The organism is Acetanaerobacterium elongatum (genome assembly GCF_900103835.1).
GTDB classification, from domain to species: Bacteria; Bacillota; Clostridia; order Oscillospirales; family Ruminococcaceae; genus Acetanaerobacterium; species Acetanaerobacterium elongatum.
The window spans coordinates 1-90,421 of sequence record NZ_FNID01000011.1; the positions used below are offsets into that span (position 1 = coordinate 1).

Genomic DNA, 90,421 nt, shown 5'->3' on the forward strand with positions numbered 1-90,421 from the left:
TCCCGTGTGGCACATTGCATCGACAACGGTCCTATGGAAGGATTCTGGGGCATTTTGAAACGCGAACGCTATTACGGTCGGAGATTCACCAGCAAGCAGAAACTTATTCAGATGATTGAGAGTTACATCAGCTATTACAACACCCGGCGTGTGCAACGCAACTTGGGTGTTCTGACACCGTTAGAGAAATTTAATCTCTACTTCGCTGCATAAAAAGCGACCAGTGGTTTTGTTCACCACTGGTCGGGAAAATTTTATGTTTTTTCGCTGTCCTCTTGACGGGATGCAGTTCATTGTAGAGTGCCTTGTTCATTTTCATTCTTATTCATTTATATCCACCGTCAAGCCAGACTTGAATTCCACAGTGAATTTGTCCTCGTATACTGTGACTTTTTCAATTAGCCGCCGGATAAGCGACTCATCGTATTCGGTCAGGGCGGTGGGCTGCTCCCGAAGGAAGGTGCCCATGTCGGAGATACGTTTTTTCTGTTCATCCCGCCCGGCGCTTTCCAGCTGAAGCTTTTGCTTTTCCTCGCGCAGGTGGTAAATTTCGTTGCCTACTTTTTCGTAATCCGCATTGGAAGTAGCCAGTTTCAAAAGCTCCGCCTGCAACTCTTTCAATCGCTTGTCGATGTCGGCAAGGACCTGGTCGTTCCCGTGGCTCAGGACGGTTTCAATGTTGTTCTGAAGCGTCGTAAGAAAGGTGTCCCTGTCGCAAAGCGTTTGGTTAATGGCCTTGACCAGCACCTGCTCGATTTGGCTTTCCGGCACGGTGCGGGCGTCGCAGAACAATCCGGTGTTTTCCAGGCGACTGATGCAGCGCCAGACAATGGACTTTTTGCCCCGGTTGTACCAGTGAATCCGGCGGTAAAACTCCCCGCAAACGCCACAATACACGATGTTCGCCAGACAGTGGCTGCTGCTGAACACCCGGTTCTTTCCGTTCGGGCTTTTATGGATTAAACGCCGACGCACCAGTTCCTCCTGCACCTGCATGAAAATTTCACGCGGGATGATGGCTTCATGGCTGTTTTCCACATAGTATTGCGGGACAAGGCCGTTATTCTTGACCCGCTTTTTTGTGAGAAAATCAACTGTGTAGGTTTTCTGTAATAGGGCGTCTCCGATGTACTTTTCATTCCGCAGAATCTGGTTGATATTGCTGGTATGCCAGCGTTCTTTGCCCGCGCCGTTTAGGATGCCGTCGGCTTCCAGCCCGCGGGCAATTTTTAGCATGCTGGCCCCTTCAAGATATTCCCGGTAGATGCGCTTGACGACTTCGGCTTCCTCCGGCACGACCACCAGATGTTTGTTTTCGTCCTTGGTGTAGCCGAGGAAGCGGGCACAGTTGACCTGAATTTCGCCTTGCTGATAACGGTACTGCAGACCCAGTTTTACATTCTGACTTAAGGACTGGCTTTCCTGCTGTGCAAGAGATGCCATAATGGTGAGCATGATCTCACCCTTGGAATCCATGCTATCAATATTCTCCTTCTCGAAATATACGGGAATATTTTTCTCTTTCAGCTTTCTGATATAATTTAAGCAATCCACTGTGTTTCGCGCAAACCGGCTGATGGACTTGGTGATTACCTTGTCGATTTTGCCCGCCATGCAGTCGTCAATCATGCGGTTAAACTCCTCGCGCTTTTTTGTATTAGTGCCTGAGATACCGTCATCTGCATAAATTCCAGCCAGTTCCCAGTCAGGGTGACTGTTTATGTATGCAGTATAATGGGTAATTTGTGCATCATAACTGGTTTCCTGTTCGTCACTATCGGTAGAAACGCGGCAGTAGGCGGCAACGCGAAGTTTCGGATTTTCTTCTTCGTTCTTTGGCAACCCGGCCTTTTTCCTTGCCGGAAGCAGCGTAATAGTCATTTTTTCTTTCATTTTCACGGTTCCTCGCTTTCTATCAGGCTGTAGGCGTATTCCGCCTGCTGGAACAGGTCGTCAAGCCGTTCTGTGCCTTCACGGATGCGGAAAACAGTGGGATAGACCACTTCAGGTTCTTGTTTTGATTCGCGGATACGACCGAGCATTTCTGCCCGCCTGATACGTTCCGCTTCGGCTGCCGCAAATGTGTCTGGGTCTATAATCGCCGGATAATATTCATCACCCAAGTAGTGTTTATTACGAAGCATCCTGCCGACTCCCGCATGGTATGCTGCAATTTCGGCCTTTTTTGCTGCCGTTGCCAACGAATCACCGGTCAGATAGGACTGAAATAATGTTTTTATCCGCTCGGCAGCTTGTTCATCAATTTCGGCTTTTCCGTTTATAATCTGGTAACCATATAGAATGTGGCCCATTTATCTCACCAACCTTTCTTTCAGCGTAATGCCGCATTTGAGCTCAAACCCGATTTCCGTTCTCGAATATACATGAATCCGCTCCACAAAACGGGTAAAAAGTTCACCGTCAAAACCCTTCAGCATCATCGCCTTTGTGGCGTATTGCAATAGTTCACTGACCTCATGCAGGTTTATATTGTCGCTATTTATGAAGCGGGATATGGATTCTTTCTGTCGCTGTATGCGCTCGGCCTCCTGCAGAAGCTCATTGTTGCTCTTATTGTAAACGGCAGGTTCAAGGTAGCCTTTTGTCATAAGACCTACCAGTACCTTCCGTTGTTCTGCGTTTTCTTCGAGTTTTTTATCAAGGTCTTTCAATTTTGATATGTTGTCTTCAGAGCTGATGCTGCGAAGGCCCCTCAGAAGAGGCTTTAAGACAATTTGATGGCCGAAGATGAGCTTATTCATCATGATAACAAATGCATACTCAATACTGGACTCGGGAATGTACTTCATTGAGCACTTCTTGGTGTCCGTAATATGATTGGCACAGCACCATGCGATATTATGCCTGCCGGTAGAGTGGATACGGCGCTTGAATCTTCCGCCGCAATTCTCGCAGATAATTATGCCTGAAAATGGATATCGATTCTGATACTTACCCTGATATTTTTTTACGCCTTTTTCTTTGCCTCGTTGTTCAATGATATCTTGCGCGGCATTAAAATCTTCATGGCTGATAATCGCATCATGATGATTTTTAATGAGATACTGATCTTTTTCACCGTAATTGTAGTGACGGTTGAAGTGCATATCGGTGTAGGTCTTTTGAAAAATAGCATCTCCTGTATATTTTTCATTACCGACTATTCCACGAATTGTCGTCGCCGTCCAACGGCCGCCTTTCTTGGATGGTACGTCGCGGCGATTTAGCTCATCCGCAATTTTCCCGGTGCCTTTTCCAGATAAAATTTCAGAGAAGATAAAACGTACTATTTCCGCCTGTGATTCGTTTATAACCAGTTTTCCATCAGCTGTATCGTAGCCATATGGCGGATAGGAAATCTTGAAGGTCCCATTTTGAAACCTGCGCTTAACTGACCATTTGCTGTTTTCCGCAATGGATACCGACTCACTCTCAGCCAGTCCACTCAGGATTGACAGCATGAGTTCGCTTTCCATTGACCCAGTGTTGATATTTTCTTTCTCAAAATAAATGAAAACATCAAGGTCAAGTAGCTTTCTGACCAGTTCAAGACAATCGGTTGTATTTCGAGCAAATCTGCTGATAGACTTCGTTACAATGAGGTCTATTTTTCTGTCTTCACAGTCTGCAATCATTCGAAGCAATTCAGGCCGCTTTTCCTTTTTTGTGCCGGTGATGCCCTCGTCATAATAAAGTCCGGTGAACTCCCAATCAGGATTTGCTTTGATGTAGGTTTCATAATGCTTTATTTGGGTGTCTAGACTTTCGAGTTGTTTATCGCTGTCTGTAGACACGCGGCAGTAAGCCGCAACTCGTAGCTTGGACTTCTCAGTTACATCAGCTGTGTTTTGACCTATTTTCGTAACCTTTTTCAAATTCTCACCTCCTTGGTCAGTGTGACATATTACCTCTAAAGCTCAGTTATATCAACGCTTTTCGGGCATAATCTGTGCCAGCGCAGGAGAGAAAGATTTTCGATTTAATAAGGTTATCTTGTTGAATTCCGACAAGGAAATAAGTCCAGATTGAAGCATGGAATCGAGCATCCGCTGTGCTCGTATATAATCAACTTCGCGCTGCAATTGCTCTTGTGGAACAGGCTTCTTTTCATATTTAATTTCTGGTATTGAGCCAATAACAGTCATGTATTTGTCCTCCAGTCTGAGAACTCTTGTCCTCACTACCCACTGGAAAAAATGAAGCCCTTCGTACAAAAAAGAGCAAAAAAATAATGCCTACCAGAGAAATATTCTCCAGTAGGCATCATTACGTATATGTTTACTCGCTGTACTTGATGAAGGCATCCGTAAAGCCAGCAGCTTTAAGCTTGGTAAGCATAGCATCTGCGTTTGCCTTAACGGAGTACGCACCTACCTGCACACGGTAGTATTTTTTCGGAGCAGTCGGTGTGACGGGAGCGGGCGTTACTGCTGCTGCAAGCCCAGCCTTAACATCAGCACGGAAAGTATCCATGCTCTTGCCGTGCTTTGGAAACCAATTTTTAGGATCGCCATGATTTGAAGCGATACCTTTCTGATACCCCTCGTAATGTCCGATTATATCTTTCTCTGTCAGCCCATACTGTTTGCAAAGGTAGACGCAAAGTTCCAAGGCTTCCTTGTATACGGCAGAAAAATACGAGGCATCGGTCAACCCGTCCTCGCAGATTTCAAAGCCGATGTGTGTATCGTTAGCAGAACCTCCGGCATGCCAGCCTCGGTGGTTCCAGGGCAGAGTCTGATAGGTTGCGATACTGCCATCTGCCAGTTTGCCAATAAAGGCATGTACACAGACCTGCCGCCCATCCGGCTTATCCTGATTCCAATGGTTGTTATACTGGTTCTTGCCCAGCAGACCGTCATCTGGACCCACATAGCGTTTGAGGTTCGGGTTATTTGCCCCTGTTGAATGCACCATGATGCCCTTAGGAGTGATAGTTCGGCCAGCTTTGTAGCAAGCATTGTTGGTTAAAATGAGTTTATGAAAGTTCATTTCGTTTCGCCGTCCTTTCCATGAAGCTGTGCCAGCACATCTCTTAACTTTTCAGGCACAGGTAGCCCAATAGCCGTGGCATTCTCAACAAGAGAAATACCCTCATTAGTAATGTAGAAGAAGATAATCGCTGTACGAAGTGGTGCTCCTGTGCCTCCGAGCAGGTAAGTGTCAATGAGATGACCAATGCCGACCACAAGAAATAGCGCTACCTTCTTGGCGATACCCTGTGCTCCGATCCGGCTGGAAAGTTTCTTTTCCACAATTGCACGAAGCACACCTGTGATGTAGTCGACAACTACAAAGGCGATGAGTGCGTAAAGGAAACCGTCCAATCCGCCTAAGTACCAGCCAAGGGTTCCTCCAATGGCTGTAAACACAACCTGAATCCAATTCCAAATCTCTTTCATTTTTGTTTTCCTCCTGTTTTATTGCATAAAAAACACCTGCTAAAATAAGCAGGCGCTAATGCTGATATGAATGGTCATTTTTAACTCAGTTTCGGGAGTGCCTCCCAAAGCCGTAAGTCTTCCTGACCGAGTGACCATAAGGCAAACCCACGCAAACACCATCGGTATGCCGCTTCATTTGCCCAGTAGACGATCGAATCTACATCTTGGTAGTAGACGATACCAAAACCATCCCCATCGCCGAGGAATATCCTCGAGCACCAGACGTTGATATCGCGCGGTGTGAATTTTGCAGTATAGTCAGCGTTGCAGGGAATGTATAGCATCGCTGAATGCACGAAGTCGTAGTCCATCGAGATATCCTCACTTCGGGTAGAGGATTCCTCCACGTCTGAAGACAGCGTGAATACCTCGAATTCACTGTCCCATGTCACGTTACTCCGGGCGATCCTGCCGTAAGTTTCGGTAGTACCGTTTGGCATCGTCACATCAAAGGCTTCATACGGTTCGTAAGTCCAGGCATCGCCTAAACGCAGAAGTTCACACTTGATTTCATTGTCCGACCGAATGCCACAATAACCGCTTGTCGGTGATACCGTTGCCGTGAAGCGGAGGGTGTTGCTGTTGCCGGAATAGACCCTCACGCGGTTGCCGCGTTTCCTCATTTCGATGAGATACATATTGGGGTTTGTGCGTATGTCGGAGGCGGGTGTTTTATAGTAAGCGGAACCATAGCTGCCGAGCAAAACAGATCCTTGATAGAGTTCCACTTGCTGCGTGTCAATGTTGATACAACAGAAGATGTTACCGATAAATACCCCAGCACGCCCGCTTCCATTATGAGGGAAAGCAAGCCGAGCTCGAAGATGAACATCAGAGAAACTGTCATATCTCCAGGCAAGCTGGCCACTACCTTCCAGTTGTGAATAAACCCTTCCGGTTGCATATTCATCGCTTCGCCAGACTGCCCAATTGCCTGAAAGCGTAGTCCAGTAAGTGCTTTGCAGTGTGATGGGGTCCCGGAAGTCCTCATACCACACTAAAGCCGAGTCGGGTTTTCTTCGAAGAATCTCGGTGGTCAGCTTGAAGCCTTTGTCCGGAACAGCCATACTCCCGTTCACGTCCTTGAAACTGCGCGGTGAGAGTTCAAAGGTAGCTGAACCCGCTGAGGGCCGTTCTGAAAACGATGAGCAAAGACGAAAGCCATATAACTGTGCGCCAACCACACCGCCGTCAACGGTGATGGTGTGTTCTCCTGCTGACAAGCTGCGCCCTTTGGCAAGAGCCACCCAGAAGGTGCTTCTCCAATATGGCCACCATAGGCGGCTTTCGTAGAATCCAACCGTGGACCCATCAAGTGAGATGTTGATACCGTTCTTATCCCAGTACGGAAAGCAGATACGGACGGCAACATCATAAACTCCCGATTGCGGAAGGGTAAAATCGTAGGTCGCTGTACCCGTTTCTGATGAGAGCGTAATCATTCCGTTGCCAATAACCACACCCTCTGTATAACTATCCGGCACACCGTCCCGGTCAATATAGATTGTGCCAAACTCTGCCTTTTGTGTTTTTCCGTAGCAAGTTAAGTATCGTCGGCGGTTGTAGGTTTCCCCGATGATAGGGGCTTCTCGGTCGGTTGCATCGCCGCCCTCAGCATAATCGTATACCTGAGGGAGCATATACGGTACCTGATCGTAATCGTCCCAGTAGGCAAGCCACGGTATCATCGGCTGCGGAGGAGCATTACCCGTGAAGTTATACCCGCCTTCCGCCCATATTTTAGCGGCATAGTAGGTAAGTGACACGCCACGATATGTCTTGCCGAGGTCGGCAGGGTTTGCATATATCTGCCACTCCCAACCGTAACCCGGCAAACCCATATAAATCTTTTGTGGGTTCATTACTCTGGCAGCATAATCATACACACCGACAAGCCAGTCACGTGGAGAGACAGGACCCGGCGCACTGCCAGCCCAAGACATACCGTAGGACATAATCGCTGCCGTGTCGCAGTACGCATCGAGATCGGCATAGACACACCAGTTCTCACCGCCGACCGAGCCTTGGACGCCAGTCATACCGGGCAAACAGATATTGACCAGTTTGGCGGGATTGTACGCTTTGACGGTTTGGTATATATCTCGAAAGAGAATATTTGCTGCGTCCTTGTTCTCATACCCACCGCCGCGTTCCAAGTCGATATCCACACCAGCGCACCACGGGTATTTCTGCATGATCCGCACTAATTCAGATAGAAACTTAGTCTTTGCACCATTTTCGTTATTCCGCAGAGCAGTGAATATAGAAGCTGTGCCGTGATTCATCACGGTCAGAAACCAACGCACTTTGGGCCATTTATTGATGTATGGCATCATGCTGGATATCGGTGTACCTGTTTCGGTTATCGTTCCTGATATGTCCACCTCAAAGGTGAAAATGCCGACGGTTTCAAAACGGTCTCCGTAATTATTCAAGGCTTGGTGCATTCGGGTGTTGCCCATGAACGACCATACCATGCATTTCTTTCCCCTAAGATAATCCCTGCTCATAAGCGCGGATCTCCTTCCATCATTTCTACATATTCAAGGTAGACCCTCGCCGATTTTCCGCTTTCCAGCTTAATCTGATGCTTACTGTCATAAGCGGCGGTATATTGGTAAAATCCCTCCTTGGATGTGGGACTGCCATTTCGCAGACATTCCCTTGCCACAGCTTTTAAGGCAAATTCATCACCCGCATTCACCGCCGATGTAAATTTGCACTTATGTGAACCCATGCCCTGTGAAATTTCAATGCTTCCCGCCGACATTGGCTGTTTCGGATAGATATATAAATCAAGACCCGCTGAGGTTTCTCCGGTGTTAAAAAGGACAAGAGTCGCACTGCCACGCACCACGGCATTTTGGTAGCGAGGAGTATTTCCGCTATTTCGGAGCATAACGTTGTTGTGGGGCGTATAGCCTGTTAGTTTGTCGCCTTCTTGAAGTTGAAGGTCGGTGTAGTAAATCTCGCCAGTACAGTCGGCTATGAGTGGTCGGATGGTTACGCTAACGATTCGTTTGTCCTGTTTGAGTTTTATTACCTCTGCAAATCGGATGAAGTTGTTAATGACTATAAGTACCACCTACCCATCGAGAGTCCATTGAATTTCACAGACATGGCCGACCCAGCCCGTTGCAACGACACCTGCTTGAAGCATTAGATCGGTGAAAAATACTTCTCCCGTGCAATTCTGTATAACAAGTCGAAGGGTGATGGAACGCAGCCTGCCATAACCTTTGGGTGATGCATCCCGCGCCACTTGTTGAAAAGATACCATGCAAATTCACCGTCCTCTCAATACAAATCAATAAATCGTGTTTCGGTTGTCCCGTCCTCGTATTCAAATACTAGCTCGATACCGACCTGTCCGTTCGTTCCCTTGCTTAGGTTATTCGATCCTATTTGCGCCGATATGGTGTAGTTGCGTCTTGATGCCGGATAAACTGTTTGGGCCATACTTTTGGTCATATTCGCTACGCCAACTGCCTTAAAGGAAGCTGTACCGGACACACCGTTTTCAGTATCCACTTCAAAACCGCTATTTTGCCAATAGGCGAAGCCGTCGTCGGCTCGAGAGTTTCGCAAATGGTTAAAGGGCACCATATCTTTAATTTCCTGCCCGATGAGGTTGCTTTGGTCGAACTGGTCAGCAATCGTCGAGGAGGAAGAGTCGCCCAGTTCTCTAAGTTTCGTGGAGAGTTCCAGTACGGTTTTCCATGGCTCTTGAAGGTTGTACTGGCGGCGTACAATTCGTGTTTTAATAGTTAGATTTAAATCCCTATCATCAACGGTTACAATGTCACCTAAATCCCATCGTTCATGCTCATAACCCGTCAGTACGGACAAATCCATCGCCGATAGGACATAGGATACGCGGGGCTTTGCATATTCGGCAAGCCGCATATTTGTAAATTCAAGCATCTGATAGGGGTTTGTAAAATTAGAACAGTCAAGGGTAGCTACCCGCACCTCGCTTGAATAGCTGAAGTCCTCCACGTAGTCCTTGCCACCATTGATTGCAGCGAACGTCATACCGTCCTTACCGATAGCATAGAGCCTCGTGACAAGGGATCGGGTATCAACTACACGCTTAATCCCAGTCAGGTTTTTACGGTAGGCAAAGAGCGCTCCACTGTCTGTTCCGCTGAATGTCAGTAAATCCACCCGTCTGTCCCTGCTGTGGAATACCAAATCGCCGCCATGGATGTTCTGTACCATTCGAAGTATGGAGAGTGCGTTTTTTTCTTGGCAGGTCCATGTTCTCAGGGTGGTTACATTTACTGTACCGACTTCCCAGCCTGTACCCGCAAGTGCAAATGCCATCGGAACAGCGGGCAGGTCAGCGTTGAATTCAACTGGTTGTTTCTCTGCAGAAAAAGTCAGGTCATAGAATGCTGCTTCCGCATAGACCATTGTGAGTATACTGTTGCCATCCGAGCCTTTTTCATCTGTCATTGTCCGAATACGATAAACATCCTCAGCAATCTGTACCTGCTTCTCGTTGTCGAGCATTATGCGCTTCGGGTCACTGTAAGGCAACTTGAATTCCAGGGTGTCCGCTCCGTTGATCTCGCCCGTAACAATGATGTCATAAGCATTCTCCAGAACCGTTTCCCACGCTCCGTTCTCATCCAAAATAACAGGGCGCGCAAAACCCAGTTTCTCATACGGAGATTTTGGGATATCATGAAGCGTTATATCGAGTAGCTTTGGTGTAACCGTTGTATCGCTGGTGGTGAGCGTTACCCTGTAGCGGATATATGAACGATTCGGCGAGGTCAGTTCGCCATTTGTGCCAACTGCCTGCCATGCCGACCAGTTCTGCAGATCATCTGAGGTTGATGTTTCTATCAGTGAAATGGATGTGACACCCGCGGTGTATTCACTTGTTGCAGATACTCGACCGCTCCCGGCAAGGCTGCATTCGGTGGCAATAGTCGTCAGTTGGCCGCTTTCGGGGTAGAGATTACCAATTCCCTTACGTAGGGTGACAACCCCCGGCTCAGTTAACGCATCCACGTCACCCGAAGTGTCTCCTCCATTTGCAAGCATTGCTTGACGGAAGTAGTGAATCAAGTCATCAATAGCTAAGTTGCTGTCTGTTTCAAAGAACCACTCGTCCAAGCCACCTGCGTAGTAATACTGGTTTGCGTGCATTCCCATAACGATATCCGCTATACAGGAGGGATTCAATGTACCAGTAAATGTTCGCAAAGGGGCTGTCCAAACTTCACCGTCAGCACGGTTACACAGAACTATCTGAGATGTTTTTTCTGTCACGTTTATGATTGCAGAGAGAAAATACCAACCACCATTGACCATGTTGAATCCAGGTGTTTCGGTTTGGTCAAGGATAAGCGTTCCTGATGAATTATAGAGCATCATTCGCGGCCGCCCTTGATAGAGGGAGATATAAAAAATAGGCTGACCGGGTCCTTGCCTTGTATTGAAAAGCGGAATGTAGTTCTGCCCTACAGAATAGGTGGTCGGGTTAATCCAACCGCCGACGGCAATTTTCTCACCGATATCAGAAAAGAACGTACCATTGTTTGTGGCGACAAGGTGCGTTTTTTCTGTGGTCGGATTGTTGATGTTCATTCGGAAATACCGCCCAAACCTGCCGTTTGGTAAAGAAGCGGTTGTGCCGCTCCAACCGGAGACCGTAAAATGCCGTCCGTTGGCGGAAGAGTCTGCAAGGTGGTTATTACTGTCCGGCGTGGATTCGTTGAAACGCCAGAGTGCTGATGTTTTTTCGGTTGCAGGAATCTCGCCCGTAAAGTCTGTTTGAGCAGTCAATATGGATTTTACCGCCATGTCCTCACCTCCAACGGCTCTTCGCCTGTATTTGCAGTTCTGTAAATGTCGCACCGATTGCCGTAATGGTTAAGATATTCGTTCCTTTGCGGAGAATTGGAAAATTCAACTCTTGAAGCAGAGGTAGACCATTCCGGAGCGTTTCGCCCGTGCTGTCTACCACCTTGGCAGTAACTAAACCGCTGTCGATGACGAGGGTTTCTCCGGCGGACAAAGGCCCGACAATGCGAAGTTCTTCGTCATTCGTTTTCAATGACACATAGGTTGATGCCCCTGACGGAATGATGCCTTTCAAAAGGAAGACAGGCAATGAGTCTGTATTTCCTTTACTCCTCGTGATTGTATTTGCACCCTCTTGGGTTAGCGTAAAACTCTCGTCCGTCAAAGCGTAGGCATGTGGGTCGGGACAGACGAAGTTCAAGTCAAATGAACCTGCCGAGCGAATAAGACGTTCACAGTTCACGGCATCCTGCAGTCTCGCTGTGAAATAGCGGTCGGGGACATCGTCAAACACAAGTTGTTTCAGCCCTTTTTTGGGATCTAACCACTCGGCAAGGCCATCTAACACTCCAACCAGAGAAGCGAGATTGTGCATTGGAGCAACATTACAGTTCACAGTTATGATCCGCTCTGCGCTATCACTGCCAAAGTCTGCCACACCGGGCTTGCCGGGTATGGAAACAAAGGAATTACGCAAGGGTGGCGAAGCCTGCCAAGAGGTCAGACGAGCCTTGACGTTCATGCTTTGTGATGAAATTCCGTTGAAAATAAAGCCCATGCCAACACCTCCTTATGCCGGGCTAAACCGTCCCTGCGCCCGCGAGCCGGTCTGCATCAGATTATAAAGTTCCTGTGATATTCTGCGGATGTCATCCTCGCTGCGGACAATCATCTGCTGTATGTTGATGAGCGAAGGCATACCTGATACCGCCAAGCCGCCATGACTTCCTGTCACATCACCCATATTTATGCCAGGCGTATCAAAAGAAGTGGGGATAGCGTTCTGCATATCTTCTGCGACTTCATCCATTGCCCGTTCGAAGCCTACACCGATACCTTGACCCATGTTCTCGCCAAGTCCGGCAAATAAGGTAGATGGAGAATGGATACCGAAGAAGTTTTTGATGCCGTCGACGATCCCTCCGAAGAAGCCGGAGATTTTACCCCAAATCCAATCGGCGACATTTGAAATACCCTGCCACAGACCCTTTATTAGGTCGCTGCCGACTTGCACGATTTTACCGATGTTACCGGTGAATCCTTTCACGATGGCGGTAATAATCTGGGGTATAGCTTTTACGATTTCCACGATGATGGTTGGCAGGTTCTTTATCAAGGACACGAAAAGCTGGATACCCGCCGCCACAAGCTGCGGAATACTACCGATAATTGCCGTAATAAGCGACGAGATGATTTGTGGTATCGCCGCCACGATAGCTGTTATAATCTGCGGTAAATTTTGAACCAACGATACTAACAGCTGAATCCCTGCGTCAATAAGCTGTGGAATAGATCCGAGGATTGCTGTAATTAAACCCTCGATAATTTGAGGTATTGCCGCCACAATTGCTGTGATGATTTCAGGCAAGGCATCTACTAAAGACACGAGAAGTTGAATTCCAGCATCAATTGCCTGTAGTATCCCGTCGAGGGCAGGCGGCAATGCCTTTACGATATTCTCAATAACTGGAACAATGTTTTTCACGACGTTCTGGAACGCTTCGACCACATTATTAATCAAAAGTCCGACATCAGCATTGGCATTACCCAACCCTGCCATCAAGTTTCCTATAGCTGATTGCATCCCCGCCATAGAGCCAGCTATTGTTTCCGTGGCTTCCAAAGCGGTTGTTCCTGTGATCCCCATTTCGGTCTGAATGACATGGATCGCTTCCGTCAAATCGGAAAATGAAGAGAGGTCGTATTTAATGCCGGATATTTTTTCGGCATCAGCCAAGAGTCGCTCCATTTCAGATTTTGTGCCGCCATATCCCAGCTTCAGATTGTCGAGCATAGTATAGTTTTGCTTGGCAAAACCCTGATAGGCCGTCTGAATAGCTGACAGATCCGTCCCCATTTTATTGGCATTATCCGCCATATCAGTAATCGCCATGTCCGCAACCTGCGCCGCTTTTGCAGTATCACCGCCGAGGGACTGGATAAGACTTGCCGAAAAGCCCGTGACAGTTTCCATATATTCGTTGGCGGACATACCGGCGGTCTTGAAAGCATTTTCAGCATACTTCTGAACAGACTGCGACGCTTCACCAAAGAGTGTATCAACACCGCCGACCAGTTGTTCGTAGTCCGCATAGGCGGATATGACTTCTTTGCCAAGTTTAATGGCAGCGGCTCCGGCAGCCACAGCCACAGCGCCCATTGCCACACCAATGCCTTTTAGGATGCCGCCCAGTTTCTCGAACTTTCCACCAGACTTTTCGGCGCTGTCACCAGCGTCCTCAAGTTCCTCACCAAGGTCGTCGGCTTCTTCCGCGGATTCTTCTAATTCACGCTCCATGTTGTTAAGTTCTGCGTTGGCATTATTGAGGGCAATCTGCCAGTTTTGAGTGCGGCGATCATTTTCACCAAAGCTTTCGGATGCATTTCGAAGAGCGGCTTCAAGGGTGGAGATTTTCTCCTTCTGGGCATCGATTGCTTTATTAAGGACTTCGTTACGGGCAGCAGTAGCCGCTATGGATTTGTCCTGTTTGTCGAATTCGCTCGTTACCAGCTTCATTTCACTACCGAGCACTTTGAATGACTGGTTTATATCACGCAATGCGTTTTTAAATTCCTTTTCGCCCTCGACGCCTATTTTTAACCCAAAATTGTCATATCCCATATATATACGTATCCTCCTTCCTGCCGAGAAATGGCGTGATTTCTGTATTCTTCGGCACAGTTCCTCGGATAACTTTTACACGGGAAATGCATCGTTCACAGCTTGGAACGAATGGTTTTATGATTTTCGACCATCGAAACATGCAAATTTAGTACTGTATAGCCTCGGTAATGATCGAAATCCCCAAAAGAGTTATCCGAGTAAACCATTCAAAAATCATTGATTTTACTAAGCCCTTTGAGAGTTAGGAGGATAACTGAATATATGGGATATGACAATTTATCTGAGTTCTCGGATAAATCGTCAGCCACTTAAAACACCTCCCTCCGTAAAAAATCAGATGCCATCTGGAATGACATCTTCAATAAACAGTTCGCGCTTTGGCTTGACCATTCCAAGGAACTGGCGATGGCATTCCCATAGATCCAGCAATTGTCCAATTGGGGTAAGCCACGTTTCCTCTTCGGAGCGATTTAGATGAACCGTACCGTAATATAAAAGTCGGGTAAACAACTCATTGTCGCTTACCCGACCTCGGCGTTTTTTGACTCACTATACTCGCTTTCGATGTTACGAGCCGTTCCTTTAAACATCGCCTCAGTAATTGCCGACTTATATACCGCCAGTTCAAGTGGCGAGGTGAGCAATTCCACTTCTTCCTCGGTCAGCAAATCTTTTGGTTTTTCCTTGTTGCGAAGGTTGTGGATGAGGATGGACTGGTTGGCAAGGAGCGTAATCAGCCAAATAATCTCATCCAGAGCCATCTCAAAGTTTTCTGACCTCATTAACTTCTCACCCAAGTTGTCCAGGCCGCCGTATCGTTTGGCGATTTCCTTTGTGGCGCGAGTGGACAAAATCAGCTCATATTCTTTGTCGCCGATTTTGATGACGGCGCTTCGTTCGTTATCCATGCATTAAACCTCCAAATCTGTTTCAAATTCAGGTTCGTATACTTCCGTATACCAATCACTGGTCACAACCGGTAGTACATCCACATCATCTTCGTTAACTTCCGCTTTCCATGGATGACGACCATTACCGTCCGGTTTATTGCGTCGGGAAACAGTGCCTTCAATACTTGGTGTTGAAAAGGTGATACTATCACCCTTGGTGGCAAGATTGGTGGACGGAATGCCGAACTTGACGCGGTAAAGCCAGAAGTAGCGATACTTACCATTCGCTTTTTTCGCTCGAAATCCAATAGCGACAGGCTCGCCACCATCCTCTGAAGCAGAGATAAGAACACCGTTTTCATCTGTGGTCGCGCCCGTCAGTTTTGCGGCGACGGTTTTACCAATGTCGTCCACACCAAGGGTCAGTTTGCCGTTCTTGAATTCCTTGATAATTTCGGCGGCACCGTCGTCCGCCCAAAGTGTCGCTTCCGCAAGTTCGATTGATAGTTCAGCTGAGATTGCCTTTGCCAGCATTACCGGAGCGCCGTAGGTTTCGTAACCCGTAGTAGGCGCTTCGGTGATTGGTGCGTAGTAGAGTTTATCAAGCCCAATTGTAGCCATGTTAAAATTCCTCCGTTTCGTATTCTTTCGCCACATCGATGGCGTAGTGGTGATAGCCGGTGTCATCCTCGTGTCCGATATACAGGCGGTCGGTAATAACAAAATCAGCTTGGAGGAGCATCCTCACAAGCTGATTCTTTCTTTGCAAATAGTTGTTTTTACTGAACAGCGAGATTCTGACTTCGCTTACATCCGCCAGCGGCTTATTATCTCCGTAAACGGCAAAGGTGTCAGTAAGCGGGGTCAGTACCAGGTATTCATCAGGAGCTACTCCGCTGAAGACGCCTGTTTCGACAGGGATATTTGCGGCTTCAAACAGTGTGTTCAGTTCAGATAATATGCTCATAGCTTCTCAATCTCACTTTCCAGCTTATTGGTCATAGCCTCAATGCAAGCACCTCTTGAACTGCTTTTGGCAGGTTTCAGAAAAGGTTTCGGAGGCTGTCCATGTTTTCCGTATTCGAGGATGTTGGCAAGTTTGGCATTGCTGCCGCCGTCAGAGCGCGGCTCTGCAAAGCCTATTTTCACGTTGAAATTACCATCTCTGTCTTGCTTCGCCGGAGATACACCAAGCGCAGATTCAAGTTCTCCGGTGGAGCGGCTTTTAACCTTTGTGTTTTTACCGACCACAGAAGAAAGATTGCTTTTTACCTTGTCATATACGACTTCAGCACCGGCTTCAAGAACCTTCGGTATAATCTCATCGGTCTTTTCAGCCAACCTTGACACTTTGAGCAGGAATTCCTCCGGCATCTTGAAATTGACCTTAGCCATCAACGTTCACCGCCAATACTTCAAGATACATTCCACGGCCCTTTACATTTTCAACCGAGTATATGTTGTAGCGTTTGCCTTCGCAGACGATAACATGGCGGTTGTGAAGAGCAAGTCCGGGAATCGTGCGGAGACGGAACAAGGCATTCACTTCATCTGATTGCGCCATGTTACGCCACTTTTCCGTAGAGTTTTTCTGCTCAAAATATGCCCTGACTGACGCAAGAACAGTATCGCCGTGAATAACAAAACCGTCAGCATCCTTCGTGGGTTCGGTTGAGATAATATCGATGAATGTGTTCATTTTTCCAAAACTCATGCTCACACCTTCCAATCCCGGTCAAGTTTAAGAAGAAGGTTGACCGTATTCCATACCTGCTGTCCGGCCTGAACGTTGTCGGCGAAAAAGCCGCCGGTGCTGCCGTCCCGGCTCTCATAAAAATGGGACGACAGCATAATGACGGCCTGCTCTGTGGTAGGCGGCATAGGATGGTCCTTGTAGAATTTCTCCGGAAGGTGCTGATAGCTTTCGGCATAGGATACGGCGGCGGTGATGTACATCTGCAGGAGTTCATCGTCCGCCGTATGCTCAAGAATAAGATTTGCCTTTACTTTTTCAATCAGCGTCATTCCGCCACCGTCCTTTCCTTATTCTTCTGTTTCCGGTTCCGCGATGACAACAGTGAATGTGGCTTCGGGATAACCGGATGACCAGAGAGTGAACGACTTCGGCTGATTTACGATTTCGTCGCACTTCAGCCACATCACAATATCTCCGGCCTGCCCGCCGACAGCAGCAGCTTCATCTGCATCGGCTGAGGTCAGCTGACTGCCGTTATACTTAACTGCCGTGATGGCAGGTAGTCCTGTGGTTATGAGGATGGCAACCCATTTGTGGGTTCCTTGCGCGGGACTCAAGCTTTCATACGCAATCAGCTCGTCAACCGGAACAGTGACTGTAATGACATTGTCCTCGATGGTGATGGATTCGACTTTGCCTTGATTGGCTGTCATATCTTCGCTCAGAGCAGTGTTGACATTAGCTGCTGAGACATTCCATGTATCGGGTTTCATCAGTCCTGTGTCTTTCAATTTCAAAAGCAGCGCGTTGAGATCGTCCTTGAGTCCTGCAACATTTGTGGCAGTACTTGCGGCTTGATTCGGTGCAGAAGGAAGCCCCGTTACCGAGGCTCCCTCCTTAATTTCAAGCATTCCGCCGATTACTGTTTTCTCGCCGCCCTGTTCGGTGTAGTTTTTCGTGTTATAACTCATACTGCACCTCCGTTAAGCCTTCTGCTGGAGTACCTTGATAGCCTCCGGCAGAATGAGTTTGCCGTCAACACGCTGGGTGGCAACAAAGCCTACCTGACCGGTTGCAGCGTAGAGCTCATTGAGTCTCTTAAACACACGTCCCTGGCGGTCGGCTACCCAGTAATAACTGAAATCGCCGAACACGATGCTCTTTGCGCCTGAGGCAATTGCGGGTACATATGCCGAAGTATACAGCGGACGGTTCAAAATGGTGTCAGGAGTGCCGGCCTGCAGAGAGGGCTGCCAGAGATACTGACCGTTGCCGTCTTTCAGCTTGCGGATTGCCTTTACGGTGGCATCGTTCATTACGAACACAGCTTTGTTTCTATAAGGTGCTTTCAGCGAATAGAACAGGTCAAGCACCTCTTCAATAGTGATAGCCGCAGCGCCCGCTGTGGTCACACCGACTTGAGCACCGCCAGTTGCTGCGAGGATGCCGGTCGGTTTACCGGAGCCGTCACCTGTGAAAAAGGCTTCTTCTTCCTTGCTGCCGATACGCCTTGCGAACTCCCTCGAAATATAGGATTCAAGCGGAAATACGCTGTCGTTCAGCAGTTCCTCAGAAACCTTGATCATTGTTCCAAGCTTGTAAGCGCCGATGGAAACCTGACCGAAACTGTCGTCACTGTCGAGAATAGTGCCTTCCTCATCAATCCAGGAGGCTGTACCCTTTGAAGCTACGACCGGAATCTTGCGGTCCCCGGAGGAAGTGGTAATGACCTTTGCAAGTCTGCGGAAAATGTTCTCCTCATCAAGAGCCTCTACAAGTGTGCGTTCGAACTCGTCAGGGACAAGGTATCCGCCTTCAGAATCGGTGCCGATCTGCAGAGCATTTTTCACGATACGATCAAGACCCTCGCCTGCGCGGGTACGCATGGCATTCCAGAACGCTTTTCTGTACTCATCAGATGCTCTGCCTGTTTTGGTTTCCACACCAAGAACGGCAGGCTTGCCGGTAAGGGGTGTGTTCAGGGGCTTTGAAAGCTCACGGTCAAGGGCTTCCTGCTTCTCAAGACGGTCAATTTCTTTTCCGAGAGCGACTACGTCGGCTTCCATTTTCTCGTAGGTAGCGGTGTCTTCAGGGGAAACCAGACCGTCAGTACCGCGCTTGGTATCGAGGAAAGCCTTAGCAGCTTCCCATGCCTTAGCGCGCTTTTCGCGCAGTTCAAGAATTTTGTTCATTGATATTACCTCCATAAAATTTAGTGGGAAATTAAAGAGAGCCGCTTCTCAAGCGACTCAATGGGTGTACCTTTGTTCTGTTTGGGCATCTTGGGTTTGACCTTGCTCAGCAGCGAGTTCGTTACCGCTCTGCGGCTGAATGCATAGGTGACATCGTCCGGTTGAATTCTCTTTTTCTCATCCTCCAGAATGCCGTCGGCAAAGCCTAATTCAATCGCTTTGTTGGCATTAAGCCAGGTTTCAGCGTCCATAAGGTGAGAGAGCTTCGCACGGGACTGTCCGGTTTTGATTTCATAGGCATTAATGATGCTTTCTTTGACTTCGTCCAGCATGGCGATGGCTTTCTGCATTTCTTCGCTGTCGCCGATTGCGATGGTAAGCGGGTTATGCACCATCATGAGGGCTGTTGGAGCCATCAGCACCTCAGTTCCCGCCATTGCGATAACGCTTGCTGCCGACGCCGCAATACCATCGATTTTTACGGTAACTTTGCCTTTGTAATCCATGAGCATGGTATAGATCTGACTCGCAGCGATACAGTCGCCGCCGGGAGAGTTGATCCAAATAACAATGTCACCTTCTCCAGCATTAAGATCTGCTTTAAATGCTTTCGGGGTGACATCGTCGTCAAACCAGCTTTCCTCGGCTATTGTGCCGTCAAGATAGAGCGTTCGGGTGCCGGAATCTTCATCCCGCGCCCAGTTCCAGAATTTCTTCATTCGGTTGTTTCCTCCATTCCTTTTGAATTTGCGAACGCACCCGCGTCCTGTAATTTGGTCATCGCGCCGTTTATGATGTAGAGATCACCGCCAAGTTCCGCAGGGATACGGTCGAGGTTTTCAAGTTCACGAATGTCGTTAGCGGACATCCAACCGTTCTGCCTTGCGGTCGCATAACCGCTCATACGGCTTGCGTAATCGCCGCGCAGAAGTCCGTCCACGTTGAACTTGATAAAAACTGTAGGCTTTTCACTGTCGGAAAGCAGAACACGGCACATGGACTGCTCCCAGCGCACCACCCACGGGTCGAGCGTGTATTTCACGAACTCAAGGCTCTGCTGCTCGATGTTGCTGAAGGACGATTTTTCAAGGTCGGCGAGCATATGGGGAGGCACTCTGAAAATACGGGCGATCTCATTTATCTGAAACTTTCGCGTTTCCAGGAACTGCGCCTGTTCCGGTGAAATCCCTATGGGCTGATACTTCATGCCTTCCTCGAGTACAGCCACCCTGTGTGAATTGGTTGAGCCTTGGTAGGCGGCATTCCAGGATTCTTTGACCTTCTGCGGGTCCTTAATCGTGCCGGGATGTTCGAGCACACCGCCCGGCGCGGCACCGTTTGCGAAAAACTTCGCTCCGTATTCCTCAGTGGCGATTGCGAGGCCTACCGCGTTTTTTGCCATTGCAATGGGTGAGTAACCAACAAGCCCGTCAAATCCCAAGCCCGGAATATGCAAGACATCGGCTGGTGTAAGGTAGACCTGACTGTCCTTGCCAAGTGAAGGTACGTCCTCTGAGCTGCGCTGGTATAAATAGAAAAGCCGGCCGTTCGAATCACGGTCGACTGTCATCTTGTTTGGCATCAGCGGATAGAGGGAAATGACCTCACCCTTAGCATTACGTATAATCTGCGCATAGGCATTGCCCCATAATAAAAGATGACTCATCAGCGTTTCCCTAAACGCAAATGAAGTCATCTCCGGATTCGGCTCGTCATGGAGCAGCTTATATAGCGGGTGCTTCAGGTATTTTTCTTTGCCGCCACTGTCGTTGTACTTATACACATGAAGCGGAAGACCCGCCAGTGTTTCGGAAAGTATCCTCACGCAGGAATAAACCGCAGTCATCTGCATGGCAGTATGTTCGTTAACCGGCTTTCCTGAGCTTGTGCTCCCAAAGAAGAAGTCGTAGCGCCCGCCGCAAAGGGCATCCTTAGGCTTGTCACGGGCTTTGAATATTCCTTGAAAGATGTTCATAGGCATTCACCTCCAATCAAAAAACGAGCAGTCCGCGTGAGTCATACACGCTTTCGCTCGTAACATTTCCGCATCGTATTGCCCGGTCAAGCGCCATAATGGTGGCGACTGCACCATCGATTTTCTCGGTAGATTTCTCTTTGTCCGCTTTGATGTTCCCTGCCGGGTCGGTACGGATATAGATGTTATCCATCATCCAGCGAAGCACCGGATGGCCGCCGTGGGCAAGTTTCTGCTCTAAGGTTAGCTTCATGAGTTCCTTGGTCGGTGGGGACATATCCTTAAAGCCCTGTCCGAATGGCACAACTGTGAAACCCATGCTCTCAAGGTTCTGCACCATCTGCACAGCACCCCAGCGGTCAAAGGCTATTTCACGAATGTTGTATTTCTCACCGAGCTGTTCAATATATTTTTCAATGTACCCGTAATGGACGACATTACCTTCGGTGGTTTGCAGGAAGCCCTGCTTCGACCACAGGTCGTAGTTCACATGGTCGCGTTTGACTCGTAAATCGATATTGTCCTCCGGTATCCAGAAGTACGGCAGTATGGCGTATTTATCTGCCTCATCTGCAGGAGGAAATACCAGTACGAACGCTGTGATATCGGTAGAGGACGAGAGGTCAAGACCACCGTAGCAAACTCGTCCACGTAAAGCTTCCGGGTCAACTGCAAAAGAGCAGGCATCCCATTTGTCCATCGGCATCCAGCGTACCGCCTGTTTTACCCATTGGTTCAGACGAAGCTGCCGAAAGCTGTTCTCCTCGGCGGGATTCTGTCTCGCCGACTCAAATGCCGCCCTGACCTTATCCATGCTCACCGTTATGCCGAGAGAAGGATTGGCTTTTTTCCACACCTTGGGATCAGTCCAGTCATCCTCCTGCGCAGCGCCGTATATTACCGGGTAGAAGGTTGGGTCAGTTTTACGGCCATCGATAATATCCAGTGCCTTCTGGTGGACCTCCCAGCAAATGCTGTTTTGATTGTCACCAGCCGTAGTGATAAGAAAATATAACGGCTGCATCCTCGCATCGCCGCTTCCCTTGGTCATAACATCAAAGAGTTTTCGATTGGGCTGGGTATGCAGCTCGTCGAACACCACGCCGTGGGTGTTGAAACCGTGCTTATTGCCGACATCGGCAGATAGGACTTGATAGATGCTATTCGTCTTTTGATAGATGAGCCGCTTCGTTGCATCCAGTATTTTGACTCGTTTTGAGAGTGCAGGACACATACGCACCATGTCCGCCGCTACATTGAAAACGATGGACGCTTGGTTTCGGTCGGCAGCACAGCCGTAGACCTCTGCGCGTTCCTCAAAATCACCGCAGGTGAGTAGAAGTGCCACAGCTGCAGCAAGTTCTGATTTTCCCATCTTCTTCGGAATTTCGACATAAGCGGTATTGAACTGCCGATAGCCGTTGGGCTTGAGCGTTCCGAAAATGTCACGGATAATTTGTTCCTGCCAGTCAATCAGTTCAAAAGGCTTACCGGCCCACGTACCTTTGGTGTGGCAGAGTGCCTCAATGAAAGCAACGGTGCGGTCGGCGGCAGACTTGTCGTAATACGAATCGGGAGCCATAAACTTTGTCGGTACATATTTTTTCAGTTTTCTCGTATACGCCACCTCCTCATGGGCAAAATAAAAGACCGCCATCGGCAGTCCGTAAAAATCTATCTGAACGAGATACAGAGCCGTTTCCGGCACTGCTCTCAAGCCTTTTGTTTACATTTCAATTTTCCGGCATAAATCCTCACCATAGACCACATTTAGCCTACTGCCGTTATCCCAGTTAACCATCACGGAGCCGGTATCGTCCACACCGGTTACGGTGCCCTTGGTACCGACGGGTGGAGCCTGTAGGTCATCCATGCGAAGAAGCTCCACTCGGCAGCCAATAGGAAACTGGCATCGGATGCGCTCAACTATTTCTTTACTCGGAAATCTCATCACTTTCCGTCTCCTTTCCATTTGTCAGATTTTTTTGGGTTTCTGTGCGAAATGCAGCGCTGCCGGTCAAGTTCCGAAGAAGCGTCCGGCGCGTTTCCTTGTACTCGTCACCGATGAAGCCAAGCCGGAGGAGAAAGCAGCGGAAAGCGTATTTGTCGTTATCGATATCCTTTTCCTTTGCAGTGACACGCTTCTGGTGCTTGGCTGTATCAAGGATTTTCTCGATTAAGTGTGTAGTCGCGCTGATGACCTCTGGCTCCGGGATGCTTTCAAACCAAGGGAAGCGAATCATCTCGTCGGTGAGCTCGATTTCCAAGTTGTCTGCTCCGAGCGCCTTCTTGATAAGCGCCGCTTTGCTTTCTACCAGCCGCTTGAGGTTTTCAAGCGCCGCGTCGGTAAAAGTGGAGCGCGGCATCTCAATTACCAATCCCATGTCATCATCGGGTTCAGGTACATCGCTTGCCTGCATTCCGTTTTCACCCTGGTAACTTTCGCGACGGGTACGGCCCAGCCCCATTTCCTCGCGGCCGTCCATCCTCAGGTCCTCAAAGGCAAGCACTTCATCGAGTTGTCTTTGCATGGTATCGGTAATGGGTGCATCGGGGTTGACATACCGCCCGGGATGGTGCTGGTCAATATCCGGGAACTCATCAAGCGTACTCGTACAGGAGTCATCTCCATCATACCTGCGGCTGTCACCGTCTGCGTCAAAACCTGCTTGATGGAGCAAATTCTCCAAGTCAAGGTTATCGGGGCCTGTAAGCATTCCGGACTTGTCGATGTGGTAAGCTCCGACTTCGTAGGCAAAGGTCGGCGCTCCGAGGTACTTGACTGGCGCATCCAGCACCGTGCTGACCGCTCCAACCAGTAATTTGCGTTCGCTTCCTGCAACATTATAATTGAGTTTCATTTTATAAACCGCCTTTCTTTGAGCCGAATTTATTCAGTTTCGGTACTACATTAATCACTCTAAACCGCTTATATATCAAGGGGTTTGTGCGATTTCAGTGTAGAATACTGTACTGATTATCAGGCGGCTTTTCGTGTGAATAACACAATACCGGAAAGCGGTGTTTACTTGTCTGCCGTTACCTCCGCATAGGAGTAGAGCACACCGTCGCGCTGTACGCTAACCTTGTCGGCTGTTCCAATCTGTTCAATGTATCGTTTGACAATAACATCACAGAATTTTTCATCAAGCTCAATGGTATAACATGAGCGGTCGGATTGTTCGCAAGCAATCAGCGTTGAGCCGCTGCCGCCGAAGGGGTCGAGCACCAGCGTGTTGCTCATGGAGCTGTTCATAATGGGATACGCTAGAAGCGGGATAGGTTTCATTGTAGGGTGGTCGCCATTTTTCTTTGGCTTGTCAAACTCCCATATGGTGGTTTCCTTGCGTCCGCTGTACCACTGATGCTTCCCGTTTTTCTTCCAGCCGTAGAGCACAGGTTCGTGCTGCCACTGGTATGGAGATCGCCCCAGCACCAGCGACTGCTTTTTCCAGATGCAGCAGCCGGACAAATAAAAACCGGCATCCGAAAAGGCTCTTCTGAAATTAAGCCCTTCGGTGTCGGCATGGAAAACATAGATGCTGGCGTCGTCCGCCATGACTGATTCGGTGTTCTGAAAAGCGGCAAGCAGGAAGTTATAAAAGGCGTCGTTTGCCATGTTGTCATTTTTAATCTTTCCGGCATTGCCTTCATAGTTGACGTTGTAGGGCGGGTCGGTAATGACAAGATTAGCCTTGGTTCCGGCCATCAACAAATCAAATGTCTCCGCTTTTGTAGAGTCACCGCAGACCAGTCGATGCCGACCAAGGGTCCAGAGGTCACCAAGCTTAGTAATCGGCGGCTCCTTTAGCTCGGCGTCTACATCAAAATCATCGTCGTGGATACCGCCCTTAATACTATTCTTGAACAAATCATCCAGTTCGGCTGGGTCAAAGCCCGTAAGGGACACATCGAAGTCCGCACCCTGCAGGTCAGCAATCAGAAGTGCCAGCTTATCCTTATCCCATTCGCCGGAAATCTTGTTCAGCGCGATGTTGAGCGCCTTTTCCTTGTCCTCCGGAAGCTCGACCACTACGCATTCAACTTCAGTAATGCCCATATCGATGAGCACCTTTAAACGCTGATGCCCCCCTACAACTCGGCCGGTTACCTTATTCCAAATGACCGGCTCGACATATCCGAACTGTTCAATTGAACGCTTCAGCTTATCATATTCAGGGTCGCCGGGCTTTAAGTCTTTTCGTGGATTGTAATCTGCAGGCAGAAGCTCGGCGGTATTCTTTTTCTCAATCAGCATATTATTTTCCTTTCCGAGCGGTCAAAAGCCGCTCCATGACATCGTCCTGCGGATTTGCACCCTTGTAGTCGCCGGTGCAGTTTTCTTTGACTATCTGAAAAATCTCCAACCACAGGAGATTCGTTTGCTTTTCATAACTGTGACCTATTGCCACATAGGGACTTTGAATGGCATTTCCCGTAGTAGGGTGCTTTGCCAAAAAACCATATTCAGTGATTGCTTCCTCACATTGAATCCAACGAGCCACGCTCATAGCATAGCGTTCCAGAAGCTGAGGAGAAACGAGAGCGGCACACCCGCGTTCATTCAGCCATATCCATGTGTTTCTGTAGATTTCGCCTGCAACAAGCGCCTTACCGTCTTTTTGTATAGCTTCAAGCATTTTATTCGGTTCCGGCATCTCCATCCCCTGAAGGTTTGCAGTGTCAGAAAACTCCATGATGGTCAGTTTCCTGCCGCCGGGATTGCCTTCGGTTATTTTGTCGGCTAATGGCTTCTTTTTTGCGCCCGCGCCGATACGAGCGCCTCCACGGTTGGTACCGTCTTTTGCCAAAGTTATCACCTCACTTTGCTGGCTGGGGCTATTCCCTTGTTTGAAAGCGCGTTTTTCAACACGAAGCCCCACGCCGCTGTCCGCATAAAAAAGTTTTAGAGATTTTACCGCCCCCACCGGTCGCCGCTCTCGGCAGTGATTCGAGAATGGCAGGATTTACAAAGAGCCATGAGATTGCTCTTCTCATTGCTGCCGCCTTTGGATAGCGGAAGGATGTGGTGGACTTCCTCTGCGGGTGTCAGCCTTCCTTGCTTCTGACACTCTTCGCAGAGTGGATGTGCTTTGATGTAGCGATCACGGATTCGTTTCCAGCTACGACCGTAGCGTTTGTTTGACTTGGGGTCGCGCTCGTACTGGTTGTATTGTTTGTCCATAACCTTCTGATGCTCGGCACAGTATTGCCCACGTACAGCAAGCCGACCGCAGCCGGGGTAGGCACAGGGACGTTTTGGTTTATATGGCATTGGTTCATCTCCTTGGACACAAGAAAAGCCCTGCAGGATTGCTCCCACAAGGCCCTCATGGATTCTGATTTCCTGATTTTATTCTATCACAGAGGGATACATGACAAACAGTGACATTCAGTGACTTGTTTGCGGAACAACGATGCTTTCTACTGCTTCGCCGTGCAGCCTGTAGACATGACGGACATTGTAGCCCATATCAACTGCGATTTGTTCCCAGGTTTTGAAGCATAAGTATCGAAGCTCCAAAAGCGTCTGGTACTCTGTGTTGTCTACAGCTTTTATTATCCTCACCATTTCACGTTTAAGATTTACAAGCCTGTCGATATCACGGTTGATTTCAGCTTGCAGGTCGATAATCTTAGCTATAGCATCAGCCATCGTTGATGTGCTGCGATTCGGATTTCGCGGCATACCAGTGAGGGTGTAGGTGCATTTCGTAGCCAATTCATTTAGTGAAGCTATTTGCTCTAGCTTTGAATTGATACGATGGTCGAGGCGATATGCCTGTCCGAGATATTCTTTTGCCGTCATACTGCCACCTCCTTATCAAGACGCTTGACAAGAAGTTCTGGATCAAGGTTTGTTAAAACACGAAACCAGTCAGAGTGAAAGAAGCGAAGAATACTTCTTTTTTCCCGTAGGGCATCGCGGTGATAAGGATGCATGGATAGCACGCGGAGCGATTTGCGATAATCCTCAACGGCTCTCAAGATGACAGCGTTTGCTAAGTTTTCATATGGTGTGTTCATAATCTGTACCTCCGAATTTTTTGTTTCTCTCGGATTGGCACGGATTGTCGTTGATTGTCTCAGATGTGCAGGTCGGCTTTTACCGCATCGATCAGCGCCGCTTGAGTACTGTCCTTCTTGGACAATACCTTCAGAATCCGCTCGTCGATTGTGCCTTTGGTAACGATGTGCTGCACCACAACCGTTTCGGCGCTTTGTCCCTGCCGCCAGAGTCGGGCGTTGGTCTGCTGATACAATTCCAGCGACCATGTCAGCCCGAACCAGATGATGCAGGAGCCGCCGTTTTGAAGATTTAAACCGTGACCGGCAGAAACTGGGTGGATAAGCGCTACAGGAAGCTCACCGTCGTTCCAACGCTTGATGCTCTCGGAACTGTCCAACTTGGAGAACGGAACATGTAGCTTATTCAGCCGCTCTGTTATGCGAGCAAGGTCATGTTTGAACCAATAAGCTACCAGAAGTGGTTTTCCACCAGCGGCTTCAATAATGTCCTCCAGTGCGTCCAATTTCCGGTCGTGAAGATTCACGGTACTGCCATCGTCGGTGTAGATTGTGCCGTTTGCCATTTGACAGAGCTTTCCGGTGAGAGCAGCTGCGTTTGCGGCGGTGATCTCGCTGTCCTGAAGCTGTAGGACGAGGTCTTGCTTCAGGCTGTCATATCGTTTACGTTCCTCATCGGATAGCCTGACGGTATATTCGCTGCTGACCAGCTCCGGCATTTTCAAAAGGTCGGTGGAGCGCATGGAAATGGTGATGTCCGCTATCTTGTTATAGATGCGTTGTTCCGCTCCGGGAAGAGGTTTGTAGGTAAAGATGACCTGCCCATTGCGCTTGTCTGGCTGGAAGTATTCAAGCCGATAGTGGCTGATAAACCTTCCGAGCCGAGTGCCCATGTCCAGCAGCCGAAATTCTGCCCATAAATCCATGAGACCGTTGCTGCTGGGAGTACCGGTTAGCCCAATGATGCGCTTGATCGTGGGGCGAACCTTCATCAATGCCCTGAAGCGTTTTGCCTGATAGTTTTTGAAGGAGGACAGCTCATCGACAACCACGGTGTCATAGTTAAAAGGCAGTTTGCTGTCCTCAATCAGCCACTGAATATTTTCTCGGTTGATGATATAGATGTCAGCAGGCTTCATGAGTGCCGCACGACGTTCCGCTTCGGTGCCGACAGCCACGGAGCAGATGAGGTTTTGTAGGTGATCCCACTTATCCGCTTCAGAAAGCCATGTGTCCCGTGCTACTCGTAATGGGGCGATGACCAGAATGCGATGCGCTTCGAAGCTGTCAAACAGCAGGTTATTCAGCGCCGTCAACGTGATGCTCGTTTTGCCAATGCCCATATCCAAGAGAACGGCGGAGATCGGATGCTCCTCGATGTAACGGGTTGCGTAGGTCTGGTAGTTATGAGGTTCGTATTTCATCGAGAATCCCTCCAATCTGCTGTTCATCATCAAGTACATACACCTTGAAGCCGAGCCGCCGAAGCAGTCCGTGTCTCGCTATCTGTAATGGACGCGGCTTCTCTCCTGGGACCTTTACTTCCACGAAGCCAATATGACCATCCGGTATAAGCACAATACGGTCAGGCATTCCATCGAAACCGGGAGAAACAAACTTCAGGGCGATACCACCAGCGGATTTGACTGACTGAACCAGTTTTTTCTCTATTGCTTTTTCTCTCATATTCGTTCACTCCATCAGAGATTTTTATAGGTGGGGTAACCTCGACGCACGTCATATCTAAAACTTTTCCTAGAGCAATTTTTTTGTCCCTAAGAGACTTTTTGTATATGACCTTTATCGAGGTTACCCCATAGTCCTCTTAGGTCAGAAATTTCTCAAAATCTTCATCGTCGGTTTTTATCCTCAGTCCGGCGAAGAAACGCTTGTTTTTCACCTTGATACGGCTATATCCAGCAGCCTCCAGAGCGGAATAGAAGTCTGTAGTACTACGGATATATTCGTTGGTATCAATGCAATAATTCCGATAGGCCTGATAAAGCACACTGGAGCTCTCGCGGAAGCTGGCATCAAGCTCACATTTGTCCTCAAGGAAATGGGCAAACCAGTCGTTCTGCGCCCGGTACTCCGCGATAGCTCTCTGCACACATTCTGGCACAGGGATTTTGTAGTTCAGCGCAATGACCTTCTTGGCACCTTCGATAACCCAAGCCAATATGCTTTCACCGGCGTTCTGATAAAGATACTCGCTATAGTTCTTGATGTCGCTGCTGCCATCAATCTTGGCGTCGAAAGGGATCACGATTAGCCTGCGCCAGATACCATCATCCGAAGCACTAACCTTTGGCAGGTGATTTGTATAAAGCACCAGTGTGTGACAGGGCGTGAAGCTAAACGGGTCCTTATACTTTTTCTCGGCAAACACATCATCAGTAGAGCAGAGTTGTTTCACGATAGAGTCGTTGAGCCGAGCACCTTCCTGTAGTTCTGCAGCGATGAGCAGGCGCTTTCCCTTAACCTCCGCCATCTCCGGTTTGATGTTGCGACGACAACCTACTGTTAAGGTATCAGCAGAGATGTTGCCGCTGTAGAGTCCAAGCACACGAGAGACGGCATTCCAGAAGGTAGACTTGCCGTTTCGCCCGCCTCCGTAAGCTATGATCAGAGCTTCTACATATACCTTGCCGATGGCAGCCAGCCCGCAGATCATCTGCACATAGTCGATAAGTTCCTGTTTTCCACAGAAGATGAGGTTTAAGCTATCTTGCCAAATCTGTGCTCCCTTATTGCCGGGCGATACTGAGGTCATTTTTGTGATAAAGTCATCCGGCGAATGTTCCCGCGCTCCATCCATACCTTTTCGCAAGTCGTAAGTAGCGGCGGGTGTGCAGAGCAGGAAACAGTCTGCGTCAAGGTCGCGAGGTGAGATTTCCAGCATGGGCCGCGACTCCTTCAGTGTTGCAGTGATGTTCTTGGAGTCTCGGCGTCGAATAACGAAGGCCTGATATGCCTTCGCTGCAAGGAAAGCCTTATAAGCCTCAAGCTGCGAATCGTTCATCAGGCTTTCAGCTTTGCTTTTGGATGCGCCTTCGAGAATTGTCTGACCGCCGTTTTCCGTCAGCAGCTTCATCGCTGCCAGCAGATCTTTGGTGGCTTCCTCCAATTGTCGACGGGTCAGTTCGTGTGCGACTGCCTGTGCGCCAGGCTCACTTTCCTGCCAGTAGTGTTCGTTGTAACGGATAAAATGTGTTGCGGGTGAATATCGCAATTCACCGGAGAAGTGCTTTGCCAGCACTTCAGCTTGGCCCACATCTGAGAAGTCACCGGGCTTATATGAAACGGGATCGTTATATGTCTCTGGCGGAATATATCCGTCCTGCTGCTGTACCTTTGCTAAGAAACGTTGTGCGCTGTGCCAGATAATCGAAAGCTCAAAGTCCGGGAGTGGAGGATCGCATTTAGCAGCCTCTTCCATAAATGCCTGATACGCATCTTCGCTGTCACCGTATTTCTTGATGACCCGACCAGCAAAGCGGGAGAGTGTAGCGTTGCGGCTACCCTCCGGAATAACCTGACTGGCACTATACCCGCTAGCCATATTTGCATCGAAATCTTCACCCGCCAAGAAGGCCGTTAGATTTATACAGCCCTCGTGAATTTCCACCTGCGGCGAGTTGGTGCCGAAAAAGAAACGAGCAGCGTCCAGCGCTTTCGTGTCGAAATATGGAAAGATGGCGTTGACTAGCTTTTTCATGTCGCTATAACAGGTCGCGTCGGTGACCCGGTCAATGGGAAACAGCACATGGAACTTAGGTCGAGCAGGCTTTCCGTTTTTCTCGCGCATATGTGATCGACTATAGTGAATGGCAAATGTGACGCCGGGAAAAGCTGCTTCCACATCAGCAGGCTGCATCCATTCGTCAGGGTTCTCGGAGTGGTCATTGTCACAGTCCACCGGCAGGCAGTCGCTACCTATGAAGTTATCGCCGCTACGATAGTTGTTGCGGTATTCCGCGCAAACATAATCCCGACTGACCGCAGAACAAAGATCCGCTGCATCGGTTATCTCTGCTTTATGCGGATAGGAGCAGTTGCCGGGATTACCAATGAAGTCAGAATGATATATGGTAAACATCTTGAACCTCCTCCAAATCTTCTGTGAAGTAGCGCAGGCGGTAGTTTTTCCACCTGGCTCTTTTGATCTCTGTCTGCATGCCGGGAGAGATTGCGCTGCCGAACACCCACACTTCGGAGCATTTGCTCATCAGGGCATTTCCAAAGAATAATCCCAGTTCACGCTCTTGCGGGTTGGTGTCGTCCATAAACTGTGGAAAGAGCAGATGCGGTGCGATTGGTATGAATCCCTTGCCCACAGCGAAACGGCAATAATCCCGTGCAGCTTTTACATTTTTTTCGATGTCTCCCGCATAAGGAGAGCAGATATATACGATTGGCCAGAAAGCGCGGAGTGCGCGTTCCTCTTTCTCGATCAGCGACAGGGCTTCGTAGGCGGTTGGGTCGGGGTAACCCTCGCTATTGCGTTTATCTATACTCATTGAGAGCCTCCTTTCACGATGGGCTTCTTGTCCATCTCTAATATCCACTGGAAAAAAGGAAGCCTATCGTACAAATATTTTTAATCTTTTTTATAGAAATCCGTCTCGTAGCCATCGGCACGGAGCTGCAGGCCTTTAGCCCACGGTGGCGTCCTGCCCATCTGTTCACAGACAGATGCAAGTGACATACTCGGGTCGGCTTCGATGACAACCTCGTCGTGAATATGCATGACAATGGAGCAGCGCCGAAGCGTCTGCATCGCATAACAGAGAATATCGCGGGCAGTCGCCTGAACAATGTTCTCCACTAACTTAGGTCCGTAGGAGTCCAATCGTTCCCATTTCTTCGTGCTACCAACACCTTCGTAGGTGATGCAGCTCCCTCCGAACTTGTTTTCACCGATACGAGGCTTCACATAGGCAAGCCGTCTGCCGCTTGGCAGCGTGATAAACAACATTCCACTATGGCAAGTGAAGGTGATACCGTGTGTCGAGTTGGTGTGTTTATAGCGAACTGCTTCCATGGCGGCCTTGTCCACATCCCACCAGAACTTCACGATGTGGGGATTCGACTGCCGCCATGCATCTACCAGCAAAGGGAGCTCTTCTTCGGCAAGTCCCATATCAAGAGCACCCATCGCCTTGAGCGCACCGACTGAGCCTCCATATCCGAGTGCCAATTCTGCGATCTTGCCTTTCTGCCGTAGGTGACCATTGATGCCGTGCTTCTCGACCGGTACTTTGAACATCTGAGATGCAGAGGCACAGTAGATATCTCCGCCTTTAGCAAACACATCCTGACGCCATTGCTCATCGGCAAGCCACGCGATTACACGGGCTTCGATGGCGCTGAAGTCTGAAACGATGAGCTTTGCACCAGTTCTCGGTACAAATGTGGTACGGATAAGTTGGGAAAGCGTGTCCGGGACATCTTCGTAGAGCATTTTGAGAGCGACAAAATCTCCGCAGCGAACAAGTGAGCGGGCCTCAGCCAAATCCTCCAGATGGTTCTGAGGCAGGTTTTGCATTTGGATTAGGCGACCTGCCCAGCGACCGGTGCGGTTTGCCCCGAAAAACTGAAACATACCGCGAGCTCTGCCATCAGAGCAGACCGCGTTTTCCATCGCCTGATACTTTTTCACCGAGGACTTAGCGAGCTGCTGTCTGAGGGAAAGCACCTCCGCAAGCTCAGGTGGCGCGGATCTCAAGAGCTCCACGACTGCCTTTTTACCGAGCGTGTCGGTCTCCATGCCATTGTTCGAGAGCCACTGTTTCATCTGCTGCACGGAGTTTGGATTATCCAACTCGGTCAGCCTCTTCATAGCCACAGTCAGCTCAGAACGGGAACGACCATCAATGTCGATGGCTTCCTTCACTAGCGTCATATCCAGAGCGACGCCTCGGTCGTTGATCTCTTGGTCGAGGTTATACTCGTCCCAGACGCTGTCTGGCACAGGGAACTTAGAGAGCTTTGCCTGTATGGACATCTCGGTCTCCACATCTCGGACGTTATATTTCTTGAACGCCAGCCACTTATCCGGCGCATGATAAGGAAAATTTCGGATGCGCTGGCCATTTGCTTTTGTCGGAGAGCAGGGCTGGCAGAAGAACTTGATGAGGTCCTTGCCTTCGGTCAGTTTTTGCTTATCCAGATTGAGTACAGAGCCGACGCCTTCCAGCGAAAGAGGCAATCCCATCGTCGCCGCCCACACCATAGAGCAGCGCCACGAAACAGGATTAATGTATTCGCCAGTCGGGAGCCCCAAAAATCGTGAGAGACAGGTCCTCTCAAAGTTGGCGTTGAAAGCCCATTTTGTCACAGTTTCGTCGGTTAGAGCGGTTATAACATCGCCAGGAATTTTCTCGCCGCAGGCAAGATCAATAACCTGCACAGCACCACCGTCCACGGAGTAGCCGAACAGTAATATTTCAAAATCCGGTGCTTCAACATAGCGGTACACACCGGATTTAGCAAGATTGACACTTGAAAAGGTTTCTATATCTATACTGAGTGATTTCATATACACTGTCCCTTCATATACCCCAGATAGGGTGACAGGCATAAGGCCCGCCACCCTTGAGGTTCTGGTTTTCAGGCGAGGAAGTCCTCGTCATCATCGGTTGCGAAATCAGACTCGGCAGATGCCTTGCCACCAAGAGGATCACCGTCGCGCACCTTCTGCAGGTTGTTCAGACCGCAGGCGATGCCTTTATTGCCATTGCTGTTAAATGCATAGAAGCTGATGCTGGCACGACCGTACACACCGGAGTAGACCTCGGAACGGGTTAGAATCGGATTGCGGTCGACATCCACAATGCCGGGTGCCGTGGTTGCATTGGCGTTGATAAAGTAGGAGTTGGCGTAGGCTTCGTCGTCCGGACGTTCTGCATCACCATCACGAAGGGGTGTCTTGAGCGCCGCCAGCGGAGGCACTGTCTTACCGTTGCCCTTGAGCTTTGACTCACCCTCGTGGTAAGCCGCTTCGATAGCTGCCTTGATTTTTGCGACCGTCTTAGTATCGGACTTGGGGATTATGAGGCTGACGGAGAACTTCGGTGTACCGCCGTTGATACTTTTGGGCTCCCAGACGTTTGCATAAGACCAGCGGGTGTTGGGACCAGTGATAACCTTCATTGGGTTGTTGACTTTCGTAGTGCTGTTATTCATAATCGTTTTCCTCCATAAAATCATTTTTGGCTGTGTTCATCGCCGGGCGTTTATCGCTCTCCGGCACGAGCGTGGGTTTGCCCTGTGGCTTCTCTATATAGGTCGCGAGGAGTTCGTCAAAACGGGATTTTCCGAGCAACTTCTGCATAGCGGTGACGCCCAAAACCTTGTGCTCATAAGGGTCAAAGCCAGCGTCAGTGACCACACCAGCGACTACCGTTTCATTTGTGTACCTGCGGTTCGAGCGGCCTTCGACCAGTTTCCAACCGTTCCACTTCTTACCGCTGATTGCCTGTTGAAGTGCGTATTCCTTAATGTCAGCTGCCCAGGTCACAAGATCGTCGGCGCGAACGAGGATTTCCTCGACTTCTTCATCAGTCAGCAGCGGCGGGAGCTTAAAGTCGTAACGAGCGAGCTCCATATTGGCATCTGCTCTGGCTCGGCATTCGTGTTTTGCTTTACAGAAGCCGCACCACTCACCGCACAGGAAGTTGCCGTCACCTGCGAAAGCAAGGTCAGCAGTGGGTTTTAGCACCTCATCTGCCCAGCGGTAAAGCTCGTCTTTTGAGATTTCGTAAGTACTGACATTGTCACGTCGGGGTTGATAGATGGTCATTCGTACCGAGTTGATGTCGTAGATACCATCAAACAGCTCAAGAGCGCCGAGCGCGTAACACTGCATCTGCGGGTTTTCCTCTGCACTTACGAGCACGCCCAGACCATGTTTGTAGTCAATGATCTGCAAGGTGCCGTCTGCGATGATGATGCAGTCGGCTGTGCCGAAGCCGGACTCTACCCAGCGGGAAAAGTCCACACGCTGTTCGATGAGAACAACAGGATCAGCGCAGGTCTGCTTTGCCGCTTCTACCTGTTCGAGTACATAAGCGGCGTATCCGGCGGCGCAGTCGTTCATTTCCTCGTTGAACCATATTAGGTTTTCGGTTGGGTCGGTTGCTTCCATGCCTAGTGCTTGGCGGAGTCTGAACTCACAAAGCGCGTGGGCATCAGTACCCTCGGCTGCATAATTACTGCCCTTGTCATCGTAGCTCTCACAGAGCCGAGCGGACGGTGGGCAGTGCAGCCAGCGGTCCGAGCTGGATGCGGAGAGAATAGCGTGTCCTTTAGGTGGCATCGGTCAATCCCTCCACATCTGCAAGTAGCGCCTTGTAGTTTGCCGGGTCAACGCCCGACAGCTTGTCGGCACAGTACTTCTGGAGCAGAGAGCGAATCTGAGCAGTGAAGCCCGCGCGGGACTTGTCTGCAAGAACAGCCCTGACCGCTTCCAGCGTTAGCACTGGCTCGGCAGGTGCGGCTTCCGGCTTCGACTCAAAGTTGCTGAACTGCTCTGCCAGCCAGTTAGCTGCGTCGTTGATAGCAGCAGCACACCTGCGCAGTTCTTCGATTGTCGCGGACATCTCGCTCACTTTGCTCATCTGCTTTTCCTCCTTCCGTGGGTTTGCTTTGGGCGGCGAGGATAGAAAGATTTCTCGCCAGCCTCTTGGACACGACACTGATCGCAAGCAAAGTGTCGATCAGTTCCTCGTCGGTGTCGTTCATTTGTCTTTTGTCGTTCATAAGGCTTCCTCCAATCTGGGGACTTGTTGTTTTCCTGTCCTCACTACCCACTGGAAAAAAGGAGGCCTATCGTACAAAAAATCTGAAAAATATTTTTGCCCTCTGCCATAAAGCTCTGGCAGAGGGCAAAACCGTGTGATTATTTGAGGCCTAATATACGTTTACGAAGCTGGTCGAGCACCTGCTTTTCACGGTAGACGGCTTTGGACTTGTACCAGTCGCCACCGAATTCTCGCCTTAGGGTATCTGCGATTTCAGTCTTAGAGCTGCCCTCCATAATTAGTTCGCAGATGCGGTTGCCCTCGGGGTCACGCTCCGACAACTCGTCGAGAAGCTGTTCAAGCAGAAGCCTGTCCACAAGGATGTCGGAAAAGTTACCGGTCGGGTCCACAATTGTATCGATAAGGCTGAACCCATCGCCGTCAGCATTTTCCATCGGTGCGTCGAGCGAGATAGTGTTTCCGGCTGCACGATATTCGCAGGTGGCACAGTCGCTATCGCAGATCCAGAGTTTTGACTTGGGGCATACGCATTGACCGTTCTTTTGCGCTTCCTTCTGTAAGCGCCAGATGGGGCGGTAGTATTCGCTGTAGATTTCCTCAGTTACGGGCACCCACTGTTTAGTGCTGCGGATGTAGATTTTGCGTTGATTGACCTGATTTTTCATATTTGTTTCCTCCTTGATTTGCCGCCGAGTGTTGACGGTGGAGGAAACAAAAAGAGGGTCTGCATACGATGTACACAGACCCGTTTCCGCTGAAAATGAGCGCACGAAACTAAGGTGGTGGCACATCGGCGCTTCAGAGACGGTCTTTATCACCGCTCCCGAAACCTCTATGTAACCTCCACCGCTTAATGGCCATCTCAGCGATGTTGATGTATTTTCAGAGCCGAATAATCCGCGGCTCTTGCGGACTGTTTGTCCTCAGTTGTGAGAGATTACCTGGGACCTTAAGGTCGGTTATCTGGGGGGATATTGATTTGCTCGCTTTGATTTATCTTTTTTGGTCTTATCTTGTAATCTTTCGCTTACTACTGTATAATGAAATGTGATTAAGTATGGATAAGTTGTTTTTAGCGAGATTGTAAATTAACTAGCGTAATTAAGTAGGGCTAAATCAAGTTCTACAGGATCAGCCTTGCTTGTACAATGCGGTAAATCATGTCCTCCCTTACAAAATAATTTTAGAAGATTTTATTCTTACCATCACCGACTGGGGGTTGGACATTATTCGGACAGATTAGGACATTATTCCGACAATTCGGACAAGCATATAAATCAATTGATATGAGAGGGATGCAAGGGTGAGATATACAGATTTTTTCTCAAAATTTTATATGGGTAGAAGCTCCAGCGGCATCCTTGGACATAAATCCAAAGAAAAGATACCTGAATATTTCATGAAGGCTGCTTTGATTGAGGATTGTTATGATCGCTTACCGACATCTAGTAGCTCATACGGCAAATGGTTTGATGGCACACGTAGTCCAGAAAACGTGATATGGGGATTAGTTGTCTCCAACTTTAACGAAGAGGGCTTTATCGATAAAGTTACAAGGGACCTGAACGATAGCGTATTGCGTAATATCATGGTCAGCTTCAAAATTGAACTGGACGAAGGAGAAGCTCCAGATAAACGTCTTTTTGCCTATGCTTTGGCTAAACAGTTTTATGCGATTGCCCAGGGAAATGGTAATGCCGATGATGTAGTCGAGCATTTTTACAAGCCAGATGCCCATATAATTTCTTTTCCTGAGTATGCAGATAGAACAAAATCAAAGTATGAAAAAACAGAAACGCCCTTCTCGGATGGAGAAGAGCGTTTGTTAGAAGATGTTTATGTTTGTAATATATTGAGCAGTCGACTTACAGATACGAAGAATAGGCACAGTAGGACTCAAGAAAAAACTATTCTGAACGCCAATCTAGACTTAATAGCAGAGTACTCAAAGAAAGTCATCCTCGTTGCAAACGGAGGAATTGGTAAATCTATGATGCTTCAGCATCTGTTTCTTGAATCCATCCAAAATCATATGGATACAGGGATTCTTCCTATCATGATTGAGCTTCGCGACTTCAGTGAAAACAACGATTTGTTTAATGATTATATTGTAAAGACAGCTGGTACATTTGATAGAAATCTTACTAATAGAAAAATGGACGAACTTATGTCATCTGGTAAATGCCAGATATTAATGGATGGTGCTGATGAAATTGACCCTTCAGATATAAATGCCTTTCAGCGACAAATAGTTGAACTTGCTGATAGATACCCTTATAACCAGTATGTTATAGCGTCGCGAGAGTGTGATGTAATAAAGGCTGTCAAGGGTTTCTCTAAGCTATATCTTCGCCCATTTAATAGAGAACAATCGTCTACCTTAATTAACAATCTATTAGCGGATTCTGAAGATGAGGCTATAAGGGATAAGATTATAAATTATTTAGAGAGTGAATACCTCCAAAAGCATAAGGTTTTTGCTTCAAATCCAATGCTGTTGACTTTCGTAATCATGAAATATCCGATTGTAGATCCTTTTGAAGGTAAAAAGAGATTATTCTATAGAACTGTATATGATGCGATTGTGTGTGGCCATGATGAGGAGAAGAAAGGTTATTCACGAGTGTTTAGAAGTGCACAGAATGCTGAGGAGTTCACGAAGGTATTTAGGGAGTTTTGTGCTGTCACATACATAAAGCATGAAGTGGAGTTCGACCTCGATACATTTGATGAGTACTTCAGTAATCTTGTTACTAAGGATACACTTGAAAATCCGAAAATTATGACCAGTAAAAATTTCATCTACGATGCTTGTGCAGCAGCATGCATGATGTACGAAGAAGATATAAAACTCATTTACATTGATCCTGGTTTTCAGGAATACCTTTTTGCTCAGTACTATTTTTTAGCTGCTCCCGAAGAATTGGAAACGCTTGGACGTACTCTCTGGGATGTATCCATAACTGATTTTGATGGATATGATGCCTTTGAAATGCTATACGAATTTTCAACAGAAAAATTTGAGAGATATTTTCTTAAACCATACCTACATAACATCTTCAACAGTAAATCTGAAATTATTGAGTTTATATCTTTCCTACGATATGGGTATAGAGAGTTCGAGTACCAGGTTATTGACACTGAAATGGTAGCTGTATATTCATCGAAAAATAGCGCTGAGTGGATTCACCTGAAACCTATTATTGTAGAACCATCAAGTATCATTTTTTCAATCTTGTTGCAACGACTGGATATTTCAAGGTTTTTGTGTTTGTCTGTCTTCGAAAATGCATTAAACTATCCAGAATTTATGACGGCAGGAATATTTGGAGAGCATTATTTCGATCCACAGGATAACAAAAAGAAAATCATTCCTCGTAGATTGCTACGGCAGGATACTAACGATTTGCAAGCATACGAGAGAACACATTCGGTGGAGAATTATGTTCGCGATGATGATCAACGTCTCGTATGTTTTGGATACGAATATAAAGTTGACTTTGATAAAGTACTCGAAGAACCAGAAGACTACAGCGCATTAATCAATATTTTAAAAACTCCGGAAGAAGATGTATGGAAGGCCTTTTGTAAGGTAAAAGGATGTTATGAAGAGCTAATAAAAAAATATGGTGATTGATTCTTAGGAAGGGAGCTCTGTTGAAAATGAAAAACAGTAAATTAAATGACACTGAACGGTGGTTGAGCCTTGAGGAAATTTCAAAGCATGTAGGTTGTAGTAAAGATACAATTAGAGCTTGGATAAAAAAAGGGGTAATACCATATCACAAAGTTGGTAGGTTATATAAATTCAGGATATCTGAAGTTGACTCTTGGATTGAGAGTGGAGCTAGCGCTGACGCAGATAAGAATAACAAATTGGAGGGTACGAATCATGAATGATATGAAAAAAGAGCAAGAGCGCGAGGAGTTACATCGTGCCATATGGGCAATCGCAGATAATTTGCGTGGCGCAGTAGATGGATGGGATTTTAAGAATTATGTACTGGGGACAATGTTCTACCGATATATTTCGGAAAATCTGACCGCATATATTAACAAAGGCGAAATTGAAGCAGGAAATACCGACTTTGATTATGCAAAACTTTCAGATGAAGAGGCTGAAGAAGCACGTGCCGATCTGGTGCAGGAAAAAGGGTTCTTCATATTACCCAGTGAACTTTTCTGCAATGTCAGAGCTAGGGCGATGCTTGACGACAATCTAAACGAAACACTAGATCGTGTATTCAATAACATCGAAGAGTCTGCAAAGGGCGGCGCATCTGAAAATAGTTTTGCTGGCCTTTTTGATGACTTCGATGTCAATAGCAATAAGCTTGGAAGCACTGTTGCAAAGAGAAATGAAAGACTTGCAAAACTTCTTGATGGTGTAGCAGCGATGAACCTTGGTTCTGTTAAGGACCACGACATCGATGCTTTTGGAGATGCTTATGAATACTTGATGACTATGTATGCATCCAATGCAGGAAAATCAGGTGGTGAGTTTTTTACTCCTGCTGATGTCTCAGAACTGCTCACACGTCTTGGTACGGTTGGGAAGAAAACTCTTAACAAAGTGTATGACCCAGCTTGCGGTTCCGGCTCGTTGTTACTTAAAGCTGTGAAAATTCTTGGCAAGGATGCAGTTACAACAGGATTCTATGGTCAGGAAATAAATATAACTACCTATAACCTTTGCCGTATCAATATGTTTCTGCATGATATCGGATTTGATAAGTTTGATGTAGCGTGCGAGGATACCCTGACAAACCCCCAGCACTGGGATGATGAGCCGTTTGAACTGATCGTTTCAAATCCTCCCTACTCCATCAAGTGGGCTGGTGATGAGAACCCTCTACTTATAAACGACCCTCGTTTTTCACCTGCCGGCGTGCTTGCTCCCAAGAGCAAGGCAGACCTTGCATTTATCATGCACAGCCTTTCTTGGCTTGCACCGAATGGAACGGCTGCCATTGTTTGCTTTCCCGGTGTTATGTACCGTGGTGGTGCGGAACAAAAAATTCGTCAATATTTAGTTGATAACAATTATGTTGACTGCATTATTCAACTGCCTAGCAACTTGTTTTTCGGCACAAGTATTGCCACCTGCATTATGGTGATGAAGAAAAACAAGAACGATAACAAGACCCTGTTTATTGATGCAAGCAACGAATGTATTAAGGTTACCAACAACAATAAATTAACTCCCGAAAACATCGAGCGCATTGTAAACACATTTGCAAATCGTAAGGAAATCAAGCATTTTTCACATCTTGCAAGCTATGACGAAATAGTTGAAAAGGATTATAATCTTTCAGTTTCTACCTATGTGGAGACAGAGGATACCCGTGAAAAGATAGATATTCTTAAGCTGAATGCCGAGATTGAAAAAATTGTAGCACGAGAGGATGAACTGCGTGCAGCCATTCGCAACATCATCAGGGAAATCGAGGTGAGAGAATGAGTAAGTTAGAGGAATTGATTGCCAAGCTTTGTCCTGATGGGGTGGAGTATCGACCACTCGAACAATGCTGCAATATTCTTGACAGAAAAAGAAAACCAGTTACAAAGTCAGCACGTGAGCGGGGCAAATATCCATATTACGGCGCAAATGGAATTCAAGACTATGTATCTGACTATATTTTTGATGGCACCTTTGTTTTAGTTGGTGAAGATGGTAGTGTAATCACAAAAGCCGGAACTCCTGTCGTTACATGGGCAACAGGTAAAATATGGGTCAATAATCATGCTCATATAATCGAAGAAATTCATGGCGTTTTATTGCGATATTTGTTCTATTTTATTCAAACTGTCAATGTTACGCCGCTTATTCATGGAAACATTCCTAAACTAACAGGCGGTGACTTTAAGGCTATAGCTATCCCCGTCCCACCACTACCGGTGCAGGAGGAAATTGTTCGGATACTGGACAATTTCACGGAGCTTACAGCGGAGCTTACGGCGGAGCTTACGGCGAGAAAGAAGCAGTATGAGTATTATACTGACTTTTTGATGAGCTTTGGCGATAATGTTAAGATGGTAACTCTTGGTGAGATTGGCTCAGTAAAAATGTGTAAAAGAATTTTGAAATCTCAAACAAATACATCAGACGGAGTTCCATTCTATAAAATAGGAACATTTGGAAAAGAACCTGATGCATATATCTCAAAAGAATTGTTCGATGAATATAGGGAAAAATATCCTTACCCTAAGAAGGGTGACATTTTGATTTCTTGCTCTGGAACAATAGGAAGAACTGTTGTATTTGACGGATCACCAGCTTACTTTCAAGATTCAAACATTGTATGGCTTGAACACGATGAAACAATTGTTAATAATAAATATTTGCTATATTGTTATAAAAAACAGCCGTGGCAAATATCTACGGGTGGAACTATTGCTCGTCTATATAACGATAATATACTTAAAGCTAAAATCCCTGTTCCACCCCTCGCTGAACAACAACGCATTGTTGACATCCTTGACCGTTTTGACACCCTTTGCAACGACATTTCAAGCGGTCTCCCTGCTGAAATTGAGGCTCGACAAAAGCAATATGAGTACTATCGTGATAAACTTTTGACCTTTAAGGAACTATCGTAAAAGGAGGCGAATGATATGCCATATTTTAATATTGTAGCTGAGACCAACGAAAATACCGTGGTCACAGAATATAAGCCCGTCAAGGCTCGCTCGGATAGCTACCAGAGTGAAGAGGCTTTAGAAAAAGAGTTTATTCGCCTGCTTTGTGAACAAGGATATGAGTATTTGCCAATCCACACAGAAACGGACCTAATTACAAACCTTCGCAATAAGTTGGAGGAATTGAATAATTACAGCTTCTCCGATAGCGAGTGGGAGCGGTTCTTTGCCGATTGCATTGCCAATAAAAATGACGATATTGTAGAAAAAACTCGAAAAATTCAAGATGATTACGTTCAGGTTCTAAAGCGAGACGACGCCCTCTCAAAGAACATCATGTTGATTGATAAGAAAAACATACATAACAACAGGCTTCAAGTTATCAACCAGTATGTTAATGGTAAAGAAGAGGGTGCAAAATATGATAACCGCTATGATGTGACCATTCTTGTAAATGGTTTACCATTGGTTCATATCGAGCTAAAACGCAGAGGCGTTGCTATACGTGAAGCCTTCAATCAAATAAATCGTTATCAGAGAGATTCGTTTTGGGCAGGGTGCGGTCTTTTTGAATATGTGCAGATTTTTGTCATTTCCAACGGAACGAATACCAAGTATTACTCTAATAGTACACGCTTCAATGCCATTAAGGATGCAAATTCGGGTAAATCAAAAAAAGGTAAAACCAGTAATAGCTTTGAGTTTACCTCTTTTTGGGCTGATGCAAATAATAAAGTAATTCCTGATTTAATTGACTTTACAAAAACCTTTTTTGCTAAACACACACTGTTAAATATTTTAACAAAGTATTGCGTTTTTACCGCAGAGAACATGCTTATGGTTATGCGTCCTTATCAAATAACAGCCACAGAACGAATTCTAAATCGAATTGAGATCGCTCATAATTACAAGAAATATGGGGATATTGCCGGAGGAGGTTATATTTGGCATACTACTGGTTCAGGCAAGACATTGACCTCCTTCAAAGCGGCAAGACTGGCTTCTCAGCTTCCTTTTATTGACAAGGTGCTTTTTGTGGTCGACCGCAAAGATCTTGACTATCAGACGATGAAGGAATATGACCGCTTTGAAAAAGGAGCCGCTAACAGCAACACATCAACGGCTATTCTTGCAAAACAGCTGGGAGATAAAAAGTCCCATATCATTATTACAACCATTCAAAAACTGTCTACTTTCATTAAGAAAAATAAGGAGCATCCGGTTTATAACAAACAGGTAGTCATTATATTTGACGAATGCCATCGCAGTCAGTTCGGAGATATGCATTCCGCAATCGTAAATAGCTTTAAAAAGTACTATATATTTGGGTTTACAGGAACGCCAATCTTTCCTATTAATTCGGGTTCAACCAGGAACGGCAAGATTTTAACCACCGAGCAGACTTTCGGTGATCAACTCCATACATATACCATTGTGGATGCAATCAACGACAAGAATGTATTGCCTTTCCGCGTGGACTATATCAAAACCATGGACACCGAGCGGGATATTGATGATGAGCAAGTATGGGACATTGACCGAGAAAAAGCATTTATGGCCCCACAGCGAATTTCTCTCGTCACTAAATACATTTTAGATCATTTTGATCAGAAAACTTACCGTGGAGATAAATCCTACATATTTAATCAACTTACCAACATTTCTGATGTTGCATCTGCAGAAAGAGGTGCTGTTGAAGAAATAAAGCAAAAGCAACGCATTAGTGGATTCAACTCAATATTTGCAGTTGCTTCTGTACCGATGGCAAAGTTGTATTATGATGAGTTTCGCAAACAGATGAACGCAGACCCAACCAAACAGCTAAAGATTGCTGTTATCTATAGTTTTGCTCAAAATGAAGAAGAAGCTGACGGCATCCTTGAAGAGGAAAATCCTGAAGATACCTCTGCTCTGGATAAGAGTTCCCGCGACTTTCTAGAAGAAGCAATCCTTGATTATAACACGATGTTTCATACGAATTACGACACATCATCGGACAAGTTCCAAAACTATTATAAGGACGTGTCTCTTCGGATGAAGAATAAGGAACTCGACCTTCTGATTGTGGTCAATATGTTCCTTACTGGTTTTGACGCAACAACTTTAAACACGCTATGGGTGGATAAAAACCTTAAAATGCACGGATTAATCCAAGCCTTTAGTCGCACAAATCGTATTCTGAACAGCATTAAGACATTTGGTAATATTGTGTGCTTCCGTAGTCTGCAAAAACGTGTTGATAAAGCTATCTCCCTGTTTGGGGACAAAAACGCAGGCGGAATTGTCCTGCTGCGCAGCTTCAAAGATTACTACGAGGGATATATCTCTGATGATAAACATATACCGGGCTATGTTGATATGATTGAAGAACTCTCTGACAAGTTTCCAATATCTGATTCGCAGATTATTGGTGAGCAAAACCAGAAAGATTTTATCTCTTTGTTCGGTTCAATTTTACGTATGAGAAATCTACTCTCCTCCTTCGATGAATTTACTGGGAAAGAGATAATTACCGAGCGGGATCTACAGGATTACCTTGGTAGATACCAAGATTTGAGAGACGAGTGGAAACGAAAACGCGAAAGCGGAGAAAGAACCGATATCATTGACGATATCGTATTTGAAGTTGAGCTTATTAAACAAATTGAAATTAACATTGACTACATCCTCATGCTGGTGAAAAAGTATCATGATACCCATTGTGAGGACAAAGAAGTTCTGATTACCATAAAGAAGGCAATTGATGCAAGTCCGGAGCTTCGAAGCAAAAAACAGCTGATAGAGACGTTTATCGCCGGAATCAATGATGTGGACGATGTTATGAATGAATGGAATGGCTTCGTTGCTCAGCAGCGTGAGAATGACCTTGTCGCACTCATTCAAGAAGAAAAGCTGAAACCTGAGGAAACACGTATTTTCTTAGAGAACTCATTCCGAGAAGGCGAAATAAAGACTGTCGGCACTGATATTGATAGAATCATGCCGCCACTGAGCCGTTTTGGTGGTGGAAATCGAGCTATAAAAAAGCAGACAGTCATTGATAAATTGAAAAACTTTTTTGAGAAATATTTTGGAATCGGTGGATCTGCTAAATTTACAGACCAATGAAGCATTGGAGGTACTAAGCAATCCACGACTCGATAAAAAAGGCGGTCAGATCTTCGCAGCAACTGCGCAGCAAAAAGGTACTAATCGAATCGCCTATTGCTTCGGCAGGAATCGCACTAATAATAAACAGAGCGTAATTGACTGCTCGTATTCTTTGAGAATTGTTTTGGAGTGGTGTAGAACGCTATACCAAAGGAGGATAACACAATGGATAACGCATATCAATGGGTGCCGTTTTACGAGGCACTCGCCGATAAATTGCTCACATACAGCAATAAACGGGATGAGCTCTTTGCTCTAATGAAAAAGCTTTCATCGGAGCAACCGCTGATGAAATACCTTCACTTTGAACGCGAAGACTGGTGGGGACCTCGTCGGCATCAAATCGATCCGTTTTCTGTGATTGGAGTTATGAATCGAGGGACAACAGACGCAAACCGTATTGTCTTAGCCAAGGTGCTCGCAAACGCATTTGACATACGGATGCCTGCGCCTACGCAGTTTGCTGGTATACCCGTACTCAATAACATGAATTCTTTTTTCAATGGAACAAGTGAATTATGGGAGTTGTTTTGCCTTGCAATAAAATCTGCGGAAACGGGTATGTTTTCAGACGAATTCAAAAAAGCATTCGATGACGCAATTGCAGTCAATGGAAATGGACTGGCTTATATTACGATGGGTTTGTATTGGATTCGGCCACATGTCTTTATGCCTCTCGATGGCAATTCGCGTGCTTATATTTCTACACATTACGGTGTATCTGCGCCAAGCGGACAATGTAGTGGTGAAGAATACGTAACTTTTTTGAATTCACTCAAAACGAAGATTCATGAGCAGGCACCCGACCTTACATTACCCGAAATTTCGTATACCGCTTGGACGAAGAAAGATGCCAATGCGCTCAATGGTGCAAGCGCAGCTACCGAAGCCGTTGATGAGAAACAGCAGCGGGCGGCATTTAAACAGTGGTATATGAATAATGTTGGTTCGTCTAATTCTGCTAATACCATCTCGACTGCTATCAGTAAAGCACGGCTTAAAAACGGACGAGCGGTGTTTGCTATTGCGGATTTCAACGAACTTGATTCTGTAATTAAGAGCAGCGGCCTTGAAGGGTATTTTCAAGCCAGCGGTGGCGATTACTCAAAGATGGATATAGTTTTTGATATTGATCCAGCTACTCAACGTGATGATTTGAAGAGTGGAATCAAGTATTATCTCAGTTTTCTTAAAAGCATAGGAGAGTTAAGCTCATCAAGCGGAGCAACAAGGCAGACAGGCGGGGTTAAAATGGCAAAAAACATAATTCTCTACGGAACCCCTGGAACAGGAAAAACTTATAGCACAGTGCAGTATGCTGTTGCAATCATAGAGGAGAAGTCGCTCACCGAGGTAAAATCTGAAGATTACGGAGAAGTGTTCAACCGTTACTTAAAATACAAAGAAGACGGACTAATCGCATTTACTACATTTCACCAGTCGTTCGGCTATGAAGAATTCATTGAGGGTATACGCCCGGTTGTGTCTTCAGAGGAAAATGCCGAATCGGTACGTGATATTGAATATGAGGTACACGACGGAGTTTTCAAGGCGTTTTGCAATAAAGCTGGAACACCCATTGGGGGCGGAACAAGCGTAGACTTAGGGATTGGTAAAAGCCCTACCGTCTGGAAGGTTTCACTTGAAGGTACAGGTGACAATCCCACTCGAACCGAATGTATGGAGAATAACCATATTCGTATCGGATGGGACAGCTACGGCGAAACCATATCCGATGCTACGGATTACAGTAAGGACGGCGGTAGTACTGTTCTGAACGCGTTTTACAACAGGATGCAAATCGGCGATATTGTTATGTCTTGTTATTCGAGCAAAACAATAGATGCTATTGGTGTTATTACTGGTGAACCAGAATGGCACGATGAGTATCAGCACTACAAACGGTTGCGTAATGTTAAGTGGCTAGTAAAGGGCATTAACGAAGATATTGTCGATTTCAATGCCGGAAAAGCTATGACACTTTCATCTGTGTACAAGTTATCAGTATCCGTGTCAGATGCATTGCAAATACTGAGGAAGGTTAAGCCAAGCCTATTCACACAGAAGGTAAAAATTCCAAACCGTGTCTTTATCATTGATGAGATCAATCGAGGGAATATCTCTAAAATTTTCGGTGAACTGATTACCCTCATCGAGCCGTCAAAGCGTATTGGAGCAAGTGAACAACTACGCGCTCTTTTGCCATACTCGGGCCAGAATTTTGGTGTGCCGGATAACGTCTACATCATTGGCACGATGAACACCGCAGACCGTTCTATTGCAATGATAGACACCGCATTGCGACGTCGCTTTGAATTCATCGAGATGCAACCTGATTCTGCTACGCTTAAAGATGTTCTTGTTGACGGTATTGATATTGCTGAAATGCTTGATACCATCAACAAGCGTATAACCGTATTGCTGGATCGTGAACATACAATAGGGCATTCTTATTTACTTCCGCTCAAATCAGATCCGTCGATTGAAAATCTTGCGGCGATTTTTGAAAATAGAATAATTCCGCTTCTGCAAGAGTACTTCTACGACGATTACGAGAAGATCCAGCTTGTATTGGGTGACAACCAGAAGCCTGATGATAGTACCCGCTTCATTGTGAAAAAGGCTGATGTTGTTAAATTGTTTGGAAATGCGGATGTTGATTTCCCTGAGTATTATGAGGTTAATAGTGAAGCGTTTATGAGGATTGATGCCTATGCGTTCCTGTAATAAAACCTACACTATAACTGAATACGGTGGGTTTACACGCGGCACAGCCTCTTACGGGTACAAGGCATTACCAGAAAAAACGTTTGATGCGCTTGAAGCCTTTATTCTCGCCAATAATACTAATACGGAAACCGAGGCTGTCGAACTATTGTCTCTTTCTGCTCGTCGTGGTGTTGGGAAGATTATCACGGCCAAAAATTATGTCGGGCTGATAACAATGACTGATGGCACTGTCATAGAGATTCTTCCTAAAATAGTTGGAGGCGACATTACCGAGGGTGACACGAGGCGGATTTTCCTTGATATGCTAAAAGCACTGAAGGACGTGGCGTTTAAGGACTTTAATGTTTCGCATCTACATACCGATCGCCTGAGCCTTCTCGAAATATTTATAAAGATGTTCCTTGATGAGGTCACTATCCTAACGAAGCAAGGGATAAAAGCGGCATATACACCCATTGAAGCAAATGAGCGGTTTTATAAAGGGAAGCTTCTGGCTTCCCGGAATATTAAATACAATCTGGTTAACAAGGAACGATTTTTTGTCTGCTATGACGATTTCAACATAAACAGACCGGAGAACCGGCTGATCAAGTCCACACTCCTGTTTTTGCGTAATACTTCGCATGACGTGCGTAACCGCCAAAATGCCACGAGGTTGTTAACTTTCTTCGATGGTGTAGAGTATTCCGTTAGCTATGATTCTGATTTTACAAAGTGTTTTGTTGATCGTAGTATGCATCATTACGACAAGGCTTTGACCTGGTGTCGTGTTTTCTTAAAAGGAAATAGTTTTACCGCCTTTGCCGGAAGCGAGGTTGCGCTTGCTCTTCTTTTCCCAATGGAAAAGGTGTTTGAAAGTTTTGTTGCTGCGAAGTTTCGCAAGCACATTGGTAGTGGCGCTATCTTACGGACACAGGATGCCAGATATAGTCTGTTTGACAGTCCGGCCCGAGCCTTTTCCCTTCGTCCTGACATTGTGTTGGAATTTGATGGCCGCACGGTAGTTCTGGATACCAAATGGAAGCTACTCTCAGACAATGCCCGAAACAGCGGTATTTCACAAGCAGATATGTACCAGATGTATGCTTACGGCAAAAAATATGAAGCAGATAGAATTGTCTTGCTGTATCCCTATTCCGATGCTGTAAGAAAAACCGATATCAGGTATGCCTCCGATGACAATGTAAAGGTCGATGTTAACTTTGTTGACCTTAAGAATGTGGATGGCAGTATTTCAAAGCTATTAGTGGAGGTGTGCTAATGCCATTTACCATTGTCCGTCAGGACATAACAAGAATGAAGGTTGATGCTATCGTCAACGCTGCCAACACCGATCTGCAAATGGGTGGCGGTGTTTGTGGTGCTATATTCAAAGCGGCGGGAGAACTTGAACTCCAAGCCGCCTGTGATAAACTCGCCCCAATTAAGACTGGTGAGGCGGTGATTACGCCGGGGTTTGCCTTGCCTGCGAAGTACATCATCCATGCGGCGGGTCCCGTATACAGTCGAAATAACGCTGAGAAAAACGAGCAACTACTACGCTCTGCTTACATAAGTTCACTTCAGCTTGCCATTACGAACAAATGCAAAAGTATAGCCTTCCCGCTTATATCAAGTGGTATTTACGGATACCCCAAAGAAGAAGCCCTGCAAGTGGCTATTTCGGCAATACAGGACATCCTCGCTGACTACGATCTGGATGTGTACCTTGCCGTGTTCGATAAGGCGGCATTTGTTGTTAGCGAGGAATTGCTCGGCGAAGTTGCCAGTTACATTGACGAACACTATGTTGAGGAGCACAGAGTTGGACGGCGTGAATTGCTCGACGTCGAGCGTTCAGCCTTTGAAGAAGCTGACCTCGTAAGCTATAGCGCTCCGGTGCCGCAATTGGCCAAGCCGTCTGCCAGTGCACCAAGTGCAGGCTTTGACGAGTTGGTTGAAAATCTCGACGAACCGTTTTCGACTATGCTCCTGCGGCTGATTGATGCCAAGGGAAAGAAGGACGTGGAGGTATACAAACGCGCTAACATCGACCGTAAGTTGTTCTCCAAAATCAGAACAGGTAAAGGATATATGCCGAGTAAGCGCACCGCCATCGCTCTTGCTGTGGCTTTGGAGCTTACCCTTGATGAAACGGACGACCTTCTGGAGCGGGCTGGGTATGCGCTGTCCCACAGTCAAAAGTTTGATGTAATCGTCGAGTATTTTATAATTAATGGGAAATACGACATTTTCGAGATTAACGAGGTGCTGTTCAAATATGACCAACCGCTGTTGGGAGGGTAAGTTGATGGATTATATAAATGAAATAGATACTTTAATTCAAGAAGTGTCATCGGCAATTGGAAAACCGATTTCGAGAGAAAAATATGAAATCGTTGATAGGGGCTTGCCTCACATTCCACCTAGCCGATTACCTGCCGAAAAGATGGCAGTGTATATGTTCTTGCTCGGTGATGAATTTTTGAAAATTGGAAAAGCAAATAATCGGAGTAATGCGAGATTCTGCAGTCAACATTATGGTTTAAATGCACCATCAACACTTGCAAAATCTCTCCTTGAGGATAGTGAAATGAGTAACTCAAAAATCGTTCCTTCGAACATAAAGGATTGGATTAAAACTAACTGCCGTCGGATTGATATAATTATTGATGCAGATTTAGGCGTTTTCACCCTGGAGTTGATTGAAGCAATAATGCACTATAAATATGAACCAAGATATGAGGGTTTTGTCTCTCAAAGATAATTTGTCGCTCCTCAAGCGACCTCGCGCCATGCAGAAAGTGTTATCCTTAAGTCATTATAAAACTTGAGGAGGACATTTCAATGAAAAATGGATTAACAGAACTGGTATTCATATTGGATAAGAGCGGTTCGATGAGCGGCCTGGAAACCGATACGATAGGCGGCTACAACTCGATGCTTGAAAAGCAGAAGGCCGTTGAGGGTGAGTGTCATATTACGACGGTGCTATTTGATAATAACTACGAACTGCTTCATGACCGCATTGACATAAGAGCGGTCAGCCCAATTACCGAGAAAGAGTATCAGGTTGGCGGATCGACAGCGCTCCTTGATGCAATTGGAAGAACAATAAGTAAAATTGGCAACGCTCAAAAACATACAGCCGATGATTACCGTGCTGAAAAGGTGCTGTTCGTTATCATCACCGATGGAGAGGAAAACTCCAGCCGCGAGTATTCGGCAGAGAAAATCAAGGCGCAAATCGAGCGGCAAAAGACAAAATACGGTTGGGAGTTTATCTTCCTTGGCGCGAATATCGACGCTGTGCAAACAGCTTCACGCTTTGGTATAGCACCTGACCGTGCTCAGAATTATCACGCTGACAGTGAGGGCGTGGAGCTCAACTTCCGCGTGATGAGCGAGGCAGTTGCCACCTTCCGAGAATGTGCCGCCATGCCGGAGGGCTGGAATGAAGAGATACAGAAGGATTATAAACGCAGAGGAGGCCGAAAATAATGCTGGGTGCTATAATCGGCGACATCGTAGGCTCTGTCTACGAGTGGCATAATATCAACACAAAAGACTTTCCTCTGTTTAGAGACGACTGCTTTTTCACGGACGATACCGTAATGACCGTCGCCACTGCTGATGCTCTGATGAACGGCGGCGAAAAGAATGATTTCATCGATGCCTATAAGAAATGGGGGCGGCTATACCCCAACGCTGGTTACGGCGGCAGGTTTGGCAGTTGGCTGAACTCGGACGAATGTGAGCCTTATAACAGTTGGGGTAACGGATCGGCGATGCGCGTGTCTCCCTGCGCATGGGTCATGAACTGCGGATTCTACGGCAGAACCGGTTGCTGGCCGTCAAACGGCTGGGAAACGGTGACTTTCTCCGCGGAGGTAACACACAACCATCCAGAAGGCATTAAAGGCGCGCAAGCCACGGCAGCAGCAATATTCTTGTGTCGATTCTATGCCGAAGGTCACGCTTTCGGCTACAGTGAGCCGTGGTCGATCGACGAATTGAAAGCTGAAATAAAAAAACTGATAGAGAGCAATCTTGGCTATGACCTGTCCCGAACGCTTGACGAAATACGCCTGACCTACCGCTTCAACGAAAGCTGTCAGGACACCGTACCGCAGGCAACCATAGCCTTTCTTGAAAGTACCGATTTTGAGGACGCGATACGAAACGCCATCTCACTGGGCGGCGATAGCGACACTCTCGCGGCGATAACCGGCAGTATTGCAGAGGCTGCATACGGTATTCCGCAGTGGATAAAGGATAAGGCATGGACATACCTCGACGAGCCGCTCCGCGATGTTTGCCGCCGCTGGCGCAAGTTTACGAACGAAACCTAACGCTGGTGATGTGGTACACCCCCGCTAACGATTTATACTTACGCTAACGAAACTTAAACCAGCGCAAACGATTTATCCAGCAAATGAACACTGTATCAAAAATATCAGCCTTTGCCAACGGAGGCGGCGAGACTCTAACCCTATTAGTGACTTGTTTCCGAGAACGGATTAAAACAAAATAAAAGCGTGGATATATTTCCACGAACAGAAACAACCCATAAAAACCATGCTCGACCTGTTCCCTTATACTGAAAAACAGAAAAATACATACCCGACATCAATCTGATGCTACCGTTCCATGTCGAGACGTGCGTACTTTTGTCCCACAAAAACCCACAAACATCTCCACCGTCTTTATAAACAGGAAAATTGAATAAAATAGACTTCAAAGGCAGCTCAGCCTCGTCACATGGAAAAATCTCTATTTCTTTGATTAGCGAAGAAATTAGAGATTTTTTCTCTTCATCGCTGATTTTATCATACACTTTATCGAAGTTTGCCAGCAGGGTGTAGATGTTTTCCAGTGTGATGGCATCTTGCTCCACGGCTTTGCGGCGCAGCTTAACGTCTTCAATTTTTTCTTCCAGTTCTACGATGATGTCATATAATCCATCAAGCCGGAGAGTCATATCATGGAGCTTACGTTCCCTGAAACGAGTGTCTTCCGGCAGGCTGTCAATTTCATTTTCAAGACGGGTTTTATTAAGTTCGACCTCACGTAGCTTGGATTCATAATTGCTCAGTTCTCTGTTTAAGGTGGAAGTGTCAATTTCCTTACCTATCCTTGATTTGATTTCGGTTGCAAAATCCTGATTTTTAATCAGTTCTCTGATTGCTTCAATGACAAGCGGTTCAATATCAGTTTTTTTGAGCATAGCCTTATAGTTACAGCTTTTTCCCCGCGCTGTCCGAGCTTTACTACACACATAATAGTAAATTTCTTTATATGTACCGTCCTTGTTTGTCCAAGCATGTTTGTTGGTGTACATCGGGCCACCGCATTTCGGGCATTTTAAAATGCCGCTTAATAAGTGCGCCCTGTCCCGGCCAATTTTAGATGGGGATTTTACGCCTGTTATTTCTCGCTTTTCATGTGCCTGGTTCCATAGTTCCTCACATATAATAGCATCGTGCTGACCATCTGCGATAATGTATTCATCTTGATGTACTTGGCGGTATTCATTTTTCGTGCCTTTGACCTTTTCTCTTGTTCGTCTGCCAAAAGCGATCTTCCCAGAGTACACAGGATTGTCGATTATCATTCTGACAAAATGCGTACTCCATTGGGCGAGAGTACCATTGGCACGTTTGATTTTTTGGATACCCTGCAAATTAAGGTAATTGGCAATTTTATAAAACCCCATATTACCATTCACATATTTGTCAAAGATGATGCGTACCGCTTCGGCTTCATCTTCTTGGATATAGAGCTGCTTATCTTTGAGATAATAACCATAGGGAGCAAACCCGCCGTTCCAGCCACCTTGACGGGCTTTCTCTTTTCTCCCGTTCATCGTCTGCTCAATGATATTTTCACGCTCTATTTCAGCAACGGCAGATAACACGGAGATTAAGAGCTTTCCGCTTGTTTGTGAGGAATCAATTCCTTCCTCAATGCAAATTAAGTTTACACCAAAGGATTGAACGTGTTCCAAGGAATTTAAAATATCGGCTGCGTTTCTGCCAAAGCGGGAGAGCTTATAGACTAAAATATAGTCAATATCCAAGCCATTTTCAATATCACAGAGCATTTGCTTAAAAGCGGGTCTTCCCTCAATGGATTTGCCGGATTTACCAGCATCTTCGTAAATATCTACGATCTCCATTTCTTCTCTGTCCGCAAAACGCCTTAAGCTGTTTTTTTGCCCGTCCAAGCTGAACCCATCAACCTGCATTTCGGTACTAACGCGAGGATAAAGCACACATTTTTTTCCACTCCTATTCATAGCCATACCTCCAATAAATTATTGGAAAACATCTTTACTTGGCACGATTTATTTCCGCTAAAACTTCTGCACCATGCTTTTCGATAATCTGCGAAAGTACATTTATAAAATCCTGATATGCCTTCGTCATTGCATATTTTTCATTAGGTGTAGTAGTCTTAGCTGTATTCTCAGATATGCCTTTGATATTTTCCATTCGCAATCACCTCCAAGTGTATTGCTTATATAAATTATAAGCAGTTATTTTCTTTATGAAAAGTTTGTCGCATTTGCCATACCCCCCAATAAAAGGGAGTATGGTGAGCTGCCATTAGCTCGGCATAATAGCCTTGAAACCGCTTGTACAGTATGTTTTGGAAAAAAAGCTGCGTTCATAGGTTTGCCACCCGCTACCGAACTCCTTTTAAAGCTCATTTTCACCGACACCACAGGAATAGGCTGACCTTGTAAACCACAAAGGCCAGCCCATGATCTCTGATGCCGATGTTCTGCCTTATTTGCCACGCACCCTCGGCAGAGAGGGATATCTCAGGCTGCGGCCAGCTTTGCCGCATCATAGCTCCGCATGTACCGCCGTTCGCCAGACAAGCGTATACCGCAGAGGCTCCCCCCAAGTCTATAGGGGGCCGTGAGGAAGTATCATTATCTCCCGCGTGTATCATCGCGCCCGGTTTGCCACAGCCGGGGTTAAGGGTTCCGTTGGTCGCTCGGGCTTATAGCCGTCGTTGCGTCGGCCCTTTTTCGCTTGCCTTTTACAGCCACGCAGGGAATGTACCTGAAACACCGTATATGAAATTTTCAAGGTTCATTTAAGCGGGAAGCATATCCCCTCATTAGCCGTGAGAATTTCTGAGCAAAAGTTGCGCTCTGTTAAAGCACTTTTTTTAGAAATGTTTCAATGCGGGTTAATGCCGCCTGGATAGAGCGCGTTATCTGGCTTTTGTTGACACCCTCGGCCTTGGCTATCGCCCCTTTGCTCATACCAAGAAAGTAATGGGCATAGATGCGTTTAGCCTGCTTATCCGGCAGACTGGCGATAGCGGCATAAAGCTGTTCATATGTAACCTTGCGTTCGTATATTTCGCAGGGGGATACAGAGACGAACAATGCGTCATGCTCAATACCATCGCCTCGGTCAAGAGAGTAATGGGCCTTATTCCAGTATTTGCGGCGCTGATACGCAGCTTCATAGCGCGCGTGGGCCAAGAGCATGGCGGCAACTTCGTCCGTCACCTCAATAAAGCAGTCGGCGGTATAATACGGGTAGTAGTCCAGAAGATTGATCGTTGTCATTTGATTTTTCCTCCGTTTCGGTTTTGGATGTTGGAAGCCGAAACGAAGGTGGTGGGGAGCGGCAGCCGACGGAGCTGAGTACAAAAAGACCCGGCTTGACAAATGTCAGCCGGGCCAATGCATCTATACTTCCTACAGTATGATATATATGTTCATATTCATGTGCGCAATATTGCCATGCATAAGCATGGCTTTTTTTAACGAATAAAGGCAGTTAGGGACACAAATACACGGCGGTATCCTCCTTATACCGCCGTGTTCCTAAAAATGGGCGCACTAAATACGCCATCCGTACCCTTAACTTTAAAGAGAACGGCGGTTCTTTTTACAACCGCCGTTCAACATCAAGGGCTGTTACTTTGCCGCCCATACGACGGTTCATTTCACTGCGTCAAGCAATAATTCAGGAATCTATGCAATGTAAAAATTAGCCTTTCAATGGAGCGCGAACCTTTGAAAATCATCTATCCTTTTTCGATGGATATATCTTAGGTGCTAATTTATATCCTTTAGGGGCTTTGAACTGGCCGTTTCCATAAACATCAAGATACAGTAGCTTATTGCCGTCATCTCCCGATGCTTCAAAGACATCTATCATATGGTTGCTTTGAGACTCAAATGTCGATCCAATTCTCCTGTAAGTCACCCTGCAACCTTTTTCGGTGTGCAATTCTCCAAAGAAGTGCTTTATATCCGCATAGCCGTTTAGCAAAACTGGGTTGGAGGGCACATAACCATACTCTTCATTTTGATTTTTAGAAATCAGCATCTTATCACCTTTTTACTCTCCCGTGTTCGGTTCATAATTGACTTCCGTGGATAGTCCCTGGCAGTAAGGGACAGGTTCAAGCGCTAATTTGGCAACATTAACAGAAACGCCGCCTTGCTGATTGTCGATATAAAATACCGTGATGGTATCCGGCGTTTGGTTCGTATCGTATTCAAAGCAAACGAGATTTCCGGGTAATGTGGCCAGGTATGGCGTTGTACTGAGCGCGTCATAAACCGTGCCGTCTACAGTAATTGATGCGCAAACATAAATGTTCCAATCAAAATCCACACCCGACATTACATAGGCGCAGACGGAGGTTTCTTTACCGTCCGCGTCTTCCGTTCCCTGAATATAAACACATGTCTTACCGGCGCTATTTGTTCCGATTTCTGCTATCTGATATGAAACCTTATTTCCTTTTGCGTTTTTTACGGTTACAGTGCCGTCGCTTTCATAGGCGCTTGAGCAGCCGCATAGACTGATTACCGCCATAAAAAAAATGGATACGATAAGTGTTTTCTTCATAACTGAATTCCTCCGTATGCTGTGTATCTATACCATACCGTAGTATCAAGAAGTTCGGGCGAATAATTGCCAATGCGTGAATAAACATCTTGGCATTTCATTTTTCCTGAAGCTTTCTAAGCGTATCCGCCGCCGCTTTTCTGACGGAGAAATCTTCATCCTCCAATAGTCGCTCTAACGATTCTGCATCTGTCAATCTACGGGCAAGACCTCGCCGCACCATAGGATCACGATCTTCCAATGCAAACGATCGCGTGATTTCAGGATCATCAAGATAAACAACCGCAATTCTCCTTGCAGCGCCGGAGCGCGCCCCATAAGCGACCTCTACCAGCTCCTCTCTGGTCATATCGGGACGTACGCCCCGCATAGCGGCCGCATCGTCCATGCTTCTCCAGTTAGCGTATGTCATATTACAGCCCCCCTTTAAGAGATTTGTTTTAGCATCTGTTTTCGTTTTGCCTTATTTGCGGTATCCCACTGGCTCTCGCTAATGATCGCTTCATAAAGTACGGTGTGCCTGTCATCCATGATCCGGTTTGTGTGATAGTGCCCGCAAAACCATTGTTTACAGGTGACTTTTTTATCGAGTGAAGTAAAAAATTGCGTTAGGTTGTCGGATGTATATTCGCTTTCATCAAAGGCCAAGTGGTATTGATCCGGCAGGCAGTGGGTGACAACATAGTCCACAGTAAAATTGTGCCTTGCAAGGTTCTGATAACCTTCCTCCATCTCTGATTGCGAAGGCAGTTCTTCTTTCCACCAGGAATGATGATTGACGCGAAAGAACATATTTCGCTTTTTCATATAATTAAACTTAACGGGGAACGAAGGGTCATCCATATCGAGGACGCCATTCCATGTATCATGGCAGGCAGCTCCCCCCATCGTAAAAAAGCTTTTCCCATCTAAGCTGTAAATCTGCCCACGCATCAAATGAATCACATTAGGGCGTATAAACTGTACTTTGCCGCCGTTCCATTCACTTACGGGATAACTGCTTAACAGGTCAAAAATTTCATGGTTGCCATCCACAAACAGTGTCGTGAAGGGCTTCTCCTGTAACCAATCCTGCCAGTATTGATCTTGCTTGCCGCCATCCCACACACACCCAAAATCGCCGCAAATAATCACGTAATCGGATTTTGTAAGCCCATTTTGTTCGGGGAAGCCTTTATCCGAAAGCCTTTCAATACCATGGGAAGCGTGAATATCTCCTGTAAGATAAATCATGAGGCGTTCCTCCTTATGAGTAGTTTTTAATAATCGTTTTGATATGTTCATCTTACCTGAGAAAAATACTTTCAGATGAAAAAACGCCAAAGCGTGGATTTACACTTTGGCGTTTCAATATAATGATGTATGCATCCCGCAGAGAATTCGGCAAGGCTATTTGGGCTTATCAAGGGTTCTCGGTTCGATCAATCCGACCAGATAGCTATCATCGGAAAACAAATCGTCAATACGCATCAGGTATAAGCGTTCCTGCGCATTGGCATAATTCTTCCATTCTTGCTCAAGATACGGACTGGTATAAAGCTGATACAGTATTGCCATTCATGTTTTGTTTTGAAGCGTAACCCGCTCACGCACCATACTATGCGGCACCGCAAAGGTTTCCATCATATCGAGAAACTCGCTGTTTACAACCTTGGCAATGTCCTCGACATCATATGGATTATCTGTGCTTACAGGCAAGCCCCGATGCTGCCGCAGCACTGCGTCATACGCATGGTACGGCAGATTCAGTTCATGTGGACGCAGGAAATCAAGCCTTTCCAATGCTTCTGTACGGTCCGCTGGATGCATGGACAATGCCTGTGCCAGATCTGCTTCAAGTTCATAGGACGGATCAAGGCCGTCACTGGACTTCCTTTCATAAAAATTATCAAATGGCTCCAAGTCGATCTCGGCCCGGTTATGCGCTGAAAAATCATGTTTTTCCGCAAGAGCCTTTTGATAGATCAGTAGCTCGCGTGTCGTATAATCAAGCCGACGGTCATTCGTATCCATAGCGCGCAGTGCCGCTATATTCTGAGTTCGGCGCAGCAGGTCAGCAATGAGCTGCATGTGCTTGCGCCATTTACTGCGGCGGCAGCAGTGCAGCTTTTTCTGTGCCAGTTCCAGGCATTTGAGCCGCATGGCCATAGCGTGAATATCATCCTCCGCATCGTCACAGGCCCATGCCGCGTAAAGATAGGCACGCAACGCGCCGGTAGTGTGCCGGACATGTTCGCAATACAGCGCCCGTTTATAAAAGGCATGTGCGGAAAAAGGCAGATTTGCATCCAGCCCGCTGTAAATCTGGCGTAAGGTTTTCTTGGCGGCCCATGGCCATCTGCGTAGATTTTTTGCCACATACCCGCAGTTTGGACACTCCATCAACCAATATTTCATCGTTGAGCGCAGCATCGGAGCTGGCCGAAAATCCAGGTCAGGCTCACCGAACAGGCTGTATGAGGTCAATATAGCCTGTTTGCTCTCTATACCACAAACGGCGCATCGAATTGAAATCTCTTTTATTGTACTCATTGTATTTACCACCGAGGCTTCCGCCATTCGGTCGGCGATTCACCACCATTCCTCATCCGCTCTCTGACCCGTTGCGAGAAAGTGCAGATGGGCATTACGTTCTATAATCGCAGAGAGCACCTTTTCCGCGTCCGCATCCATTTCGGAGGCGTCCCACAAATTGACCCCCTTACGGCAGGCATACTTACGATGTGCAACATGCCTAATATAATCGCTCTCATCCTCAATTGCGATTTTGGCAAGCAGGGTTTTGTCCGTCAGCTTTCTTACGGCCTCATAACGCAGCTCGTCTACATGTTCTGTCTGAGCGATGCGGGAGAGCATTTCTTGATTTTTTAGTTTATAAATGGCCGCAATACGCACCTCGATATAGGGGCTTTTCTTCCATAACTGAAAAAGCCGGATATCTTTTTTTGTCCGTTGCACAATTTTAAGCTGATGCGCCTCAATCCGGCTATCCCAATCAAGCCCTTTGAATAAACACTGCCATATACGCATTCACCTTCCAAAGTTCACGACTCAACGTATAGACACCTTGGATACCGATGACTTCCACAACGCTTCCTGGTCAGTTTACCGTACCACTGCCGCCGCAGTAAGGGCAAACTTCCCATGAGCTTTTCAATGTCGGTATCCATTGGCCTTGATTCCAATACTTATCTTGAACCGTTACGTTATGCCCACCGGCTCCGCCGCACTCCGAGCAACGGTGTTCGCCTTCGGTTATGACCTGACCGGAGCCGCCTTGTTCGAGCATGCTGGCATCAACGCCGACAAGACCCGATATTGATGCATCCACGACGATATCTGTTTCCAGGGTTACCGCGCTTCGGTCATCGCTGAAATCCACAATACTGCTGTCTGAAAGCTGCATCAGGAAGAAACTGGGGACATATAAAGCTCCGTCAATCACAACAGGAACAACCTTGGTGTCCACGGCAGAAATTGTCTTGCTGCCGTAGGTCAGCGTAGGAGAATCCGCGAATACCTGAATGAGAGCATTGTTAATTACCGTTGCACAGGCGCTCTTATCTTCATTTGTCAGGCAGGCCACGCCAAAACAGTTCAGCACGTCCTCAATTGGATAATAGCCGCCATTTGGCTCGTCCGGGAGTGTAAAGGGGTAGTTCTCCGTCTCGACCTCTGTGCCGTTTATCACCAAACGGTAGCGTGTGCGCCCCTCATCGTCTTCAAATGGGAACGAAACGCCGGGATTTGATTCTTCGGTCTGTAAGGCTGCGCTCGGTTGCGCGGGCTGTTCCGTTACCGACGCAGCCGGTTCGTTTTCAATGATATCTGTTGAACGGTTGGTATCTGAAGCATTATCAGAACTGTCGCCTGTTGAACCGCATGAACACAGCGACAAGCATAGTGTCAATATCAATCCGGCAAAAAGCAGTCGTTTCATCGGTTATCCTCCTATACAATTTTTTCGACGTGGGCATTTCGTATCCCCTCACAAAGCTTCGCTTTTTCCAGATACGCCTCATTTCGGGTTTGGAAATACAGCTTTAGCCAGAGATACTGGGATTCCCAAAGTGCGGGAGTATCCCGTTTCAGGCCCGAATTCGGATGAATATGAATGTCCAACAAGGTCTGTGCAAGTAAAAGGCTATCTTCCTCGCTGTCCATATCATCCAGCTGCATCCTTACCTGTGCTTCCACCTGTTGATACAACTCCCAAGCTTTTTCAAATAAAGACATAGCATCAGATTGGTCGGAGCACTCTCTGATTTCTGAAGAAGGAGCGTCCGGCAAAGTTAAACCGGTTTCTTCCGTCAGCTTTCGCGCCAGTGCCTCTGTTTCTTCGGCCTGTCGCAGCATTGCGTAAAGTTTATCCATGGTTTCACTCCTGACTATATCGTTCAAAAGAGGCGGTTTTCATAATGCAGAACTTGCAGAAATGGATCTGTTCAGACAGGTTCCATCTTTTGCTCTTTTTCCATTGTGTTTTAGGTGTAAGATTGTGAATCCTGATATTCGCGCCCACAGTGCCTACAGCGATAAGTTTTTATTTCAGTCACGGAAGTCATTCTGACCATATGTCCGCCATACCATTCATCTGATTCGCTTTCTGTGGATTCCTGATTGATAAGCTCCCAATCGTGTATTGCGTCAGGTGCTTCGACTCCGCATATTTTGCAGACGCAATAGTCCCACTGATGCATATCTCTTGCGGCAAATATATTTTTGACTCCGCAGGTTTTGCAGACACAACCGTTCCATTGATGTCCGAGCTTGCCGCATGCCATTTGGCGTATATATTCATCTTCAGCTTTTTGGAGGATCTGTTCCAATTCATCCCGATTTGTGATTAATTCCAACGCAGACCTATCTCCCTGCATGGCAAGGCAAGCCTTTTCTGCATCACTAAGGCGCTCAAGACGACGTTGCCTCCGCATACAGCGCTGGTTATCCAGCCTACCTTTTATGTTGTATATGACGTCGGATATGGCGTCTTTCATAAAATTGACAGTAGTAACCACTATCCACAACATCAAAGGCAATATAAAAGGTGAAAGAAAAATACCGACTATAAATATAGCAAGCCATATATCCACATCTCCACATCTCCTTTCCGTCAGGCGTTTTCCTATCTGTCCTGCTTTTATACTACTCGAAATAAAACGTCAAAAGAGAAAAAATGCCAAAGCGTGAATTTACACTTTGGCATTTTGGGCAAGCACACTGTTTCACATCTATCGGATAGGTTTCTTTTGTGTACCCAAGTGCCAAGGCTACATACTGTTCTTTGCTCCGATTTTGCTCTGAAATTCTCACGGCTAATGAGGGGACATGCTTCCCGCTTAAATGAACCTTGAAAATTTCATATACGGTGTTTCAGGTACATTCCCCGCGTGGCTGTAAAAGGCAAGCGAAAAAGGGCCGACGCAACGACGGCTATAAGCCCGAGCGATCAACGGAACCCTTAACCCCGGTTGTGGCAAACCGGGCGCGATGACACACGCGGGAGATAATGATACTTCCTCACGGCCCCCTATAGACTTGGGGGGAGCCTCTGCGGTATGCGCTTGTCTGGCAAACGGCGGTACATGTGGAGCTATGATGTGGCAAAGCTGGCCGCAGCCTGAGACATCCCTCTCTGCCGAGGGCGCGTGGCAAGTACGGCAGAACATCGGCATCAGAGATCATGGGCTGACCTTTGTGTTTTACAAGGTCAGCCTATTCCTGTGGTGCCGGTGAAAACGCTATGATGCCGAGTTGCTGCCAATTCACAATATCCCCCTTTGTCGGGGGCAAATGCGACAAACTTTTCATAAAGAAAATAACTGCTTATAATTTATATAAGCAATACACTTGGAGGTGATTGCGAATGGAAAACATCAAAGGCATATCTGAGAATACAGCTAAGACTACTACACCTAATGAAAAATATGCAATGACGAAGGCATATCAGGATTTTATAAATGTACTTTCGCAGATTATCGAAAAGCATGGTGCAGAAGTTTTAGCTGAAATAAATCGTGCCAAGTAAAGATGTTTTCCAATCATTGATTGGAGGTCAACTACTATGAATAGAAGTGGAAAAAAATGTGTACTTTACCCTCGCGTTAGTACCGAAATGCAGGTTGATGGGTTCAGCTTGGACGGGCAAAAAACCAGCTTAAAGCGTTTTGCAGACAGAGAAGAAATGGAGATCGTAGACATTTACGAAGATGCTGGTAAATCCGGCAAATCCATAGAGGGCAGACCCGCTTTTAAGCAAATGCTCTGTGATATTGAAAATGGCTTGGATATTGATTACATTTTAGTCTATAAGCTCTCCCGCTTTGGCAGAAACGCAGCCGATATTTTAAATTCCCTGGAACACGTTCAATCCTTTGGCGTAAACTTAATCTGCATTGAAGAAGGTATTGATTCCTCGCAAACAAGCGGAAAGCTCTTAATCTCCGTGTTATCTGCCGTTGCTGAAATAGAGCGTGAAAATATCATTGAGCAGACGATGAACGGACGAAAGGAAAAAGCCCGTCAAGGTGGTTGGAACGGCGGGTTTGCTCCCTATGGTTACTACCTCAAAGACAAGCAGCTCTATATCCAAGAAGATGAAGCCGAAGCGGTACGCGTCATCTTTGACAAATATGTGAATGGTAATATGGGGTTTTATAAAATTGCCAATTACCTTAATTTGCAGGGTATCCCAAAAATAAAACGTGCCAATGGTACTCTTGCTCAATGGAGTACGCATTTTGTCAGAATGATAATCGACAATCCTGTGTACTCTGGAAAGATCGCCTTTGGCAGACGAACGAGAGAAAAGGTCAAAGGCACGAAAAATGAATACCGCCAAGTACATCAAGATGAATACATTATCGCAGATGGCCAGCACGATGCTATTATATGTGAGGAACTATGGAACCAGGCACATGAAAAGCGAGAAATAACAGGCATAAAATCCCCATCTAAAATTGGCCGGGACAGGGCGCACTTATTAAGCGGCATTTTAAAATGCCCGAAATGCGGTGGCCCGATGTACACCAACAAACACGCATGGACAAACAAGGACGGTACATATAAAGAAATTTACTATTATGTGTGCAGTAAAGCTCGGACAGCGCGGGGAAAAAGCTGTGACTATAAGGCTATGCTCAAAAAAACCGACATTGAGCCGCTTGTCATTGAGGCAATCAGAGAACTGATTAAAAATCAGGATTTTGCAACCGAAATCAAATCAAGAATAGGCAAGGAAATTGACACTTCGACCTTAAACAGAGAACTGAGCAATTATGAATCCAAGTTACGTGAGGTCGAACTTAATAAAACCCGTCTTGAAAATGAAATTGACAGCCTACCGGAAGATACTCGTTTCAGGGAACGTAAGCTCCATGATATGACCCTCCGGCTTGATGGATTATATGACATCATCGCAGAACTGGAAGAAAAAATTGAGGACGTTAAGCTGCGCCGCAAAGCCGTGGAGCAAGATGCCATCACACTGGAAAACATCTACACCCTGCTGGCAAACTTCGATAAAGTGTATGATAAAATCAGCGATGAAGAGAAAAAATCTCTAATTTCTTCGCTAATCAAAGAAATAGAGATTTTTCCATGTGACGAGGCTGAGCTGCCTTTGAAATCTATTTTATTCAATTTTCCTGTTTATAAAGACGGTGGAGATGTTTGTGGGTTTTTGTGGGACAAAAGTACGCACGTCTCCACATGGCACGATAGCATCAGATTGATGTCGGGTACTTTTGATACCAATTTTCCGTACAAGGGAACAGGTCGAGCATAGTTTTTTTGGATAGTTACTGTTCGCGGGAACAGGTCAACTGTTTTTGTCCGTTCGCAGGAACAAGTCAATATGTGGTATGTCAACACCCTCGGCACTTATTTTTGTAACGGCAAGTCAAACAGAGTTGGTTCATCAAATAGTGTTCCGTCGGTTCCAAAAATCTGTGTTTCGTCAAAGACAGTTTCATATTTGTGTATCGAGGCAATAAAAATCTGATGCTCTGAAAAATCACGATTAAGAACACCTAGCATTTCGGTTATAGTTTCTGCTCTTACTTCGCGACCGCTTGGTGAATCACAAAAGATAGGCAATGGGTATCCGAGCTTACGGCTAAGTAGCTTAATATAAGCAAGCTTGTATATGAATACCATTTTATGGAGTATTGTTCCAGACTTTGTCTTTAAATTGCTGGTGAAAATATCAATTTTGTAATCAAAAGGAATACCCAACTCATTAGCGTAATCAGAAATTATTTTATAGGCATCTGTTATCCATGTATTATTCTGTTTTGTCCTACTTTTTAGGGCTTCGGAGATTGAATTCTTCTCTTTGTATAACTTGCTCAGCATTGAGTTAACTTCAACCGCGCTTATCCCACTGATGTTAGCTAAGCGACTAGTAAGTTCGGCATCAGCAGTCGGTAGATTTAGAAGAGCTATTTGCTTCTCCTGTGAAGCTTCAATTGCTGCGATTTCACGCTTTAGAACATTTCTTTCAGCAACCAGCATACTCTTTCGAGCGGCGTTGACATCTTCAAGGTCGCTATATTCAAATAAAGTACTTTTAGAAACTCTGATTGGGTCACCACCATGGGGATCTTTGACATACACCTTTTTCATTTCAATGTAGTCCGAGAAATTTTTGTTCTTTCTCATCATATCTGTAAGGTGTGATATCTCATCCTCTATACTTTGCAGTTTGATACGCTTTTCAATCAAAGCAGAATCTAAACCCTCTTGATAGGTTTGGAAATCAAGTTTGTGTTCAACATCTTGATTTATAGCGGCTTGATATTCAGCGACGTTAAGCATCAGCCGATATTCAGCGATTTTCTTTCGAAGCGCACTTATACGCTCAACCATCTGATAGCTTTCATCGCTTTCATCTTCTTTAAGACCTCTAAAGAACCCCTCTACATTAAAACGGTTAATACCTATAGTCCTTCGTAGTTGTGCTGATCTGTCCACTGATCTGGTTAGGTTCATCTCTGTGGATTCTTTGCTATTGCAACTTCATTTTACAATCTGCCGAAAAGTTTTCTGAAATGTTGGTCATTTAATATTGCAATTTTCAAAGGTGACTTTTTTGTTGCCTGAATATTGCTTTTTAGATAATCATGTTGTATAATATTTAAGTCATGTCAAGCATGGGTAATTAGCTCAGTTGGGAGCGCACGCGGTACGGTTTCAGCAACAGTAGTGTAACTCTCTTGGCAACCACTTGGTTCACATTAGAAAATTGGTAATATATGGGGGCGTAGCTCAGCTGGGAGAGCGTACGGTTCGCATCCGTAAGGTCGAGAGTTCGATCCTCTTCGTCTCCACCATATAAGAACGTCAGTATTGATACAATGCTGGCGTTTTTATTTTGCACACGGCAGCCGTCAGAAGGTCTTGGTAGCAAGGCTTTGGGGCGGCTTTTTTGTTTTCTGCCGTTTGTAGGGTGCAGAGAAAAAGGCCTGTCTATTGAGCATATAGCTTGATTACGCCTTGCACTCGGCAAACGGAAGCTTGGGGGTGTGCATAGGGTGTGCACTCGGCAAACGGGAATATTGAGATTCCGAGCAGTGACTTCCCTTTGTCGTAACTGGCTCCATGTTCCTACTGATTTTAATATAAAGAGAAAAACCATTTCTAGCTGTCTCGATTCTTTCTATTCTGTACTATACTTTTTTGATCATTGCGGTCTCCTCCAGTCACTTTTGTCTAGCGACTTAAGTATAACTGTTTTTTGACCTTAATGGATCTTTTCTATTCCTTTTGGAAATTATTTTACAACTTGCTGGGGATAAGTTGGCTCGCTTTATAGTTTAGCTGATAGGTATACATAATAATGTCCTTATCTTATAATTTGAAATATTTATATAATACAACCCATAACTATAAAAATTAGCATTGCCAATAATGTAATTATATGTTATTTTGATGTTTGGGAAGTAATCTCTAAATTTTACAGTAAAGCTTGACATCGAGTAGTGCAAAATCTATTATAAGAAAAAGGAATTTCGGGAAAATCTTGCTTTCTTTGGCCTTAATCTTATCTTTGCTCATGAATGTTGGCATTGTAAATGCCGCCCAGAAAGAGAATACGAGTTATGGCTCATCAGCGAAAGAGACAAAAACTATTCCTGTAAAGGGTATTACCGTAAGTCCAAGCTATGCTTCCGTTATTATCAGTGACACGATATACCTTTCAGCAACTATTACTCCTTCCAACGCTACTGATAAGAGTGTAACCTGGTCATCAAGCTATTCCAACGTTGCCAGTTTTTTCTACCGGAGCCGTTGTTGCTGTTGGCGCTGGTACTGCAAAAGTTACCGCTAAAGCCGGTAGCTATTCAGCTTCATGCACCTTTACCGTTACTAAAAAGATTCCGGTAACCGGCATTACTATATCTAAAAGTACATGGGTATTGAACGCAAGCGATTCTACCGAGCTTTCCGCTTACATTACCCCAACTAATGCGACAAACAAGGCTATAACATGGTCTTCATCAATTAAACCAAACGGTAGAATAATAAAAGGCTTATTAATCTTGAAAAGCCTTGTAATTCAAGGCTTTTCAGCCCTATACGCAGCAAACCCCGGCCCAAAACGAGCCGGGGTTTATTGTATCAACTGATGTTGATGATGTGCAAAAGAACGCATTGTTTATACAATCAAACGGTTTAACAGAGGTGGTTTCAAATTCTAGTGGCGGATTCATTTCTCAGCGAGTCGTATTGCAATAAGTTACCTTACCAACAAAACGATAATTGCTATAACCAGTAAACATACAGAAGTAATAGTTACACCTTTTAGAAAAGCAAATTGATGGCTCAGCTCATTCTTTTGCTCTCCATAAACCTGGTCAATCTTGTTGATAATGGTCGTCTGACTATTATTTATCATTGTATTAGCATCTGAAATTTCTGTTTTAACTGAAGTTAGTGTGCATGCAAGATCCTTATGGGAGTCGGAAATCTGGCCTTGCGTTTCTAAGGCCTTACTTCTATTGTCCAGTATGATGTCGGATTTCATTAAGTCTATCTTGGCTTCCAAAGCATTTTCAAGCTGCTTATTCAAGTCGTGCCCTTGGTTTTTAATTTCCAAGAGAAGAGAGTTTACTTGACTAGTGAACTGCGTTTGATAAAGTTGTGTCTGCTTAAAATGTTCTTCAAGCTTCTGATGAGTTGAACGAATGGATTCTTGTATCGCAGTACTGTTCGAATTGAGCGCATCCACCTCGTTTATTATACTTCGCAGTTGATTTGCGCTATCATCCACTAAAGAAGCTGTTTTCTTCACCTCGTCTACAATACTCATAATTTTTTCAAAATTAGTTGCACTAGCATCAAGGTTATCAATGATTGAATTCAATCTTTGCAAGTCTACCATGTAATTTTCTCCTTAATTTTATTCAGCCTTTTTTCCATCGGACCTAGCGCCACTGTAAGTGAGCCTAAATCCTGCAATGCATTATAAATTTCTACAGCTTTATGTGGATATCTGCTTGCCAGGTAATCTCCCAGAACCATTCGGTTCTCGTGTTCAATGCTGGAACCAAATTTAAGGCATTCGTTCATGATTGCATTCTGCGTTTCCATATCAAAGGTATCAATGGTACCGAATGCGTCGTCGAAGCGCTCCAAAGCGTCAGTGTCATAAAATTTGCCACACATTATTAGGAGTATACCCGCTGCAAAGTTTAGACCAGTATTAAAGCGATAGCTTTCCAGATATCGCTGTAAGGAAACAAGAATTTCATTAGCTTTGACAACTGAGATTGGTTCGAAAAGAATCTGAAAGCCGTCTTCTGTATTCTTCGTGTAGAGGAGATCAAACCAAGTGAGGTAATCATTGGGTTTAGCAACGATATTGTCCAATAAAATAGTCGTTTCAGAAAACTTAAAATAATTATCCACATACAGCTTTATTTGATCGCTGTCCATATTGCTGTCGCAAAGAACGCGGATATTGTTTATAGATTGTCTTCTGCTATAGACGATATTGTCATAGCTCCATTGAAGAAGTGCCTTCATATAGCGCGCATACGGCTTCAGACTTGTATCACCTAGGATACTCTGATAGGCTCGATATTTTTCAGCTGTATCTTCCAGGGAAAAAACAGAATCATATCTTCGTATGTATTCAATAAAATTATGCCGAATGGTATCAAGGGAATACTCGTTAACGATGAGATTAAACTTACCGTTCTTTTCTCCCCATTCAATTACTGTCCAGTCGCTTACGAACCCAAGCAGCGTTAATCGATATATCGCTTTCTCCACTGGACTTTTTTTGTGTTCTTCATCGCAACAAATAATAGTAGATTGACTTTTGCTTAGGGAGTTCATTACCCATCGCATCATTTCTAAATCCGCATCTACACCGTCATTGTTTTGCTGCCATAAGTAAAGAATAGAGGAAAGGTCGCTGGATAATTGTGCCCTTAGTATATTAAGACGTTCTATATCAGTTCTTAATGCAAATATTTCATCCAATATTTCTTTTTCACACGGTTCTGGGGAGTACAGTATATAGCAGTCCGACTTTTGTCCGGCTCTGCCCGCTCGGCCAGCTTCCTGGTAAAAAGCTTCGATAGACCACGGAAGACCATAATGAATTGTATAACAGATATTCTTCTTATTAACACCCATACCGAAAGCCTTGGTTGCTACCATAAGAGGAGTTTGGTTCTGCTTAAAAGCTTCTTGAACTGCTTTTTTTTGACCTTTTCCAACGTCATAATCTAAGTTTGCATAATAGGCACTTGTCTTAATTTTAAGATCACTGGACAATTTGGTGGCAACGTTCTTGCACCCTTTATCTCCATTTGCGGCTACTGTAAATATAAGACCACAGGAAGGTTGTTCGCCTCTCAACTCAAAAATCTGGTTGTTCATTGAGTTAAGGTTATTTAAAATCTGTAATAAAGTGTTATATTTTGAATTGTATTCTGATTTAACAATATGAAATGATAATTCCTTTCTACTCATAGATGAAACGGATTTTATAGAATCAGCCCGTATCCCAAATTCTTTCTTTAAGTCTTCCAAAACAAATTGAGAAGCAGTAGCAGTAAGGCCCAGAAGGGTAGCTTGTGGACAATATTGCCGAATCGTTTTAACAAGATTAAGGTATGATGTGCGGAAATCGTGTCCCCATTCAGAAAGGCAATGTACCTCATCAATTACCGCGTAGGAAAAGTTATGAGCAAAATTGATTTGTTGCAGCGTCTCGCGAAAAGCAATGGTTTGAAATCTTTCCGGAGAAATCCATACGAGGAGGTAACGACCTCTGCCGAAATCTTTAATGATACTGTTCTTTTCTTCTACCGTCTGGTCACTGGTAATATAAGCAGTCCTCGTAATTCCAAATTCATCCAGATTCTGTTTCTGGTCATATATAAGGGACAAGATAGGTGAGACCACAAAATTAACGGTTGGCTGCAAAAGACAGCAAAGTTGATAGCACAGAGATTTTCCTGAACCAGTCGGTAAAATCCCTATGGTATCGTTTAGGCCCAAAGCGTGGGCAATAATAGGGAGCTGTCCATCATTAAAATCGTCATATCCAAATAGATTTTTCAGTAAAAATTTCAGACTGAGTTCATCCGAATAGTTCTCATTAATTTCAACCTGATACCGAATAGATTCTGAGGTACTTACACAGAAATAGTCTGCATCATCGAAATAGTCATTTCTTATATAGATTGTATTAGGGTTCATTTCGTATTCATCGGTCCATCTTTTAAAGATATCCAAATCTATCTTTAAAGGATTTGTCATTTGTTCTTCATTGATTCTGATTTTTGGTTTTCTGAAGGGAAGCTTGCAGAGTTTGCATAAGTGTTCTAGCCACAAACAGATATCTTCAAAAGCAACACGTAACAGCCTGCTTGAATCAGGAAATTGGCATGCTAGACTAAACTCCCACTCCGAAGCAGTTAGTGAAAGCATTTCATTCTGCAGCATTGACAACAAAAGGATTTGAAAGCGCATGACCACATCATACGCCAATCGATGCATATACGGAGTATAATAATTGGAATTCTCGAAAATATGCGCATATTTCCTGATGTCAGCGCATGTACTTAGAATTTCAGTAATAGCATCAATTGAATGCTTTAATGCCGCATCTTGATTTTTTATGGAAGATGCTGCTATCCGTATCACTGTTATTCCGTGCTTTTTAAAATAGGCATCTCTTACATTATCTTTCTGTCTTTGAAGTATCTTTTTATGCTGTTCTCCGTCTATTTCTATGATCAGCTTTGCCTGAGGTAAGTAAAAATCGACCTGTTGCGCTTCAAATTCACTTGGGGCATCAGGAACTATTTCCTGTATCAATGCTTCAGGTAGCAACAATGTTTGAATAAATTGATACTCTGGAATAAACTCAGGGATGATAGTATAAAAGAAAGTTTCAGCTGGATAATCATTATTATCGCTATAACCTTTGATTCGTTGATTCCATTGGGGTATTTCTTTTGAGAAGAGCCATAATGGCTCGTTGCCTTGTGCAGAATCATTGATTTCACCAAGCTCAGACAATAAGTACACGGAGGGACGGCTAGGAGAGCCCCTCATCAGAATATTTTTCATTACACAAAATAGGCTATAATATTTTTCAACAGTATCTGGCTTGTCCAAGTTTTGTATGACGAAACTATTCTTTATATCTGTATAAGAAGCAGTGTGTTTTTCCATTTCTAAAACCCCAATTGCTTGTATTAACTAAACATGACTAGATTGAAACGTTGGGTTATTTGCGCTTATTGTTTCAAAGAATAATAGCCCATAGATTTTCCTATTACAAATTAATACAATTGTATTATACATGTTTCAATTACAAATTTCCACACAAAAAGTAAAATACCAAAATTGCAAAGATACTTATTGCCATGTGATTTAATGAATAGTAGAGTTGGTCTCGAATTTTGGTGCCAGCTTTTATGGTGATAGCACTCAACTTCTCGTAAGATTATTTCTGTTAAGGCGGTGCCGAACCATGAAATGCAGAATGGCTGAAAAATGGTGGACTCCTAACAGATACTTTGGGCGTCCTATATCGAGGCTTAGTTTATGAGACAAATTGTGTTAAACTAAACACCGTTTCTTTTCGGTTCCGAAGGGTATCCGATAAACTATAGTAATTATGTAAAAATAGTGTATTCATAAACCATGCGCATCCGTTATATTATGCCTGCCGCTTTATACAAATAGCTGCCTGCCAAAGAAAATCTTCTTTAGCCGGTAGCTTGTTATATCTTTATCTTCGTCCACTTACCTCTTGAAAAGCGAAGATAGTTTAGCGTAAGACGGGTAACCTGATCGAACATCAATGAAAACCATGCCCCAAGCAGACCAAGCCCCAGTGGGAAGCATAAAAGCCAGGTTACAACAGGCCGTATAACACCGATAGAGATAAATGAAACTAAAGCCACATACTTGGCGTCTCCTGCACCGCGCAGGCAGCCGGATACCACCACATTAGAGGTTTGAAACGGTGAGGTGCAGGCAATTACAATCAATATCACCGCACCGAGCGCAATAATCTGATTATCATCGGTAAACAGTGATACAATACCGTGCCTGCCCAACATGAATACCACAAACAACACTGCGGATACACAGAAGGCAATGCGCTGGGTAACCTTACCGTACAGAATGGCAATGTCGGGCCGCTTGGCCCCAAGGCTCTGCCCAACCAGAGAGGAGGCAGCAATGCTCAAACCGTCACCGAACGCAAATGAGACATTGATGACATTCATACAAATCTGATGAGTTGCAAAGGCAATGGTACCTAGTCCTGCCACAATGGCGGCATAGGAAAAGAAGCCGATACGCATAAAAACCTGTTCCACCAGCGCGCTGGAGCCAAGACTGGCTAGATTCTTCAGCGTTTTAAGATCAAATCTCCATTCACCATATTCAAGCAGGCTTAAGAATCCGCCGCGCCTGGTAACCGAGAAAACCGCAATAATTAGGCTGACAATGTTGCCGATGGCAGTAGCGATGGCAGCCCCCGCCACACCCAGCGCCGGAAACCCAAACCTGCCTCCGATAAGCAGGTAATCAAAGCAGATATTTACAAGGTTGGCGGTGAGGTTCGTTACCATCGATATCCGGGTATTACCCGAACCTCTCTGCGCTGCCGTGATAGTCAGGCCAATGCAGTAGAACACGTTGCCAATCATAATAATTCTGAAGTAAACCGAAGCGTCGGTAATAATGTCGCGCCCTGCCCCGGCAAGTATTATTAGCGGGTCAGCAAAGATATAGCCTAGGGCAGAAGCTGCAACAGTGAGCATGGAACTGAGCATAATGGATTGCTTCAGACACCGGTTGGCACCCATAATATCCTTCTCGCCCTTTCGTCGGGCAACAATCGCCGTAACGCCAAGATTGAGCGAAAAGATCACTGACATAACAATATACTTCGGCTGGTTGGTAATACCTACAGCCGCGATTGCTCCCGGGCCGAGAGAGCTTACCATTATTGTGTCGACAGACCCAATCAGGCTGATTAAAACCGCTTCCAGCGCACTGGGCCACGCAATGCGGTAGGTGGAAAGATACATGGAGGATGTGGAGGGAATTTCCCCCAATCGCTGCTGAGGCTTGAGCATGTTGTTTACATTGAAAAGACGTTTGAGCAGTGTGATCATGACAGAGCCTTTCTGCAGAGTATAAGATTTATTTGGAGCGTTCCGCCTCTTTAATATTGCTTATTGACCATGCGGTAACAATAGCGATAACAATAAGCCCTCCAAGGATTGAAAAAACCGATGGCAGCTCTCCAACACCGATAAATACCCACAGCGGGTTCAGCAGCGGTTCAACCATAGATACCAGTGAACACACAAGTGGGGTGGCAACCTTTATAGCTCTGCCGTAGAAGATATAGGGTATGCCAATCTGCACAACTCCGAGCAATACCACAAATGAAACCGAGGGTAGTGAGAGAGCAGGGGGATAGAAGAACATGAAGGGGATTGAAAACAGCAGGGTAATCGACTGCCCCGCTACGATGGTACTCATGCTGTCATCCAGGCTGCCGTATTTACTGCCGAATATGTAGAAAAGCGCCACACTCAAACCGGAGCACACCGCCAACGCATCGCCCAACAGGTTTGAGCCGCTTTTTCCGAACTTATCAACAAAGCAGAGCAGGATACCGGCGGTTGCAATAGCTACAACAAATAAATCCTTACGGCGCGGGCGCTGCTTATAGAATATCGCGTTGATAAGGATGATGAAAATCGGCGAGGAATACTGCAGTACAATCGCGTTAGCGGCGGTAGTAAGCTTTGTGGCTGTTACAAATAATAAGGAAGTAAGAAAAAGAAAAGATCCCGTAAAGATATTCCGTTTGGTGAGCTTTAGCTTTAATCCCGCCATACGAATGTAGATCAGCACCACAGGCAGGGCAATCAGGCTGCGTATACCCGCAATGACTACCGAGTTCCACGGTATCAGCTTAATAAAGATTCCGCCTATACTCCATAGCATACTGCAGATGAGTATATAAATAACCGCTTGTTTATCCGAAAGCGGTTTAGATAACTTATTATTCATTATTATTGTACCTCAAACTATTAATTGACTTTTATATTCTACATCAGTTGGCTAGTATAAACAAGGTATATGGATTACAAAGTTTCACCCACATTCACCAAAGGAAGAAAGATACTCTGATGAATCTCTTAAAAAGATATTGACTTGGAATAAAAAGATGCTATAATATAATCCATAGCTTGCTGCTAGGTGAACTCTATGAACCGATTGGTAAGCTTATAAACTACAATGACGATGAAGAGAAGAGTAAGCATCCTTTACCCACACAGAGAGCCTGCGGTTGCTGAAAGCAGGTTGGGCAGTATATGCTGAACATGGTCTCGGAGTTGCGTACCGAAGCTTTTGCTTAGGCTACGACGGGCTCGCCCGTTACAGCGATAGGGTATATCGGCTATTATTAGATTATAGTCTGTACCCGATAAGGCCTTCACCGTGAGATGCAGGCAAAACGAGGTGGTACCGCGTGGCTGTTTAGGTCCTCGCCCTCGGAATAATATTCCGTAGGGGGGAGGGCTTTTTTTGTGCCCGAATATCGGCCGGTATAATACTAATTACTGTCTATAGCGGGAAAGGTATCATTGTATAAAAAGCAATGCGGGCAGCCAAACCTCATTCACATGTGAAAGAAGTTAAAGCTTATGTTTAAAATTGAAAACTTAACGAGAATCTACAATACGGGCAACACTCAGGTCAAAGCGCTGGACGGGGTGAGCATCGATATTGATACGGCAGATATCTTCGGCATCATTGGTATGAGCGGTGCGGGGAAAAGCACCTTGCTGCGCTGCATGGGCATGCTGGATAGGCCGGATGAAGGCAGCATAGAAATCGACGGGGTTGATGTGCTGTCGGTTACCCCAAGGCAGCTCATAGAGGTAAGAAAGCAGATCGGTACCGTTTTTCAAGGCTACAACCTGCTCATGCAGAAGACGGTTGCCAAGAATATCGCGTTTCCCTTGGAACTGTCGAATACCCCGAAAGAGGACATCCACAAAAGGGTAACGGAGCTGCTGGAACTTGTAGGGCTTTCTGATAAAGCTCAGTCTTACCCCTCGCAGCTTTCCGGCGGGCAGAAGCAGCGTGTAGCCATTGCGCGCGCGCTTGCCGTAAACCCGAAAGTGCTGCTTTGCGACGAACCCACCTCGGCTCTCGATCCCTTAACAACACGGTCTATTTTAAGCCTCCTGAAAGAAATTAACCAGAAATACTCGGTAACGATAGTAATCATCACCCACGAGATCGGCGTTGTACGGTCTATCTGCAACAAGGTTGCGGTTATCGACAACAGTGTTGTAGTAGAGCAGGGCGAAACAAAAGCGGTGTTTGAAAGCCCGCGTAGCCCTGTAACAAGGCAGTTGCTGAATATGGGAGGTGATACGTTATGAACCTTCAAACCTTAATTGATTATGCACCCATGCTCGGGCAGGGCACACTGGAAACATTATATATGACGGTTGTGTCGGTGCTGTTTTCCTACATTCTGGGCCTGCCGCTGGGTGTACTTGTGGTAATAACCGGTAAGAACTCTCTGGCAAGCATGCCGAAGTTTAACGCTGTGCTGGGTTGGATTGTGAATATCGGCCGTTCAATTCCCTTCATTATTCTGATGGTTGCGTTAATACCGTTTACACGAATGGTTGTGGGGAAGAGCATCGGCTCCACAGCCGCCTGTGTGCCGCTGATTATCGGGGCAGCCCCTTTTGTGGCCCGGTTGGTTGAAACCTCGCTGGAAGAGCTGGATTACGGCGTAATCGAGGCCGCAAAGGCAATGGGCGCTACCAACTGGCAGATTATCTATAAGGTGATGCTCCCCGAGGCGGTGCCGTCCCTGGTACGCGGCGTTTCTATCGCAACCATTACCCTGATCGGTTATTCGGCCATGGCCGGTGCCGTTGGCGGCGGCGGTCTCGGTGATATTGCGATTCGTTATGGTTACCACCGTTATGAGTATGAGGTCATGCTTATTACTATTGTGCTGCTGGTGATTATCGTTCAGGTAATCCAGAGTATCTTTAATCTCGTAGCACGCAGAATTGATAAAAGAAATCGATAAACAGAAAGGAAATATGAAAATGAAAACAAGTAAAAAAGGTTTAATTGCCGCCCTTATTGCGGTTTCCTCTTTAGTTGCATTATCCGCTTGCTCCGCTGCTCCTGCAGCTGCAAGCTCAACCGGTGCCGGTTCTGCCGCAGCTTCATCCACCGAGGCATCATCGGCTGCTGCCAGCTCTGCGGCCGCTTCCTCCGGTGCTGCCAAGGTTTTAAAGGTTGGCGCTTCTCCCGCACCGCATGCCGAGATACTTGAGTTCGTAAAAGACCAGCTGAAGGAAAAGGGCATTGATCTTCAGATTGTGGAGTTTACCGATTATGTGCTCCCCAACAACGCCTTGGATAGCGGAGAACTCGATGCGAACTACTTCCAGCACAAGCCGTACCTGGATGATTTCAATACCAAGAACGGCACCAAGCTTGCTTCCGCCGCGGCTATCCACTTCGAGCCTCTCGGCGTATACCCCGGTAAGTCAGCCGATATCAAGAATATCACCGAAGGCGCTCAGATTGCCGTTCCCAACGATACCACCAACGAGGCCCGCGCCCTGCAGCTGCTTGCCAGCCTGAAGGTGATAGAGCTTAAGCCCAATGCAGGCCTGCTTGCCACCGCTAAGGATATTACCGCCAACCCCAAGAAGGTAAAGATTATTGAAACCGAGGCTGCTCAGCTGCCGCGCACTCTTCAGGATGTTGACTTTGCGGTTATCAACGGCAACTATGCCCTTGAAGCCAAGATTGCCGATAAGGTACTCGCCACCGAGGATAAGAGCTCCGAAGGCGCCAAAAAGTTTGCGAACATCATCGCCGTAAAGCAAGGCGACGAAGGCAGAGAGGATATCAAAGCCCTGATTGCCGCGCTGCAGAGTGACGCAACCAAGAAGTTTATTGAAGAAAAATACGGCGTATCGGTTGTTCCTGTATTCTAATTAAAGAAATCGCCACCAATTAAGGCCATATCTCTTTCACGGAGATATGGCCTTTATATGTGTAGGTTGAATTATACGGCAGTGCTTTTGGTTGGAGCTTTCATCCGGGTGTTCATCCAATCCAGCAGGTCGGCATATACCTTTTTGCGGTCAATCTCGTTTAAAACCTCATGGCGACAACCGGAATAAAGCTTAAGCGACAGGTTTTCCACACCGGCATCGTGAAGCATATCAAATACCTTGCGAACGCCCTTGCCGTAGTTGCCTACGGGGTCATCCTTGCCAGAAACCATATGAATCGGCAGCTTTTTAGGTACTGCACCTGCCCATGCCTTTGTGGATATGGAATTGAGCAGCAGGGCCAAATCCCTGAAGCCGGAAGCGGTAAAGATATAATTGCAGTATGGGTCTTTAGCGTATTTATCTACCACCGCTGCATCATTTGTTAACCAGTCGTAGCTGGTTCGGTGCTCGGGGTATTGTTTATTGTAGTTACCGAAAGCCATGTTATTGAGTAAACTACTGCGCCGGAATTCACCGTAGCGCCGGATCTCGGTTTCTGCAAGCAGGATGCCAACCTTTCCAAGAGGATTAGGACCGCTGGTGCCGCTGCAGATATAGCCGCTTAAACCGTCGCCATACTTGGTGATATAGCTACGCGTAATAAACGACCCCATACTGTGCCCCAACAGAAAGTAGGGGATATCGGGGTATCGTGCCTTGATCAGAAGATACAGCTCATGAACATCCTCGACTAGAAATTTTGGGCCATCCTGAGGGGCAAAATAACCGAGCCTCTCGGAACTGGAGGCGGTTCTGCCGTGGCCAAGGTGATCATTACCGCAAACGGCAAAGCCGTTTTCAACCAAGTATTCGGCGAAGTCCTGATAGCGGCCGACATACTCGTTCATGCCATGTACAATCTGCAACACAGCCTTCGGGGGAGAATCCGGATTAAACCATAATGTCGCTTTTACGGTATCGGTTTTGTTGGTGCTGAAGTAACTGAGTTCCTCAATAGCCATACTCAAACTGTTCACCGCCCGCTTCTGTCATATTTTATTGGTTAATTGCAGCCTTTTTGGATGATATCACCGTGACGTCGCCTTCAAGACCAATCATGTAATAGTCTATCTGCGGCATCATAACCCACAACTTATTCAGGATAGAGTTTACAGTCTGCGGCATACCGGAAACAATATTCACCGCGTGGTACTCATGAACACAGTTTACAAGAGTGTCCAGAACCTGATTGTTATAAAAGATATTCATAACGGCGTTGTATTCCTTCGAAACATGGAACAGGTGCTCAATGGCAGCGATATCCCGTTTACTGCCGTTATCAACATTAATAACATACAGGTTGGTTTTAGTTTTATCGGCAATCTCACGCCCGCGCTTTATAATTCTTTCACAGTTTATCTGGTCAGTAACGCAAACGATGGTAGCGGATATGTATTTATTATAGTTATCAAAGTCGGTGCTGATATTAAAAGGCTTGCTCAATCCAATCACTCCGATTTAAGTTTAACGGGTAACGTCTGCAGTAATTTCATAAAATCGGTTTCCTGTTTTGCCCAACCCGTTAATTTGATTATACAGCCCAATTGTGAAAAGTATTTATCCGTCTTATGAAATAAATTAAAAAAATTATCGGGCTTGCTGATAACATAAAGCTATAAAAATAATTACTACCAATCTTATTTTATCATAAATATTCTATAGTGCAATTATATAAATAATGAAAATTATATTACCTACCATAATGTGCGGGTATCGTATAAAATACCTGCAGAACCGAGCCTGCCTTCGGTTTGACACCAAAGCGGTCAGAGTGCTATAATCTTGTAATATGGCATATCGTTTACTATAATTTTTTGATATACAATAACATCAGGTTAGGAAGTGCTTTGAGGGTGGAACTGTTACGTAAAGAAACCGAGGCAGAGTTTGAGCAGTTTATGCGCAGCCATCATAACGGCAGCTTTATGCAGTCTTTAAGCTGGCCTAAGGTGAAGAATAATTGGGGATACGATGGTATTATATCCCGCGATTCTGCCGGAGCCATTCAGGGCGCAATGCTGGTTTTGCTGCAGAAAGCCCCGTTCTTCGGCAGTAGCTTTATGTATGCCCCACGCGGGCCTGTCTGCGACTTGAATGATCGCGCAGTAGTAAAAGACCTGACTGATGGCGTTCATGCTCTTGCGCGTAAGCATAATGCCTACCTGTTTAAAATGGATCCTGATGTATTGGCCAGTGACGAGCAGTTTATCAAATTGACAACTGAACTCGGCTACACCTACAATAAGGGCGGCGATAATTTCGAAACCATTCAGCCGCGCTTTAACTACCGTCTGAATCTTACGGGGCGCACCGAGGAAGAGATATTTGCGAACCTTACCCAGAAAACCCGTTACAACGTGCGTGTGGCAATGAAGCATAACATTGAAGTGAAGGCTTGCGGCAAAGAGATGCTTGATGAGTTCGTACGCGTATATAAAACTACCGGCGAACGCGACGGCTTCAATACTCGCCCCAAATCCTATTTTGAACGTATGATGGATGCGATGGGCGAAAATTGTCGGCTTTACCTTGGGCTTTATGAGGGTAAGGTAATTTCCGGCGCCATCTCTACACAATATGCGGGCAAAACCTGCTATGTATACGGCGCATCCGATAACGACCACCGTAATGTGATGCCGAATTATCTTGTGCAGTGGGAAATGATAAAATGGGCGCTTGAGGGCAACAGCACGGTTTATGATTTTCAGGGCGTTTCGGGTGTTCTGGATGAAAGCAACCACCTGTATGGTTTGTATCGCTTTAAACGTGGCTTTAACGGCGAACTTGTAGAGCTGGCCGGAGAATTTGATATTGTTTTCAAGCCGATTTCCAACTGGCTTATTAACCTTGGTATTGATGTAAACGAAAAGCTCGCTAAGGTAAAAAAGAAGCTTAGGAAAAAATGAAAATGATATAGAGAGGCAAAGCGCTATTGTGGAAACTCCAATCTATAAAGCTCTGACAAATATCCTTTCAAAAGACGCCTCGCGTTTTCATATGCCGGGCCATAAGGGCAGAGATTATTGCGGATTGTTTGGCGGTGTGATGCAGTACGATATCACCGAGATTCAGGGCGCTGACAGCCTGTACGAGGCCGGTGAGGCAATCCTGCGCTGTGAGGAGTGGCTGGCGGATTATTATGGGGCAAAAAGAAGCCTTATCAGCTGTCAGGGCTCCACTCTCTGCATTCAGACAATGCTGTCGCTTGTGCGTCACCGCGGCAGCAGGCTTGTCATTGGGCGCAACGCGCATGTGGCGGCTTCCAACGCAATGGCCTTGCTTGATTTTGAGCCGGTTTGGGTTTACCCTGTGACCGATAGTATTACCGGTGTAACCGGAGCCGTTACCCCCGAACAGGTGGAGGTCGCGTTGCGGTCACAAGCGGATGTTGCTGCCGTGTATATTACCTCACCAAGTTATTATGGGGTATTCTCAGATATTGCCGCCATCGCCGCGGTATGTTCCCGATATAACGTTCCGTTATTGGTGGATAACGCACACGGCGCGCATCTGAAGGCCGCGGGCTACCCACACCCTATTGCGCAGGGAGCGGCGATGTGCTGTGATAGTGCGCATAAAACCCTTCCGGTGATAACCGGCGGTGCCTACCTGCATATAGCCCAAGATGAATATGTTGAGCCTGCCAAAGAGGCAATGGCAGTATTCGGTTCCACCAGCCCAAGCTATCTGATTATGCTGTCGCTGGATACCTGCCTTTCCTACCTGCAAGATTCAGCCGAGAAGGATTTTCATGCCCTTCGCAGCAAAATTGCTGTACTTGAACAGTTGGCACTTCAAAAGGGTTTTACCCCAATCCCTAATCAAGGGGATCATACCCGTATGCTTCTATGCGCCTACCATCTTGGTTATTCCGGTGAGCAGCTGGCGGCGCACCTGCGCGCATTTAAGGTGGAACCGGAGTATGTGGGCGAGAATACTGTCGTGCTGCTTCCTTCTCCCTTAAACACGGAGCAAGATTTTGAGCGGCTTACAAATGCGATCAATGGCATCGAGCCGCGTGATAATATACCCGCTTTGGTTCCGCCCCCGATTAAGGCATCTGTCGGGTGTCATCCTCGAGAAGCCTTTATGGCGAGAAAGAAGATAATTCCCGTGCGGAACTCGCTGGGGAGGATTGTCGCAGCCAATAAAAGCAGCTGCCCGCCGGGTGTGCCGGTGGTGTATTGCGGTGAGCTGATTACCGAGGAGGCTGTTCGTTTACTCACTGCCTACGGATATGAGACGGTAACAGTAATCGATAATAAGTGAGGCTTTAACTTGTAAAATTTACAGGTTTTTATTGCTATTAAACGCTTGCTAGAGTAAAATATACTTATAGATAATAGACAAAAAGACATTTATTGTTCCGCAAGAAAGGATGGTCGCATCTATGAAATTGATATTTGCCATTGTAAGCAGTGATGATAGCTCGGTAGTGTCTACCGCTCTTACCAAAGAGGGCTTTTCCGTAACCAAGCTTGCTACCACAGGCGGCTTTCTGATGTCGGGAAACACCACCTTTATTATCGGTACCGAGGATGAAAAGGTTGACCAGGTGATTGACATTGTGGCGCAGCACAGCAAAAAGCGCACCCAGATGGTTCCTTCCTCTACCTCTTACGGCGTGGGCTTATACAGCTCGTTCCCCATCGAGGTAACGGTTGGCGGTGCCACCATCTTTGTCACCGATGTTGAAAGGTTTGAAAAGGTTTAGTGAGTACTCAGCAGATAAACGACTATTTCTTCGGCAACGACGAAGCTTTGCATACGCTCGCCGCTCTGCTTTGCGGGGGGCGTATTGTTCATGGCATCCTGTTAACGGGTGAGAAGGGTGTTGGCAAGCAAACCTTTGCCCGTCTGATGGCTGCGGCGTTCCTCTGCAAAGAGGCTGAGCGCCCCTGTATGAAATGCCAAAGCTGCAAAAAGGTGCTGGAGGGCAACCATCCTGATGTACTTACCGTCATCGGCGAAGGGGCAAAATCCTTTCATATTGATACCGTCCGTGAAATCCGCCGCAAGGCGTCCATCATGCCCAATGAGGGCGACTGTAAGATATTTATCCTTGCAAACTGTGAAAGCATGACGGCTCAGGCGCAGAATGCCCTGTTAAAGCTTCTGGAGGAACCACCCGAGCATACGATGCTTATTCTTACGGCCAACGAGCGCGGTGCATTGCTGGATACAGTTTGCTCCCGCACTGCGGAGATCCGTTTGCAGCCGCTTTCCGCAGAGGACTGTGCCCAAAGGCTCAAAGAGGCTTATCCTGATAAAACTACTGACGAATGCCTTACCGCTGCACGCATATGCGGCGGAAACCTCGGTAAGGCAAAGGCCATGCTTGCCGATGAAAGCGGCATGAAGGCTGTGAATATCGCCCATGCTGTCATTAAGTCGGCATCAGAGAATCAATATGCCGTGCTTTTGGCTGCACGGGATTTAAATGATGATAAAAAGCTCCTTTTAGAGGTACTGCATCGATTAGAATTGCTTTGCAGAGATATCCTTGCTGACAAAATCGGTTCCAAGACAAGCCTGTCCGGCGAAGATATTTCTCAAAACGCATGGACTAAGTCGCACACCATGCAGGTGATTGCCTCCTGTCAACAAGCCGAGCAGATGCTTTTACAAAATGTCAGTCAGCCGCTGGTGGTTAGCTGGCTGTGTACTAAAATCTACAGTTAATCTGCAACCTACATCAATATGTTTATATAGATACTAGCGCCCTCTATCTTTGGAAAGGGCAGACGGTGCTTATAGCAGGATCCGCCTGTTAAAGCCCATTATGATGCGCACAAACCCCGTCGTTTTCCGGTGAAGACGGCGGCACCCCCTAAAAACCATTTCACCGGAGATAAAGGCAGGAACCAATGGCAGAGGTTATAGGCGTACGTTTTAAAAACGTAGGGAAAGTATATTATTTCGACCCAAACGACAACAAAATCGGCAAGGGCAGCTCGGTGATTGTTGAAACCGCCCGAGGCGTGGAGTGCGGTGAGGTGGTTATGGAGAACCGTGAGGTGCCTGAAGAGAACATCATCCGCCCGTTAAAAAGTGTTATACGCGTTGCCACCGAGCAAGACTTAAAGCAGGTAGAGGACAATGTTCGCAAGCAGAAAAACGCTTTTGATATCTGCCTGCAAAAGATTCAAAACCACAAGCTGGATATGAAGCTTGTGGATGTGGAGTATACCTTCGACAACAACAAGATACTGTTTTACTTTACCGCGGATGGCCGCGTGGATTTCAGGGAGCTGGTGAAAGACCTTGCCTCGGTATTCCGTACCCGTATAGAGCTTAGGCAGATCGGTGTACGCGATGAAGCTAAGATGCTCGGGGGCTTAGGGGTATGCGGTAAGCCGTTTTGCTGTGCTACCTTTTTAGGCGAATTCCAGCCTGTATCCATTAAGATGGCGAAGGAGCAGGGGCTGTCGCTGAACCCAACCAAGATATCCGGCACCTGCGGCAGGCTGATGTGCTGCTTAAAATACGAGCAGGAGGCCTACGAAGACCTGCTTTCCATTACTCCCAAGGTGGGGGCCTATGTTAAAACCAAGGACGGTAAGGGTACCGTGTTGGATGTAAACCTGCTCACCGGCGTGCTGAAGGTTAAGCTAGAGAAGTTCCCTGATGCGGCGCCAAAGGTGTTTACCCGCAAGGAGGTCACCACGCTCCGCGATGCGCAGATTCGAATAGACAGCTCCGAGCTTGCCGAGCTGGGCCAGCTGGAAAAGGAATAGTGTACAAAGTAGTTTCATAACCAACGGTAATCCATTCAAAAATCAATGATGGTCAGAACCTTCGCCGTTTAGACGAAGGTTCTGATTTGTTGAATTTAAGATATTTTTTTACTGCGGTAAAGTTGCAGCAGTGCAACTGTTTACGCGGTGATATGGAGGAACTTATGGACACAAGGATTGAACGTTTTTTGAAAGAATGCGGCGGAAAGAAAATCTGCTTTATCGGTATCGGTGTATCCAATACCGATGCCATGCTGCTTTTTGCACGTTACGGGGCGAAGGTTACCGCCTGCGATAAAAAAGATAGGGCCGCGCTCGGTTTGACTGCAGGCCTTCTGGAGCAAGCCGGTATCACTTTAAACCTTGGGGAGAACTACTTAAGCGGCTTAAATGACTTTGATGTGGTATTCCGCACGCCGGGTATGAAGTATCATACCCCAGAACTCGATAATGCCCGAGAAAACGGTGTGGCGGTAACCAGCGAGCTGGAGGTATTTTTTGACCTCTGCCCCTGCCCAATCTTTGCGGTAACGGGCAGTGATGGCAAAACCACCACAACAACCATCATTTCAGAACTGTTTAAAAGGCAGGGTAAAAGGGTGTTCCTTGGCGGGAACATTGGCTTGCCGTTGCTTTCCCGCATCACCGAAATTGAACCGGAGGATGTGGCGGTGGTGGAGCTCTCCAGCTTCCAGCTTATCTCGATGCGTACTTCACCGCACGTTGCGGTGGTGACCAATGTTACCCCCAACCATCTGGATATGCACACCGATATGCAGGAGTATGTAGATGCTAAAAAGAACATCTTCCTGCACCAGAACGGTTTTACACGTACGGTGCTCAACCTTGATAACGACATCACTCGTTCCTTCATTCCCGAAACGCGTGGCGATACGCTGATGTTCTCCCGTAAAAAGACGGTTAAGCGCGGCGCCTTTTTAAGCGATGACGGGTTCCTTTGCATGGCGGACGATAAGGGCGTGCATAAACTGTTCTCCGCACAGGCTATTCGCATCCCGGGCGGGCATAATATAGAAAACTACCTTGCTGCAATAGCGGCTACCTGGGGGTATATCTCCCCCGAGAATATCGAGTATGTTGCCAGAACCTTTTCGGGTGTAGAACACCGCATTGAATTTGTGCGTGAACTGGATGGCGTAAGGTGGTATAACGACTCTATCGCAACCACCCCCTCACGCACCATTGCGGGGCTGAACGCCTTTAATCAGAAGGTGATTCTCATTGCGGGCGGGTATGATAAAAAGGTGCCCTTTACGCCATTGGCACCCTATATCCTTGAAAAGGTTAAGCTGCTGATACTTCTGGGTACAACAGCAGGTGCAATTAAGGATTGTGTTGTGAACTGCGATGGCTACGAACCCGGCAAGCCGGACATTGTAATGACCGCCTCGTTGGAGGAGGCAGTAAAGGTTGCAAAGGAGCACGCGATACAGGGCGATATCGTTACCCTTTCACCGGCCTGTGCAAGTTTTGATATGTTCAAAAACTATGAAACCCGCGGCGAGATTTTCAAAGAACTGGTACACAAGCTGTAATGAAAAGTTTGTGTCTGAAAAAGGGGTATGAAGATTAGATGAAGGAACTCATTCAAACGCTTACAAGCGCAGTTGGGGTATCGGGCGACGAGTCGGCGGCGGCTACAGTCGTAACAGAGTTGCTGAGACCCTACGGCAAGGTTACTGTTGATGCGCTGGGAAATATTCATTGTACCGTGAAGCAGCCGGAGGTGGGAAAGGAGCACATCCTGCTGGATGCGCACCTTGATCAGATTGGGCTTATTGTGCAGCAGATTGATGATAAGGGCTTTCTGCGGGTTGCAAGCTGCGGCGGTATCGACCGTAGGGTTCTAATGGCAAGCGAGGTAACGGTGCATGGCAAAAGCCCGGTTTATGGGGTAATCTGCAGCCAGCCGCCCCATCTGGCCAAGGAGGGCGACAGCAAAAAGCCCCCTCAGCTCGAGGATATTGCGATTGATGTTGGGCTTTCGCAGGAAAAGGCAAAGGAGCTTATCAGCTTAGGCGACAGGGTTACGCTTAACGGGCCCGTGCGCGAGCTTGTAAACGGACAGTTGGTTTCTCAGGCGATGGATGACCGAGCCAGCTGTGCGGCAATTATAAAATGTCTTCAGCTGCTTAAGGGCAAACAGATTCCCTGCGGCCTTACAGTGCTCTTTTCCACGCGTGAAGAGGTTGGCGGGCAGGGTGCCAGAACCGGCGCCTTTTCGGCTTTCCCTACCAAGGCCATTGTGGTGGATGTAAGCTTTGGCCAAACACCTGACTCCCCAAAGCATAAATGTGGGGAACTTGGCAAAGGGCCGATGATCGGCTTTGCGCCCACCATCTCACGCAACTTCTCGAATGAGTTGGTTGAGGTGGCAAAGAAGCAGGGCATACCCTATCAACTGGAGATTATGGAGGGTCATACAGGTACTAATGCCGACCAGATTGTCATCGCTCAAAGCGGCGTAGAAACCGGTATGGTGTCTATTCCGCTCAAATATATGCACACCTCCATAGAAACCGCCGATCCCGCCGATATAGAGGCGTCGGCACAGCTGATGGCGGCTTATGTATTGAGGGGAGGCGAACGGTAATGCTGGAGACCATCAAGCTGCTTTGCGAGATCAATGCCCCCTCGGGTGCGGAGGAGCCGATTCGCAAGGCGATTATCAAACAAATATCAGGTTTTGCCGAATACAGCACCGATGCCCTCGGCAATTTGATTGTGTTCAAAAAGGGGAAGCAAGAAGCTAAAAACAAGGTGATGCTTGCCGCGCACATGGATGAGGTAGGCTTTATCGTCCGTTATGTGGAAGACAGCGGGCTGCTGCGTTTTGCCTGTGTGGGCGGTATCGATACGCGTGTAATAGTGGGTAAACGCCTTTTGGTGGGCGAAAAAGCTGTAACCGGCGTAATCGGCACCAAGCCTATACACCTAACGAAGGGTGACGAGAGGGAGACCATGCCCGATATCGACAGCCTGTATATTGATATCGGTGCAAAAGATAAAGAGGATGCCTTAAAATATATTAGCCCCGGTGATTACGCGGTGTTTGAATCCGGCTTCGTTAATTTCGGCAACAACCTGATTAAAGCCAAGGCACTGGATGACCGCGCAGGCTGTGCGGTGTTAATCGAGATGATACGCTCAGAGCTTACCTATGACACATGGTTTACCTTCAATGTGCAGGAGGAGGTAGGCTGCCGCGGTGCCATGGTTTCAGCTTTCACGGTGGCTCCCGACTATGCCATAGTATTGGAGGCAACCACCGCCGCCGATATTGCGGGTGTAGAGGCTGGTAAGCAGGTCTGCGAGCTGGGCAAGGGCCCCGTGGTGTCTTTTATGGATCGTGGTACGGTTTATGACAGGGAACTCTACCATATGGCCTTTGAGCTTGCTGAGAAAGCGGGCATCCACTGCCAGCCCAAGCAGATGGTGGCAGGCAGCAACGAAGCCAGCGCCATTCATAAGGTACGCGGAGGAATCAAAACACTGGCGATATCCATGCCATGCCGGTATATCCATTCCCCGTCCTGCGTGCTGAAGACAGAGGATATTTCAGATACTTTCATTCTCGCCAAAGCGGCGGCGGAGCATCTGGCACAGCTATAGCAGCAAGGGGGACGGGCAGCGGTGGTTCATATTGTCGATGATATCAATGAAGCTGATTTCTTACGTCTTGCCCGCGAAAACCCTGTATACGGTGCGGCCATGCTTGCAAACTATGCGGTCTATCATCGCGATGATCGTTATCTTTCGCAGTGGGTGATTTGCAGCGAGCAGAACCCCCCCCATCTTGCCGTGCAGCTTTACCAGCAGTCACTGACGGTCTGTTGCGCAGACGATGATATAGATTCCGAACTATTCGCCGCCTTCCTTTCCATTGTGCCCGAGTATAGAAGCATCGTTGCCCCCAAAGCCTTTATTGAGAGCATGCCTGAGCGGGTGAAAGCGGGCAGACAGCTTCGTCATGGCAAGGCAATGGTTTTGCCGCATAAATCGCTTCAATCCTTACCCGAGGTGCCGGATGGAATACAGCTTATACAACCCCCGAATCTGCAGCAGCTGTTTAAGCTTTTGTGTGAATGCAGCAGCGATTATCGGCAGTTTGCTGATTATAACTTCTGGTATACTGACCTTTCCTTCCGGCTGCGCCATAACTTAGCAAAGGCTGCCGCAGTGAAGCAGGACGGTGTATATGTATCGGCGGCATGTGCTTTTTACTTAACGGGCAGTGCGGTGATACGGGATGTATGTACCCTGAACGGTTATCAGCGTCGCGGCTATGCCAAGGCGGTTACTGCAGAGCTTACCAGAGCGCTTCTTAAGGATAATTTGCAGCCTTTGTTATTCAGCGTCTCCCAAGAAGCAGACAGGCTGTATCAAACCGTCGGTTTTGAGCCCTGCTCGGAATGGGCTGGATTGTATAAATAGTAAACGCATTCTTATTCGATAATTACGCGCGAAAGGAACTAATCGCCATGCTATCCCAAAATCCGTTTCAACTCTCCCATGAACTTCTTATTAAGGCAGACAACGCGCAGGCGGCATGTGAAGCCTGTTTTGCTCAGATAGAGAGAAACGCCGAATACAACCAAATGAAGGTGCAAAAGGCGTTTTACGACCATAAAATCAGCGAGGCGCATTTCGCCCCCACCACCGGCTACGGCTACGGTGATCTTGGCCGAGATGCAACCGACGCGGTTTTTGCGCAGATAGTGGGTGCTGAAGACGCGCTGGTGCGCCATAACTTTGTTTCGGGTACTCACGCACTTACGGTGGCGCTGTTCGGTGTTTTGCGGCCGGGAGACCTGCTGCTTGCGGTTACAGGCAACCCCTACGATACCCTAGAGGAGGTTATCGGCATCCGCGGCGAAGGAAACGGTTCTCTGAAGGATTTTGGTGTACGCTTTGAAGCCGTTGCGCTCAAGCCAGACGGAACACCGGATGATGAAACCATCCTCAAAAAAGCTAAGGATGCGAAGGTTTGCTATATCCAACGTTCCCGCGGCTATGCGCTTCGCCCATCGCTTTGTATTGATAAGATTGAACACCTCAGCCGTGAAATCAAGGCCGTAAACCCCAATGCTATCATTATGGTAGATAACTGCTATGGGGAGTTTGTAGAGCAGCGTGAACCCACACAAGTAGGCGCCGACCTGATTATCGGCTCGCTGATTAAGAATGCCGGCGGCGGCATAGCCAAAACCGGCGGCTACATAGCGGGCAGAAGCGACTTAGTTAAGCTGTGTGCTTATCGCCTTACCTCAGTGGGTACCGGTAAGGAGGTTGGCTGTTCGCTGGGCCAGACACGCGAAATTCTCATGGGCCTGTTCTTTGCACCAACCGTGGTAGCCAGCGCACTGAAGAGCGCAGTTTTTACCGCTAAGCTGTTTGAGGATTTAGGGTATGAGGTTTATCCGCGGTATAACGAGCCGCGAACCGATATTATTCAGGCCGTTACCCTTGGCAGCCCAGAACGCCTGATTGCGTTCTGTGGGGGCATACAGAAGGGTTCACCCGTTGATTCCTTTGCCGCACCTGAGCCATGGGATATGCCCGGATACGAAGACCCCGTGATTATGGCAGCCGGTGCGTTTACCATGGGTGCCTCCATCGAGCTTTCGGCAGATGCCCCCATGCGCGAGCCCTATGCCGTTTGGATGCAGGGCGGCTTAACCTACTACAGCGCAAAGCTGGGAATCCTGTTGGCAGCCGATGCGGTAACCAGACTGGAACAGTAAACGGTAACCAGACTGGAACAGTAAATTTAGATTGACAGAAAACGCTTATTTTATTATAATATATTGTACCCTTGCGGATATGGCGGAATTGGCAGACGCGCCAGACTTAGGATCTGGTGCCCCAGGCGTGCAGGTTCAAGTCCTGTTATCCGCACCAACAGAATAAGCGCTCCGAGCGAATGATATGCTCCCTTTATGAGAGACAGTGAAATAACAAACACTGTTCATCATGAAGGGAGTATTTTTATGCCACAAAAATCTAAAATAGAGGTT

The 90,421-nt window shown here is 46.5% G+C and carries 87 protein-coding genes, 2 tRNA genes and 1 other annotated feature; of the genes, 31 read left to right on the forward strand and 58 right to left on the reverse strand.

The annotated features are described in order from the left end of the window. Positions 1 to 213 (forward strand): IS3 family transposase (locus BLR50_RS05035; RefSeq protein ID WP_143008049.1); only part of this gene is annotated, 213 nt, incomplete at its 5' end. A 108-nt stretch (positions 214 to 321) separates the two neighbouring features. Here BLR50_RS05035 and BLR50_RS05040 read toward each other — a convergent pair. The 39 genes from BLR50_RS05040 to BLR50_RS05235 all read right to left on the reverse strand — a co-directional run bounded on the left by BLR50_RS05040 (position 322) and on the right by BLR50_RS05235 (position 36,316). Then, positions 322 to 1,893, reverse strand: a complete 1,572-nt coding sequence (locus tag BLR50_RS05040) for a recombinase family protein (RefSeq protein ID WP_423230279.1) — start codon at positions 1,891 to 1,893, stop codon at positions 322 to 324. Between the two features lie 2 nt (positions 1,894 to 1,895). Next, a complete protein-coding gene (locus BLR50_RS05045; protein WP_092639207.1) occupies positions 1,896 to 2,312 on the reverse strand; it encodes a recombinase in 417 nt (138 codons plus the stop codon). Further along, the gene (locus BLR50_RS05050) at positions 2,313 to 3,875 is read right to left on the reverse strand and encodes a recombinase family protein (RefSeq protein WP_092639209.1); all 1,563 of its coding nucleotides are present in this window, start codon (positions 3,873 to 3,875) and stop codon (positions 2,313 to 2,315) included. Positions 3,876 to 3,926: 51 nt separating this feature from the next. Next, the gene (locus tag BLR50_RS05055) at positions 3,927 to 4,145 is read right to left on the reverse strand and encodes an SHOCT domain-containing protein (protein WP_092639211.1); all 219 of its coding nucleotides are present in this window, start codon (positions 4,143 to 4,145) and stop codon (positions 3,927 to 3,929) included. Positions 4,146 to 4,278: 133 nt separating this feature from the next. Further along, a complete protein-coding gene (locus BLR50_RS05060; RefSeq protein WP_092639213.1) occupies positions 4,279 to 4,992 on the reverse strand; it encodes an N-acetylmuramoyl-L-alanine amidase in 714 nt (237 codons plus the stop codon). Then, positions 4,989 to 5,402: a phage holin family protein gene (locus BLR50_RS05065; protein ID WP_092639215.1), complete on the reverse strand. Its 414-nt coding sequence runs from the start codon at positions 5,400 to 5,402 to the stop codon at positions 4,989 to 4,991. Before BLR50_RS05065 ends, BLR50_RS05060 begins: the two co-directional genes overlap by 4 nt. Positions 5,403 to 5,482: 80 nt before the next feature. Next, the gene (locus BLR50_RS05070) at positions 5,483 to 7,954 is read right to left on the reverse strand and encodes a glycosyl hydrolase family 18 protein (protein ID WP_092639217.1); all 2,472 of its coding nucleotides are present in this window, start codon (positions 7,952 to 7,954) and stop codon (positions 5,483 to 5,485) included. Then, positions 7,951 to 8,529: a hypothetical protein gene (locus BLR50_RS05075; protein WP_423230280.1), complete on the reverse strand. Its 579-nt coding sequence runs from the start codon at positions 8,527 to 8,529 to the stop codon at positions 7,951 to 7,953. Before BLR50_RS05075 ends, BLR50_RS05070 begins: the two co-directional genes overlap by 4 nt. 212 nt (positions 8,530 to 8,741) lie before the next feature. Then, positions 8,742 to 11,261, reverse strand: coding sequence for a phage tail spike protein (locus BLR50_RS05085; RefSeq protein ID WP_092639221.1), 2,520 nt, complete (start codon positions 11,259 to 11,261; stop codon positions 8,742 to 8,744). Positions 11,262 to 11,265: 4 nt separating this feature from the next. Next, a complete protein-coding gene (locus tag BLR50_RS05090; protein WP_092639223.1) occupies positions 11,266 to 12,039 on the reverse strand; it encodes a distal tail protein Dit in 774 nt (257 codons plus the stop codon). 12 nt (positions 12,040 to 12,051) lie between these two features. Beyond that, positions 12,052 to 14,103 (reverse strand): phage tail protein, encoded by a 2,052-nt coding sequence (locus tag BLR50_RS05095; protein WP_092639225.1) that lies wholly within the window; start codon positions 14,101 to 14,103, stop codon positions 12,052 to 12,054. Between the two features lie 524 nt (positions 14,104 to 14,627). Continuing rightward, entirely contained in the window at positions 14,628 to 15,014 is a 387-nt protein-coding gene (locus BLR50_RS05100; RefSeq protein WP_092639227.1) for a hypothetical protein, read from the reverse strand. Positions 15,015 to 15,017: 3 nt separating this feature from the next. Continuing rightward, positions 15,018 to 15,617 (reverse strand): major tail protein, encoded by a 600-nt coding sequence (locus BLR50_RS05105; RefSeq protein WP_092639229.1) that lies wholly within the window; start codon positions 15,615 to 15,617, stop codon positions 15,018 to 15,020. Position 15,618: 1 nt separating this feature from the next. Beyond that, positions 15,619 to 15,963, reverse strand: a complete 345-nt coding sequence (locus tag BLR50_RS05110) for a hypothetical protein (protein ID WP_092639232.1) — start codon at positions 15,961 to 15,963, stop codon at positions 15,619 to 15,621. Next, a complete protein-coding gene (locus BLR50_RS05115; protein WP_092639234.1) occupies positions 15,960 to 16,391 on the reverse strand; it encodes an HK97-gp10 family putative phage morphogenesis protein in 432 nt (143 codons plus the stop codon). Before BLR50_RS05115 ends, BLR50_RS05110 begins: the two co-directional genes overlap by 4 nt. Next, positions 16,384 to 16,710: a head-tail adaptor protein gene (locus BLR50_RS05120; protein WP_092639235.1), complete on the reverse strand. Its 327-nt coding sequence runs from the start codon at positions 16,708 to 16,710 to the stop codon at positions 16,384 to 16,386. The genes BLR50_RS05115 and BLR50_RS05120 overlap by 8 nt, the downstream gene beginning before the upstream one ends. Positions 16,711 to 16,712: 2 nt before the next feature. After that, positions 16,713 to 17,021: a head-tail connector protein gene (locus tag BLR50_RS05125; RefSeq protein ID WP_091686728.1), complete on the reverse strand. Its 309-nt coding sequence runs from the start codon at positions 17,019 to 17,021 to the stop codon at positions 16,713 to 16,715. An 18-nt stretch (positions 17,022 to 17,039) separates the two neighbouring features. Continuing rightward, entirely contained in the window at positions 17,040 to 17,663 is a 624-nt protein-coding gene (locus tag BLR50_RS14845) for a hypothetical protein (protein WP_423230281.1), read from the reverse strand. A gap of 12 nt (positions 17,664 to 17,675) precedes the next feature. Next, a complete protein-coding gene (locus BLR50_RS05135) occupies positions 17,676 to 18,884 on the reverse strand; it encodes a phage major capsid protein (protein ID WP_092639236.1) in 1,209 nt (402 codons plus the stop codon). Between the two features lie 20 nt (positions 18,885 to 18,904). Next, a complete protein-coding gene (locus tag BLR50_RS05140) occupies positions 18,905 to 19,603 on the reverse strand; it encodes a head maturation protease, ClpP-related (protein WP_092639238.1) in 699 nt (232 codons plus the stop codon). Further along, complete coding sequence (locus tag BLR50_RS05145) at positions 19,600 to 20,859, reverse strand: phage portal protein (protein WP_092639240.1); 1,260 nt, start codon at positions 20,857 to 20,859, stop codon at positions 19,600 to 19,602. The genes BLR50_RS05140 and BLR50_RS05145 overlap by 4 nt, the downstream gene beginning before the upstream one ends. Positions 20,860 to 20,875: 16 nt before the next feature. Further along, positions 20,876 to 22,516 carry a terminase large subunit gene (locus tag BLR50_RS05150; protein ID WP_092639354.1) on the reverse strand — a complete coding sequence of 547 codons (1,641 nt, stop codon included), beginning with the start codon at positions 22,514 to 22,516 and terminating at the stop codon, positions 20,876 to 20,878. 69 nt (positions 22,517 to 22,585) lie between these two features. Continuing rightward, entirely contained in the window at positions 22,586 to 22,810 is a 225-nt protein-coding gene (locus tag BLR50_RS05155; RefSeq protein ID WP_092639242.1) for a DUF4314 domain-containing protein, read from the reverse strand. Continuing rightward, positions 22,794 to 23,720, reverse strand: coding sequence for a virulence protein (locus tag BLR50_RS14685; RefSeq protein WP_242871694.1), 927 nt, complete (start codon positions 23,718 to 23,720; stop codon positions 22,794 to 22,796). The genes BLR50_RS05155 and BLR50_RS14685 overlap by 17 nt, the downstream gene beginning before the upstream one ends. Positions 23,721 to 23,884: 164 nt before the next feature. Then, positions 23,885 to 25,117 (reverse strand): site-specific DNA-methyltransferase, encoded by a 1,233-nt coding sequence (locus BLR50_RS05165; protein ID WP_092639244.1) that lies wholly within the window; start codon positions 25,115 to 25,117, stop codon positions 23,885 to 23,887. Position 25,118: 1 nt separating this feature from the next. Beyond that, a complete protein-coding gene (locus BLR50_RS05170) occupies positions 25,119 to 25,670 on the reverse strand; it encodes a P27 family phage terminase small subunit (protein ID WP_092639357.1) in 552 nt (183 codons plus the stop codon). Positions 25,671 to 25,774: 104 nt separating this feature from the next. Further along, positions 25,775 to 26,134: an HNH endonuclease gene (locus tag BLR50_RS05175; protein ID WP_092639246.1), complete on the reverse strand. Its 360-nt coding sequence runs from the start codon at positions 26,132 to 26,134 to the stop codon at positions 25,775 to 25,777. A 117-nt stretch (positions 26,135 to 26,251) separates the two neighbouring features. Further along, on the reverse strand, positions 26,252 to 26,668 hold the full coding sequence (locus BLR50_RS05180; protein ID WP_092639248.1) for a DUF1492 domain-containing protein: 417 nt from the start codon (positions 26,666 to 26,668) through the stop codon (positions 26,252 to 26,254). Further along, a complete protein-coding gene (locus BLR50_RS05185; RefSeq protein WP_092639250.1) occupies positions 26,665 to 26,886 on the reverse strand; it encodes a hypothetical protein in 222 nt (73 codons plus the stop codon). Before BLR50_RS05185 ends, BLR50_RS05180 begins: the two co-directional genes overlap by 4 nt. A 59-nt stretch (positions 26,887 to 26,945) precedes the next feature. Further along, positions 26,946 to 28,310, reverse strand: coding sequence for a DEAD/DEAH box helicase (locus BLR50_RS05190; RefSeq protein ID WP_242871695.1), 1,365 nt, complete (start codon positions 28,308 to 28,310; stop codon positions 26,946 to 26,948). After that, the gene (locus tag BLR50_RS05195; RefSeq protein WP_092639252.1) at positions 28,291 to 28,572 is read right to left on the reverse strand and encodes a VRR-NUC domain-containing protein; all 282 of its coding nucleotides are present in this window, start codon (positions 28,570 to 28,572) and stop codon (positions 28,291 to 28,293) included. The genes BLR50_RS05190 and BLR50_RS05195 overlap by 20 nt, the downstream gene beginning before the upstream one ends. A gap of 139 nt (positions 28,573 to 28,711) precedes the next feature. After that, positions 28,712 to 30,985, reverse strand: coding sequence for a phage/plasmid primase, P4 family (locus tag BLR50_RS05200; protein ID WP_092639254.1), 2,274 nt, complete (start codon positions 30,983 to 30,985; stop codon positions 28,712 to 28,714). Beyond that, positions 30,963 to 31,406, reverse strand: coding sequence for a DUF7768 domain-containing protein (locus BLR50_RS05205; protein ID WP_092639256.1), 444 nt, complete (start codon positions 31,404 to 31,406; stop codon positions 30,963 to 30,965). Before BLR50_RS05205 ends, BLR50_RS05200 begins: the two co-directional genes overlap by 23 nt. Before the next feature lie 80 nt (positions 31,407 to 31,486). After that, positions 31,487 to 33,427 carry a DNA polymerase gene (locus BLR50_RS05210; protein ID WP_092639258.1) on the reverse strand — a complete coding sequence of 647 codons (1,941 nt, stop codon included), beginning with the start codon at positions 33,425 to 33,427 and terminating at the stop codon, positions 31,487 to 31,489. Positions 33,428 to 33,498: 71 nt separating this feature from the next. Then, the gene (locus BLR50_RS05215; RefSeq protein WP_092639260.1) at positions 33,499 to 34,074 is read right to left on the reverse strand and encodes a DUF2815 family protein; all 576 of its coding nucleotides are present in this window, start codon (positions 34,072 to 34,074) and stop codon (positions 33,499 to 33,501) included. Further along, positions 34,067 to 35,206 (reverse strand): DUF2800 domain-containing protein, encoded by a 1,140-nt coding sequence (locus BLR50_RS05220; RefSeq protein ID WP_092639262.1) that lies wholly within the window; start codon positions 35,204 to 35,206, stop codon positions 34,067 to 34,069. The genes BLR50_RS05215 and BLR50_RS05220 overlap by 8 nt, the downstream gene beginning before the upstream one ends. After that, positions 35,196 to 35,507 (reverse strand): DNA ligase, encoded by a 312-nt coding sequence (locus tag BLR50_RS05225; protein ID WP_092639264.1) that lies wholly within the window; start codon positions 35,505 to 35,507, stop codon positions 35,196 to 35,198. The genes BLR50_RS05220 and BLR50_RS05225 overlap by 11 nt, the downstream gene beginning before the upstream one ends. After that, a complete protein-coding gene (locus BLR50_RS05230; protein ID WP_092639266.1) occupies positions 35,431 to 35,649 on the reverse strand; it encodes a hypothetical protein in 219 nt (72 codons plus the stop codon). Before BLR50_RS05230 ends, BLR50_RS05225 begins: the two co-directional genes overlap by 77 nt. A gap of 139 nt (positions 35,650 to 35,788) precedes the next feature. Next, the gene (locus tag BLR50_RS05235; RefSeq protein WP_092639268.1) at positions 35,789 to 36,316 is read right to left on the reverse strand and encodes a hypothetical protein; all 528 of its coding nucleotides are present in this window, start codon (positions 36,314 to 36,316) and stop codon (positions 35,789 to 35,791) included. A 638-nt stretch (positions 36,317 to 36,954) separates the two neighbouring features. Between BLR50_RS05235 and BLR50_RS05240 the strand changes: the two genes are divergently transcribed. The 11 genes from BLR50_RS05240 to BLR50_RS05290 all read left to right on the forward strand — a co-directional run bounded on the left by BLR50_RS05240 (position 36,955) and on the right by BLR50_RS05290 (position 52,501). Further along, positions 36,955 to 39,288, forward strand: coding sequence for an NACHT domain-containing protein (locus tag BLR50_RS05240; RefSeq protein WP_092639270.1), 2,334 nt, complete (start codon positions 36,955 to 36,957; stop codon positions 39,286 to 39,288). Between the two features lie 26 nt (positions 39,289 to 39,314). Continuing rightward, positions 39,315 to 39,551, forward strand: a complete 237-nt coding sequence (locus BLR50_RS05245; protein WP_092639363.1) for a helix-turn-helix domain-containing protein — start codon at positions 39,315 to 39,317, stop codon at positions 39,549 to 39,551. After that, positions 39,544 to 41,112 (forward strand): type I restriction-modification system subunit M, encoded by a 1,569-nt coding sequence (locus BLR50_RS05250; RefSeq protein WP_205408666.1) that lies wholly within the window; start codon positions 39,544 to 39,546, stop codon positions 41,110 to 41,112. The genes BLR50_RS05245 and BLR50_RS05250 overlap by 8 nt, the downstream gene beginning before the upstream one ends. Beyond that, the gene (locus BLR50_RS05255) at positions 41,109 to 42,251 is read left to right on the forward strand and encodes a restriction endonuclease subunit S (protein WP_092639272.1); all 1,143 of its coding nucleotides are present in this window, start codon (positions 41,109 to 41,111) and stop codon (positions 42,249 to 42,251) included. The genes BLR50_RS05250 and BLR50_RS05255 overlap by 4 nt, the downstream gene beginning before the upstream one ends. A 15-nt stretch (positions 42,252 to 42,266) precedes the next feature. Then, complete coding sequence (locus BLR50_RS05260) at positions 42,267 to 45,398, forward strand: type I restriction endonuclease subunit R (protein WP_092639274.1); 3,132 nt, start codon at positions 42,267 to 42,269, stop codon at positions 45,396 to 45,398. A gap of 207 nt (positions 45,399 to 45,605) precedes the next feature. Further along, positions 45,606 to 48,167, forward strand: a complete 2,562-nt coding sequence (locus BLR50_RS14690) for an AAA family ATPase (protein ID WP_242871696.1) — start codon at positions 45,606 to 45,608, stop codon at positions 48,165 to 48,167. After that, a complete protein-coding gene (locus tag BLR50_RS05270; protein WP_162840325.1) occupies positions 48,154 to 49,431 on the forward strand; it encodes an McrC family protein in 1,278 nt (425 codons plus the stop codon). The genes BLR50_RS14690 and BLR50_RS05270 overlap by 14 nt, the downstream gene beginning before the upstream one ends. Further along, positions 49,431 to 50,456, forward strand: a complete 1,026-nt coding sequence (locus tag BLR50_RS05275; RefSeq protein WP_092639278.1) for a macro domain-containing protein — start codon at positions 49,431 to 49,433, stop codon at positions 50,454 to 50,456. The genes BLR50_RS05270 and BLR50_RS05275 overlap by 1 nt, the downstream gene beginning before the upstream one ends. A 4-nt stretch (positions 50,457 to 50,460) precedes the next feature. Continuing rightward, positions 50,461 to 50,916: a hypothetical protein gene (locus BLR50_RS05280; protein ID WP_092639280.1), complete on the forward strand. Its 456-nt coding sequence runs from the start codon at positions 50,461 to 50,463 to the stop codon at positions 50,914 to 50,916. An 80-nt stretch (positions 50,917 to 50,996) separates the two neighbouring features. Continuing rightward, entirely contained in the window at positions 50,997 to 51,650 is a 654-nt protein-coding gene (locus tag BLR50_RS05285; protein ID WP_092639282.1) for a vWA domain-containing protein, read from the forward strand. After that, a complete protein-coding gene (locus tag BLR50_RS05290) occupies positions 51,650 to 52,501 on the forward strand; it encodes an ADP-ribosylglycohydrolase family protein (protein WP_092639284.1) in 852 nt (283 codons plus the stop codon). Before BLR50_RS05285 ends, BLR50_RS05290 begins: the two co-directional genes overlap by 1 nt. 143 nt (positions 52,502 to 52,644) lie before the next feature. Here BLR50_RS05290 and BLR50_RS05295 read toward each other — a convergent pair whose 3' ends face one another. The 12 genes from BLR50_RS05295 to BLR50_RS05345 form a co-directional block, all read right to left on the reverse strand. Next, positions 52,645 to 54,447: a recombinase family protein gene (locus tag BLR50_RS05295; RefSeq protein ID WP_242871697.1), complete on the reverse strand. Its 1,803-nt coding sequence runs from the start codon at positions 54,445 to 54,447 to the stop codon at positions 52,645 to 52,647. A gap of 34 nt (positions 54,448 to 54,481) precedes the next feature. Beyond that, positions 54,482 to 54,643, reverse strand: a complete 162-nt coding sequence (locus BLR50_RS14420) for a hypothetical protein (RefSeq protein WP_162840326.1) — start codon at positions 54,641 to 54,643, stop codon at positions 54,482 to 54,484. Positions 54,644 to 55,317: 674 nt separating this feature from the next. Continuing rightward, entirely contained in the window at positions 55,318 to 55,740 is a 423-nt protein-coding gene (locus BLR50_RS05300) for an RNA polymerase sigma factor (RefSeq protein WP_092639286.1), read from the reverse strand. Between the two features lie 460 nt (positions 55,741 to 56,200). Then, the gene (locus BLR50_RS05305; RefSeq protein ID WP_092639288.1) at positions 56,201 to 56,509 is read right to left on the reverse strand and encodes a hypothetical protein; all 309 of its coding nucleotides are present in this window, start codon (positions 56,507 to 56,509) and stop codon (positions 56,201 to 56,203) included. 12 nt (positions 56,510 to 56,521) lie between these two features. Next, positions 56,522 to 57,037, reverse strand: coding sequence for a hypothetical protein (locus BLR50_RS05310; RefSeq protein ID WP_092639290.1), 516 nt, complete (start codon positions 57,035 to 57,037; stop codon positions 56,522 to 56,524). 97 nt (positions 57,038 to 57,134) lie between these two features. Beyond that, positions 57,135 to 57,449, reverse strand: coding sequence for a hypothetical protein (locus tag BLR50_RS05315; RefSeq protein WP_092639292.1), 315 nt, complete (start codon positions 57,447 to 57,449; stop codon positions 57,135 to 57,137). A 14-nt stretch (positions 57,450 to 57,463) separates the two neighbouring features. Beyond that, positions 57,464 to 58,270 carry a metallophosphoesterase family protein gene (locus BLR50_RS05320; protein ID WP_092639294.1) on the reverse strand — a complete coding sequence of 269 codons (807 nt, stop codon included), beginning with the start codon at positions 58,268 to 58,270 and terminating at the stop codon, positions 57,464 to 57,466. 324 nt (positions 58,271 to 58,594) lie between these two features. Further along, positions 58,595 to 59,569 (reverse strand): hypothetical protein, encoded by a 975-nt coding sequence (locus BLR50_RS05325; RefSeq protein ID WP_143008050.1) that lies wholly within the window; start codon positions 59,567 to 59,569, stop codon positions 58,595 to 58,597. Positions 59,570 to 59,608: 39 nt separating this feature from the next. Next, on the reverse strand, positions 59,609 to 60,067 hold the full coding sequence (locus BLR50_RS05330) for a hypothetical protein (RefSeq protein WP_092639299.1): 459 nt from the start codon (positions 60,065 to 60,067) through the stop codon (positions 59,609 to 59,611). A gap of 70 nt (positions 60,068 to 60,137) precedes the next feature. Then, positions 60,138 to 60,977 carry a hypothetical protein gene (locus BLR50_RS05335; protein WP_092639302.1) on the reverse strand — a complete coding sequence of 280 codons (840 nt, stop codon included), beginning with the start codon at positions 60,975 to 60,977 and terminating at the stop codon, positions 60,138 to 60,140. 11 nt (positions 60,978 to 60,988) lie between these two features. Next, the gene (locus BLR50_RS05340; protein WP_092639305.1) at positions 60,989 to 61,411 is read right to left on the reverse strand and encodes a hypothetical protein; all 423 of its coding nucleotides are present in this window, start codon (positions 61,409 to 61,411) and stop codon (positions 60,989 to 60,991) included. Positions 61,412 to 61,521: 110 nt separating this feature from the next. Then, on the reverse strand, positions 61,522 to 62,130 hold the full coding sequence (locus tag BLR50_RS05345; protein ID WP_092639307.1) for a hypothetical protein: 609 nt from the start codon (positions 62,128 to 62,130) through the stop codon (positions 61,522 to 61,524). A gap of 773 nt (positions 62,131 to 62,903) precedes the next feature. Here BLR50_RS05345 and BLR50_RS14425 point away from each other — a divergent pair. Both BLR50_RS14425 and BLR50_RS05350 read left to right on the forward strand, forming a co-directional pair. Further along, the gene (locus BLR50_RS14425; protein WP_162840326.1) at positions 62,904 to 63,065 is read left to right on the forward strand and encodes a hypothetical protein; all 162 of its coding nucleotides are present in this window, start codon (positions 62,904 to 62,906) and stop codon (positions 63,063 to 63,065) included. A 36-nt stretch (positions 63,066 to 63,101) separates the two neighbouring features. Continuing rightward, positions 63,102 to 64,823 carry a recombinase family protein gene (locus BLR50_RS05350; RefSeq protein ID WP_205408667.1) on the forward strand — a complete coding sequence of 574 codons (1,722 nt, stop codon included), beginning with the start codon at positions 63,102 to 63,104 and terminating at the stop codon, positions 64,821 to 64,823. 95 nt (positions 64,824 to 64,918) lie between these two features. Here BLR50_RS05350 and BLR50_RS05355 read toward each other — a convergent pair whose 3' ends face one another. After that, positions 64,919 to 66,028 (reverse strand): hypothetical protein, encoded by a 1,110-nt coding sequence (locus tag BLR50_RS05355; RefSeq protein WP_205408668.1) that lies wholly within the window; start codon positions 66,026 to 66,028, stop codon positions 64,919 to 64,921. A 265-nt stretch (positions 66,029 to 66,293) separates the two neighbouring features. On the opposite strand from BLR50_RS05355, the gene BLR50_RS05360 reads away from it, so the two are divergent. From BLR50_RS05360 to BLR50_RS14855, 3 genes are all read left to right on the forward strand, one after another. After that, positions 66,294 to 66,369: transfer RNA gene (locus tag BLR50_RS05360), tRNA-Ala, on the forward strand. Between the two features lie 722 nt (positions 66,370 to 67,091). Beyond that, positions 67,092 to 67,367, forward strand: a complete 276-nt coding sequence (locus BLR50_RS14850; RefSeq protein WP_423230283.1) for an Ig-like domain-containing protein — start codon at positions 67,092 to 67,094, stop codon at positions 67,365 to 67,367. Continuing rightward, complete coding sequence (locus tag BLR50_RS14855; RefSeq protein WP_423230282.1) at positions 67,303 to 67,665, forward strand: Ig-like domain-containing protein; 363 nt, start codon at positions 67,303 to 67,305, stop codon at positions 67,663 to 67,665. The genes BLR50_RS14850 and BLR50_RS14855 overlap by 65 nt, the downstream gene beginning before the upstream one ends. Before the next feature lie 110 nt (positions 67,666 to 67,775). Here BLR50_RS14855 and BLR50_RS05375 read toward each other — a convergent pair whose 3' ends face one another. The 4 genes from BLR50_RS05375 to BLR50_RS05390 all read right to left on the reverse strand — a co-directional run bounded on the left by BLR50_RS05375 (position 67,776) and on the right by BLR50_RS05390 (position 74,605). Then, the gene (locus BLR50_RS05375; protein WP_092639315.1) at positions 67,776 to 68,420 is read right to left on the reverse strand and encodes a hypothetical protein; all 645 of its coding nucleotides are present in this window, start codon (positions 68,418 to 68,420) and stop codon (positions 67,776 to 67,778) included. Further along, positions 68,414 to 71,734, reverse strand: a complete 3,321-nt coding sequence (locus BLR50_RS05380) for a RecQ family ATP-dependent DNA helicase (RefSeq protein ID WP_092639317.1) — start codon at positions 71,732 to 71,734, stop codon at positions 68,414 to 68,416. Before BLR50_RS05380 ends, BLR50_RS05375 begins: the two co-directional genes overlap by 7 nt. Before the next feature lie 554 nt (positions 71,735 to 72,288). Continuing rightward, positions 72,289 to 73,695, reverse strand: coding sequence for an MATE family efflux transporter (locus BLR50_RS05385; RefSeq protein ID WP_092639319.1), 1,407 nt, complete (start codon positions 73,693 to 73,695; stop codon positions 72,289 to 72,291). 28 nt (positions 73,696 to 73,723) lie between these two features. Next, positions 73,724 to 74,605, reverse strand: a complete 882-nt coding sequence (locus BLR50_RS05390) for a DMT family transporter (RefSeq protein WP_092639321.1) — start codon at positions 74,603 to 74,605, stop codon at positions 73,724 to 73,726. 225 nt (positions 74,606 to 74,830) lie between these two features. Beyond that, positions 74,831 to 75,095, forward strand: a binding site (T-box leader). A gap of 148 nt (positions 75,096 to 75,243) precedes the next feature. On the opposite strand from BLR50_RS05390, the gene BLR50_RS05395 reads away from it, so the two are divergent. Genes BLR50_RS05395 through BLR50_RS05405 form a run of 3 tightly spaced genes read left to right on the forward strand, consistent with a single transcriptional unit; the run spans position 75,244 to position 77,583 of the window. Beyond that, positions 75,244 to 75,990, forward strand: coding sequence for a methionine ABC transporter ATP-binding protein (locus BLR50_RS05395; RefSeq protein ID WP_092639323.1), 747 nt, complete (start codon positions 75,244 to 75,246; stop codon positions 75,988 to 75,990). Continuing rightward, positions 75,987 to 76,658, forward strand: a complete 672-nt coding sequence (locus tag BLR50_RS05400; RefSeq protein ID WP_205408669.1) for a methionine ABC transporter permease — start codon at positions 75,987 to 75,989, stop codon at positions 76,656 to 76,658. Before BLR50_RS05395 ends, BLR50_RS05400 begins: the two co-directional genes overlap by 4 nt. Before the next feature lie 13 nt (positions 76,659 to 76,671). Next, positions 76,672 to 77,583, forward strand: a complete 912-nt coding sequence (locus BLR50_RS05405) for a MetQ/NlpA family ABC transporter substrate-binding protein (protein ID WP_479714956.1) — start codon at positions 76,672 to 76,674, stop codon at positions 77,581 to 77,583. 71 nt (positions 77,584 to 77,654) lie between these two features. Here BLR50_RS05405 and BLR50_RS05410 read toward each other — a convergent pair whose 3' ends face one another. Beyond that, a complete protein-coding gene (locus tag BLR50_RS05410; RefSeq protein WP_092639327.1) occupies positions 77,655 to 78,608 on the reverse strand; it encodes an alpha/beta fold hydrolase in 954 nt (317 codons plus the stop codon). A 34-nt stretch (positions 78,609 to 78,642) separates the two neighbouring features. After that, the gene (locus BLR50_RS05415; protein WP_092639329.1) at positions 78,643 to 79,089 is read right to left on the reverse strand and encodes an adenine nucleotide alpha hydrolase family protein; all 447 of its coding nucleotides are present in this window, start codon (positions 79,087 to 79,089) and stop codon (positions 78,643 to 78,645) included. Positions 79,090 to 79,499: 410 nt separating this feature from the next. Between BLR50_RS05415 and BLR50_RS05420 the strand changes: the two genes are divergently transcribed. The 11 genes from BLR50_RS05420 (at position 79,500) to BLR50_RS05470 (ending at position 90,305) form a co-directional block, all read left to right on the forward strand. Continuing rightward, positions 79,500 to 80,552: a lipid II:glycine glycyltransferase FemX gene (locus BLR50_RS05420; protein WP_092639331.1), complete on the forward strand. Its 1,053-nt coding sequence runs from the start codon at positions 79,500 to 79,502 to the stop codon at positions 80,550 to 80,552. Positions 80,553 to 80,580: 28 nt separating this feature from the next. Continuing rightward, positions 80,581 to 81,915 carry an aminotransferase class I/II-fold pyridoxal phosphate-dependent enzyme gene (locus tag BLR50_RS05425; protein WP_162840328.1) on the forward strand — a complete coding sequence of 445 codons (1,335 nt, stop codon included), beginning with the start codon at positions 80,581 to 80,583 and terminating at the stop codon, positions 81,913 to 81,915. Between the two features lie 121 nt (positions 81,916 to 82,036). Next, positions 82,037 to 82,360 (forward strand): cyclic-di-AMP receptor, encoded by a 324-nt coding sequence (locus tag BLR50_RS05430; protein ID WP_092639335.1) that lies wholly within the window; start codon positions 82,037 to 82,039, stop codon positions 82,358 to 82,360. Continuing rightward, positions 82,360 to 83,328: a DNA polymerase III subunit gene (locus tag BLR50_RS05435; protein ID WP_092639337.1), complete on the forward strand. Its 969-nt coding sequence runs from the start codon at positions 82,360 to 82,362 to the stop codon at positions 83,326 to 83,328. Before BLR50_RS05430 ends, BLR50_RS05435 begins: the two co-directional genes overlap by 1 nt. Before the next feature lie 185 nt (positions 83,329 to 83,513). Continuing rightward, complete coding sequence (locus BLR50_RS05440; RefSeq protein WP_092639339.1) at positions 83,514 to 84,383, forward strand: PSP1 domain-containing protein; 870 nt, start codon at positions 83,514 to 83,516, stop codon at positions 84,381 to 84,383. A gap of 164 nt (positions 84,384 to 84,547) precedes the next feature. Then, positions 84,548 to 85,939 carry a UDP-N-acetylmuramoyl-L-alanine--D-glutamate ligase gene (gene murD, locus BLR50_RS05445; protein WP_092639369.1) on the forward strand — a complete coding sequence of 464 codons (1,392 nt, stop codon included), beginning with the start codon at positions 84,548 to 84,550 and terminating at the stop codon, positions 85,937 to 85,939. Between the two features lie 38 nt (positions 85,940 to 85,977). Next, positions 85,978 to 86,997, forward strand: a complete 1,020-nt coding sequence (locus tag BLR50_RS05450) for a M20/M25/M40 family metallo-hydrolase (protein ID WP_092639341.1) — start codon at positions 85,978 to 85,980, stop codon at positions 86,995 to 86,997. Next, positions 86,997 to 88,016 carry a M42 family metallopeptidase gene (locus BLR50_RS05455; protein ID WP_092639343.1) on the forward strand — a complete coding sequence of 340 codons (1,020 nt, stop codon included), beginning with the start codon at positions 86,997 to 86,999 and terminating at the stop codon, positions 88,014 to 88,016. The genes BLR50_RS05450 and BLR50_RS05455 overlap by 1 nt, the downstream gene beginning before the upstream one ends. A 21-nt stretch (positions 88,017 to 88,037) precedes the next feature. Continuing rightward, complete coding sequence (locus tag BLR50_RS05460; RefSeq protein ID WP_092639346.1) at positions 88,038 to 88,838, forward strand: GNAT family N-acetyltransferase; 801 nt, start codon at positions 88,038 to 88,040, stop codon at positions 88,836 to 88,838. Between the two features lie 47 nt (positions 88,839 to 88,885). Continuing rightward, on the forward strand, positions 88,886 to 90,148 hold the full coding sequence (locus BLR50_RS05465; RefSeq protein ID WP_092639348.1) for a methionine gamma-lyase family protein: 1,263 nt from the start codon (positions 88,886 to 88,888) through the stop codon (positions 90,146 to 90,148). A 73-nt stretch (positions 90,149 to 90,221) separates the two neighbouring features. Then, positions 90,222 to 90,305 (forward strand) — tRNA-Leu (locus BLR50_RS05470). Positions 90,306 to 90,421 lie beyond the last annotated feature (116 nt).

What these genes read in the sequence shown, in the direction of transcription:
- BLR50_RS05140 (WP_092639238.1), bottom strand. Translation starts at nt 19,603, where the DNA reads ATGAAGAAATTCTGGAACTGGGCGCGGGATGAAGATTCCGGCACCCGA.
- BLR50_RS05320 (WP_092639294.1), bottom strand. Translation starts at nt 58,270, where the DNA reads ATGATTTATCTTACAGGAGATATTCACGCTTCCCATGGTATTGAAAGG.
- BLR50_RS05380 (WP_092639317.1), bottom strand. Translation starts at nt 71,734, where the DNA reads ATGGAAAAACACACTGCTTCTTATACAGATATAAAGAATAGTTTCGTC.
- BLR50_RS05085 (WP_092639221.1), bottom strand. Translation starts at nt 11,261, where the DNA reads ATGGCGGTAAAATCCATATTGACTGCTCAAACAGACTTTACGGGCGAG.
- BLR50_RS14425 (WP_162840326.1), top strand. Translation starts at nt 62,904, where the DNA reads ATGGAAAACATCAAAGGCATATCTGAGAATACAGCTAAGACTACTACA.
- BLR50_RS05405 (WP_479714956.1), top strand. Translation starts at nt 76,672, where the DNA reads ATGAAAATGAAAACAAGTAAAAAAGGTTTAATTGCCGCCCTTATTGCG.
- BLR50_RS05210 (WP_092639258.1), bottom strand. Translation starts at nt 33,427, where the DNA reads ATGAAATCACTCAGTATAGATATAGAAACCTTTTCAAGTGTCAATCTT.
- BLR50_RS05335 (WP_092639302.1), bottom strand. Translation starts at nt 60,977, where the DNA reads ATGAAACGACTGCTTTTTGCCGGATTGATATTGACACTATGCTTGTCG.
- BLR50_RS05220 (WP_092639262.1), bottom strand. Translation starts at nt 35,206, where the DNA reads ATGCCACCTAAAGGACACGCTATTCTCTCCGCATCCAGCTCGGACCGC.
- BLR50_RS05440 (WP_092639339.1), top strand. Translation starts at nt 83,514, where the DNA reads ATGGCAGAGGTTATAGGCGTACGTTTTAAAAACGTAGGGAAAGTATAT.
- BLR50_RS05245 (WP_092639363.1), top strand. Translation starts at nt 39,315, where the DNA reads ATGAAAAACAGTAAATTAAATGACACTGAACGGTGGTTGAGCCTTGAG.
- murD (WP_092639369.1), top strand. Translation starts at nt 84,548, where the DNA reads ATGGACACAAGGATTGAACGTTTTTTGAAAGAATGCGGCGGAAAGAAA.
- BLR50_RS05145 (WP_092639240.1), bottom strand. Translation starts at nt 20,859, where the DNA reads ATGAACATCTTTCAAGGAATATTCAAAGCCCGTGACAAGCCTAAGGAT.
- BLR50_RS05175 (WP_092639246.1), bottom strand. Translation starts at nt 26,134, where the DNA reads ATGCCATATAAACCAAAACGTCCCTGTGCCTACCCCGGCTGCGGTCGG.
- BLR50_RS05135 (WP_092639236.1), bottom strand. Translation starts at nt 18,884, where the DNA reads ATGAACAAAATTCTTGAACTGCGCGAAAAGCGCGCTAAGGCATGGGAA.
- BLR50_RS05400 (WP_205408669.1), top strand. Translation starts at nt 75,987, where the DNA reads ATGAACCTTCAAACCTTAATTGATTATGCACCCATGCTCGGGCAGGGC.
- BLR50_RS05355 (WP_205408668.1), bottom strand. Translation starts at nt 66,028, where the DNA reads ATGAACCTAACCAGATCAGTGGACAGATCAGCACAACTACGAAGGACT.
- BLR50_RS05290 (WP_092639284.1), top strand. Translation starts at nt 51,650, where the DNA reads ATGCTGGGTGCTATAATCGGCGACATCGTAGGCTCTGTCTACGAGTGG.
- BLR50_RS05110 (WP_092639232.1), bottom strand. Translation starts at nt 15,963, where the DNA reads ATGAGCATATTATCTGAACTGAACACACTGTTTGAAGCCGCAAATATC.
- BLR50_RS14850 (WP_423230283.1), top strand. Translation starts at nt 67,092, where the DNA reads ATGAATGTTGGCATTGTAAATGCCGCCCAGAAAGAGAATACGAGTTAT.
- BLR50_RS05100 (WP_092639227.1), bottom strand. Translation starts at nt 15,014, where the DNA reads ATGGATAACGAACGAAGCGCCGTCATCAAAATCGGCGACAAAGAATAT.
- BLR50_RS05125 (WP_091686728.1), bottom strand. Translation starts at nt 17,021, where the DNA reads ATGACGCTGATTGAAAAAGTAAAGGCAAATCTTATTCTTGAGCATACG.
- BLR50_RS05385 (WP_092639319.1), bottom strand. Translation starts at nt 73,695, where the DNA reads ATGATCACACTGCTCAAACGTCTTTTCAATGTAAACAACATGCTCAAG.
- BLR50_RS05450 (WP_092639341.1), top strand. Translation starts at nt 85,978, where the DNA reads ATGAAGGAACTCATTCAAACGCTTACAAGCGCAGTTGGGGTATCGGGC.
- BLR50_RS05180 (WP_092639248.1), bottom strand. Translation starts at nt 26,668, where the DNA reads ATGACGGCAAAAGAATATCTCGGACAGGCATATCGCCTCGACCATCGT.
- BLR50_RS14690 (WP_242871696.1), top strand. Translation starts at nt 45,606, where the DNA reads ATGGATAACGCATATCAATGGGTGCCGTTTTACGAGGCACTCGCCGAT.
- BLR50_RS05255 (WP_092639272.1), top strand. Translation starts at nt 41,109, where the DNA reads ATGAGTAAGTTAGAGGAATTGATTGCCAAGCTTTGTCCTGATGGGGTG.
- BLR50_RS05040 (WP_423230279.1), bottom strand. Translation starts at nt 1,893, where the DNA reads ATGAAAGAAAAAATGACTATTACGCTGCTTCCGGCAAGGAAAAAGGCC.
- BLR50_RS05060 (WP_092639213.1), bottom strand. Translation starts at nt 4,992, where the DNA reads ATGAACTTTCATAAACTCATTTTAACCAACAATGCTTGCTACAAAGCT.
- BLR50_RS05340 (WP_092639305.1), bottom strand. Translation starts at nt 61,411, where the DNA reads ATGGATAAACTTTACGCAATGCTGCGACAGGCCGAAGAAACAGAGGCA.
- BLR50_RS05410 (WP_092639327.1), bottom strand. Translation starts at nt 78,608, where the DNA reads ATGGCTATTGAGGAACTCAGTTACTTCAGCACCAACAAAACCGATACC.
- BLR50_RS05190 (WP_242871695.1), bottom strand. Translation starts at nt 28,310, where the DNA reads ATGAAATACGAACCTCATAACTACCAGACCTACGCAACCCGTTACATC.
- BLR50_RS14420 (WP_162840326.1), bottom strand. Translation starts at nt 54,643, where the DNA reads ATGGAAAATATCAAAGGCATATCTGAGAATACAGCTAAGACTACTACA.
- BLR50_RS05195 (WP_092639252.1), bottom strand. Translation starts at nt 28,572, where the DNA reads ATGAGAGAAAAAGCAATAGAGAAAAAACTGGTTCAGTCAGTCAAATCC.
- BLR50_RS05105 (WP_092639229.1), bottom strand. Translation starts at nt 15,617, where the DNA reads ATGGCTACAATTGGGCTTGATAAACTCTACTACGCACCAATCACCGAA.
- BLR50_RS05325 (WP_143008050.1), bottom strand. Translation starts at nt 59,569, where the DNA reads ATGAGTACAATAAAAGAGATTTCAATTCGATGCGCCGTTTGTGGTATA.
- BLR50_RS05200 (WP_092639254.1), bottom strand. Translation starts at nt 30,985, where the DNA reads ATGTTTACCATATATCATTCTGACTTCATTGGTAATCCCGGCAACTGC.
- BLR50_RS05155 (WP_092639242.1), bottom strand. Translation starts at nt 22,810, where the DNA reads ATGAGATTTCCGAGTAAAGAAATAGTTGAGCGCATCCGATGCCAGTTT.
- BLR50_RS05270 (WP_162840325.1), top strand. Translation starts at nt 48,154, where the DNA reads ATGCGTTCCTGTAATAAAACCTACACTATAACTGAATACGGTGGGTTT.
- BLR50_RS05275 (WP_092639278.1), top strand. Translation starts at nt 49,431, where the DNA reads ATGCCATTTACCATTGTCCGTCAGGACATAACAAGAATGAAGGTTGAT.
- BLR50_RS05045 (WP_092639207.1), bottom strand. Translation starts at nt 2,312, where the DNA reads ATGGGCCACATTCTATATGGTTACCAGATTATAAACGGAAAAGCCGAA.
- BLR50_RS05185 (WP_092639250.1), bottom strand. Translation starts at nt 26,886, where the DNA reads ATGAACACACCATATGAAAACTTAGCAAACGCTGTCATCTTGAGAGCC.
- BLR50_RS05310 (WP_092639290.1), bottom strand. Translation starts at nt 57,037, where the DNA reads ATGAAGAAAACACTTATCGTATCCATTTTTTTTATGGCGGTAATCAGT.
- BLR50_RS05305 (WP_092639288.1), bottom strand. Translation starts at nt 56,509, where the DNA reads ATGCTGATTTCTAAAAATCAAAATGAAGAGTATGGTTATGTGCCCTCC.
- BLR50_RS05455 (WP_092639343.1), top strand. Translation starts at nt 86,997, where the DNA reads ATGCTGGAGACCATCAAGCTGCTTTGCGAGATCAATGCCCCCTCGGGT.
- BLR50_RS05070 (WP_092639217.1), bottom strand. Translation starts at nt 7,954, where the DNA reads ATGAGCAGGGATTATCTTAGGGGAAAGAAATGCATGGTATGGTCGTTC.
- BLR50_RS05375 (WP_092639315.1), bottom strand. Translation starts at nt 68,420, where the DNA reads ATGGTAGACTTGCAAAGATTGAATTCAATCATTGATAACCTTGATGCT.
- BLR50_RS05280 (WP_092639280.1), top strand. Translation starts at nt 50,461, where the DNA reads ATGGATTATATAAATGAAATAGATACTTTAATTCAAGAAGTGTCATCG.
- BLR50_RS05330 (WP_092639299.1), bottom strand. Translation starts at nt 60,067, where the DNA reads ATGCGTATATGGCAGTGTTTATTCAAAGGGCTTGATTGGGATAGCCGG.
- BLR50_RS05300 (WP_092639286.1), bottom strand. Translation starts at nt 55,740, where the DNA reads ATGACAACGATCAATCTTCTGGACTACTACCCGTATTATACCGCCGAC.
- BLR50_RS05390 (WP_092639321.1), bottom strand. Translation starts at nt 74,605, where the DNA reads ATGAATAATAAGTTATCTAAACCGCTTTCGGATAAACAAGCGGTTATT.
- BLR50_RS05165 (WP_092639244.1), bottom strand. Translation starts at nt 25,117, where the DNA reads ATGCTGATTGAGAAAAAGAATACCGCCGAGCTTCTGCCTGCAGATTAC.
- BLR50_RS05115 (WP_092639234.1), bottom strand. Translation starts at nt 16,391, where the DNA reads ATGGCTAAGGTCAATTTCAAGATGCCGGAGGAATTCCTGCTCAAAGTG.
- BLR50_RS05150 (WP_092639354.1), bottom strand. Translation starts at nt 22,516, where the DNA reads ATGGCGGTCTTTTATTTTGCCCATGAGGAGGTGGCGTATACGAGAAAA.
- BLR50_RS05465 (WP_092639348.1), top strand. Translation starts at nt 88,886, where the DNA reads ATGCTATCCCAAAATCCGTTTCAACTCTCCCATGAACTTCTTATTAAG.
- BLR50_RS05095 (WP_092639225.1), bottom strand. Translation starts at nt 14,103, where the DNA reads ATGGGATATGACAATTTTGGGTTAAAAATAGGCGTCGAGGGCGAAAAG.
- BLR50_RS05250 (WP_205408666.1), top strand. Translation starts at nt 39,544, where the DNA reads ATGAATGATATGAAAAAAGAGCAAGAGCGCGAGGAGTTACATCGTGCC.
- BLR50_RS14845 (WP_423230281.1), bottom strand. Translation starts at nt 17,663, where the DNA reads ATGAGTTATAACACGAAAAACTACACCGAACAGGGCGGCGAGAAAACA.
- BLR50_RS05230 (WP_092639266.1), bottom strand. Translation starts at nt 35,649, where the DNA reads ATGAACGACAAAAGACAAATGAACGACACCGACGAGGAACTGATCGAC.
- BLR50_RS05235 (WP_092639268.1), bottom strand. Translation starts at nt 36,316, where the DNA reads ATGAAAAATCAGGTCAATCAACGCAAAATCTACATCCGCAGCACTAAA.
- BLR50_RS05315 (WP_092639292.1), bottom strand. Translation starts at nt 57,449, where the DNA reads ATGACATACGCTAACTGGAGAAGCATGGACGATGCGGCCGCTATGCGG.
- BLR50_RS05065 (WP_092639215.1), bottom strand. Translation starts at nt 5,402, where the DNA reads ATGAAAGAGATTTGGAATTGGATTCAGGTTGTGTTTACAGCCATTGGA.
- BLR50_RS14685 (WP_242871694.1), bottom strand. Translation starts at nt 23,720, where the DNA reads ATGAAACTCAATTATAATGTTGCAGGAAGCGAACGCAAATTACTGGTT.
- BLR50_RS05395 (WP_092639323.1), top strand. Translation starts at nt 75,244, where the DNA reads ATGTTTAAAATTGAAAACTTAACGAGAATCTACAATACGGGCAACACT.
- BLR50_RS05285 (WP_092639282.1), top strand. Translation starts at nt 50,997, where the DNA reads ATGAAAAATGGATTAACAGAACTGGTATTCATATTGGATAAGAGCGGT.
- BLR50_RS05225 (WP_092639264.1), bottom strand. Translation starts at nt 35,507, where the DNA reads ATGAGCAAAGTGAGCGAGATGTCCGCGACAATCGAAGAACTGCGCAGG.
- BLR50_RS05260 (WP_092639274.1), top strand. Translation starts at nt 42,267, where the DNA reads ATGCCATATTTTAATATTGTAGCTGAGACCAACGAAAATACCGTGGTC.
- BLR50_RS05295 (WP_242871697.1), bottom strand. Translation starts at nt 54,447, where the DNA reads ATGAATAGGAGTGGAAAAAAATGTGTGCTTTATCCTCGCGTTAGTACC.
- BLR50_RS05430 (WP_092639335.1), top strand. Translation starts at nt 82,037, where the DNA reads ATGAAATTGATATTTGCCATTGTAAGCAGTGATGATAGCTCGGTAGTG.
- BLR50_RS05205 (WP_092639256.1), bottom strand. Translation starts at nt 31,406, where the DNA reads ATGAGTATAGATAAACGCAATAGCGAGGGTTACCCCGACCCAACCGCC.
- BLR50_RS05090 (WP_092639223.1), bottom strand. Translation starts at nt 12,039, where the DNA reads ATGGGCTTTATTTTCAACGGAATTTCATCACAAAGCATGAACGTCAAG.
- BLR50_RS05215 (WP_092639260.1), bottom strand. Translation starts at nt 34,074, where the DNA reads ATGAATAACAGCACTACGAAAGTCAACAACCCAATGAAGGTTATCACT.
- BLR50_RS05350 (WP_205408667.1), top strand. Translation starts at nt 63,102, where the DNA reads ATGAATAGAAGTGGAAAAAAATGTGTACTTTACCCTCGCGTTAGTACC.
- BLR50_RS05120 (WP_092639235.1), bottom strand. Translation starts at nt 16,710, where the DNA reads ATGAGTTTTGGAAAAATGAACACATTCATCGATATTATCTCAACCGAA.
- BLR50_RS05055 (WP_092639211.1), bottom strand. Translation starts at nt 4,145, where the DNA reads ATGACTGTTATTGGCTCAATACCAGAAATTAAATATGAAAAGAAGCCT.